Annotated in this window: 98 protein-coding genes (2 of these 98 running past the window's edge); 38 read left to right on the plus strand and 60 right to left on the minus strand. The window is 61.8% G+C overall.

Annotated elements, in window-relative coordinates:
• From AC1Q5O_RS18410 to AC1Q5O_RS18450, 9 genes are all read right to left on the minus strand, one after another.
• Positions 1-64, minus strand: the beginning of a protein-coding gene (locus AC1Q5O_RS18410; protein ID WP_492564949.1) for a glycosyltransferase family 4 protein. 1,265 nt of this gene lie to the left of the window's left edge; 64 of the gene's 1,329 nt are visible here — the first part of the coding sequence; it begins with the start codon at positions 62-64; its stop codon lies off the left edge, out of view.
• Positions 61-2,304, minus strand: a complete 2,244-nt coding sequence (locus AC1Q5O_RS18415) for a hypothetical protein (protein ID WP_492564951.1) — start codon at positions 2,302-2,304, stop codon at positions 61-63. The genes AC1Q5O_RS18410 and AC1Q5O_RS18415 overlap by 4 nt, the downstream gene beginning before the upstream one ends.
• Before the next feature lie 11 nt (positions 2,305-2,315).
• Positions 2,316-3,104, minus strand: coding sequence for a hypothetical protein (locus tag AC1Q5O_RS18420; RefSeq protein ID WP_464664317.1), 789 nt, complete (start codon positions 3,102-3,104; stop codon positions 2,316-2,318).
• A gap of 21 nt (positions 3,105-3,125) precedes the next feature.
• On the minus strand, positions 3,126-4,388 hold the full coding sequence (locus AC1Q5O_RS18425) for a glycosyltransferase family 4 protein (RefSeq protein WP_492565288.1): 1,263 nt from the start codon (positions 4,386-4,388) through the stop codon (positions 3,126-3,128).
• Positions 4,385-5,227 (minus strand): class I SAM-dependent methyltransferase, encoded by an 843-nt coding sequence (locus tag AC1Q5O_RS18430; protein WP_492564953.1) that lies wholly within the window; start codon positions 5,225-5,227, stop codon positions 4,385-4,387. Before AC1Q5O_RS18430 ends, AC1Q5O_RS18425 begins: the two co-directional genes overlap by 4 nt.
• The gene (locus AC1Q5O_RS18435; protein ID WP_492565290.1) at positions 5,224-7,485 is read right to left on the minus strand and encodes a glycosyltransferase family 2 protein; all 2,262 of its coding nucleotides are present in this window, start codon (positions 7,483-7,485) and stop codon (positions 5,224-5,226) included. Before AC1Q5O_RS18435 ends, AC1Q5O_RS18430 begins: the two co-directional genes overlap by 4 nt.
• Positions 7,486-7,561: 76 nt before the next feature.
• Positions 7,562-8,275, minus strand: coding sequence for a calcium-binding protein (locus AC1Q5O_RS18440; protein WP_492564954.1), 714 nt, complete (start codon positions 8,273-8,275; stop codon positions 7,562-7,564).
• 291 nt (positions 8,276-8,566) lie between these two features.
• Positions 8,567-9,985 (minus strand): HlyD family type I secretion periplasmic adaptor subunit, encoded by a 1,419-nt coding sequence (locus tag AC1Q5O_RS18445; protein WP_492564956.1) that lies wholly within the window; start codon positions 9,983-9,985, stop codon positions 8,567-8,569.
• Positions 9,982-11,751 (minus strand): type I secretion system permease/ATPase, encoded by a 1,770-nt coding sequence (locus tag AC1Q5O_RS18450; RefSeq protein ID WP_223615917.1) that lies wholly within the window; start codon positions 11,749-11,751, stop codon positions 9,982-9,984. The genes AC1Q5O_RS18445 and AC1Q5O_RS18450 overlap by 4 nt, the downstream gene beginning before the upstream one ends.
• A 200-nt stretch (positions 11,752-11,951) precedes the next feature.
• On the opposite strand from AC1Q5O_RS18450, the gene AC1Q5O_RS18455 reads away from it, so the two are divergent.
• The 9 genes from AC1Q5O_RS18455 (at position 11,952) to AC1Q5O_RS18495 (ending at position 24,288) form a co-directional block, all read left to right on the plus strand.
• Positions 11,952-12,521, plus strand: coding sequence for a MarR family transcriptional regulator (locus AC1Q5O_RS18455; RefSeq protein WP_223615929.1), 570 nt, complete (start codon positions 11,952-11,954; stop codon positions 12,519-12,521).
• A gap of 41 nt (positions 12,522-12,562) precedes the next feature.
• Positions 12,563-13,783 (plus strand): glycosyltransferase family 4 protein, encoded by a 1,221-nt coding sequence (locus AC1Q5O_RS18460; protein WP_492564959.1) that lies wholly within the window; start codon positions 12,563-12,565, stop codon positions 13,781-13,783.
• 264 nt (positions 13,784-14,047) lie between these two features.
• Positions 14,048-15,553, plus strand: a complete 1,506-nt coding sequence (locus tag AC1Q5O_RS18465) for a DUF6212 domain-containing protein (RefSeq protein WP_492564960.1) — start codon at positions 14,048-14,050, stop codon at positions 15,551-15,553.
• Positions 15,543-18,230 carry a glycosyltransferase gene (locus AC1Q5O_RS18470; RefSeq protein WP_492564962.1) on the plus strand — a complete coding sequence of 896 codons (2,688 nt, stop codon included), beginning with the start codon at positions 15,543-15,545 and terminating at the stop codon, positions 18,228-18,230. Before AC1Q5O_RS18465 ends, AC1Q5O_RS18470 begins: the two co-directional genes overlap by 11 nt.
• A 28-nt stretch (positions 18,231-18,258) precedes the next feature.
• A complete protein-coding gene (locus AC1Q5O_RS18475) occupies positions 18,259-19,434 on the plus strand; it encodes a polysaccharide pyruvyl transferase family protein (RefSeq protein ID WP_223615921.1) in 1,176 nt (391 codons plus the stop codon).
• A 46-nt stretch (positions 19,435-19,480) separates the two neighbouring features.
• On the plus strand, positions 19,481-20,656 hold the full coding sequence (locus tag AC1Q5O_RS18480; RefSeq protein WP_223615922.1) for a polysaccharide pyruvyl transferase family protein: 1,176 nt from the start codon (positions 19,481-19,483) through the stop codon (positions 20,654-20,656).
• Positions 20,657-20,718: 62 nt separating this feature from the next.
• Positions 20,719-21,816, plus strand: a complete 1,098-nt coding sequence (locus AC1Q5O_RS18485; RefSeq protein WP_492564965.1) for a glycoside hydrolase — start codon at positions 20,719-20,721, stop codon at positions 21,814-21,816.
• Positions 21,813-22,997, plus strand: coding sequence for an SGNH/GDSL hydrolase family protein (locus tag AC1Q5O_RS18490; protein ID WP_492564966.1), 1,185 nt, complete (start codon positions 21,813-21,815; stop codon positions 22,995-22,997). The genes AC1Q5O_RS18485 and AC1Q5O_RS18490 overlap by 4 nt, the downstream gene beginning before the upstream one ends.
• Before the next feature lie 73 nt (positions 22,998-23,070).
• Positions 23,071-24,288 (plus strand): adenylate/guanylate cyclase domain-containing protein, encoded by a 1,218-nt coding sequence (locus AC1Q5O_RS18495; protein ID WP_492564968.1) that lies wholly within the window; start codon positions 23,071-23,073, stop codon positions 24,286-24,288.
• Positions 24,289-24,350: 62 nt separating this feature from the next.
• On the opposite strand, the gene AC1Q5O_RS18500 is transcribed toward AC1Q5O_RS18495, so the two are convergent.
• The 6 genes from AC1Q5O_RS18500 to AC1Q5O_RS18525 all read right to left on the minus strand — a co-directional run bounded on the left by AC1Q5O_RS18500 (position 24,351) and on the right by AC1Q5O_RS18525 (position 29,873).
• Positions 24,351-24,494: a hypothetical protein gene (locus AC1Q5O_RS18500; protein ID WP_158531308.1), complete on the minus strand. Its 144-nt coding sequence runs from the start codon at positions 24,492-24,494 to the stop codon at positions 24,351-24,353.
• Between the two features lie 155 nt (positions 24,495-24,649).
• Positions 24,650-25,486: an oxidoreductase gene (locus tag AC1Q5O_RS18505; protein ID WP_492564970.1), complete on the minus strand. Its 837-nt coding sequence runs from the start codon at positions 25,484-25,486 to the stop codon at positions 24,650-24,652.
• Positions 25,487-25,790: 304 nt separating this feature from the next.
• The gene (locus AC1Q5O_RS18510; protein ID WP_191192425.1) at positions 25,791-27,212 is read right to left on the minus strand and encodes an ISNCY family transposase; all 1,422 of its coding nucleotides are present in this window, start codon (positions 27,210-27,212) and stop codon (positions 25,791-25,793) included.
• Between the two features lie 185 nt (positions 27,213-27,397).
• On the minus strand, positions 27,398-28,180 hold the full coding sequence (locus AC1Q5O_RS18515; protein WP_346308354.1) for an SDR family oxidoreductase: 783 nt from the start codon (positions 28,178-28,180) through the stop codon (positions 27,398-27,400).
• 26 nt (positions 28,181-28,206) lie between these two features.
• Positions 28,207-29,400, minus strand: a complete 1,194-nt coding sequence (locus AC1Q5O_RS18520) for an aminotransferase class V-fold PLP-dependent enzyme (RefSeq protein WP_492564973.1) — start codon at positions 29,398-29,400, stop codon at positions 28,207-28,209.
• 2 nt (positions 29,401-29,402) lie between these two features.
• Positions 29,403-29,873 carry a RidA family protein gene (locus AC1Q5O_RS18525; RefSeq protein WP_492564974.1) on the minus strand — a complete coding sequence of 157 codons (471 nt, stop codon included), beginning with the start codon at positions 29,871-29,873 and terminating at the stop codon, positions 29,403-29,405.
• 142 nt (positions 29,874-30,015) lie between these two features.
• Between AC1Q5O_RS18525 and gcvA the strand changes: the two genes are divergently transcribed.
• Positions 30,016-30,945 (plus strand): transcriptional regulator GcvA, encoded by a 930-nt coding sequence (gene gcvA, locus AC1Q5O_RS18530; protein WP_492564976.1) that lies wholly within the window; start codon positions 30,016-30,018, stop codon positions 30,943-30,945.
• Positions 30,935-31,669 (plus strand): glutathione S-transferase, encoded by a 735-nt coding sequence (locus AC1Q5O_RS18535; RefSeq protein WP_492564978.1) that lies wholly within the window; start codon positions 30,935-30,937, stop codon positions 31,667-31,669. The genes gcvA and AC1Q5O_RS18535 overlap by 11 nt, the downstream gene beginning before the upstream one ends.
• Here the strand turns inward: AC1Q5O_RS18535 and AC1Q5O_RS18540 are convergent.
• The 12 genes from AC1Q5O_RS18540 to AC1Q5O_RS18595 form a co-directional block, all read right to left on the minus strand.
• Positions 31,666-32,601 carry a precorrin-2 dehydrogenase/sirohydrochlorin ferrochelatase family protein gene (locus AC1Q5O_RS18540; protein ID WP_492564980.1) on the minus strand — a complete coding sequence of 312 codons (936 nt, stop codon included), beginning with the start codon at positions 32,599-32,601 and terminating at the stop codon, positions 31,666-31,668. The genes AC1Q5O_RS18535 and AC1Q5O_RS18540 overlap by 4 nt on opposite strands.
• Positions 32,573-35,227 (minus strand): nitrate reductase, encoded by a 2,655-nt coding sequence (locus AC1Q5O_RS18545; RefSeq protein ID WP_492564981.1) that lies wholly within the window; start codon positions 35,225-35,227, stop codon positions 32,573-32,575. Before AC1Q5O_RS18545 ends, AC1Q5O_RS18540 begins: the two co-directional genes overlap by 29 nt.
• A 6-nt stretch (positions 35,228-35,233) precedes the next feature.
• On the minus strand, positions 35,234-35,563 hold the full coding sequence (gene nirD, locus AC1Q5O_RS18550; RefSeq protein ID WP_492564983.1) for a nitrite reductase small subunit NirD: 330 nt from the start codon (positions 35,561-35,563) through the stop codon (positions 35,234-35,236).
• 4 nt (positions 35,564-35,567) lie between these two features.
• Positions 35,568-38,033, minus strand: a complete 2,466-nt coding sequence (gene nirB / locus AC1Q5O_RS18555) for a nitrite reductase large subunit NirB (RefSeq protein WP_492564985.1) — start codon at positions 38,031-38,033, stop codon at positions 35,568-35,570.
• Position 38,034: 1 nt separating this feature from the next.
• Positions 38,035-38,832 (minus strand): ABC transporter ATP-binding protein, encoded by a 798-nt coding sequence (locus tag AC1Q5O_RS18560; RefSeq protein WP_464664455.1) that lies wholly within the window; start codon positions 38,830-38,832, stop codon positions 38,035-38,037.
• A gap of 13 nt (positions 38,833-38,845) precedes the next feature.
• Positions 38,846-39,736, minus strand: coding sequence for a nitrate ABC transporter permease (gene ntrB, locus AC1Q5O_RS18565; protein WP_492564987.1), 891 nt, complete (start codon positions 39,734-39,736; stop codon positions 38,846-38,848).
• A gap of 10 nt (positions 39,737-39,746) precedes the next feature.
• On the minus strand, positions 39,747-41,045 hold the full coding sequence (locus AC1Q5O_RS18570; RefSeq protein ID WP_492564988.1) for a CmpA/NrtA family ABC transporter substrate-binding protein: 1,299 nt from the start codon (positions 41,043-41,045) through the stop codon (positions 39,747-39,749).
• Positions 41,046-41,393: 348 nt separating this feature from the next.
• On the minus strand, positions 41,394-42,668 hold the full coding sequence (locus tag AC1Q5O_RS18575) for a CmpA/NrtA family ABC transporter substrate-binding protein (protein WP_492565294.1): 1,275 nt from the start codon (positions 42,666-42,668) through the stop codon (positions 41,394-41,396).
• Positions 42,669-42,698: 30 nt separating this feature from the next.
• Positions 42,699-43,286 (minus strand): ANTAR domain-containing response regulator, encoded by a 588-nt coding sequence (locus tag AC1Q5O_RS18580; protein ID WP_403184719.1) that lies wholly within the window; start codon positions 43,284-43,286, stop codon positions 42,699-42,701.
• 112 nt (positions 43,287-43,398) lie between these two features.
• Positions 43,399-44,487 (minus strand): M24 family metallopeptidase, encoded by a 1,089-nt coding sequence (locus AC1Q5O_RS18585; protein ID WP_492564991.1) that lies wholly within the window; start codon positions 44,485-44,487, stop codon positions 43,399-43,401.
• Positions 44,488-44,559: 72 nt separating this feature from the next.
• Positions 44,560-46,149, minus strand: coding sequence for an ABC transporter substrate-binding protein (locus tag AC1Q5O_RS18590; protein ID WP_492564993.1), 1,590 nt, complete (start codon positions 46,147-46,149; stop codon positions 44,560-44,562).
• 51 nt (positions 46,150-46,200) lie between these two features.
• Positions 46,201-46,782 (minus strand): helix-turn-helix domain-containing protein, encoded by a 582-nt coding sequence (locus tag AC1Q5O_RS18595; RefSeq protein WP_492564995.1) that lies wholly within the window; start codon positions 46,780-46,782, stop codon positions 46,201-46,203.
• 180 nt (positions 46,783-46,962) lie between these two features.
• Here AC1Q5O_RS18595 and AC1Q5O_RS18600 point away from each other — a divergent pair, with 180 nt between their 5' ends.
• The 5 genes from AC1Q5O_RS18600 to AC1Q5O_RS18620 are packed head-to-tail and all read left to right on the plus strand — an operon-like array spanning position 46,963 to position 51,060.
• Positions 46,963-48,051, plus strand: a complete 1,089-nt coding sequence (locus AC1Q5O_RS18600) for an ABC transporter permease (protein ID WP_492564997.1) — start codon at positions 46,963-46,965, stop codon at positions 48,049-48,051.
• A gap of 9 nt (positions 48,052-48,060) precedes the next feature.
• Positions 48,061-48,966 carry an ABC transporter permease gene (locus AC1Q5O_RS18605; RefSeq protein ID WP_492564999.1) on the plus strand — a complete coding sequence of 302 codons (906 nt, stop codon included), beginning with the start codon at positions 48,061-48,063 and terminating at the stop codon, positions 48,964-48,966.
• Positions 48,963-49,799, plus strand: a complete 837-nt coding sequence (locus AC1Q5O_RS18610; RefSeq protein ID WP_492565002.1) for an ABC transporter ATP-binding protein — start codon at positions 48,963-48,965, stop codon at positions 49,797-49,799. Before AC1Q5O_RS18605 ends, AC1Q5O_RS18610 begins: the two co-directional genes overlap by 4 nt.
• Complete coding sequence (locus AC1Q5O_RS18615) at positions 49,796-50,536, plus strand: ABC transporter ATP-binding protein (protein ID WP_492565003.1); 741 nt, start codon at positions 49,796-49,798, stop codon at positions 50,534-50,536. Before AC1Q5O_RS18610 ends, AC1Q5O_RS18615 begins: the two co-directional genes overlap by 4 nt.
• Positions 50,537-50,559: 23 nt before the next feature.
• Entirely contained in the window at positions 50,560-51,060 is a 501-nt protein-coding gene (locus AC1Q5O_RS18620) for a GAF domain-containing protein (protein WP_472459785.1), read from the plus strand.
• 23 nt (positions 51,061-51,083) lie between these two features.
• Here AC1Q5O_RS18620 and AC1Q5O_RS18625 read toward each other — a convergent pair whose 3' ends face one another.
• From AC1Q5O_RS18625 to AC1Q5O_RS18655, 7 genes are read right to left on the minus strand one after another with little or no spacing between them, the layout of a single operon-like run.
• Complete coding sequence (locus tag AC1Q5O_RS18625; RefSeq protein WP_105735124.1) at positions 51,084-51,482, minus strand: RidA family protein; 399 nt, start codon at positions 51,480-51,482, stop codon at positions 51,084-51,086.
• Between the two features lie 29 nt (positions 51,483-51,511).
• On the minus strand, positions 51,512-53,137 hold the full coding sequence (locus AC1Q5O_RS18630) for an AMP-binding protein (protein WP_492565006.1): 1,626 nt from the start codon (positions 53,135-53,137) through the stop codon (positions 51,512-51,514).
• Between the two features lie 5 nt (positions 53,138-53,142).
• Positions 53,143-54,297, minus strand: a complete 1,155-nt coding sequence (locus tag AC1Q5O_RS18635; protein ID WP_492565007.1) for an acyl-CoA dehydrogenase family protein — start codon at positions 54,295-54,297, stop codon at positions 53,143-53,145.
• 1 nt (position 54,298) lies between these two features.
• Positions 54,299-55,111: an enoyl-CoA hydratase family protein gene (locus AC1Q5O_RS18640; RefSeq protein ID WP_492565009.1), complete on the minus strand. Its 813-nt coding sequence runs from the start codon at positions 55,109-55,111 to the stop codon at positions 54,299-54,301.
• Positions 55,104-55,607, minus strand: a complete 504-nt coding sequence (locus tag AC1Q5O_RS18645; RefSeq protein ID WP_492565012.1) for a MarR family winged helix-turn-helix transcriptional regulator — start codon at positions 55,605-55,607, stop codon at positions 55,104-55,106. The genes AC1Q5O_RS18640 and AC1Q5O_RS18645 overlap by 8 nt, the downstream gene beginning before the upstream one ends.
• Positions 55,604-56,368 (minus strand): SDR family NAD(P)-dependent oxidoreductase, encoded by a 765-nt coding sequence (locus AC1Q5O_RS18650; protein WP_492565014.1) that lies wholly within the window; start codon positions 56,366-56,368, stop codon positions 55,604-55,606. The genes AC1Q5O_RS18645 and AC1Q5O_RS18650 overlap by 4 nt, the downstream gene beginning before the upstream one ends.
• Positions 56,369-58,666, minus strand: coding sequence for a bifunctional salicylyl-CoA 5-hydroxylase/oxidoreductase (locus tag AC1Q5O_RS18655; RefSeq protein WP_492565016.1), 2,298 nt, complete (start codon positions 58,664-58,666; stop codon positions 56,369-56,371). It abuts the gene before it with no gap.
• A 137-nt stretch (positions 58,667-58,803) separates the two neighbouring features.
• Here AC1Q5O_RS18655 and AC1Q5O_RS18660 point away from each other — a divergent pair, with 137 nt between their 5' ends.
• From AC1Q5O_RS18660 to AC1Q5O_RS18690, 7 genes are all read left to right on the plus strand, one after another.
• Positions 58,804-59,568 carry an enoyl-CoA hydratase-related protein gene (locus tag AC1Q5O_RS18660; protein ID WP_492565018.1) on the plus strand — a complete coding sequence of 255 codons (765 nt, stop codon included), beginning with the start codon at positions 58,804-58,806 and terminating at the stop codon, positions 59,566-59,568.
• A 1-nt stretch (position 59,569) separates the two neighbouring features.
• Positions 59,570-60,988 (plus strand): 3-hydroxyacyl-CoA dehydrogenase NAD-binding domain-containing protein, encoded by a 1,419-nt coding sequence (locus AC1Q5O_RS18665; RefSeq protein WP_492565020.1) that lies wholly within the window; start codon positions 59,570-59,572, stop codon positions 60,986-60,988.
• A gap of 70 nt (positions 60,989-61,058) precedes the next feature.
• Positions 61,059-62,195 (plus strand): ABC transporter substrate-binding protein, encoded by a 1,137-nt coding sequence (locus AC1Q5O_RS18670; protein WP_130272211.1) that lies wholly within the window; start codon positions 61,059-61,061, stop codon positions 62,193-62,195.
• A 77-nt stretch (positions 62,196-62,272) separates the two neighbouring features.
• Complete coding sequence (locus AC1Q5O_RS18675) at positions 62,273-63,193, plus strand: branched-chain amino acid ABC transporter permease (RefSeq protein ID WP_492565023.1); 921 nt, start codon at positions 62,273-62,275, stop codon at positions 63,191-63,193.
• 8 nt (positions 63,194-63,201) lie between these two features.
• Positions 63,202-64,185: a branched-chain amino acid ABC transporter permease gene (locus AC1Q5O_RS18680; RefSeq protein WP_492565025.1), complete on the plus strand. Its 984-nt coding sequence runs from the start codon at positions 63,202-63,204 to the stop codon at positions 64,183-64,185.
• Complete coding sequence (locus tag AC1Q5O_RS18685) at positions 64,178-64,927, plus strand: ABC transporter ATP-binding protein (RefSeq protein WP_492565027.1); 750 nt, start codon at positions 64,178-64,180, stop codon at positions 64,925-64,927. Before AC1Q5O_RS18680 ends, AC1Q5O_RS18685 begins: the two co-directional genes overlap by 8 nt.
• Positions 64,924-65,610 carry an ABC transporter ATP-binding protein gene (locus AC1Q5O_RS18690; protein ID WP_492565295.1) on the plus strand — a complete coding sequence of 229 codons (687 nt, stop codon included), beginning with the start codon at positions 64,924-64,926 and terminating at the stop codon, positions 65,608-65,610. The genes AC1Q5O_RS18685 and AC1Q5O_RS18690 overlap by 4 nt, the downstream gene beginning before the upstream one ends.
• Positions 65,611-65,645: 35 nt before the next feature.
• On the opposite strand, the gene AC1Q5O_RS18695 is transcribed toward AC1Q5O_RS18690, so the two are convergent.
• The gene (locus AC1Q5O_RS18695) at positions 65,646-67,916 is read right to left on the minus strand and encodes a heavy metal translocating P-type ATPase (RefSeq protein WP_492565029.1); all 2,271 of its coding nucleotides are present in this window, start codon (positions 67,914-67,916) and stop codon (positions 65,646-65,648) included.
• 70 nt (positions 67,917-67,986) lie between these two features.
• On the opposite strand from AC1Q5O_RS18695, the gene AC1Q5O_RS18700 reads away from it, so the two are divergent.
• Positions 67,987-68,409, plus strand: a complete 423-nt coding sequence (locus tag AC1Q5O_RS18700) for a MerR family transcriptional regulator (RefSeq protein ID WP_492565297.1) — start codon at positions 67,987-67,989, stop codon at positions 68,407-68,409.
• A gap of 41 nt (positions 68,410-68,450) precedes the next feature.
• Here AC1Q5O_RS18700 and AC1Q5O_RS18705 read toward each other — a convergent pair whose 3' ends face one another.
• The 7 genes from AC1Q5O_RS18705 to AC1Q5O_RS18735 form a co-directional block, all read right to left on the minus strand.
• On the minus strand, positions 68,451-69,167 hold the full coding sequence (locus AC1Q5O_RS18705) for a L,D-transpeptidase (protein WP_464664381.1): 717 nt from the start codon (positions 69,165-69,167) through the stop codon (positions 68,451-68,453).
• Positions 69,168-69,359: 192 nt separating this feature from the next.
• Positions 69,360-70,079, minus strand: a complete 720-nt coding sequence (locus tag AC1Q5O_RS18710) for an MgtC/SapB family protein (RefSeq protein ID WP_223615410.1) — start codon at positions 70,077-70,079, stop codon at positions 69,360-69,362.
• Between the two features lie 21 nt (positions 70,080-70,100).
• Complete coding sequence (locus AC1Q5O_RS18715) at positions 70,101-70,592, minus strand: DUF2493 domain-containing protein (RefSeq protein ID WP_492565033.1); 492 nt, start codon at positions 70,590-70,592, stop codon at positions 70,101-70,103.
• Positions 70,593-70,631: 39 nt separating this feature from the next.
• On the minus strand, positions 70,632-70,934 hold the full coding sequence (locus AC1Q5O_RS18720; protein ID WP_492565035.1) for a hypothetical protein: 303 nt from the start codon (positions 70,932-70,934) through the stop codon (positions 70,632-70,634).
• 72 nt (positions 70,935-71,006) lie between these two features.
• Positions 71,007-73,721, minus strand: coding sequence for a magnesium-translocating P-type ATPase (gene mgtA, locus AC1Q5O_RS18725; protein WP_492565037.1), 2,715 nt, complete (start codon positions 73,719-73,721; stop codon positions 71,007-71,009).
• A gap of 250 nt (positions 73,722-73,971) precedes the next feature.
• The gene (locus tag AC1Q5O_RS18730; protein ID WP_492565039.1) at positions 73,972-74,241 is read right to left on the minus strand and encodes a hypothetical protein; all 270 of its coding nucleotides are present in this window, start codon (positions 74,239-74,241) and stop codon (positions 73,972-73,974) included.
• A gap of 71 nt (positions 74,242-74,312) precedes the next feature.
• Positions 74,313-74,690 carry a hypothetical protein gene (locus AC1Q5O_RS18735; protein WP_492565041.1) on the minus strand — a complete coding sequence of 126 codons (378 nt, stop codon included), beginning with the start codon at positions 74,688-74,690 and terminating at the stop codon, positions 74,313-74,315.
• Between AC1Q5O_RS18735 and AC1Q5O_RS18740 the strand changes: the two genes are divergently transcribed.
• The gene (locus AC1Q5O_RS18740) at positions 74,689-76,446 is read left to right on the plus strand and encodes an ABC transporter ATP-binding protein (protein WP_492565043.1); all 1,758 of its coding nucleotides are present in this window, start codon (positions 74,689-74,691) and stop codon (positions 76,444-76,446) included. The genes AC1Q5O_RS18735 and AC1Q5O_RS18740 overlap by 2 nt on opposite strands.
• A gap of 62 nt (positions 76,447-76,508) precedes the next feature.
• Positions 76,509-78,197, plus strand: coding sequence for an AMP-binding protein (locus tag AC1Q5O_RS18745; protein ID WP_492565045.1), 1,689 nt, complete (start codon positions 76,509-76,511; stop codon positions 78,195-78,197).
• A gap of 13 nt (positions 78,198-78,210) precedes the next feature.
• Here AC1Q5O_RS18745 and AC1Q5O_RS18750 read toward each other — a convergent pair whose 3' ends face one another.
• The gene (locus tag AC1Q5O_RS18750) at positions 78,211-81,336 is read right to left on the minus strand and encodes an efflux RND transporter permease subunit (protein ID WP_492565047.1); all 3,126 of its coding nucleotides are present in this window, start codon (positions 81,334-81,336) and stop codon (positions 78,211-78,213) included.
• A complete protein-coding gene (locus AC1Q5O_RS18755; RefSeq protein WP_492565049.1) occupies positions 81,333-82,577 on the minus strand; it encodes an efflux RND transporter periplasmic adaptor subunit in 1,245 nt (414 codons plus the stop codon). Before AC1Q5O_RS18755 ends, AC1Q5O_RS18750 begins: the two co-directional genes overlap by 4 nt.
• A 207-nt stretch (positions 82,578-82,784) precedes the next feature.
• On the opposite strand from AC1Q5O_RS18755, the gene AC1Q5O_RS18760 reads away from it, so the two are divergent.
• Positions 82,785-85,049: a mechanosensitive ion channel family protein gene (locus AC1Q5O_RS18760; RefSeq protein ID WP_492565051.1), complete on the plus strand. Its 2,265-nt coding sequence runs from the start codon at positions 82,785-82,787 to the stop codon at positions 85,047-85,049.
• Here the strand turns inward: AC1Q5O_RS18760 and AC1Q5O_RS18765 are convergent.
• Genes AC1Q5O_RS18765 through AC1Q5O_RS18775 form a run of 3 tightly spaced genes read right to left on the minus strand, consistent with a single transcriptional unit; the run spans position 85,046 to position 87,683 of the window.
• Positions 85,046-85,834, minus strand: coding sequence for an ABC transporter ATP-binding protein (locus AC1Q5O_RS18765; protein WP_492565054.1), 789 nt, complete (start codon positions 85,832-85,834; stop codon positions 85,046-85,048). The genes AC1Q5O_RS18760 and AC1Q5O_RS18765 overlap by 4 nt on opposite strands.
• Positions 85,831-86,826 carry a FecCD family ABC transporter permease gene (locus AC1Q5O_RS18770; RefSeq protein WP_492565056.1) on the minus strand — a complete coding sequence of 332 codons (996 nt, stop codon included), beginning with the start codon at positions 86,824-86,826 and terminating at the stop codon, positions 85,831-85,833. Before AC1Q5O_RS18770 ends, AC1Q5O_RS18765 begins: the two co-directional genes overlap by 4 nt.
• Positions 86,823-87,683, minus strand: a complete 861-nt coding sequence (locus tag AC1Q5O_RS18775) for an ABC transporter substrate-binding protein (protein WP_492565058.1) — start codon at positions 87,681-87,683, stop codon at positions 86,823-86,825. Before AC1Q5O_RS18775 ends, AC1Q5O_RS18770 begins: the two co-directional genes overlap by 4 nt.
• A 177-nt stretch (positions 87,684-87,860) precedes the next feature.
• Between AC1Q5O_RS18775 and AC1Q5O_RS18780 the strand changes: the two genes are divergently transcribed.
• From AC1Q5O_RS18780 to AC1Q5O_RS18800, 5 genes are all read left to right on the plus strand, one after another.
• Positions 87,861-88,847 (plus strand): aldo/keto reductase, encoded by a 987-nt coding sequence (locus AC1Q5O_RS18780; protein WP_492565060.1) that lies wholly within the window; start codon positions 87,861-87,863, stop codon positions 88,845-88,847.
• Between the two features lie 250 nt (positions 88,848-89,097).
• Positions 89,098-89,952, plus strand: a complete 855-nt coding sequence (locus tag AC1Q5O_RS18785; RefSeq protein ID WP_223615424.1) for a ferredoxin--NADP reductase — start codon at positions 89,098-89,100, stop codon at positions 89,950-89,952.
• 172 nt (positions 89,953-90,124) lie between these two features.
• Positions 90,125-90,589: a MarR family winged helix-turn-helix transcriptional regulator gene (locus AC1Q5O_RS18790; protein ID WP_105735155.1), complete on the plus strand. Its 465-nt coding sequence runs from the start codon at positions 90,125-90,127 to the stop codon at positions 90,587-90,589.
• Positions 90,582-91,802, plus strand: a complete 1,221-nt coding sequence (locus AC1Q5O_RS18795) for an HlyD family secretion protein (RefSeq protein ID WP_492565063.1) — start codon at positions 90,582-90,584, stop codon at positions 91,800-91,802. The genes AC1Q5O_RS18790 and AC1Q5O_RS18795 overlap by 8 nt, the downstream gene beginning before the upstream one ends.
• The gene (locus tag AC1Q5O_RS18800; RefSeq protein ID WP_223615426.1) at positions 91,795-93,342 is read left to right on the plus strand and encodes a DHA2 family efflux MFS transporter permease subunit; all 1,548 of its coding nucleotides are present in this window, start codon (positions 91,795-91,797) and stop codon (positions 93,340-93,342) included. The genes AC1Q5O_RS18795 and AC1Q5O_RS18800 overlap by 8 nt, the downstream gene beginning before the upstream one ends.
• A gap of 55 nt (positions 93,343-93,397) precedes the next feature.
• Here AC1Q5O_RS18800 and AC1Q5O_RS18805 read toward each other — a convergent pair whose 3' ends face one another.
• Both AC1Q5O_RS18805 and AC1Q5O_RS18810 read right to left on the minus strand, forming a co-directional pair.
• Entirely contained in the window at positions 93,398-94,414 is a 1,017-nt protein-coding gene (locus AC1Q5O_RS18805) for an amino acid ABC transporter substrate-binding protein (protein WP_464664398.1), read from the minus strand.
• A gap of 85 nt (positions 94,415-94,499) precedes the next feature.
• Positions 94,500-97,553 carry an aminotransferase class III-fold pyridoxal phosphate-dependent enzyme gene (locus AC1Q5O_RS18810; RefSeq protein ID WP_492565065.1) on the minus strand — a complete coding sequence of 1,018 codons (3,054 nt, stop codon included), beginning with the start codon at positions 97,551-97,553 and terminating at the stop codon, positions 94,500-94,502.
• A 123-nt stretch (positions 97,554-97,676) separates the two neighbouring features.
• Here AC1Q5O_RS18810 and AC1Q5O_RS18815 point away from each other — a divergent pair, with 123 nt between their 5' ends.
• Together AC1Q5O_RS18815 and AC1Q5O_RS18820 are read left to right on the plus strand one after the other, a co-directional pair.
• Positions 97,677-98,129, plus strand: coding sequence for an Lrp/AsnC family transcriptional regulator (locus AC1Q5O_RS18815; RefSeq protein WP_223615429.1), 453 nt, complete (start codon positions 97,677-97,679; stop codon positions 98,127-98,129).
• Between the two features lie 130 nt (positions 98,130-98,259).
• Positions 98,260-98,427, plus strand: coding sequence for a DUF1127 domain-containing protein (locus AC1Q5O_RS18820; protein WP_464664400.1), 168 nt, complete (start codon positions 98,260-98,262; stop codon positions 98,425-98,427).
• 10 nt (positions 98,428-98,437) lie between these two features.
• Here the strand turns inward: AC1Q5O_RS18820 and AC1Q5O_RS18825 are convergent, their stop codons facing one another.
• The 4 genes from AC1Q5O_RS18825 to gcl are packed head-to-tail and all read right to left on the minus strand — an operon-like array spanning position 98,438 to position 103,263.
• On the minus strand, positions 98,438-99,715 hold the full coding sequence (locus AC1Q5O_RS18825; RefSeq protein ID WP_492565067.1) for a glycerate kinase type-2 family protein: 1,278 nt from the start codon (positions 99,713-99,715) through the stop codon (positions 98,438-98,440).
• 33 nt (positions 99,716-99,748) lie between these two features.
• Positions 99,749-100,633, minus strand: coding sequence for a 2-hydroxy-3-oxopropionate reductase (locus AC1Q5O_RS18830; protein ID WP_492565069.1), 885 nt, complete (start codon positions 100,631-100,633; stop codon positions 99,749-99,751).
• A 4-nt stretch (positions 100,634-100,637) separates the two neighbouring features.
• A complete protein-coding gene (gene otnI, locus AC1Q5O_RS18835) occupies positions 100,638-101,453 on the minus strand; it encodes a 2-oxo-tetronate isomerase (RefSeq protein WP_492565071.1) in 816 nt (271 codons plus the stop codon).
• Positions 101,454-101,478: 25 nt separating this feature from the next.
• On the minus strand, positions 101,479-103,263 hold the full coding sequence (gene gcl, locus AC1Q5O_RS18840) for a glyoxylate carboligase (RefSeq protein ID WP_492565073.1): 1,785 nt from the start codon (positions 103,261-103,263) through the stop codon (positions 101,479-101,481).
• A gap of 167 nt (positions 103,264-103,430) precedes the next feature.
• Between gcl and AC1Q5O_RS18845 the strand changes: the two genes are divergently transcribed.
• The gene (locus AC1Q5O_RS18845; RefSeq protein ID WP_464664403.1) at positions 103,431-104,261 is read left to right on the plus strand and encodes an IclR family transcriptional regulator; all 831 of its coding nucleotides are present in this window, start codon (positions 103,431-103,433) and stop codon (positions 104,259-104,261) included.
• A gap of 42 nt (positions 104,262-104,303) precedes the next feature.
• Here AC1Q5O_RS18845 and guaD read toward each other — a convergent pair whose 3' ends face one another.
• Positions 104,304-105,659, minus strand: coding sequence for a guanine deaminase (guaD, locus tag AC1Q5O_RS18850; RefSeq protein ID WP_492565076.1), 1,356 nt, complete (start codon positions 105,657-105,659; stop codon positions 104,304-104,306).
• Positions 105,656-106,897: a urate hydroxylase PuuD gene (locus tag AC1Q5O_RS18855; RefSeq protein WP_223615437.1), complete on the minus strand. Its 1,242-nt coding sequence runs from the start codon at positions 106,895-106,897 to the stop codon at positions 105,656-105,658. The genes guaD and AC1Q5O_RS18855 overlap by 4 nt, the downstream gene beginning before the upstream one ends.
• A gap of 134 nt (positions 106,898-107,031) precedes the next feature.
• Here AC1Q5O_RS18855 and AC1Q5O_RS18860 point away from each other — a divergent pair, with 134 nt between their 5' ends.
• Positions 107,032-107,946, plus strand: coding sequence for a LysR family transcriptional regulator (locus AC1Q5O_RS18860; protein WP_105735167.1), 915 nt, complete (start codon positions 107,032-107,034; stop codon positions 107,944-107,946).
• 3 nt (positions 107,947-107,949) lie between these two features.
• Here the strand turns inward: AC1Q5O_RS18860 and xdhC are convergent, their stop codons facing one another.
• From xdhC to uraH, 4 genes are read right to left on the minus strand one after another with little or no spacing between them, the layout of a single operon-like run.
• Positions 107,950-108,810, minus strand: a complete 861-nt coding sequence (gene xdhC / locus AC1Q5O_RS18865; protein WP_492565077.1) for a xanthine dehydrogenase accessory protein XdhC — start codon at positions 108,808-108,810, stop codon at positions 107,950-107,952.
• Positions 108,811-108,817: 7 nt separating this feature from the next.
• Positions 108,818-111,154 (minus strand): xanthine dehydrogenase molybdopterin binding subunit, encoded by a 2,337-nt coding sequence (gene xdhB, locus AC1Q5O_RS18870; protein WP_492565079.1) that lies wholly within the window; start codon positions 111,152-111,154, stop codon positions 108,818-108,820.
• A 9-nt stretch (positions 111,155-111,163) separates the two neighbouring features.
• Positions 111,164-112,642 carry a xanthine dehydrogenase small subunit gene (xdhA, locus tag AC1Q5O_RS18875; RefSeq protein WP_492565081.1) on the minus strand — a complete coding sequence of 493 codons (1,479 nt, stop codon included), beginning with the start codon at positions 112,640-112,642 and terminating at the stop codon, positions 111,164-111,166.
• Positions 112,643-112,648: 6 nt separating this feature from the next.
• A complete protein-coding gene (uraH, locus tag AC1Q5O_RS18880; RefSeq protein ID WP_105735171.1) occupies positions 112,649-113,017 on the minus strand; it encodes a hydroxyisourate hydrolase in 369 nt (122 codons plus the stop codon).
• A gap of 181 nt (positions 113,018-113,198) precedes the next feature.
• Here uraH and puuE point away from each other — a divergent pair, with 181 nt between their 5' ends.
• Both puuE and AC1Q5O_RS18890 read left to right on the plus strand, forming a co-directional pair.
• On the plus strand, positions 113,199-114,617 hold the full coding sequence (gene puuE, locus AC1Q5O_RS18885) for an allantoinase PuuE (RefSeq protein WP_492565084.1): 1,419 nt from the start codon (positions 113,199-113,201) through the stop codon (positions 114,615-114,617).
• A 27-nt stretch (positions 114,618-114,644) separates the two neighbouring features.
• Entirely contained in the window at positions 114,645-115,130 is a 486-nt protein-coding gene (locus tag AC1Q5O_RS18890) for an ureidoglycolate lyase (RefSeq protein ID WP_464664458.1), read from the plus strand.
• On the opposite strand, the gene AC1Q5O_RS18895 is transcribed toward AC1Q5O_RS18890, so the two are convergent.
• Positions 115,117-115,343 carry the end of a LysR family transcriptional regulator gene (locus tag AC1Q5O_RS18895; protein WP_492565085.1) on the minus strand. Its footprint extends 697 nt past the window's final position, so 227 of the gene's 924 nt are visible here — the last part of the coding sequence; the start codon falls outside the window, past its right edge; its stop codon occupies positions 115,117-115,119. The genes AC1Q5O_RS18890 and AC1Q5O_RS18895 overlap by 14 nt on opposite strands.

Here is a 115,343-nt window from a genome sequence, read left to right on the forward strand (position 1 = left end):
CGCCTCCCAGGGAAATGCTGGGATGGGCATGGGAAATCACCAGAACCCGAAGCCGTTCGGTCATGCTGTTTCCTCCGCAGACACACTGCGCTTGTTGGAAAGATTGTTGGCCCAGCGCGCGTCGAAAACCTGCCGGTCGATGCGTTCGATCAGGGCAATGGTCGAGGCCTTGTCAGACACGGATATGTCGTCGGACCCGAGCATCTGCGCCGACGGCAGCCAATAGGATTTCAGACCGGCCTGCTTGAGCTTGAGGCCAAGGTCGAGGCCCTTTTCGTGCGTGCCAAGATAACCGCGGGTAAAACCATTGACGGAGAACAAGGCCTTTCGCGGCAGGACACAGCACTCGAATGTCGCTGTTGCCACTTCCGTTGTTCCCATCCCCGCCACGGCGTCGATGGGATAGCCGGCATAGCGGCTGATCAGGGCGCGATCGGATTGCGCACCCGCCACCCATGTTCCGGCCCAGCGAATGGAATCATCCTCATAGGCGAGGGTCGGAGACAGCACGCATTCCTTGCGGGCATCGTAGGCTGCAAGCAGTTTCCGGAACCATCCCGTGCTGCGCGGCAGGAGAGACGCGGCAAGAAAGACCACGCTTTCGGTGGACACCGCCCGCGCGCCGACTTCCAGCGCGTCATACAGATCTTCGGATCCGCTGGCGGAGACAAGGCGGACACGCAGCCCGTAGAAATCCGCCAGCCTGCGCAGTTGCACGCCGATGCGGTCGATAATATCCGTGGCAGCCGCAACGACAATCGGCGCCTCGCGCGTCTCCGGATCAAGCGCCAGCAGGGCGAGAAGCGGACCGATCTCCTCGACGCGCTCATCGACGCCGATGATCAGTGCGGGTCCGGCAGCTTTTTCAAACGCGCCCAGATCGACAACCCCGAAAACCTCGGGCGCGGGCCGGCTGACGCCGCGCAGCAGCGGAACAAGCTGCTGGTCAACGATATGGCGCAGCGCCCAGGCATTCGGATCGATGGCGCGAATCTGGCGAACGACCGCGTCGCGCGATGTGATCCGGGTTGGCGTCAAGGGCATGAAAGCCCGCCGGGAATCACTGAGTTCCAGCTCGATATAGAAGGGAGCCGTGCTGTCGCCCGTAAGCTCCGGGGCAAAGGCGACGAAACCGTGCGCATGGCGGTTGGGGTCCAGTCCGGCATTGAACGGCGGCTGGTTGTCGAACTCCCGCGTCACATCCGCCCGGTCCACCCGGGTCCAGTTGCCGTCCAGCTGGATTTCGCCGCGGTGGCGGCGCAACTTCACGCCCTGGACGTGATTGTCGGGGTCGAGCAGCCAGCCGGAGACAAGCAGGCCGCTGCCTTCGACACGAAACACATTGTCGATGCCCATGCGCACCGGAAAGGGCAGGCTGGATATCGTTTCCGTGCCGTCGAAGCGGTTGGCGGCAGAACGAAGGCGGAGCAGAATCTCCGTCGAACTGCGCATGTTCGGCAGAATGGCGCGCACGTGGTTGGGGGTTTCGCGCGACCCGGCGAGCAGGCGGCGATCATACACCTCGATAAACCGCCAGCCGCGGCGGCCGCGAAACAACAGGCGCTCGATATCATTGGGCGAGATGGGTTCGTTCGCCAGCAGCAGCCCGGCAAAACCGGAGGCCTGCTCGCTCACATCGGGGCGCGCGAAAACGCCGATGGCGCATTCGGCGAGAGATGGCGTACGGCCGCTGATCAACAGCCGCGTGACGGAGGGCGTCAGGTCCTGTGCCCAGCCCTGCACGAAAATCTCACCCTCGTCGCTGCCGCCGATCAGCTCGATAACGCCATCGGAGCGGGCGCCGGCCTGCAGCAGAATGGTGATAGCCGACAGTTTCTTGCGGCTGATGGGGCCGGAAATCAGCCCTTCGACAAGTCCGTCGATCGCACCCGGCAAATTCGGTCCGGCAAGATCGGCGATCATGGCCGCAAGATCGCCGATAGCGGCGGCACGGGCGGCAAACGAATAGCGGGATACCTTCGCCTTGTGCTGAAACATGATGGTTTTGAGCTGCGCGCGGCGCAACACGTTTGTCGGCACGATTGCGACAAATCCGTGCGTGCCGGCCGGCGACGGTGTCTTTAGCGGCCAGTTGATGAAGGTCGCTTTGACACTCATGGCGGGATCGCCGTTGAGAAAGACCGTCAGCTGTTCGGGCGTATTGCCGCCGATGCCCATGATGAGCACCAGCGTATCCTCGACCGGGCAGCCGACGACCATTTCGCCTTCCATGACAATGGAATTGCGCTCCGGCGCCTTGGCGCCCGCCGGGACAGGCAGAAGTTTTTTGTCGTCGCGAGTCATCTATGCCACCCTCAACGGAGAACCCCGACGGTCATGAGCGCGCCCGCGGCAAACCCCACCAGAACAAACAACAGCAGAAACAGCGGTCTGGCATCGCCGCCGGCGCGCTTGTGCAAAAGCTCCAGGCGCTTCTCCAGCCCTGCCACGACACCGTCCATCCGCATCAGATGCACGTCGAGTTCCGTCATGCGCTGATTGAGGTCGCCGCGCAGCCCTTCGATCGCGCCGCTGACCTCGCCAAGATCGCCCGGCGTTGCCCCGCCTGTGCCGTCGATGGTGGCGGCGGGCCGCTGCAGCGAACGCTGGCTGACCTGCAGCTGCCGCTGGGCCGCCATGAGCATGTCGAGCTTGTCGAGAATGCGGGTCATCGGTGCGGCGATCAGCGCTTCGGCCGCCTGCTCATCCGGCTTCGGCACGCGCAGGGCCTGCTCGACGCCAGCGCCGCTGATGGCGATAACGACCAGTTCACCGGCGCGCGCCGATGCAAACTGCGGCAGCATCACATCAAAGGCGTGAATACCATCGCCGACGCCGTTGCGCTTCAGGTCAGGACGTTCCTTGTCGGCCACCGCCTCGGCAATCGGCTTGCCATCCAGCAGGACGCGAATGATCAACCGTGCGCCCGGCGCCTGTGGATCGAAAGCCCAGCCATACAGCCGGCCGGCATCGACGGCATCCACGCGGCCCTTCAGGGGTTCGCCGCGCACCGGCTCGGGCTTGGCTGGTCTTGCGTTATCCTGTTCGGGGATGGCGGTCGGCTTCACAGAGGCCTGCGTCGGTACTTTGGTCACTATGGACATGGGAGAGTCCTTTCTGATTGATCAGGCAGCCTCGACACGTTCGGGCCGCAGCGTCTCGATCAGATCAAGATACCGTCCGGCTGTTGTGTCGATGGTATCGGGGTGGCGTGCCCCAAGGGAAAGATGCGCACGCAGATCGGCATCTTCGGCGATACGCCGCATGGCAGCTGCCAGTGCCAGCGGATCGTTCGGGGGGACGGTCAGGCCATTGACGCCGTTCTCGATCATTTCGGCCATACCGCCAATATTGCTGGTGATGACAGGGCAATCCTGGCCCTGCGCCTCCTGAATCACCAGCGGCGCATTCTCCCACCAAATTGACGGCATGATCGCGCAATCGACCGCCGCAATGAGATTGCCGATATCCTCGCGCCGATAGGCACCGCGCCTCTGCACAAAGGGCGCGGTTTCGGCAAAGAGCCTGTCGATATCGGCGACAAAGGTTTCACTCTGGAATGGCGCCGCACCATGGACACGCAGCTCGAAATCAAAGCCTTCCGCGATGAGCTGCCTGGCCGCCTCCAGAAGGACGGTCGTGCCCTTCCACGGGTTGAGATTGCCGAAATAGCCGAAGACAGGCTTGCTGCGGGCTGGCGCAGCCGGCTTTGCCACAAGCGCCCGCGCGGGTTGCCCGTTGGGGATCACATGGATCAGTTCCGCGGCAATCCCCCAGTCCACATAGCGCTGCTTGAGAAATTCACTGGGGGAGACGAAGGCATCGACCACGCTCAGAAGCGATTTGAGATGACGCTCGCGCAGGACGAACTTGTCGAGTGCGATGTCCTTGAAACAGCTGTGGCAGCGGTCCGGGCTGGCGCCGTAGCAGAGTTCCTTGCCGCTTGTCCGCACCATCAGGCCATCGTGATGGCAGATGGGGTAATAATCGTGCAGGGTCAGGACAATCCGGCATTCCGGCAATGTCTGGCGCACGATATGCGGGAATTCCGCGCCCAGCAGCAGCAGGTGATGCAGGTGGACGACATCCGGCCTGAAATCCCGCAGCAGTTCGACAATGTCGGGAACAATGCCATAGAGGTCGACCTGACTCATGAAGAACCGGTCGAAATGGCCGGACCACAGCAGGATTTCATCGCCCTTGTCGCCGATGCTCTGAAAGCTCGTGCCGGGTCTCGCTTCCCGGTGAATGTGATTGGTCGCACCGAGAAACAGCGTTTCACATCCCGCCCGCTGATAGGCGCGGAAAAGATCGTGCGCGAAGATTTCCGTGCCGCCGGGATGCAGGGACGGATGATTGTGGGCCGCAACGAGAACACGGGCCATTATCTGTCGCCCCCGGGACCGGCAATGAAGAGGTCCTGATAATGGTCGGCGGGAACACCGCGCCAGTGCCCGAGCGACTTGCTGAAAACCTGCAACCCGGCCCGCGTCAGGGCGCGATCCAGAAACCCGTCGTCGAAGCCGACGGCGGCAAGGGGCGGCAGTTCCGGCACGAACCAGCACGGCCCCTCGTCATAGCGCTGGAAACCCAGGCGCCTGTCGCGCTTGCCCAGCGGATTGTCGGCAGCCGTCTTGTCGACGACGAACGCCGTCATGAACAGGCGCCCGCCGGGCGCAAGCACCCGCGCCACTTCCTGCAGGTAGACGCTGACTTCCTCATCGGGAAGATGGGTGACGACCGAGGTCATGATGACGAAATCGAACTGCTTGTCCTCGAAGGGCAAACGGAGCGTGAGGCCGTCGATCGCTCCCTTCGGATTGTACAGGGAGTGGGCGATATCCATGTAGCGGAATTCGAAATTCGGATAGACCGGGGTGATCTTCTGCTGGCACCAGTTGATGCCGCCGGACACCGGATCGATGCCGCAATAGCTGCCCTTGGCCGCATCGATATATTGCGTGAGCGGCACCGCCATGCGGCCGATGCCGCTGCCGATATCAAGCACGCGGCTGTCCGGCCGCAATCCGCCCTTGCGGATGAAATGGCCGAGAAACTCCGAGCCAACCGCCTGGAAATCGCCGTCGCCGACAAACACACTGTCCGGATCGGGACAGGGCAGGAACCGGTTGCGCATGACGGCTTCCATCAGCCAGTCGACATACTCGTCGTTCACGGGGCTTATCGGCTCGGCCTCGGTTTTCTTGAGTGCAACAACGTCGGTCAAGCAGCGCTCCTTTCAGACTTTGCCGCGATGAAGGGCGCAACCGTGTCTTCCGCCGCTTCATCCCGGTACGTCGTCATCAATTCTGTAATGTCATCGTTCCAGCGCTGGGTGTGCAGCCATGAATTGTACTGGCTTGCCAACCCCCGCATGTAATCGGCACTGCGGCGGATGGACCGCCGCTCGAAGTGATAGAGCGACACATCAGGCGCATAGGCGATGTGGAAGCCGATCTGGCGAATTTTCAGGCACAGGTCGCTGTCCTCGTAGTCCCCTATGATATAGTCCTCGGTGAAACCGCCGACGAGATCGTAAATGTCCTTGCGTGTCACCAGGCAGGCTCCGGTCACTCCCGGCACGGTGCGGGAAACCCGCGCCGGCGCATAGGCGCCCGGCATGCCCTTGTAGAAATGATGGTTGAGCCAGATGCCTTTCTGGTCGCGGGCGAAGTAAAGCCCGGCGTGCTGCAGCGAACCATCCTCGAACAACAGGCGCGGTCCGATGGCGCCCAGTTTCTTCTGGTCGAGCAGCGGCTGCGTCAGGGCCTGGAGCCAGCCATTGGCACAGGGCACCACATCGGAATTGAGCATGACCAGCATGGTCCCGTTGGCGAAACCCGCTCCGGCGTTGCAGGCACGGGCATAGCCGCTGTTGCGGTTCATCGTCACCAGCCGGAAGGGCAGGCCGTGCAGGATATGCAGCCCGCCCAGCATGTGCTCGGCATCATCCTGGATTTCGGGGGAATCCAGAACGAAGATCAGCTCCGCATTGGCAACGAGCCACGGATCGGTGGCCATCGCCGAAAACTGGAAGCGCAGGAAATCCAGGTTGCGATAGAGCGGAATGACGATCGACACGGCAGGCGCATCCGGCAGAACGCCGTATTCCTTGGTGTCAGCCACCTTCACCGTCTTGCCAAGCTTGTGTTCGACCTCCTGCAGGGCAGGGGCGAGAATATTCTCGAAAACCTGATCGCGCGCGTGCTGCGGCGGTACCGCCCGCAGAATGCGGTTGCGCTGTGCCGACGCTTCGAATGGCTGCAGCGGCGGCACCAGCGCGGCCGTCGCGCCGGAAGCCAGCCGCATCTGGAAACGCGGCTGCAGCAGCGGACCAAGGTTCTTGCTCTGGGGAAGCCAGGCGACAAAACCGGTCACATCCGCGCCGAACCCGTCTTCCCGTTCCCCCGTCTTGCCGGGAAACTTGTAGAAATTGGGCTGCAGCGGCAAAGCCCCGCTGTTACCGGAAAGATATTCGATGCCCGCCAGCATGGCCGCGGGATCGTGGCTCCAGCCGCCCACCAGCAGCCCGCCCTGAAGCGCGAGGGCAAGATCGATTTCGGCGGCGGGATGGGTTGCGGACTTTGCGATCTGGCGCACCGTCAATGGCGCGCGCGTCTGCATGTCGATGGCCGTGGCGAGCCCGGGCCCGGTCGCCTGCGCCATTTCCCGGATGAGAAACTCGCGCAGATCCATGTCCCCGTGACGCTTCGCCCACCACTTTTCAAAATCGGCGGGCTGGCCGTCTCCCTCGGAGAGCTTGCGCACGGCAACGCCGTTACGGCCGGAAAACACCAGATGCAAGGACTGCGGCAGCGGACGGACGGATTCAACCAGAAGATGACACGGCTGCCCGCCGCGTTTCGACTGGGTTCCCATGACAAGCCGCGTCGGCAGGATCGTCACCGCGCTTGGACTGATTGCATAGATCGTGGTGATTTCGCCCAGGACCGGATCAATCGCCGTTTCCAGCAGATATTGACCGTCGACGGGTTGGCCGCACAGGCGCGCCGGGCGCGGCTCGGGTGCCAGCGCCAGCATGATTTCACGCGCCACGCTGGCAAAGATCTGGTTTTGCGAGAGCCGGAACGTGCTGCGCCATGTGCTCAAAATATTGTTGAGCAACTTGATATGGCCGGCAGCGGACAGATTGGCGACAGCGCTGTTGACGTCAAAGGATACCAGTTCATCGGCGGGATACAGAATGGTCTGTTCCGTTGGCCCGAGCGATCCGGCAGACAGGGTCAGACTGACGGGTTCGTCCTTGGTGCGCATGACCCAAAGGATGCGCTGGCCGCCAGTTTCGAGCGGAATGTTGAGGCTGACGAGGGGAACCAGCTGTTCCGGCGCTTCAACCGTGCATTTTGTCGAGGCCCGCACCGCGCCGGGAATATCCCAGATCACGACAGCGACATCGCCACACAGGCGCGAGATGGAAATATTCTCCGTATCGCCTGCAATATCCGTCGAATGGTCGAGGTTCAACACGTTGCCCTTTCATCCACAGCGGAAAGAAAAACGTGCCCGGCCGGAAAGCTGGGCACGCCAATTTTTGCAAAAATCAATGTACGACGAAATACTGGTCGGGATGTGCCTGCACATCGTCATAGCTGGTGTTTACGAGGGTGACGCTGTCGCCATGGCCGAGATCGACCACGACATTATTGCCAACCTGCGTAACACGATCGGCCAGATCCTCGGGAGAATGGATATGGAGACCGTTGATATCCTTGGAAATCTGAAGGATGTCTTCACCTGGGGTAAAGTCCAGGATGACGTCGTTGCCGCCGCCACCGCCGAAGTGGAAGATATCGTTGCCGGCACCACCCGAGAGGATGTCGTTGCCAGCACCGCCGTCGAGATAATCGTTACCGGCACCGCCCTGAAGAACGTCGTTGCCAGCACCACCGAACAGAATGTCATTGCCATTTCCGCCCTGCAGGATGTCATTGCCAGCGTCGCCGAACAGAATATCGTTTCCGTCGCCGCCGCTCAGGATGTCATCGCCTGTGCCGCCGTGAAGGATGTCATCGCCTTCACCGCCATACAGGATGTCATTGCCTTGATCGCCGAAAAGAATGTCATTGCCCGTACCGCCGAACAGGGTGTCGTTACCGTGTCCACCGAAAAGGATGTCATTGCCCTCATCGCCGAAGATTATATCGTTTCCGTTTCCGCCAAAGACGAGATCATCACCACCATGGGCGTGAATGAAATCGTCAAAACGCGAGCCAAACAAAACGTCGTCGTAGGCGCCGCCTTCTAAAGTGGCCATCTGCTTCTCCTTCTGTCTGCTTTGAGTTTCGACCAGCTGGAAATGTTCCAGCCATCGATGCTTTGACGATTGTGCGCTGCACCAAATCGAAATGCAACCTAGACTAAGAGTATAAATGCGGCATTCGCGAGTAACAAATTATTACGAATGCGTATTACTCAACATTTTGAAAAAGAACTATAATTTATATTTACCTATACAATACTTCATCAATTGACGTTGTTTGATTGTATTTTATTTCAAAATTTGAAATATTACCAAAACCCCTTTGTTTAAGGGTTTTTATTCCAATTAATCCTCTCTGAATGCTCGATTCAAGCTGTCGGAAATTGGCGAAATGATATAGTCGATCGCCTTGCGCGCCTTATGTACGATGATGACCTCGGCGGGCATTCCGGGATAAAGTTTGACTGACGGATTGGCCGCCAGCGACTTTGGCATGATTTCAGCGCGGGCAACGAAATAGGCGGTGTCGGTCTTTTCATCCAGTATCTGGTCAGCCGCGATATAGCTGATCTTGCCATCCAGCGGCGTCAGCGAGCGCTGATTGTAGGCGGTCAGGCGAATCTGCGCCTGCGATCCCATCGAAACGCTGTCCACGTCACGCGGACTGATTTTCATTTCAACCACCAGGGGTTCGTTTTCAGGCACGATGTCCATCAGCGCTTCGCCGGCTGCCACGACGCCGCCTGGCGTGCGCAGGCGAATATTAGCAACGACGCCCGCCTGCGGCGATCTGATTTCCACCCGGCGCATGACGTCCTTGGCTGCGACGATCCGCTCTTCCGTATCCGCAAGATCGGTCTGGTTGGTGGTGATCTCGCCGGCAATTTCGGATTGCAGGTCGCTTTCAATGCCGATCAAGCCAAACTCTGCACCGGCCTTCGCCTGCTCCGCCCTTGCCTTGTCGCCGGCATACTGGCCGCGATTGCCCGCCAGTTCGCTCAGCTTGGTATCGATCTCGGTCAGCTTGGACTTCTGGGCAAAGCCCTTGGCGACCAGCCCGGCAATGGCATTGCGCTGTTCGGTGATCAGCTCGATCTGCCTGTCCGTCGCGGCGACCTGCGCCGCGGATGATTTTGCCTGTTCGGTATATTGCTCGATGGTTTTCTTCTGCACGTCCGTGCGGCTCATTTTCTGGGCCGAGCGTTTCTGGAAGAAAATGCGTTCCGCCTTGACGGCGTTCTCGGCAGCCGCGTTGTCAGGCCCGCCGAAATGCTCGGGGAAGGTGATCTCCGCTGCACCCGCCTGTTCCGCACGCAACCGTGCAAGTTTGGCGATCAACCCCGTGCGGCGGGACTGCAGCGACTGCAGTTCCGCCCGGGATTTCGTATCGTCCAGCCGGATCAGCGGCTGCCCCACCTTGACCTCGTCACCTTCCTGCACAAGCAGGCGGTCGAGGATGCCCCCCTCCAGATGGCTGATCGTCTTGCGTTTCGAGTCGACGATGACCGTTCCCAGGGCAACGGCGGCGCTGCCAAGCTCGGCCGAATAGGCCCAGCCGAAGAACCCGCCGAACGCGATGACGATCGTCATGATTCCGGCAATGATGAGCCGGCGCAGCGGCGACTTCGCATCCTCATTCTCAAGATCGATGACCCATTCCGGGCGCACGATTCCAAATTTGGTCAAGGCCTGCTTCCCGCCCGACTCGGCGCGCGGCGCCAGCAATTGGGTGAAACGTTTGGGAACAATCGATTTGCCGGTCATGATCCTGTCGCTCCCATTTTGGGACCCGTGGGTGTGATGGAGGCCACGACGTCGGTGCGCGGGCCAAACTGGGTGATTCGGCCGTTTTCCAGCACGAGCAGCTTATCTGCCACCTGCATGATGGTCGGGCGATGCGCGATCATGACGACGATGGCGCCGTCATCGCGCGCCTGCTCGATGGCGCGCATCAGGGCCCTTTCGCCGACGGCGTCGAGATTGGCATTCGGCTCGTCCAGCACGATCAGGCGCGGGCGGTTGTAGAGGCAGCGCGCGAGACCGATCCGCTGGCGCTGGCCGCCGGACAGCGTCAGGCGCCCGTCGCCGACCGGCGTGTCGTAGCCCAGCGGCAGGCGGCCGACCATCTCATGCACATCGGCAAGCCGCGCGGCCTCCAGAACGCGGTGCGGGTCGCTTTCACCCATTCGGGCGATGTTGTCCTTGATGGTACCGTCGAGCAGCGCCACCGACTGGGGCAGGTAGCCGGCGATTTCACCGAACGAGCTGCGCTCCCACAGATACACATTGTTGCCGTCGAGAAAGACACCGCCCGAGGTTGGTTTGACGATACCGATCATCAACCGGGCCAGCGTCGATTTACCCGCCGCGGACGGACCGACAATGCCAAGCACTTCGCCCGGCGAAAGGGAAAACGAAATGCCCTTGATGATCGGCATTTCGACACCGGGCGCCGCATAGACAAGCTTGTCGATGATCAGATCGCCATGGGGCCGCGGCGTCGGCATCGTCTGGCGGACGGCGAGGTTTTGCGCAAGCAGGGCCTGGATCCGCTGCCAGTTTCCGATGGCGTTCACCCATTGGCGCCACGTCTCCACCACATGGTCGAACGGCGCGAGAAGACGGCCGACGATGATCGTCGTGGCAATCATCGCACCGGCCGTGATTTCCTGCTGCATGGCGAGCAGCGTACCGGCGCCCAGGGCGCCAATCTGGATCATGAACCGCAAGGTGCGGGCGATGGTCCCCATGGCCCGGCTGCGCGCGCCGCCTGCATCCATCAAATCCAGAGCGCTCATCTGCGCCGTACGCCAGCGCCGCGCCAATGCGGGCAGCATGCCCATGGCCTCGATGACTTCCGCATGGCGCAACGTGCTGCCGATTTTCGACACCGCTTCGATGTTCGCCTGATTCGCATCCTTCACCAGGCTTCGCGTCAAAATGTCCGTGATGACACCGCAGGCGACGAGCACGATGACCGAGACAACGCCGATAATGCCGAAAACCGGGTGGAGAAGAAAAAGCACGGTCAGGAAGATGGGGGACCAGGCAGCATCAAGCGGCGCACTGACCGCAGACGAGGTGAGGAATGTCCGCAGCTCCGTCAGATCACGCAGTGCCTGCGTGGCTTTGGGCAGCCCCTGATCGACCGACGCCTGAACGGCAGCGGTCAGAATCGGCAGATTGAGCCGGCGCACAAGCGCGCTGCCCATGGCCTGGAACGACATGGCCCGGATGAATTCGAGAATACCGAAAACGATCAGGGCGCCCGCCGCCAGGATGCTCAGCATGACCAGCGTGTCCGTGCTCCGGCTGTTCAAAACCCTGTCATGCACCTGCAGCATATACAGCGGTACGGTGAGCTGCAGAAGGTTGATGCAGGCACTCAGCAGAACGGCATAAAGGAGGCCCGACAAGAACACCCGACGTGCGCGCAGAATGAGGGTCCGAGGTGCCGGAACCGTATGCGTCGTCGCATTTTTTCCAACATTGCTCTTGCCATTTGCATTGTTTTGACGAGTATCACTCATGTGTAATCTGCCTTGGAAATGACACAGCTGCCCGGTAGCCCGATTGAACTTGGTCTATAGCATTAGACTAGTAAAGTAATACCGTGCAGAATGTGACAGAAAAAAGTTCATATGGTGGGGAAAAAAGCAAAGGAGACCTTGGAATATACTTGTAACTTACTTCAAATTTTGAAGTAAAATTGATGATGGAGACAAAGATGATACAAAAACTTCTACACGAAGGAGTGGAAGTCGAAACATCTATTGACGGTTACGATGCCGCCGATTTTCCTGAAATTACAGCGGAAAAACAGGGACATAGACATCCAGTTCACACCGTTGTGGTGACACACTTCGAGCTGGCCAGAATGATTGAGAGAGTAAATCGTCGGTTCGCCAGTCTGCTGAGGACTGAACTGACGAAGTTGGGGATCGAAGACGTTGGCCCAGCCCAGGCGATGGTTCTCCTGGCGATTGGCGACGTCGAACTTTCTGTTGGGGAGCTCTTGGACCGGGGTCACTATATCGGCTCCAATATCTCCTACTATCTGAAGCAGCTCGCCGATGGGGGATACATCGACAGGGTTGCCTCCCAGCGCGACAAGCGGTCCGCAAGGATCCGCTTGACCGACAAGGGCGAACAGCTTTGCGCCAATCTGCGCAATGCAGGCGGAGCTTACAACCGCGTACTCGCCCGGGATGATGACGATCTTCGCAATCTGGAAATCGCATTCCAGACATTGCACAGGCTCGAACTGGTTTGGGGCAATGCCGCACGTTACGGCATCTGAGCCCCTGTCAATTCGTGTTCTGATGTCTGGAAAGGACTGACATGCATGTGGCTTTCGTTCACAGGCGCGGCCTGGGTCAATTTGCTGCCCTGGCCGAACATCTTGCGGCAAGCGGGCATGATGTCAGCCTTATCTGTGAAACAGTGGACCGGCGCCTCCCATCGGTCCGCGTGATCAGACACAGAATGGAACCTGGCCCTCGGGCGGACAGCCAGATGGCCAGGTATCTCGGCATTCCCGATCACCACGTGCGGATCGGGCACCGCGTTGCCGAAACACTCGATTCCATGACGCGCCAGGGCGAACGCCCCGACATTGTCATCGGTCATATCGGCTGGGGCAGCATGATGTTCGTCAAGGATGTCCTGCCGCAAGTTCCGGCCCTCGGCTATTGCGAATTCTTCTATCGGGCCGAAGGCGCCGATGTCGGATTTGCGCCGGATGACAATCCGGATGCCGAAACCCGCAAAAGATTAAGGCTGCGCAACATTGCGCAGCTGATTTCCCTTGAGGCAATGAACGGCGGTATCAGCCCGACGTTCTGGCAGAAGAGCCTGTATCCGGCCGCCGCGCAGAAACGCATTGCCGTCTGCCACGAAGGCGTCGACACCCGGATTTTCCGCCCCGATGCGCACGCAGCGCTGAAATTGCCCGATGGCCGCATTCTCAGGGCGGGCGATCCGCCTGTAATCACCTTTGTTGCCCGCGACCTCGAGCCCTATCGCGGCTTCCCGCAGGCACTCGAAGCGGCGGCAAAGGTCATCCGGAAAAATGCCGACGCCCTGTTCGTCTTTGTCGGCGGCGACGGGGTGAGCTATGGCACGCCGCCGCCCGGAGGCGGCTCGTGGAAAGACGCACTGCTTTCCAAGTATGATTTGCCGCCTGACAGAATCCTGTTTCCGGGTGCGATTTCGCACGATCTCCTGCGCCAGCTCTATCAGATCTCGACGGCGCATATCTACCTGACCTATCCCTTCGTTCTGTCCTGGTCCGTTATCGAGGCCATGGCATGCGGCGCGCTGGTGATCGGTTCGGACACCAGGCCCGTTCAGGAAATCATCCGGTCGGGCCAGAATGGCCTGCTCGTTCCCTTCTATGATACGGACGCGCTCGCCAACACCATTTTGCGCGTGCTTGCCGGGCCGAACGATTTCATGCCGCTGCGTGCGGCAGCACGCCGCACGATCGAGCACCGTTTCCGGCTGACCGATTGTCTTGCGCGGCAAAAATCTCTGATCGACGCGGTCTTGCGAGCTGCCTGAACGGCGCCGTCTTCACCCTCCAATACCACCCACGCCGTGAGCGCGCACCCGCAGAACCTGCAGGAAACGCTGGGGTTTTGCCGCGCGATTGAAAGTATAAATAAAATATTTCGATTTTTGAAACAATTACAACTTATATCTGTATTACATTTTACTATAGAGCGCGAAGATATTCTGTTGACATTACTCGGTTGATATTTTCTCTTAACGGGAGACGCAGTTCGCATCTGCACAATCGACCAACTACACTGCCAAAGATACGGGATGTCTATTTTGAACACATCACTGCCCGCAGCCGTTCATCGACAACCTCGCCGAAGCCGCTACGCCATCGCTTCCAGCCATGATCAGGCGCTGCTCGAAGCTTCGCCCCTGGCCGATTTCATCGTCTTCGTGGAACCGGACGCGGATCAGCTCCGGCTGCTGAATGCCTTTCCGCTGATCGGCGTGGCCGTTTCGGATACCGGCGCGGCGGAGCTGCAGAACGCATTGAAGCGCATCTACCGGTTCAGGACCGTTCCCGAAGTGCCGATTGTCCGGCTGGATGCATCGACGGTTGCCACACAGGCCGCGCTTGTTGCGCAGGTGCTTGAATGCGGGCTGGACCGCCTCACCAGCCACGTGACCAAGGTACACGGCGAGCTTGTCATGCTGCGGCGCGAGCGGGAAACGCTCTTCGAGAACTACCGCGCCATCGAAAATGCCTTCCACGCCAGGAACTGGGATTCGGTCACCGAGATTTTCGGCCACACGCCATGCATCGACCCGAAGGATGAAGGCTTTGCCAATCTTCTGCGGGAATCGGAAATCGAACAGCTCTTCCCGGTATCGAGCTATGCGGTATCCGGCTTTGCCCTGCATTTCCGTGGCCTGCCCACGGGCCGGTCCGGACAACTGATTGTCACGCTTGACTACGTTGAGAATGGCGAAGGCATCGCGGAATGGCTGGTTCCCTATGCCAGCGTGGCTGCGGACTGGAATTTCTTCTCCCTGCCCAAGGCCTGCGACGGCGGCCATCGCACGCTGCGGCTGCGGGTCTCCGCAACCGGCGGCGTGCCGCCGGAGCTTTCCCTCGGCAACGCCATCACCAATGAACGCTATGCGGCAAGGGCACGCATACCGCATGCCGATCTCGACATGCGCCCATTGGCTTTCCGCGTCTTCACCGGCCTGCCGGGGGTGCGCCCGACCTCCCTCAGCAACGTCTTCGTGCCGACATCGCTGATCGCCGGGCGGCGCGTCGAAGATTACCGGCTGCCGGTGGAAATGCTGCGCAGCGTCGCCAATGTTTCCGTCAATACCGTCACGCCCGATTTCCCAACGGTGCGCTTTCTGGAACACGAAGACGCCATTGTCTGCCATCCCCTGAACGAGGGCATAACGGCCGGTGCGATCCGCCGCGTCATATCGCCGGGGACGGTTCGCATCTCGGCGCGCGCGATTATCGATCATCCCGAGGGCCAGCCCGGCGCGGTTGGCTTCCTGCTGACTAACCTGTCGGCGGATATCAAGGGCGAGATCGGTGCATTGGGCCGCGCCACGGAAAAGCGGCCGACAGCGCTGTTCAGCGGCTGGACCGACATCACCGCGGCACAGCCCGTGGACATCAATTTCATGCTGGACGCGGCGACCACCCGCGCCATGGATCTTGTCATTCTCAGCAAGGCGACCACCGGTTCGGTCGATTTCTCCTGGCTCAAGGTGTTCAACTTCAGGCTGGTCAAGCATATCGAGGCGCGCCCGGCCCAGGAGATGGCCAATGCCCGATAAATCGCAGGACCTGATCGCCATCGCGATGCCGCTTTACGGCCATGCGGCCCTCGTTCCCGAAGCGCTTGAATCGGCACTGGCATCGATAACGAAATTTCGCGTCGCCATCGTTGTCTCCGTCGACGGCGACCCGCGCCATGAAGTGTTCGATCAGTTGGCGCTTTATGCCGCAGCCCATCCGTCCATACACGTGATCTTCGGCGCGAATGCCGGGCCGGGCGGCGCGCGCAATCGGGCGATTGAATACATTCTGGAAGAATTACCCGAAGCAAAGGCAGTATATTTTCTGGATGCTGACAATCGCGTTCAACCCTATACTGTGGATACACTTTACCGCCGTCTTTCCTCCGGCAAGGCAGGGTGGATTTACACGAATATCGATACATTCTCGGTGAACTGGCGCGCCCATTACGGCGACAGCTATTCGCGGCTGATCCACTGCATCACGGACAATATCTGCGACACGGGATCGATGATTTCGATCGACGTCTTCAACAGCGGCGTGCGCTTCGATGACGACCGCCAGAATGGCTTCGAGGACTGGGAATTCTGGTTGTCGGCGATCGAGGCCGGCTTTACCGGGCAGCCGTGCCATGACACCGGCTTCGAATACCGTCTGCGTGCGGAAAGCCGCTTCAAGGAAGCCAACCGCGACCGGTCGTCGTCGATCAACTTCCTGCGCAAACGGCACAAGGCCCTGTTCCGCCGGCCGACCCTGGTCGGTTTCGAACACGAGGAATGTCCCCGCTACGCGCTGATCCGGACAGGCGAGGGGACGCTCAGCACCTTCACCGACCCCACCCGCACACCGGGTGAGATCGGCTTTGACGACGCGATCCGCGCCTATTGGGGCAGCGTCGGCGAACCCGACAATTTCCATTTCCCGCCCTTTGTCGCCGCATGCAGCAACGAGACCTTGAAGCTGTTGAACCGGTCGCGGCTGTTTCCGAACATCCTCTGCCATCTCGAGCGTCTGGCGGAAAAATCCAATATCGTCTTCGTCGAGTTCGGCAATGTGGATTCGGAGCGGCGCATCGAATCCGAGATCATGCCCTCCGGCACGCATCAGGGCCCGGCCGACCTGATCTTCGTTTCGACCAAGCTTATCCAGAACGTCATCGACAATGACGCGCTCGACTGGTTTTCGTCCATCGGCAGCCAGCAGCTGTGGCCGACATCATCGCGCCTGAAAATCCGCTTTCCGTTCCCCAAGGCACGGCAGCGCCGCTCGCTGGCACGGCCGGAGCAGGCTCTTCTCAATCTCGTTACCGCTATTGCAACCAGCCCGCTCAAGCAGACGGCATCCACACGCTGGACATGGCGCCCGCGCCGCCTGCCGGCCCTGTCGGACATGTATCAGGTCCTGAGGAAGGAACTCGGCGGATCGCCGGTGCTGCCGCTCGCCCATAATACCGCCGGAAAAAAGACGGCGGCAGTGCTGGTTCCCAATGCCTCGTTCGGCGGCGCCGAGAAGGTCGCCTATGCCGCCGGCCGCGAATTGAAACAGGAGGGTTTTGAAACCCATCTGTTCGTCCTCGGTTCAAGCCGCATGGACGTGCTCGACGAGTTCGACCAGGCCTTCGACTACATCCATTTCTGGAAGGACGGCATACCGGCCTGGGGTGACACCAACCGTTTCCTCGGGCAGGATTTCATCACCGAAGATCATCCGCTCGACTGGGAAGCGCTGCGCGGCCAGCTCTCCGGCTTCGACCTGGTCGTCAACAACCATGTGATGGCCGCCCATCCGCTGATGGGCAAACTCCGCTCGGAAGGCACGCGCACCGCCTGCTATCTCCATGTGGTGGATGAAACCGTCTTCCGCCGCCGCGCCGGGCAGCCCTATGCCGCCATTGCATTCGAGCACGCCTATGACGCGTTTCTCACCTGTTCCGAGCAGCTGAAAACCTACCTGCACAGCTTTGGCGTGCCGTTCGAGAAAATCTTCGCCGTCCCGAACGCCGCCAGCTTTTCCATCGATGCCAAGCTGCGTGCGCAGGTCACCGGTGCCCGCAAGACGCCGCAGCCGGCCGAACCGCTGCGCATCCTCTACATGGGTCGGCTGGACCGCCAGAAGGGCATTGACCGCCTGCACGATGCGATCATCAAACTGCGCGAGCGCGGCATCGCCTTCGAAGCCCAGGCCATTGGCGGCGAGATTCTTTCCGACGATCCGAGTTCTTCATGGATGGCGCGCCTCAAGGACGCCGGTGTCCGCGTTTCGCCGCCGGTTTTCAGCGGCAAGGATATCGCCGCCCAACTCGCCTGGGCCGACGTGCTGCTGATGCCGTCGCGCTGGGAAGGCGCGCCCCTGATGATTGCAGAAGCGCAGCAGCTTGGTTGCGTCCCGGTGGCGACTGCCGTCGGTGCGGTCGATGAGCTGATCATCCACGGCCAGGACGGCATCCTGATCAAGAATGGCAATGATGCGCAGATCGTATCGGATATCGCCCGGCTGCTGACCATTCTCGCCCAGGACCGCACGGCGCTGGCCCGCACGGCGGAAGGCGCGCTTGCCACGGCTGCCGAGCGTTCCTGGACCTCATCCTTTGCCAGCTTCATTCACTGGAGCAACACCATCGAACCGGCTCTTCCTCTCGAACGGAATGCGGATGCGCCGGAAATCATCCCAGAATTCGATGCCACCGCCGTGCTTTCCGGCCGTGCTGTCGCGTGACGATCACCAGAAAGGTTTTGTGACCCCCATGAGCCCCAGAATTCTCCTTACAGGCATCCCAGGCCACCTGACACGCCTTATCCAGCGCGCTGAAGACGCCCGGGTCTTTTACTCGGAGAAACAGCCGCAGCCGGAAAGCAAGGATGCCTACCTGCGCGAACTCAAGAACATCAGCAACACAGGCAATTACCTGATCGGGGAGGGCGCCTTGCGCGCATTGTCCCCGGATGCCACCCATATTCCGTTCTGGCATCTCTACAATGCCGTCAACAATGGCACCGGTCTCGATTCCATCAACAAGCAGTTCGATATCTGCGTGTTCACCTGCGCCAACCTCCTGCGCAAAAGCCTGTCGGCCGATGCGGAAGCGCAGGTCTTGTCCAAGCTCGACATGCCCGTGGTCATGCTGGGCATCGGCATCCAGAACCGCCCTGATCTTGAGGAGTCCTTGCCCGAAGGCACCCAGCGCCTGCTGCAGGTGCTGAAGGAAAAGGAACACTATTTCCTCACTCGCGGCGACGAGACCGCCTCCTATCTCAAGGATCAGGGTTTCTCGTTCGTGCGGCCCGTCGGCTGCCCGTCGATGTATTTCATGCCGGCCAATGTGCGCAAGGCCATTCGCCGTCTGCCTGATGTCAAGGTGGGCGAGGGGCGGACCGTGTTCACCGGCTATATGGGTGCCGCGCTGGATACGATCGGCGACATGAACGCGCTGTCGTCCGATGACGGACGGTCGGCCTATGTCATCCAGGACGAACCCCTCCATTTCGACATGCAGGTCGAGCCCAACGAGGATGGCCGCGTCTACGATTCAACCTCGGGCGAGATGATCGGCGACCTGACGTTCAAGGGCTCCGGCGAACTGAAGAAGAAGATCAAGGTTCACACATTTTTCGACACCAACCAGTGGCGCGCCTGGACGTCCTCGATGGACTTCTCCTTCGGCCGGCGCTTTCACGGCAACATCATTGCGCTCCAGTCCGGCGTGCCAAGCCTGATCGTGGCCGTCGATGACCGCATGCGCGAAATGCTGAACTTTTCCGGATTGCCGAAAGTCGAGGCCAACGACCTCAATTCTGCAAATGACCGCTCGGCTTTCATCTCCGACCATCTGGCGCAGATGAACATCCCGCAGGTCATCGAAAAATACTCTGACCGTGAACGCAGCTTCCGCTCGGTCCTGACCGAGATCGGCATCGGATAACTCCCATATCCGGTGCGCCGGAAGCTCCAACCCAAGATGGACGAACATGCGAATAATGATCACAGGCATCCCATCATATCTGATGCGGACAGTCGACAGCGTTTCCGGGGCAACGGTCAAGCACCGTCCCTATTTCGAAAACATCCGGACGAAGAAGGATGTCATCGACCAGGTCAAGCGGATTGCCAATACCGGCAATTATCTCATCGGTGAAGGCGCGGCCAACAGCGTGCGCGGCCACGACGTCACCTATATTCCGTTCTGGCATCTGGCCAACAGCATCCATTCGCCCGAGACCTATGCGCGGCTGAACGAGAGCTTCGATCTGTGCCTGTTTGCATCGGCCAACCTGCTTCGGCCCGGCTATGCAGCGGCGACGGAATCCCATGTGTTCGAGCGTCTCAACATGCCGATTGTCGTCATGGGCATCGGCATCCAGAAGAAGGAAAACCTGAAAGCCGAACTGCCGGAAGGCACACAGCGCTTTCTCAACGTCTTGAAGAAGAAGGAAACGTTCTTCCTCACCCGCGGGCACTTCACGGCGGAATTCCTGAAGGCCGAGGGCATGAAATATGTGCGCCCGACCGGTTGCCCCTCCCTCTATTACGATCCGGCCCAGATGAAGCGCTCGCTCAGCCGCCTGGCCGATCCGGGCCTGGCGGAATCGCAGAAGATCGCCTTTGGCGGTTATCTCGGCAGCGTTCCCGACACCATCGTCGATGCCCATGCGCTGCTGCACAAGGACAGCACGGCAAGCTATGTCATCCAGGACGAGGTCATCGTCTACAACATGAACATGGTGGGCGATGAGGGCACCGAAGCCTATGATCCGGCGGCCAGCCGCATCACTGCGCCGACCGAGTACAAGCATGCGGAGAAATGGCAGCGCAAGCGCGACTATCTCGTATTCTTCGACACGCACAAGTGGCGCAGCTGGGTTTCCGGCCAGGATTTCTGCTTTGGCCGCCGGTTCCATGGTTCGATCATCGGCATGCAGTCGGGCATTCCGGCGCTGATGATCGCCGTCGACGACCGGATGCGCGAAATGCTCGACTTTGTCGGCTTCCCCCATATCGAGGCATCGGTCTGGAATCGCGAGCCGCAAAAGAAGGCCTTCCTGCAGGACTTCCTGTCGAAGATCGACGTTCCGGCCGCCATCCACCGCTATTCCGCCTGCGAAGCCAATTTCAACGCCGCGTTGAAAGATATTGGAATCCGGTGATCGGTGCTTGTCCCGGCGTCCACCTTATGAGGAGGCATGAAACCATGGGCTGGAAAGTGCACATGCGTAAGTTGGTCGCCGGTGCCGCCGGTATCGTGGCAGCAATTGTTATCGGCGTTCAGCCGGTAACACCGGCACATGCGGCGGGCGATACCCGCTTTGGCGTCAACCGGGTCAATCTGGCCTGGCTTTCGCCCGCCGAACGGGAGAAGCTTCTTGATCTCATGGTCAAGAACGGCGTCGTGGCGGTGCGCCTGTCCCTAACAAAACCGATCGACCAGAGCATTGACGCGGTCCGCGTTGCCCACGCCAAGGGCCTCGCCATCCTCCTGGAAATATCGCTCAACAATCCGGCCTTCTATCCCGAGGGCACGCAACCCCGTTCCGGCCTTGGCCGGATATGGGACATGTACCGGCTTTCCGATATTTCGCCGGATCAGTTCCGTTCCGTCGTCGGCGATGCCCTGCGCAAGATCGATGCGCTCAAGATTCCGCTTGTTGCCGTGGAGGCCGGAAACGAGATCAACTGGGGCGCCTATAATGGCGATCTGGAAGTGAAGGCAAAGGCCAAAAGCCGCACCGCCCGCTCGCTGGCGGATCTCGACAATTTGCCGGCCGTCGAACAGGGCGCAGCCCGGTATGTCCAGCTTGCCGCCGTGGTCCGCAGGGAATTGCAATCAACGCAATACAGCCGCAACGCCAAGGTCATTTCGGCGGGGCTGTCCGATATCCCGGTCGCCGACGCCGACCGGCGCGGCATCGACAGCATCGATCCCGCCAGTTTTACCAATCTCATGCGCAAGCATGGGCTGGACAAGGTCGTGGACGGCTACGGCATCCACATCTACCCCGGCAGCAACGGCACGGCAGCAGCCCGCGCGGCGCATGTCAGCCAGGCGCTGTCCATCTGCCGCTCGGAACCGGACGGCAAACCGTGCTGGATCACCGAATGGGGCTTTTCCAACACGGCGACCACATGCCCGGCCAATGACGGCTCACGGGAGCAGCTGGTCGAGGCGGCACGCAGCCGCTTCGCCGAACTGATGGGAACAGGCCGGGTGGCGGCCGCCTACTACTTCGATTGGGATGCAAAGGGATATGGGGTCTGGCGCTGCGGGGGACTCTCTCCCGCGGGCCGGGCAGCAGTGGTGACACCATGAAACTGAAAACCGTCATCATCGGTGGCTCCAATACCGTCATGCTGCCCGGCTACCTGCCGTCGCTTCTGGCGACCATGGCCCGGCGCGGCATCGACCTCGACATTGCCGCCGACCTGGCCGTGGGCGGGACGACCAGCGCCTTCGGCCTCTACCAGCTCAAGACCTATGACAAGCTTGCCGATTGCGATCTGCTGCTGATCGAGTACGCACTCAATGATGCCTTTGTCTATGGCGACGAGCGGCGGCCTTTCCGCCACTGGGCGCGGTTTTACGAGGGGATCATCCGCTATGCCCTCGAGCAGAACCCCAACCTGCGCATCGCCACCCTTGTCTTCGGCGCCCGCAACGGCTCCTTCCTCAGCGCCGTGCCATCCATCGATGCGGGGATCAACTACATTTCGCAGTGGTACGGCACCATCTGCGTCGATGTTTCGCGCCACCTAATGCAACGGCTGGGCCGCGATGTCGTCGGCCATCCCAGTTTCTATTCCGACCAGGGGCATTATGCGCGGCCGGTCGCGACGACCGTTGTCGCCAACCTCATTGCCGATGAGCTGGAGCCGGCATTGCAGCGCCCGCACAAGGCGGCTGCCCTGCAGTCGCCCATCGACCCCGACCATTTTGCCGGCGCGCGCGCGCTCGATGGCGTGCAGCTCGGCAAGCGGTTGGGCCGGTTGCCTGTCGAATACAGCAACCGGCGATTTTCCGTCTCGGCCCTTGATCTTGGCCGCGACCGTCTGAAGTTCGAAGTGGACAAGGGGCAGCTCCTGGCCATGGCCTATGTCTGCGAGCCGCGCATTCCCCCGCTCGATGTGCGCATGGGCGAGGAGACGCACCGCGCCGCCCTGCTCAAGGGCGGTGTGCGCGACGGCACCTACAAGTTCCTGGTGTCGATGCTGAGCTTCGAGTTCCTGTATGGCGTCACACTCCTGCAAACCCAGCCATCCCTCGCGCTTACCCTCGGCGGTGGCGGCGAAGGCGGCGAACACAAGCTGCATGTGCCGAAGGACAGCATCAGGCATGAAACATTCCCGGCCGAACCGGCACTGCCGATCAGCGGCATTCTTTTCACCGGCAACCTGAAGGTCTGCGCCATCGAGAAGGCCGGAAGCGCGGCCAATGGCTCTGCCGCCGCCGCACAAGCGGCGGCCAAAGTGGAAGCACCAGCGCCAATCGCCTGAGTTCCCGCCACTGCCATCTTTGTCAAACGGCGCGGACGTGATACCCGTTCAGACGGACAAGTGAGCGGGAATCATGACGGAAGCCGACATAGTTGCGATTGAAGAATGGCTCGACGCGCAAGGATTGGCCGGCGCCAGCGAAACCGAACTGCTTAACGGTTTCTGCGTGCGGTGCTGCGGCCTTGGCATCACGCTCGAACGCGCCTTGACCTTTGTCGATACGCTGCATCCCATCTACGAGGGCAGGGCGTTCCACTGGCGCCAGCGCGAGGAGGTGGAAAAGCCGGTGATCGAGTATGGCTCGAGCACCCAGGGCCCCGGCGCCGAAAGCTGGCAGCGGACCACATTCTACCACCTGCTGCAGTCCGGCGAGGATTCGCTCCGCCGCCGCATCGGCGAAATGGACGAACCGGGCTTTCTGCATCTGGAAAACCTCAAGGCCGAAGGGCTCACCGATTATCTCGCGCTGGTCCACCGCTTTTCGACGCAGGGCAGCATCGGCGAAATGGACTGTTTCTATTCGCAATGGTCCACGGCGCATGCCGACGGCTTCGAGGACCGCGACATTGCAACCCTGAAACGTCTGGCGCGGGGGCTGGCGCTTGCGATCAAATGCTCCTCGCTGGCGCGGATCGTGCGCACGGTGGCCGAGGTCTATCTCGGCCACGATGCGGGCGAACGCGTGCTGGCCGGGCGCATCAATCGCGGCGCGGCCGACCGCATCGAAGCGGTTCTCTGGTATTCGGACCTGCGCGACTATACGCGTATTTCCGACGCGGCAGGACCGGATGCCATAATCCCGATGCTGAACGACTATGCCGATGCGGTCATCTCGTCGATCCAGGAAGCGGGCGGCGATGTGCTGAAGCTCATCGGCGACGGCACTCTGGCCATCTTCACCGAAGGCGGGTCGCAGACGGCCTGCACCGCGGCGCTGAAGGCCCAAGCTCTCCTGCGCAAGCGGCTCATCGTGCTCAATGAGCGGCGCGCCGCCGAGAAACAGCCGATCACCAATGTCTATCTCGGCATGCATGTGGGCGAGGTGTTCTTTGGCAATATCGGCAGCGACACGCGGCTGGATTTTACCGTCGTCGGACCGGCCGTCAATGAAGTCAGCCGCATCGCATCCATGTGCCGGTCCGTCGATCAGGATGTCCTGATCTCGGACCGCTTCGCCGCATTCCTGCCGGAAGAACTTCGCTCCAAACTGGTTTGCGTCGGGCGTTTCGCCTTGCGCGGTGTCGGGCGGGCGCAGGAACTGTTCACCCTCGACCCCGCCGAAAAACGTTGAAACCCGCAATGCCGGGCATTGCGGGTTTCCTCTGCTTTCACAAGCGCGTCAAAAGGCGCTGATTATCCGTTTAAATATCGCTTTGCCAGTTCTGCCATATCACGATCCTTTTTGGTCTTGATCGGATGCAGCACACGCGAAAGAAGTTTCAGCGTTGAAAAACTCGGCTTGAGATACGGTGAAAGGGTGGGGAGTTGGATGTTCATTGCAAATATCCCTTTCCTTTTAAGTTATTTGAATAGCGGGGTTTATTCCCAGTCTGAATATCGCATGGCGGAAGGGCGAGGCGGTATACCGATCCACCGAGGTGATTGCCTATTTCTCCGGGAAGATCGTGTTGATCTCTGGGCAGAAAAGCGGCTCAAAAATTACCATCCGTGGAAATCGACAGAGATCGCCATTTGTTGATTTCCGCGTGAACCGAATCCAGCTTCGTCGCGATGCCTTTGACCGCATCGGAACCGGCGGCATAACGCAGGGGTGGCTCCTGCGAGGCGGCCAGTTCGATCAATGCCGATCCAAGCTTTGCCGGATCGCCCGCCTGCTTGTAGCTGTACCCGTCATAGGTCGTGCGTGTTTCGCGCGAAGCTTCGGCATAATCCTCAATGCTTTTGTCGCCATAGCGAACCGAACTTTCATCGAGAAAATCCGTGCGGAAGAACCCCGGTTCGACGATGGTCACATGGATACCGAAGCGGGCCACTTCCATGGCCAGCGATTCGGAGAAGCCTTCAACCGCAAACTTCGTCGAACAATAGACGGAAGCACCGGCAAACCCGACCATGCCGCCTATGGAGGACAGATTGAAGATGCGGCCCGATCTCTGCCAGCGCATCACAGGCAGGACCGCACGGGTCACGTGCAACAGGCCGAATACATTGGTGGCGAACTGCCGTTCGATGTCGTCGGCACCATTTTCTTCGAACTGACCCAGTTGGCCATAGCCGGCATTGTTGACGAGAACGTCGATGCCGCCGAAATGGGTGACGGCAGCGTCCACCGCCTGATCCGCCTGATCCGGCTTGGTCACGTCCAGCTCAACAATCAGCAATTGCCCCTCAACGCCCGCGAACGCCTGTTGCACCTGCTTGCGATTGCGGCCGGTCGCGACCACATTGTCACCGGCTGCCAGCGCAGCCTTGGCAACTTCCGCGCCGATACCCCGTCCGGCACCGGTGATAAACCATGTCTTGCTCATCCTGCATTTCCTTGTCGTCCTGAAACAGAGCCCCTTGGGGCCACGACGTGAAAATAGGACGGGAGCGGAAGAACACGTAGACCGGAACTCCGGATGAATTGCCCGATCCTCCGGATTTCACGATGCCGTTGTTTTGGCAAGTTAGGGATGCGCTATCTCCAGCAAGATAGAGATGCGACAGGTGCTGACGTTCAGCCCCCATTCCGAGAGGCTGGTCAGAGTTGCAAGCGAGGAATGGGGGCGGGTCGATAGGTGCCCTTCGGCTTTAGCTTTGAGAGTGCCAAATGTCGTCGATCTCGCCATTTCACTCGGTCGCAGCCAACCGAGCCAACGCTTTTTCCCGGCGCGCAATAACGTCAGGATCGTTCATGTAAGCGGTACGCGATTTGCGTTCACGCTTCTGATACCCGTTCCCGACACTGCCATCAGGCACGCCAAACAGATGGTTCGTCTGACCTGTGCGACGGGGACCGCTCTTGCTGCGTTGCAATTCCCGGCCCGCCTGCATCTCGGACACAATCGAAAGCATGTCATCCAGTCGCTTGTTCTCGACAACAGGCGACCGGTGAACAGAACGAAGCTTGTCGAACGTTCTATAGGGCAGGGCGTCTGTGCCGTGCATGATCTCCAGACGACCATCGGGATAGTCGCAGACAATCACCTTTTGTCGAGCCAGCCGCTTTGCAAGCTCCGTCGGCTCCAGGATGAACAGCACCTTGTCGTAACGCAGCGTCAGTGTTTGCGACAGTGTCCGTACTTCCTTCCGGCACATCGCACCATCGATGTTCTCATGTGCGGCCAGCGGTCGGTGCATATCCTTCGGATTGCGCGGATCCTTGCCAAAACGGGCATTGAAGTCTGCAATATATTCCGGCGCATAAGCATTGGCTGCTTCGATCGTATCAATGCCGCGCAGTCGCAATTCCTTGACCAAACGATCCTGCAAAGTTCTGTTTGCCCGCTCGACACGGCCTTTGGCCTGCGGGGTATTGGCGCAGATAATGTCGATGTTGAGTTCATAAAGCGCCCGGCCAAACTGGGTCAGACCGCTCGTGCGATCTTTCTGCGAACCATGGGTCGTGCGAAACACACCATGCTTGTCACTGTAAAAGGCCAGCGGCTTGCCCCATTGCTGCAGGTAGGCCTTCGTCGCATGAAAATAATCAAACGTGTTCTCTGATCCAGCAAAGCGCAAATGCAGGAGCTTGCCCGTGGCATCGTCAATATAAACGAGGAGGGCGCATTTGGGACCCCGCTCCTCAAACCACCAATGATGCGAACCATCGATCTGTACCAGTTCACCAAAGCAATCACGCCGACCGCGCGGCTGATGCAGTTGTCGCTTGCGTTCGCGCCGTGACGTCCACAAACCCGCCACCGTCATCCATTGCCGCAGCGTCTCCTTGCTGACCGAAAGCTGGTGGCGTTCGACAAGCTTCTCACAGGCCAGTGTCGGCCCAAAATCCCGATAATAAGCCCGTATCAAATCAAGCACCGCATTCCGGAAATCCTCGCTGTAACGACGATTGCTCGGGCGTCCGCGTCGTCCCGAAATCAGACCCGAATGCCCAAGCTTGTCGTAAGCCTGTAAAAGACGATGGATCTGGCTGCGGCTGAGATCCAGCAATGCAGTCGCCTGGATAACCGTCAAACGACGATCTCGAATCTTCTGAATGACTTCCAATCTATTGAGTTCTTTCTGCGACATCGTAATCAAACAAGACATGGCAACTCTCTAAACGGATACGTGTGAAGAGCCGCCAGTCTTCCTTTCCTCGTTCGATCTGAACAGGGCACGCGACCTAAAAATGTCGCATCTCTAATTTGCCCATCTGTCGCATCTGTATATTGCTGTTATAGCCGTGAGTTGCATAAGTTTAATTATGGAACTCACGGCATCGATGCAGGCTTTCACCCCAGTGTCGAGTTGAAGGCCCCGCCATCGAGCAGAAGGTTCTGCCCGACGATGAAGCCGGCATACTGGCTGCACAGGAAGGCGGCCGCTGCGCCGAATTCCTCCTTGGTGCCGAAGCGGCCGGTCGGATTGGCGGCGTGGGCTTCAGCGCGCGCCTGTTCGATGGAGATGCCCTTGGTTTCCGAAGTCTTTTCCAGAAATCCCTTGATCCGGTCGGTCTCGTGCGAGCCCGGCAAGAGATTGTTGATGATTACCCCATGACGCGCTACCTGCCGGGCGGTGCCGGCGACAAAACCGGTAAGGCCGCTGCGCGCGGCATTCGACAGGCCGAGCTGGGCAATGGGAGATTTCACCGAGCCCGACGTGATGTTGACCACACGGCCCCATTTGCGCTCGATCATGCCGGGCAGGATAGCGTTCATCAGATAGATCGGTGTCAGCATATTGGCATTGACCGCCTTCAGCCATTCCTCCTCGTGCCAGTCGGACCACAGACCGGCCGGCGGCCCGCCGGCATTGTTGACGAGAATATCCGGTTGCGGTTCGGCGGCCAGCAATTCCTTGCGGCCTTGCTCCGTCGTCACATCTGCCGCAACGATCTGCACCTTGACGCCGTAGGTATCGGCGATTTCCTTTGCCGTCTCGCGGAGCACCGCTTCCGTGCGGGCATTCAACGTCAGGTCGACACCTGCTTCCGCCAGCTTCTCCGCAACGCCGCGACCGAGCCCTTTTGAACTCGCGCAGACGATTGCCCGCTTACCCCTGATTCCCAGATCCATTCTGTCCTCACCTGTCCTTCGTTCCGTCAAGCGGCCTGCCGAGCAAGAGCGGCAACATTATCGCAAAGACGGTCAATTTCATCCGTTGTGTTCAGATAGCTGACTGACGCCCGCGCAATCTCGTTGAGGCCGCGCGCCGTCATGTCGAGCGGTGTGTAAGGTATCCCATTTGCCGCGATTGTAATCCGCTTTTCCGCAAGTTTGCCGCGCAAAGCCTGCGGCGCAATGCCCGCCACCGTAAAAGAGACCAATCCGGATTTCTCGGTGCCGAGGTCATGAATCGCAACACCGGGAATGGCAGCCAGTTGATCGCGCAATTGCCCCGAAAGGTCCCTGATCCGCCGGCGGATCGCATCCATGCCGAGGCTGCGCGCCTGTTTCAGCGCCGCTCCCAGTCCCAGCAGCAGGGCGATGGGCTTCTCACTTGTCTCGAAACGCTGCGCATCCGCCCGCATATGTGGGCCGTCCTCGCCCCATGTCGAGGAAAGGACATCGAGATAGGCTGGTTCGAGTGTTTCGAGAAAGGCCTTGCGCAGATAGAGGATGGCCGCGCCGCGCGGTCCACGCAGAAATTTCCTGCCTGACCCCTTCAGCATATCACAGCCGATGGCGCTGACATCCACGGGAAGCTGGCCGAGCGCCTGCGCCGCATCAATGAAATAGGGAATGCCGGCAGCGCGCGTCACCCTGCCGATGGCCGCGGCATCGTTGATAAGCCCGCCATTGGCGGGAAGCCAGGTCAAGGCAACAAGGCGAACGCGGTCATCGATCATGGCAGCAAGCGCATTGGCATCCACACTGCCGTCCTCATTCACAGGGATGGTCTCGATGCATGCACCCGCCCTTTTGGCCGCTGCCTGCATCGTCGACAGATTGCCGCCCCATTCCTGACGGCCGACCAGAATGCGGTCACCCGCAATGAGCGGCGGCAAAGCAGCGAAGGCCAGTCCCCAGGCGGCGGAACCGCTGCTGGAGAAGGCAATCTCGGCAGGCGCCGCACCGATGAGACCGGCGGCATCCGCCCGCGCTTCGTCGATCAGGCCCGCCGCATTGGCCGCAGCTTCCATGGGGCCATAGAGCGATTCACGCTGCAGATGCTCCGTCACCGCCGCCAATACCGTGTTTGACGGCAGCGAAGAGCCGGAATGGTTGAAATGGGTGCTGATGGCACAGCCCGGCGTCTGCGCGCGCAACTGTTCAATATCGAGCGTTTGGGTCACCGTCAGCCCTCCAGCTCGACCAGCGCGTCCACCTCGACAGCAACGCCGCGCGGCAATGAGCTGACGCCGACGGCGGCACGGCTGTGACGCCCCGCATCGCCGAACACCGCAACCATCAGGTCCGATGCACCATTGGCCACCTGCGGATGCTGGGTGAAGTCAGGTGTCGCAGCCACAAAGACGCCGAGACGAACGATGCGGCGCACGCTGGCAATCGTCCCGTCGGTGGCCGCGGCAATTTGCGACAGCACATTGATTGCTGCGATCTCGGCCGCCCTGCGGCCTTCATCGGTGGAAACGGATGCGCCGACAACACCGAGGACGGCGTTCCCGTCATCGATCCGGCTGATCTGCCCCGATATGCTCAACAGGGTGCCCGCGCGCACGACCGATACATAATTGGCAACAGGCACGGACGCGACCGGCAGGTCGTGACCGAGGGTTGCAAGCTTCTCTGCTATGGTGGCTGACATCATCATCTCCGGCTGATTATGTCCCATCATCAACGGCCCTGCTCCGCAGGTCCAATTCAAAACACTGGCGTCACTGATCGATCTGGCTAATGTCTGGAAACCCGGATAAGCTGATGACACGCAGTCGAAAGCATGAGGCGAAATGCGCTCCTCCACCACCTTGCCGCCGTTGCAGGCACTTCGAGCCTTCGAGGCCGTCGCGCGGCTGATGAGTTTCCGCCGGGCGGGCGAGGAACTGCTCATCACGCAAAGTGCCGTCAGCCATCATATCCGCCAGCTGGAAGAGTTTCTCGGCCTGCCGCTGTTTGTCCGCAAGGCGCGCAGCATCGCCCTGACACCGGAGGGCGAGGACTATCGCGCCCGCACCACCGATGCATTCCGCCTCATCGCCGCCGCCACCGCAGACCTGCGCGGCAGGAGCAGGCGCAGCACCGTCCGCATCAGCCTGCTGCCCTCCTTTGCCGCCAACTGGCTTGTCTCGCGCCTGCACGGTTTTCAATCGCTGCACCCCGATATCGGCCTCGAACTCGATCCCACCCTGCGCAGCGCGGACATTGCCGCCGGGGAGGCCGACATCGCCATCCGCTATGGCGACGGAAACTGGCCCGGGGTCGATGTGCGCCTGCTCATGGCCGAACAGCTCAGCCCGGTTATCAGCCCGGCACTTCTGCAATCGGACAATGCCATTGAGACGCCGGAGGACTTGCTGCGCCACACATTGCTGTTCGCCAGGAAGCCCGTCGACTGGCAGGTCTGGGCCGATGCGGTGGGCCTTGATCTGGCCGGTGCCCGCACCATCCAGCTGACGGACTACAACATCACCCTGCAGGCCGCGCTGGACGGTCAGGGCATTGCCATCGGCCGCATGCTGCTCATCCGCGATCACCTGCGGACCGGGCGTCTGGTGCAACCTTGCGCGCAGACGATCACCTCCACCCGAACCGCCCATTGGCTGGTGACACCCAAAGGGGCCAGAAGCACCCCGGCGGCCCAAATATTTATCGATTGGCTGATCGCGGAAACCGCAAAGGCATCCAATCAGAACAATGGAGAAACCGGCAATGCCCTATGAACTCTATTACTGGGACGGCATACAGGGACGCGGCGAGTTCATCCGGCTGGCGCTGGAAGAAGCCGGGGCGGCCTATGTCGACATTACCCGCGAAACCGGCAGCGGGCGCGGCACATCCGCAATGATGCGGATATTGAAAGGCGCAGATACCTCGGACACGCCGTTCGCCCCGCCCTTTCTGAAAGACGGCGAACTGCTTGTTTCACACGTCGCCAATATTCTCTTCTATCTCGGACCCAAACTCGGTCTGGTGCCGGAGAATGAAGGATTACGCTATGCCGCCAATGGCCTGCAACTGACCGTCACCGACTTTGTCTGCGAGGTGCACGACACGCATCATCCGATTGCCACCGAGCTTTACTACGAGGATCAGAAGGAAGCAGCGAAGGCACGTTCGACCAGCTTCATCGAGCACCGCATCCCGAAATATCTCGGCTATTTCGAGCGTAACCTTGCCAATAATCCGGACGGTGACAGGCACAGCGTCGGCAACGGGCTCAGCTATGTCGACCTCTCGCTGTTTCAGGTGATCGAAGGGCTGAGATATGCCTTTCCCCGCGCCACGCAGTTGTTCGCCCGGCAATACCCTCTACTGGTAGCCTTGCATGATCGGATCCGGGATAGGCCCAACATTGCCCGTTATCTCGCCTCGCCCCGGCGTATTCCCTTCAACGAGTCAGGCATTTTCCGTCATTACCCGGAACTCGATCAGGACGCCGCCTAGGCGCGCTTGAGAACAACAACGTTCTTGCCGTCGGCGCAAAGACGCTGCGCAGCAGCGTCGTGAAACGGTTCATCGACCAGCGGAATGCGCCTGGCCTCCCGCCGCGCCAGCTGCAGAATGGCAGGCGCAATATCCCTGCCATAAAAGATCGCATCAGCCATTTGCAGCAGCCGCATCGTCTTGAGTGTCAGAAGCTCGGGGTCATTACTCTCGACCGGGATGAGAGTCACGGTGCCGGTTCGGGAATTCCAGGCATTGGCGATCTGCATCGCCTGTGCCTGCAGTTTGGCCTCTTCGTCGGGCAACGGGTCCACACCAAAGGCGCGATTGACGAAATCCTCCCAGAACAGCCTTCGCTGGCGGCCAGGCTGGAGCGTTTGCGCAATATAGCAGCGCAACTGTTGTGCCAGTCGCGCCCATACTGCCAATGATGCGGGCAGGACTGTCTCGATCCGCCGGCGGATCGCCTGCCCCAGAATAGGTGCTGCGCCATCGGTCGACATGCCGACCACCACGGGCGAACGATTGACGATGGTGCCAAACTGAAACGCGCAGAATGCCGGTTTGTCGATGACATTGCACGGCGCACCGGCTTGCGTCGCCGCATGCAGGAATGCTTCAGCCTCCTGTTCCGTCGCGGCGTCGGCAATGGCGATGGCAGCACCGTGCAAATCCGTTGCCGACCACCTGCGCGCATGATGGACGAACGGTCCTGCCGCAATCAGGGCTGACATTTCCTCGCTCATGGCTTCGGCGCAGACATGAACCTCGGCGCCCGCCGCTGCCAGCAGTTCGGCTTTCCATGCGGCGGCGGCGGTTCCGCCCGCAACCACGCCGCGCTTGCCCGCAAGGCTGAAAAACACCGGCAGCACCGCCAGTTGCCCGATACTGCCGGGGCGCGGACTATTCTGCGGCCTGGACAAGATTTGCATCGACAATCCCCCTGATTTCAGCACGGCAGGAGCCGCAATTCGTTCCGGCCTTCAAAGCCTCACCGATGGCGGCAACGGTCCGGCAGCCGCCGCGCACCGCGCCGGCGATCTCGTTGCGGCCGACGGAAAAGCACGAACAGACAATCGCGCCCTTGTCGGGCATATCCCTGCCGGGCCGTCCCGCCAGAAGCTGGAAACGGTTCTGCGCTGCAGGGAAATGCTGCGACAGCTGCTCGCTGGCCCAACTGCGCGACACGGCGACGGGCTGGCGCGCGATGTAGAGCGCGCCGATCAGGGCATCACCGGCAAAGGCAGCCATGCGGTGCTGGCCATTCCTTGCATCGTGATAACGCAGCAGCGGTGCCCCCTCGCCGCAACCAAACAATTCTCCGGCAAACATCGCCCAGTCATCCGGCTCGTGAAGACCGGCAAGTTCGATCCGGTATCCTCCATTGGCCCTGGCAAGCGCCCAGTAATCCGCCGCAATCGTCCGGGGCTTGTCACGCAGGACCGCGAACCCGTACCAGAGAGCTTCGAAAGGCTGGATATCCACCCTTGCCATCTTCAGTGCAGGCTGGCCGGAGACCGGATCGGTCCGCGATGTCACAAGTACGTCTACACGGGCACTCCCGGCAAACTGGTCGGTCCAGTGCATGGGCACGAATACACTGCCGCGCGCCTGTCTGTCCGTCAGCAAGGCTCGTACGATGATATCGCCATGCGCGTTGTGCAACCGGACAAGGCTCGCATCGGCAATCCCCTGCTCGGCGGCATCGAGCGGATGTATCTCTGCAAAGGGTTCGGCGAAATGCGCGGACAGGCGCGCGCTTTTTCCAGTGCGCGTCATCGTGTGCCAGTGATCGCGCACGCGCCCGGTGTTCAGCGTGAACCGTTGATCGATCGCGCCGGTGTCGGCTGGCGATACCGCAATGAACCGCGCCCGACGATCCCCGGTAAAAAAGCCGCCTTGTGCAAAAAAGCGTCCGCCCGGTGTCGCAGCGTCCCGGCTTTGCGGCCATTGAAATGGGGCGAGGTTGTCATATGCGCGTGCAGATATGCCGGCATGGGCAGCGATATCGAAATCGCGGCTGCCCTTGTTCTCCACTCCCGACAAAGCGGCATGCTCGGCAAAAATCTGCGCGGGGTTCTGATAGGCAAAGGCGGCGGCAAACCCCATGCGTTTCGCCACTTCGGTGATGATCCACCAGTCCGGTTTGGCCTTATCAGGCAGCGGCAGGAATGGCCGCTGCCTGCTGATGCGCCGTTCGGAATTGGTGACCGTGCCGTCCTTCTCACCCCATCCGGCCGCAGGCAGAAGTACATGGGCATAGGCCGTCGTATCTGTTCTTGCGTTGATGTCGGAGACCACGACAAACGGGCAGGCTTTCAGCGCCTTCGCCACGCGATCGGCTTCCGGCATGGAATCGGCCGGGTTGGTCGCCATGATCCATAAAGCCTTGATCCGCCCATCGCCCACCGCCGTGAACAGATCGACGGCCTTCAGCCCCGGCCTCGTTGCCATGGTCGGGGCGGCCCAGAAATCCTGAACCAGCAGCCTGTGCCCGGCATTTTCGATCTGCATATGACCCGCCAGCATATTGGCAAGACCGCCCACCTCGCGCCCGCCCATGGCATTGGGCTGCCCGGTGACCGAGAACGGTCCCATGCCGGGGCGGCCGATGCGGCCCGTTGCCAGATGGCAATTGATGATGGCATTGACCTTGTCCGTACCGGATGCCGACTGGTTGACGCCCTGGCTGTATACCGTCACGCATCGTTCGGTGCGGGCGAACAGCGTGAAAAAGGCGAGCAGTTGATCCGGCGCAATTCCGGTGTGCTGCGAAATTGTTTCCAGATCGCAGGGACTGGCAAGGGCCAGCGCCGCCTCAAAGCCTGACGTATGCCGCTCGATATAGGCGCGATCCAAGGCCCCCTGCTCGGCCAGAAAACCGAGCAGCCCGACAAACAGCGCCGTATCCCCGTCGGAACGGATCGGCAGGTGCATATCGGCGATATCGGCGGTCATGGTGCGGCGCGGATCGATGAGGACGATACGCATCTGCGGGCGCTTCACCTTGGCTGCAGCAATGCGCTGATAGAGCACGGGATGGCACCAGGCGAGGTTGGACCCGGTCAGTACGATGAGATCGGCGAGCTCGAGGTCTTCATAGGTTCCCGGCACGGTGTCCGACCCGAAGGCACGCATATGCCCCGCCACCGACGACGACATGCACAGCCGCGAGTTCGTATCGATGTTCGCCGAGCCGATGAAACCTTTCATCAGCTTGTTGGCGACATAATAGTCTTCCGTCAGAAGCTGGCCCGAAACGTAGAAAGCAACACTATCCGGCCCATGTGCCTTGATGGCGTCGCTGAAACGGCTGGCGACGCGATCAAGCGCCTTGTCCCAGCTCGCCGCCTTGCCCTCGACCCGTGGCTCCAGCAACCGGCCATCCAGATGAACCGTTTCACCGAGCGCCGATCCCTTGGAGCAGAGCCGCCCGAAATTGGCGGGATGCTCCGGGTCTCCGGCAATGGCAACCGTTCCGTCATTGCCGGGTGTCGCGAGCACACCGCACCCGACGCCGCAATAGGGGCAGGTGGTGCGAACTGCCGGGGTGTCCATGCCGCTCTACTCCGCCGCCATGGCGGCGAGCTCAAGCCCAGCCAGAATCCGGTCGCCATCCAGCCGGATCGCGATGGTTTTCACGCTGCCTTCATCCGCGCCAAGCGCCTTGCCCGTCTCCAATGAGATAACCCAGTTGTGCAGGGGGCAGGTCACTGCGGCACCATGGACAATCCCCTGGCTAAGCGGGCCACCCCGGTGCGGACAGTGATCGTCAATGGCAAAAATCTGGTCTTCCATGGTGCGGAAAACCGCGATCCTGCCCTCGGGCGTGTTCACGCAGCGGGCGCCCCGGCGCGGAATGTCGTTGATTGTTCCAATCTCAACCCAGTTCATCACTCTACTCCGCTGCCTGCTGGTAGCCGATTTTGGCCATCGGCTGGAATTCATGCTTGTCGACGCCGGAAACCCGTTCAGACCACGGATCGACCTGCGCAAAGGTCTGGCTGAAGACGAACCGGTCAAAATAGCCGCGGCGCTTCGCCTCGTCCTGCATGATCTGGCGGCGGATTTCGTCGAGGCCGACGCGTTTGGCCCATTTGTAGATGCGCTCGAGATAGCGGCCCTGTTCGCGGTACATCTGCGTCAGCGCCACCACATGTTCCAGCGCCTCGTCCTCGGTCTTGACCAGCCCCAGAACTTCCGTCCCCTTGATGTCCAGCCCCGCCGCCCCGGCGAAATGGATCTCGTAGCCGGAATCGACGCAGATGATGCCGACATCCTTGCAGGTGGCTTCGGCGCAATTGCGCGGACAGCCCGATACCGCCATCTTGACCTTGGCGGGCGTCCACGATCCCCACATGAACTTTTCGATGCGAATGCCGAGCCCGGTCGAATCCTGCGTGCCGAAGCGGCACCAGTCGGTCCCGACACAGGTTTTTACCGTGCGCAACCCCTTGGCATAGGCCTGTCCCGAGACGAACCCGGCCTTGCCGAGATCGGCCCAGACGGCCGGCAGGTCTTCCTTCTTGATGCCCAGCATGTCGATGCGCTGGCCGCCGGTGACCTTGACAGCCGGAATGGCGAATTTGTCGACCACATCGGCGATCGCCCGCAGTTCCCTTGAATTGGTGACGCCGCCCCACATGCGCGGCACCACGGAATAGGTCCCGTCCTTCTGGATATTGGCATGCACCCGTTCGTTGATGAAGCGCGACTGGTAGTCGTCGGCATATTCATCCGGCCAGTCCGCAACGAGATAATAATTCAAGGCCGGGCGGCACTTGGCGCAGCCGCACGATGTCTTCCATTCCAGCTCCTGCATCACGGCCGGAATCGACTTCAGCTTCTTCGCCTTGATCAGCCGGCGGACATCGTCATGGCCAAGATCGGTGCAACTGCACATGGGCGTCACGGCCGACGGATTGTAGGAATCGCCCAGCGTCAGCGCCAGCAGCTGTTCCACCAGACCGGTGCAGCTGCCGCAGGAGGCGGACGCCTTGGTATGGGCCCGCACATCATCCAGCGAGGTCAGCCCCTTGCCGGATATGGCACCAGTGATCTTGCCCTTGCATATGCCGTTGCAGCCGCAGATTTCCGCATCATCTGGCAAGGCTGCAACGGCCGCCATAGGGTCCAGCGGGGACCCTCCCTGATAGGACTGGCCGAAAATCAATGTGTCGCGCATCTCCGAAATGTCGGTGCGTTTTTTGGTCAGGTCATGGAACCAGGCCCCGTCGGATGTCTCGCCGTACAGCACCGTGCCGATGATGCGGTCATCCTTCAGCACCAGCCGCTTGTAGACACCGGCAGCCGCGTCGCGCAGGACGATCTCCTGCCGGTCGTCGCCTTCGCCGAGATCACCAACGGAAAACAGGTTGATGCCTGTGACCTTCAGCTTCGTTGGTGTCTCGCTGTGCACGAATTTTGCATCCGCATCATCCGCTAGTTGTGCTGATACCACCCGCGCCATTTCATAAAGCGGCGCGACCAGCCCGTAGCATTGTCCGCCCACCTCGGCGCACTCGCCGATGGCGAAAATATCGGGATCGGAAGTCCGCATGCCGGCGTCGACAACGATGCCGCGATTGGTTGCAAGGCCCGCCTCCTTCGCAAGCAGGGCGTTGGGGCGGATACCCGCCGCCATGACCACCAGATCGGCAGGCAATGTTGTGCCATCGGCAAGCAGAACACCTTCCACCCTGTTCTGACCGATGATCTCCTTGGTGCTGGCTTTGGTCATCACGCGGATGCCGCGTTGTTCCACCGCCTGTTCGAGCAGATAGCCCGCAGCGGGATCGAGCTGGCGCTCCATCAGCGTCGGCATGATATGGAGAACCGTGACATCCATGCCGCGTGATTTCAGGCCGGCAGCCGCTTCAAGACCGAGCAGCCCGCCGCCGATCACCACGGCCCTCGCCCGGGACTGAGCCGCAAGCAGCATGGCATTCACATCGTCAAGATCGCGGTAGGTCAGGACCCCCGGCAGGTTGTTGCCGGGAACAGGCAGAACGAAAGGAACCGAACCCGTCGCGATCAAAAGCTTGTCGTAGCTTTCGGTCGTCCCGGCATCGGAGGTGACCGTCTTGGCCTCCCGGTCGATCCCGATGATCCTGTGGCCCTTGTAGAGCGTGATGCCGTGCTTGATGTACCAGCCATCGCCGTGGATGATGATTTCCTCGAATTCCTTTTCGCCTGACAGCACCGGCGACAGCATGATCCGGTCATAGTTGACGCGCGGCTCGGCATTGAAAATGGTGACATCATAGGTATCGGGCGCCATCTCGAAGAGGTGTTCAAGCGCCCTGCCCGGCGCCATGCCGTTGCCGATGACGACGAGTTTCTGTTTTTTCGCGATTGTTTCCATCTTACGCGGCCTCCACAAGACGGTGCCGTTCGTAGAGGAATTTCAGCACGGACGAACGGCAGCGGATATAGGTGGCATCGGCGGCAAGCTCGATGCGGCGGCGCGGGCGAACCAGCGGCACATCGAGGATTTCGCCGATCCTGGCGGAAGGACCATTGGTCATCATGACGATGCGGTCGGAAAGCAGCACGGCTTCATCGACATCGTGGGTGATCATCAACACCGTATTGGCAAGCTCCGTATGGATCTGCATCACCTGATCCTGCAGGTGCGCGCGGGTGAGCGCATCCAGCGCACCGAACGGCTCGTCCAGCAGCAGCACCTTGGGCTCCATGGCCAGCGCCCGGGCAATGCCGACGCGCTGCTTCATGCCGCCGGAGACTTCAGACGGGCGCTTGTCCCTGGCATGCACCATCTGCACCAGTTCGAGATTGCGCATGGTCCATTCATGCCGTTCCGCCCTGCTTTTGCTGGATGAGAAGACCTTGTCGACCGCCAGCTTGACGTTTTCATAGACCGTCAGCCAGGGCAGCAGCGAATGGTTCTGGAACACCACCGCGCGGTCGGGTCCCGGCGTGTCGACAACAGTGCCTTCGAGAAACACCACGCCGCGCGTCGCCTGCGTCAGTCCGGCGACGATGTTGAGCAGCGTGGATTTTCCACAACCGGAATGGCCGATGATCGAGATGAACTCGCCTTTGTCGACGCTCAGCGAGACCTGATTGAGAACCTGCGTGCTGGCGCCGCCACGGCTGAACACCATGTCGATCTGTTCGAGGGAGAGATAGGGTTTCGACATCATGATGGCTTCCTCAAGCGCTTGCGGTGTTGCGGGTGACGGTCCGGGCGACGAAGGCGATGGCGCGGTCGAGCAGATAGCCGACAATGCCGACATAGATCAGGGCCAGGATGATGTCGCTGATGCGCGACGAGTTCCACGCATCCCAGATGAAGAACCCGATGCCGACGCCGCCGATCAGCATCTCGGCGGCCACGATGGCCAGCCACGACAGGCCGATGCCGATGCGCAGGCCCGTGAAGATATAGGGCGCGGCGGCGGGGATCATGATCTTGGTGAAATATTCGAACTGGTTGAGACGCAGCACCCGCGCGACATTCTGGTAGTCCTGCGGAATGTTCCTGATGCCGACGGCCGTGTTGATGATGATCGGCCAGATGGCCGTGATGAAAATCACGAAGATCGCCGAAGGATTGCCGTCTTTGAAAGCGGCCAGCGACAGGGGCAGCCAGGCGAGCGGCGGCACCGTGCGCAGCACCTGAAAGATCGGATCGAGCCCGCGCATCGCCCATTCGCTCTGCCCGACAAGAGTGCCGAGCGCAATGCCCGCCACAGCGGCGAGACAATAGCCCATGGCGACCCGCCGGAGGCTGGCGAGGATATGCCAGAACAGCCCCTGATCGACACCCTGTCCGGCATAGAACGGATGGATGATCAGCTCCCAGGTCTCCGAGACCACCCGTGAGGGCGGCGGCACGCTTGCCGTCGGCGAGGAACAGAGGATTTCCCACAGCACCAGCAGGAAGACCAGCGTGATGATGGGCGGTACCACATGTGCCGCCAGGGAGGTGAGCCATGGCGGCAGGCGGCGGGGTGAACCGGTCTTCGGCGGAAGGGCAAGTGTCATGATTTTGGCCACCGGAGGCTTTTCGGTCGGACGGATGGGAACGGGGCTGGCTGTCATGCCGGTTTCCTCACGCAAAACGTTTGATTTCAAGGCTGGCGAGATAGGTTTGCGGGGCGTCCGGATCGAACACCTTGCCATCGAAAAAGGTTTCCGGACCGCGTGATGTCGAAGCCGGAATATCGGCGGCGGCAACGCCGAGTTCCCTGGCGGCTTCACGCCAGATGTCCTCGCGGTTCACCTTGCCGACCAGCGCTGAAATATCGGTGTCCGGTGCAAATTTGCCCCAGCGGATATTCTCGGTCAGGAACCATTTTTCATGGCTCTGGAAGGGATAGGATGTGTGATCGCGCCAGAACTTCATCAGATGCGGGCTGGCTGCCTCGACGCGTCCCGAACCATAGTCATAGTCGCCCTTCAAGCGCCCGGCGATATCGGTTGCGGGCACATTGAACCACGCGCGCTTGCCGACCATGGCCGCCAGCTCATCCTTGTTGGCGAGATCATCAGCCCATTGCTGCGCCTCCATCACCGCCATCAGCAGGGCCTTGGTGGCATTGGGATTTTTCTCCACCCAGTCCGCCCGCATGGCGAAGGACTTTTCCGGATGCTTGGCCCAGATTTCTGCCGTGTTGACCGCGGTATAGCCGATGCCCTGATTGACGAGCTGCGCATTCCACGGTTCGCCGACACAGAAGCAGTCCATGGTGCCGACCTTCATGTTGGCGACCATCTGCGGCGGTGGAACCACGATGGTTTCCACGTCCTTGTCCGGGTCGATCCCGCCGGCGGCCAGCCAATAGCGGATCCACAGATCGTGCGTGCCGCCGGGGAAGGTCATCGCGGCCTTTGCCGCAGTGCCTTCCGCCTTCTTCCTGGCAAAGGCTTCCCTGAGGACACCTGAGTTGACCCCGGCTTTCAGACCGGCATAGGCCGAACCAACCGAAATACCCTGCGCATCCAGATTGAGGCGCGCGAGGATGACCATCGGCAGGGGCTGATTGTTCTGGGTGACCTTGCCGGCGCTGATGAGATACGGCATCGGCGTCAGGATATGCGCGCCGTCAATGCCGTTGCCCGCCGAGCCGAGCACCAGATTATCCCGCGTCGTGCCCCACGATGCCTGCTTGACCACCTCGACATCGGGCATGCCGTGTTTGGCAAACAGCCCCCTTTCCTTGGCAACGATCAGCGGCGACGCATCCGTCAGCGCAATGAAACCGAGCGTCGCCTTGGTGGTCTCGGGTCCGGCAGCAGCCGCATGGGCGCCGCCGGGAAGCGCAGCCTTTGCCGCCGCCAGCAGCGCCAGCGTGCCGCCTGCCTGCAAAAGCGTTCGTCTTGTCAAGCCTGTCGGCAAAATCACCTTCATCGCAATTCCCCTTCGCAGCGCTGCTTCTGGTGCAGCTTGAGCCATAAAAAAACGCCGCCGGATGAAGTGCATTCACCCGATCCGGTGAATGAACTCGCCCAAGCGACGTCTGTGTCTTTGAAAGCATCCGATGGCGATGCTCGCGGTTCCTGTCTTCGTTGACGGAACGGTTTTATAAAAGCAATAAGCGTGCCAACCGGAAGTTATATTTATAAGCTATTGTAATTAATATATATTTTTATAGTTCAGCTATTTTTCACCGACGGCAGTCGAAGAGCGGCGCAGGCGAAATGGGCAGAACGGCCACCAAACCCGCTCATTTATTGTGCAGAGCACAAATTCTACCCATCAGGTTTCGTCCCGGGTTGCAACGGGGTTTTCAAGATTGTGGACATTGAAGCCCTTGAGATAGGCGGGAATGTTCTGGGGATCGAAGACAGCCCCATCGATGAACCCGTCCTGGCGCTGTCCGCCCTCCACGCGCACATCTGCCGACGGTATGTCGGCGCGGGGTCCCAGCGCATGGCGGTAGAGATCGGGACGGAAGGCGGTCGCGACCTTTTCCTGCTTTTCCTTGGAGTGATCAACCTGCCCCCACCGCATCATCTGGCTGAATATCCATTGCGCCTGGCTGATCCACGGAAAATTCGCGCCATCGCGATGGAAGGTGAAGTAGTCGGAGACCGTCCGCTCGTGCCCGTCGGGATCGGTGGTGAACCTGCCCATGAGAACCCTGTGCAGGATGTCCTCCGGCGCATCGATATAACGCGGCTCGGCCAGAAGCTCGGCAAGTACGCGCCGATTGTCCGGCACATCGCACCATGCGGCGGCGCGATCCAGCGCGACGATCAGCCTCGCCAATGTTTCAGGATTGGTCTCCGCCCATTCCGGCCGCACGCCGATGACCTTCTCGGGACTGGACGGCCAGATATCCTCCTTGACCGCAACGATCCGTCCGACTTCGCGGGCGACGGCCACCATGTTCCACGGCGCACCCACGCAGAAGCCGTCAATGGCCCCCGCCGACAGGGCATCGGATGTCATGGGCGGCGGTACGACCACCAGTTTGACGTCGCGGTCCGGATGGATGCCGCCGGCCGCCAGCCAATAGCGCAGTTCATAATTGTGCGATGAAAACGGATAGGTCGTGCCAAGCACCGGCAATGGTTCGCCGCGAACCTTTATGTCGTCAATCACGCTCTTGAGGGCTTCGGCATTGGCAAGTGCGCCCTCGTCTCCGGCCAGATCCGCCAGCGCCTGCATGCGGCGATACAGCTTCACCGACAGGGTAATGGCATTGCCGCCCCGCCCGAGCGTGAACGGCGTGATGACCGCTGACGGATTGGAACCGAGCCCCAGGGCGGAGGCAACCGGCATCGGCGCCAGCATGTGCGCGATATCAAACTGCCGGAAAGCCAGCCGATCCCGGATATTAGCCCAGGACACGTCTTTCACAAGTTCAAGTTGAATGCCTTCGCGTGCGGCAAATCCGAATTCGGCCGCCGCGATGAGAACCGAAGCATCGACAAGCGGAATGAAGCCGGCGCGAACGACGGAGACGCCGTCACGGCGGACTGCTGCCGGCGCCGCGAGGCCGCCGCCCATACCCTGGCCATTGTCCATCCGGATAAAACTCACGGCCAACCTCTCTTTCTAGCTTCCGAGCATGGCTGCCGCCATGACGACGCTCTGCGCAATATCGGCGAGCTTCTTCTTCTCGTTCATGGCGGCCTGCCGCAGCAGCGCATAAGCCTCGTCTTCCGATATTGTGCGCGATTTCATCAAAATACCCTTGGCGCGCTCGACGACCTTGCGCTCTTCCAGGGCGCTTTTTGCCTCGGCCAGTTCCTGCTGCAGCCGGCTGAAAGCTTTGAAGCGGCTGACGGCCATGTCGAGAATGGGCTTGACGCGCTCCTTCTTCAGGCCGTCGACAACATAGGCGGACACACCGGCATCCACCGCCGCCTCGATCGACGCGGTATCGGAGCTGTCGACAAACATGGCGATCGGCTTGCGCACGGAACGGCTGAGTTGGAACAGATGCTCCAGCATGTCGCGATTGGGGGTTTCGATATCGATGACGATGACATCGGGCGCGATCCGCTCGATCTGCCGGGCAAGCCCGACGATGTCGTGCAAAACAACGACGCGATCATGGCCGGCCTCCCGCAATCCCTCTTCGATAATGGAAGCGCGGATACGGTTTTCGTCGAAGACCATGATCGATAGCGGTGTAGACATGCCTTAATTTTGCGCACGCCCTCAAATTGTGCAATGCTACATTAGCGCACATCAACAAAAGTAGTGCTGGCGGCCGCTTCGCACCCGAAACGGCCGCCTTCAGTGCAATGGATCAGGCCTTGAAGGCAGCCCGCGGCAGTTCGGACAGCACTTCCGCCCTGTTGCCGCGCATGATGACGATCTCCTCAAGGCGGACGCCGAATTTGCCGCTGAGGTAAATGCCCGGCTCGATCGAGAACACATGCCCGTCCTCGAGAATAGCCTCGGAAGTCGCGGTGATATAGGGCGGCTCGTGGATGTCGATGCCCATGCCATGGCCGGTGCGGTGCAGGAAATATTCACCGTAACCCGCCTGGGTGATGACATCGCGTGCCGCCTTGTCAACTTCCTTGGCGGCAACCCCCGGTTTGGCCGCAGCCAGCGCCGCCTTGACGGCGGCATCGAGAACCGCGTGCACCTTGTCGAAATCCGCGGGCGTTTCACCGCAGACGGCAACGCGGGTCATGTCGCTGGGATAGCCGTCACTGCGCCCGCCAATGTCGATCAGCACCGCTTCATTGGCCTTCAGCACGCGCTCGCCGGTGTGATGGTGCGGATATGCGCCATTTTCACCGAAACAGACGCTGGTGAATTCCGGCTTCGCATTGTTTGCCTTGTAGTAGTCCCGGACAACACCGGCAATCTCGAGCTCGGTCACGCCGGGCTTCAACGCGGCAAAAGCCGCACGCATCGCGCCGTCATTGATGAGCGCATTGGCCTTGAGCGCGGCATATTCCGCGTCGTCCTTGCGGGCGCGCAGATAGCCGACGGTGTCGTTGAGGAAGGTGCGCCTGGCACCCGGCAATGCATCGATTACCAGCAGGGCGAAATCCGCCCGCATCGTTTCATCGAGCGCGATCCTGATATCCTGTTTTGTCCCGACGACGTCTTTCAAAACAGCGGCCAGCGCCGCATCGGGACCCTCGCCATCCGTCCATGGGTAGAACGGCAGGTCGGTATGCTGGCGCGAGCTGTCGGCATTGAGCGCCGGCATCAGTATCCCGGCGTGATCCCTGCCGACAAACAGCATGACCGGCCGCTCGTCGCCATGGGGCGAGAGCCCGGCAAGCCAGACCATGTGCGAGGACGGACCGACGACGACAAGATCGGTTCCGGTTTCAGCCATGCGCTCCCGCAGGCGCGCCATCCGAAGTTCAGACATTTTACTATTCCCGTTGTTATGGATGCCGTGGCAAGGCCGCCCGACGATCCGGACGGCCTTTAAAGTTTCTGGTCAGTTCTTCTTCACGAGGCGGTAGAAGACGAAGTCCGATGTTGCACCGTTCACATAGCCCGAAACAGTCTTGGCGAGCGCAACCTGTGTGGCCGCCTGGAACATGACGATGATGGGTGATTTCGCCTGCACCTGCTTCTGCAGGTCGACATACATCTGATTGCGCTTGGACTGGTCCGCCTCAGCACGCGCCGCCTTCGTTTTAGCATTGAGTTCGGCAGGCACCGCCCAGCCATTGCGCCACGTGGTGGTCGACTGGTAATTGCCGTCCGAATTGTCCTCGTTGAAGGCAAATGCCTTGGCGTTCGAATCCGGGTCCATGAAATCCGGGCCCCAATAGAGCAGCATGGCTTCGTGGGTGCGGGCACGGTATTTGGTGATGACCTGGCTGCCCGTCCCCGGAATGATGTTGAAGTTGATCCCGGCTTCGGCAAAGCCCGCCTGCAGTGACTGCGCCATGTCGGTGAACGGCGTCGAGTTGATCACGTCGAGCGTGACCTTGATCGGGGTTTTCACGCCGGCGTCGGCAAGGATCTTCTTTGCCTTGGCCGGATCATAGGTGTAGGGCGTTTCATCCAGCGATCCGGGGAAACCCGCCGGCCAGAATGCCTGATGCACCTGCATCTGGCCCTTGAGGAACGAGTCCGTCATGCCCTTGTAGTTGACGAGGTAGCGCGCGGCCTCCCAGATGGCCGGATTGGTCAGCGCCTCGTCCTTCTGGTTCAGGCTGAGGAAATGCACGGCGGCCTGCGGATAGGTTTCCACATTGACCGTACCCTTGGTCGAAAGGCTGGCGACCTGATCCGGCGTCAGGTTCTTGGCAATGTCCACATCGCCGGATTCAAGCAGCAATTGCTGGGTCGCCGCTTCCGCCACGTGGCGGATGATGACCGACTTCATTGCCGGTGCGCCGCCGAAATAGTTGAGATTACCGGCAAGATTGATGATCTCGGCCGGGCGGAAAGCCTTCAGGACGAAGGGGCCTGTCCCGGCGGAATTCGCCTTGAGCCAGGCATTGCCCATGTCGCCATTGGCTTCGTGGCCCTGTACCGTCACGGCATCGATGATCGAGGCCGGGCGGGCGGCAAGAACGTTGAGCACAAAGGCGGACGAGAAATCGCCATCATATTTGACGACGATCTTATTGCCCGAAGCCGTGACCATCTTGTCATAGTTTGCCGGCGTCCAGCCCAGCTGCGCCAGGATGAATGCGGGTGCCTTGTTCAGCGCGATGACGCGCTTCCAGGAATAGACCACGTCTTCCGCACGCAGCGGGTTGCCGGATGTGAATTTCACCCCGTCCCGCAGGGTGAAGGTGATGGTCCTGGCGGCATCATCCGCCGTCCATGCTGTCGCCAGACCTGGCGCCAGCGTCTTCACATCGGGCGCATCATATTGCACCAGACGGTCATAGGTCTGCGTCACGTATTCACCCGATGTGAACTCATAGGCTTCGGCCGGATCGATGCTGACGATGTCATCGATATTCTGGGCCACGACAAGCGCATTGCCCGGCGTTGCCGCATGGGCAAGCGGTGCTGCCGGTACGATCATGGAAGCGGCCAGCAATGCCGCCTTGAACAGTTTCATTCTTCATTCTCCTCTGGATTGTTCTTGTTGTTGGTTTTTTTGTTGTAGGTTTCAGAGCCGGGGCCGGAACACGGGCAGTGTCCCAGTCCACAGAACCCGCGCCGTCTCGCCGGTGTCATTCCACCAGGCATGGGGCCGGTTGCCGCGAAAATGCAGGCTGTCGCCCGCCGAGATCACCACTTCCTCGTCATCGAGCCTGTGGGTGATGGCACCCTCCAGCACATAGAGGATTTCTTCGCCTTCGTGGCTGACCGTTTCGGAACGATAACCCGCTGGTATGTGCATGATGACGGACGAGAGGACGTTCCCGGCAAAATCCGCGGCGATCTGTTCGTAGACAATGGACGAACCGTCGACCGAAAACTTCTGCCGCTCGCCCTGGCGCGTCAGCGCATCTTCCGCCGTGGGCGTGGCAATGAAATAATCCACCCCGACGTCGAGGCTGCGTGCAATCTGTGCAAGCGTTCCCAGCGACGGTGTGGCATGATCGCGCTCGACCTGGCTGAGATAGCCGACCGAAATACCTGCAGCGTCGCAGATTTCCTGCAATGTCAGCTGCAGTTGCCGCCGGCGTGCCCGGATCATGGCCCCGACCTTGGGCTGTGGCGCAGCGTTGCGAAGTTCGGACGTCATGGGCGATTCCAATCCCAGTAAAATTTCTTTGATCTAAGCAAAAATTTTTGTATGGTCCAAGCAGAATCTTCGGCGAGGTCAGGGAAAGTGTCATCGCACCTGACTTTCAGACCGGGATCAACGGGAACAATCGACACACATGGGCCAACTCAATGGCCCGAAATGGGGAAGGCTCTGGGTTTGGCATTCGAATCCGAAACAGTGGCAGATATTGTCGCCAAGCCGGTCAGACGGCCGGGCTTGCACAGGAGCCGTGGCGCCCGCCTGCTGCTTGGGCTCGCCGGGTTCACCGTCTCCGTGCTCATCACCTTTCTCGGGCTTCTGGCAATCACCTTCTTTATCGGCCGCGTGGTTCCCATCGATCCGGTTCTGGCCGTCGTGGGCGACCGGGCGCCGCGTGCTGTCTATGAAGCAGCGCGGATACAGATGGGCCTCGACCAGCCGGCGCCCATCCAGTTCATCCGCTATGTCGGCTCGGTCCTGTCGGGCGACCTCGGCACATCCGTGTCCACAGGCAAACTCGTTCTCGACGACCTGAAGCGCGTGTTTCCCGCAACACTCGAAATGGCAACGCTCGGCATCATCATCGGTGTCCTGCTCGGCGTTCCCATGGGCGTCTATGCGGCGAGCCGCCGGGGCAGCCTCGTTGATCAGGTCATCCGGGTGATCGGGCTTTTGGGCTATGCCGTGCCTGCCTTCTGGCTCGGCCTTGTCGGCCTTGCCGTTTTCTATGCCCGCCTGAAATGGGTCGCGGGACCCGGTCGCCTCGACATCTTCTATGATGGCCTCGTCGACCCCGTCACCGGCATCGTGCTGATCGACAGCCTGCTTGCCGGTGAAACCGATATCTTCTTCAATGCTCTCTGGCATCTGGCCTTGCCCGCCTCCGTGCTCGGCTTCTTCAGCCTTGCCTATATCGCGCGCATGACGCGCTCCTTCATGCTCGACCAGCTGTCGCAGGAATATGTGACGACAGCGCGCGTCAAGGGCGTGTCGGAGCGGCTGGTCATCTGGCGCCATGCCTTCCGTCCCATTCTGGTTCCGCTGATCACCGTGATCGGCCTTTCCTATGCGGGCCTGCTGGAGGGCTCGGTGATGATCGAGACGATCTTCTCCTGGCCGGGCATCGGCAATTACCTGACGGTGGCGCTGCTCAATGCCGACATGTCCGCCGTTCTCGGTGCCACGCTGGTGATCGGCGCGGTGTTCATCGGCATCAACAAGATTTCCGACGTGCTCTACCGCGTCCTCGATCCCCGTGCGCGTTAGGAGTTCCTGATGGCAAACGTCCACAGCTGGCTGATCGATGACAGCCCCGCCTCCCGCCTGCAGGCCCGGCTCGGCCGCCTCTACCGCATATGCGGCGCCCTGTCGCGCAATCCGCTGGCAGCCGTCGGCGCGATCATCATTCTGGTGCTGATCCTCACGGCGATCTTCGCACCGCTGATCGCCACCCATGATCCGCTGAAGCAGGATCTGGCGCAGCGCCTGCTGCCGCCCGGCAGCGGCAACTGGATGGGCACCGACGAGCTGGGGCGGGATATCTGGTCCCGCGTCGTCTACGGCGCGCGCATCACGCTGGTCATTGTCGTGCTGGTCGCGGTGCTGGCCGCGCCCGCCGGGCTGATCATCGGCGCCATCGCCGGATATTTCGGCGGATGGATTGACCGCGTCCTCATGGGTGTCACCGATATTTTCCTGTCCATGCCGAAACTCATCCTGGCGCTCGCCCTCGTCGCGGCATTGGGGCCCGGCATCGAGAACGCCATCATCGCCATCGCCATCACCTCATGGCCCGGCTACGCCCGCATCGCCCGGGCGGAAACACTCACCTTCAAGAATGCGGAGTTCATTGCCGCCATCCGCCTGCAGGGCGCATCGTCGCTGCGGGTCATTCTCGGCCACGTGCTGCCGCTGTGCACCTCCTCGATGATCGTGCGCGTCACGCTCGACATGGCCGGCATCATCCTGACCGCCGCCGGTCTCGGCTTCATCGGCCTCGGGGCGCAGCCGCCGCTGCCCGAATGGGGCGCCATGATTGCGCGCGGCCGCTCGTTCATCCTCGACCAGTGGTGGGTCGCCACCATGCCGGGCTTTGCCATCATCATCGTCAGCCTCGGCTTCTGCTTTCTCGGCGACGGCCTGCGTGATGTCCTTGATCCCAAGAGTGGAGAACAGCGGTGAGTACGCCCCTGCTTGAGATTGAAAACCTGCGTGTCTCCTTCCCCACGCATAAGGGCATGATCGACGTGGTGCGCGGTGTCTCCTTCACGCTTGGCCGCGAACGGCTGGGCATTGTCGGCGAAAGCGGCTCGGGCAAATCGATGACCGGGCGCGCCATCCTCAAACTCATCCGCGCACCGGGAACGATCCATGCGGACACGTTCCGTTTCGACGGTATCGACCTGCTCAAACAGACAGAGAAGGCGATGCGCCGCATCCGTGGCGCCCGCATTTCCATGGTCATGCAGGATCCGAAATTCTCGCTCAACCCCGTCATGACCGTGGGCGAACAGATTGCCGAAGCGCTGCAAACCCACCAGCGTTTGCCCCGCCGGGAAACCCGGCAGCGCGTGCTCACCATGCTCGAAGCGGTGCGCATCGATGATCCTGAACGTGTCGCCAGCCTCTACCCGCACGAGATATCCGGCGGCATGGGCCAGCGGGTGATGATCGCCATGATGCTCATCCCCGAGCCCGATCTGCTGATTGCCGACGAGCCGACCTCAGCGCTCGACGTTTCGGTGCAGGCACAGGTTCTCGATATCATCGACGAGCAGGTCAGGCGCAAAGGCATGGGCCTGATCTTCATCAGCCATGACCTCAACCTCGTCTCCAGCTATTGCGACCGCATACTGGTGATGAACACCGGCGAGATCGTCGAGGAATGCCAGGCGGGCGAATTGCGCAACGCCGTGCATCCCTACACGCGCGGGCTGATTGCCGCCATTCCGCGGCTCGATGAAACGCGTGACGAGCTGCCTGTTCTCGACCGCAGCGCATGGGTGGCCAAATGACCGCGCTTTCCCTGAAACATCTCGACATCTCCTATGGCGAGACGCAGATCACCCACGGCATCACCCTCGATATCGCGGAGGGCGAGAGCTTCGCGCTGGTTGGTGAAAGCGGCTCCGGCAAATCGACGGTGCTGAAGGCCGTTGCCGGTCTCGCACCGCAATGGACCGGCTCGATCACCGCTTTCGGCCGGCCGCGCACGCACGGTATCGACCAGCATTTCGCCCGGCATTGCCAGATGGTGTTCCAGGACCCTTACGGCTCGCTGCATCCGCGCAAGACCATCGATGCCATCCTGAGCGAACCGCTGGCCATCCACGGCATCGGCAATCAGAACGGCCGGGTCGAGGATATGCTGGTTGCGGTCGGTCTCGACCGCAAATTCCGCTTCCGCTATCCCCATCAATTGTCCGGCGGCCAGCGTCAGCGCGTCGCCATCGCCCGCGCCCTGATGCTTGAACCCAAGCTCCTGCTTTTGGACGAGCCGACCTCGGCGCTTGATGTCTCGGTGCAGGCTGAGATTCTCAACCTTCTGAAGCGCCTGCGCCGCGAACAGAACCTCACCTTCCTCATGGTGACCCACAACCTGCCCGTCGTGTCGTTTCTCTGCGACCGTCTGGCGGTGATGCGCCACGGGCGGATCGTCGAGATCGCCGCTGTGGCCGACCTCAAGCGCGGTGCGCTCCAGGAAACCTATTCGCGTGAACTGATGGATATCAGCGTCGCGCATGCCGGTTGAACAATGACCCCAAGGAAATGAAAATGACACAGGATGAAGTAGCAACGGCTTTGGCCGAATTTGACGCGGCCATTGCCGCGGGCACCCATGCCGAAGCGCCGTGGCAGGCATTGCAGACGCTGTCGCAAAAGATCATCGGCGCCAAGCTGTTCACCATCATGACCGTCGACATGAAGAACGAGCTGGCCCGCCGTGAATACACCTCCGACGCCGAGAGCTATCCGGTGTCCGGCACCAAGCCGATCCATTACGACCGCTGGTTCGACACCGTGCACAAGGACAGGCAGTCCTTCGTTGCCAACACCATCGCCGATATCGCGACGGTGTTTTCCGACCATGAAACGATCTGGGCGCTCGGCTGCGGCTCGGTCATCAACATTCCCGTGGTGATTGCGGGCGAGTTGCTCGGCACGGTCAATTGCCTCGATGTCGAGCACCACTACACGCCGGAGCGGGTCGAGCGCTCCAAACTGCTGGCCATTCCGGCCAAGCTGGCGTTTCTGGCGGCCAGCAAAGCCGCCTAGCCAGTGCGCACCTGCCCGTGCAATCAGCGGGCAGGAATGACGGCTGTCGCCTCGATTTCAACCAAGGCGCGATCTTCCAGGAGGGCCACGACCTGTACCAGGGTCATCGCCGGATAGTGCCGGCCGAAAACGCGGCGATAGGCTTCGCCCAGCCGTTTCTGTTCGGCGACGTAGACCTTCTTGTCGGTGATGAACCAGGTCAGCCGCACGAGATCGGTTGTCTCGGCACCCGCGCTTTCCAGCACGTCGACAATGTTGCGCATGGCCTGCTCGGCCTGCCCGACGAAATCATCGGTCTCGAATGTCTGGTCCTTGGTCCAGCCGATCTGGCCGCCGACAAAGATGACCTTCCCCTCGGCTGCCATGCCGTTGGAGTATCCCTTTGCCGCCGGCCAGCCCTGCGGGTGTATGATCTCTGCCATTCGAGTTTCCTGCCTGATTATTACGTGGGTTATTGCTGATATGCCTTGCGCAATTGAAAGCGCTGTATTTTCCCGGTCGCCGTCTTGGGCAGCGCATCGAGGAATTTGATCGAGCGCGGATACTTGTACGGCGCTATGACCTGTTTGACATGGTCCTGCAAGCGCTTGACCGTTTCCTCACTGGCCGCCACACCCGCCTGCAGCACCACATGCGCCTGCACGATCTGGCCGCGCTCCGCATCGGGGGCGCCGATGACGGCGCATTCGCTGACGTCGGGATGGGCGAGCAGTGCCGCTTCCACTTCCGGCCCGGCAATGTTGTAACCGGCGGAGATGATCATGTCGTCGGAGCGCGCGGCAAAATGGAAATAGCCATCCGCGTCCTGAAAGAAGGAATCGCCGGTCAGGTTCCAGCCGTCGCGCACATAATTCTTCTGGCGCTTGTCGGCGAGATAGCGGCAGCCGATTGGCCCGCGCACCGCCAGCCTGCCGATCTCGCCGCGCGGCACTTCGCACATCGCCTCGTCGACTATAATGGCTTGGTAGCCGCTGACGGGCTTGCCCGTCTTGCCCGGCCCCGAATCCTCCAGCCGGTTGCTGATGAAGATGTGCAGCATTTCCGTGGCGCCGATACCGTCGAGCAGCGGCTTGCCGGTCTTCTGCATCCAGGCTTCGTAGATCGGCGCCGGCAGTGTCTCGCCCGCCGAAACCGCGATGCGCAGCGAGGAAAGATCCGCACCCTCGTTCATCGCCTGCAGCATGACCCGGTAGGCGGTCGGCGCGGTAAAGCTGATCGTTGCCTTGTAGGTCTCGATGATGTCGATCATTTTCGGCGGCGTCGCCTGTTCCAGCAGGGTTGCCGCCGCGCCGAACCGCAGGGGGAAGATCGCCAGTCCGCCAAGACCGAAGGTGAAGGCAAGCGGCGGCGAACCCACGAATACATCGCCTGGCCGCACATCAAGCACTTCCTTCGCATAGCCGTCGGCGATGATGAGAAGATCGCGATGAAAATGCATCGTCGCCTTCGGCTCGCCCGTAGTGCCCGATGTGAAGCCGAGCAGCGCGACATCGTCGCGGCCGGTCTTCACCGCCTCGAAGCGCACGGATTTGTCGAGCGCGATCCGGTCCAGTTCCGCCTCGTGATTGGCCGTGCCGTCAAAGCCGACAACGCGTTTGAGGAACCTGCTTGTTCTGGCGCAGGCTTCCATGTCTTCCAGCAGCCGTGTATCGCACAGCGCCAGGGATATCTGCGCCTTGTCGACGATCTGGGTGAGTTCGCCGGCCCGCAGCATCGGCATGGTATTGACGACGACGGCGCCCACCTTGGTTGCCGCCAGCCAACAGGCAACCATGGCCGGATTGTTGGCGGAGCGGATCAGAATACGGTTGCCCGGCTCGACACCGTAATTTTCGACCAGCGCATGGGCGATGCGGTTGGTCCAGTCGGTGAGTTCCTTGTAGGTCCGGCGGCGGCCATTGCCGATCAGCGCCGTATTGTCGCCGAAGCCCTTGGCGACCATCGCATCGGTCAGTTCCACGGCGGCGTTCAGCCACTCCGGATACTGGAAATTCTCCATCAGCAGTTCCGGCCATTCCTCGAGCGGAGGAAGATTATCCCGGGTAAAGTGATCCGTATGCGCCGATGGTCCCAACATTCTCTTTATCCCCTTGCAAGTTCATGCCTTGCGATGATTATTTTTTGTACGTCCGACGCACCTTCATAGATGCGCAATGCCCTGATTTCCCGGTAGAGGCGCTCGACGACACTGCCTTTGCGCACGCCATCGCCGCCGTGAATCTGAACCGCCTTGTCGATCACGCTCTGCGCGCGGTCCGTGGCGTAGAGTTTGGCCATCGCGGCTTCCCGGCTGACCCGCTCGGCACCGCTGTCCTTCAGCCACGCCGCCCGGTAGACGAGCAGCGCCGCTGCATCGATATCCAGCGCCATGTCGGCGATGTGCCCCTGCACCATCTGCAGCTCGGACATGGGGGCGCCGAAGAGGTGACGGCCATTGGCGCGCTTGACCGCTTCATCCAGCGCCCGGCGGGCAAAGCCCAGCGCGGCCGCCGCCACGGTCGAGCGGAACACGTCAAGCACCGACATGGCAATGCGGAAGCCCTGCCCCGGTGAACCGATGAGAGCGGATGCTGGTATGCGGCAATTGTCAAAGACCAGCCGCGCCAGCGGATGCGGGGCGATCACTTCAAGACGTTCGGCAATGATCAGGCCCGGCGTATCTGCGGGCACGATGAAGGCAGAAATGCCCTTGGCACCCTCCCCTTCGCCGGTGCGGGCAAACACCGTATAGACATCGGCGATGCCGCCGTTGGAAATCCAGGTCTTTTCGCCGTTGAGGACAAATCCGTCCCCATCGCGCACGGCTGACAGTTCAAGATTGGCAACGTCCGATCCCGACTGCGGTTCGCTGAGGGCGAAGGCCGAGAGCGCCTTGCCCGCCCGCGTCCGCGTCAGCCATTCCCGCTTCTGCGCATCGGTCCCGAACAGGGAGAGCGCGCCGGTGCCGAGCCCCTGCATGGCAAAGGCGAAATCCGCCAGGCCGTCATGCCGCGCCAGCGTTTCGCGGATGATGCAAAGGCTGCGCACGTCAAGCTTGCCGCCGGCTGCCGGATCAACCGCCGTATGCTGGAGAAGACCGGCTTCTCCAAGCCTGGCAACCAGCACTCGGCAGGCGTCATCGACATTTTCGTGGTCGATGTGGCCGGTGTTGTCCGTCGCCCACTGCTCCACCGCATCGGCAAGCCGGCGATGCACATCGTCGAAGAAAGGCCATGACAGGAAGCTGCGATCGATCATCTCAGTCACCCTTGAACACGGGGGTCTGATGCGCGACGAAGGCATCATAGGCACGCTGGAAATCCTGCGTCTGCATGCAAAGCGCCTGCGCCTGTGCTTCCGCCTCGATGGCCTGATCGATCGACATGGACCATTCCTGGTTCAGCATCGTCTTGGTCATCATATGGCCGAATGTCGGGCCTTCGGCGAGGCGCCTTGCCAGTTTCAGTGCCTCAGCGTCCAGCGTTTCCGCATCGACAATGCGGTTGTAGAAACCCCAGCGCTCGCCCTCTTCGGCCGACATGCTGCGCCCGGTATAGAGCAGCTCGGCCGCGCGGCCCTGGCCGATGATCCTTGGCAGGATGGCGCAGGCGCCCATGTCGCAGCCGGCAAGCCCCACACGCGTGAACAGGAAGGCGGTTTTGGCGGCCGGTGTCGCCAGACGCAGGTCGGATGCCATGGCGATGATCGCGCCTGCCCCCACGCACACGCCGTCCACGGCAGCGATAACCGGCTTGCCGCAATGCATGATGGCCTTGACCAGATCGCCTGTCATGCGGGTGAATTCCAGCAGGCTCTTCATGTCCATCTGCAGAAGCGGTCCGATGATGTCGTGCACATCGCCGCCCGAGCAGAAATTGCCGCCATTGGAACCGAAAACCACGGCCTTGATGTCATCGGCATAGACGAGAGCGCGAAAACAGTCGCGCAGTTCGGCATAGCTGTCGAAGGTCAGCGGGTTCTTGCGCTCCGGCCGGTCAAGCGAGATGACCGCGATGCCGTCGGTGACATGCCATTTGAAATGGGTCGCCGTGTAATGTGCCATCTCACGCATCGTGTTCCCCCTCGCTGTGCAGTCCCTGCGCATGTTCAATCGTATCCAGCGTGGCGAGCAGCCCGGCTGTCACATCCACCGGCAGGCTGCCGAAAATCTCGTTGATCCACAGTTCATGCGCGGTCGCCATCCGGGCGAATTCATCCCGTCCCCGCTGGGTCAGCCGGACCAGCATGGCGCGTTTGTCACCCGCAACCGGCACCCGCAGCACCGCGCCATCCGACACGAGCCGCTCGATAATGCCGGTGACATTGCCGTTGGAAACCCGCAGCGCCGAGGAGAGCTCGCTCATCTTCAGCCCTTCCTCGAACCGGTAGAGCGCCGCCATCACATCAAAACGCGGCAGGGTCGTATCGAACTCGACCCGCAGGTTTTCGCGCACCACCGCCTCGACATGCTTGGTCGCCTTGAGCATTTTCAGCCAGACACGCAGGCTCTGCTTCACCTGCTCGGGCCCGGCTTTGCGGGCGGCGGACGGGCTGGTCTTGCTGCTCATACTTCGCCTCCTGAAATGGATATGGCCTGCCCGGTGACGGAGCCGGAATGCGCGCCGCACAGCCAGAGCACCGTCTGCGCGATCTCCGCAGGCTGGATCAGCCGTTTCTGCGGATTGGATGCAACAAGGGCTGCAACGGCGTCCGCATGGCTCTTGCCGGTTTTCTGCATGATCGTTTCGATGGCGCGCTCAAGCATCGGCGTTTCGGTGAAGCCGGGACAGACGGCATTGACTGTCACCCCGGACTTCGCCAGTTCCAGCGCCAGCGATTGCACCAGCCCGATCACGCCGTGCTTGGCCGCGGCATAGGCTGAGACATAGGGATAGCCTTTCAGGCCCGCCGTCGAGGCAATGGCAATCAGCCGCCCGTCATTTTTCGCCAGCATATCAGGCAGTCCCTGCTGGAAGGTCAGGAACACGCCGGTCAGGTTCAGATCGATCTGGCCTTGCCATGTCGCAAGGTCAAGTTTCTGGAATGGCGTGCTGGCAGCTGACCCGGCATTGGCAATGGCGATGTCGAGGGGACCGACGTCGCTGCGGATGCGGTCGAACAGATGGCGGGACGAGCCCTCATGCGTGACATCGGCAGCGACGGGAACAATGCGTTCCGACCGTGCCGCGATCTCATTCAAGGCATCCACCCGGCGGCCCGCGATCACCACCTTTGCCCCTTCGCCTGCCAGGGCAAGCGCGATGGCGGCGCCGACGCCGGAACCACCGCCGGTGACCAATGCGACCTTGCCTTGGAGGGATTGTGTCATCTACGCGCCCTCGATGGGAGCAATGACTTCGGCACGCTCCGCCAGCCGGTACATCTGGTCCCGGCCGGGATAATAGGGTTTCGGCCAGTCCACGCCCTTGTCACCCAGCGCCACGGCCGCATGCAGGGTCCAGTAGGGATCGGCGAGATGCGGGCGTGCAAGACAAACCAGATCGGCACGACCGGCAAGCAGGATGGAATTGGCGTGGTCCGGCTCGTAGATATTGCCGACGGCCATGGTTGCCATGCCCGTCTCGTTGCGGATGCGGTCGGAGAACGGCGTCTGGAACATGCGGCCATACACCGGCTTGGCGTCTATCGAGGTCTGCCCGGCCGACACGTCGCAGATATCGACCCCCGCCTCCTGCAGCATCCGCGCGATCTCGACAGCATCCTGCGGGGTTATGCCCTTGTCGCCCACCCAGTCATTGGCGGAAATGCGCATGGAAATCGGTTTTCCCGAGGGCCAGACGAGACGCACCGCACGGAATATTTCAAGCGGATAGCGCATGCGGTTTTCCAGGGAGCCGCCATAGGCGTCGGTGCGGTTGTTCATGACCGGCGTTATGAACGACGACAGGAGATAGCCATGCGCCGCGTGGATTTCCAGCATGTCGAACCCGGCCCGGTCAGCCATTTCGGCCGAGGCAACGAACTGGTCCCGCACCCGGTCCATATCGGCGCGGGTCATGGCGATGGGGATCTGGTTGTCCGCTGACCACGGCAGGTCGGAGGCGGACAGAACCGGCCAGTTGCCGTCAGGCAGCGGCACATCCGTTCCCTCCCAGCCGAGGCGCGTCGAGCCCTTCGCACCGGAATGGCCAAGCTGGCAGCTGACCTTGGCACCGGTCTCCGCATGGATGAAATCGACAATCCGCTTCCACGCCGCTTCGTGCTCCGGCGCATACATGCCGGTGCAGCCGGGTGTGATCCGCCCTTCCGGACTGACGCAGGTCATCTCGATGGTGACCAGACCCGCCCCGCCCTTGGCGCGCTCGCCGTAGTGGACGAGATGCCAGTCGGTGGGTGTCCCGTCGACGGCCTTGTACTGCGCCATCGGCGAGACCACGATGCGGTTCTTCAGGGTCAGATCACGCAGTCTGAATGGCGCAAACATCGGCGCGCGCTGCGTTCCCCGCTTCGCCCCGGCCTTTTCCTGAAACCAGGCTTCGGCGCTTCCCAGCCATGTCCTGTCGCGCAGCCGCAGGTTTTCATGGCTGATGCGCTGCGAGCGGGTCAGAAGCGAATAGTTGAACTGGACCGGATCGAGATCGAAATAACGCTCGACCTCCTCGAACCATTCGAGTGAATTGCGCGCCGCCGATTGCAGGCGCAATACCTGCAGCCGCCGTTCGTCCTCGTATTTGGCAAAGGCGTCCGCAACGGACTTTTCCGAATGCAGATAACCAGCCAACGCAATCGCGCTTTCCAGCGCCAGCTTGGTGCCGGAACCGATGGAGAAATGCGCGGTCGCCGCCGCATCCCCCAGCAGGACCACATTGTCGTGGGACCATTTTTCGCACAGCACGCGCGGGAAACTGATCCAGGCGGAACCGCGGATATGGTTGGCATTGGTCATCAGCGCATGGCCGCCAAGATATTTGGCAAAAATCCGCTCGCAGACTGCAATCGACTCCTGCTGGCTCATGCCGCCAAAGCCGAACTTGTCCCAGGTCTGCTGGCTGCATTCGACGATGAAGGTCGCGGTATCCGCATCGAACTGGTAGGCATGCGCCCAGACCCAGCCGTGCTCCGTCTCCTCGAAAATGAAGGTGAAGGCGTTGTCGAATTTCTGGTGCGTGCCAAGCCAGACGAACTTGCATTTGCGCGTGTCGATTTCCGGCTTGAAATGCGCGGCAAAGGTCGAGCGGGCGCGGGAATTCAACCCGTCGGCGGCAACGACCAGATCGTAATCCTTGGCAAGGGCGGCGATGTCGTCGACAGGTGTTTCAAACTGCAGCTTGACGCCGAGTTCGCGCGCCCGCTCCTGCAGCAGCATCAGCAGCGTCTTGCGCCCGATGCCGCAAAAGCCGTGGCCGGTCGACACCGTCTCGGTCTGCTTGAAATGAACGGCGATATCGTCCCAATAGGCGAAATGGTCGCGGATCGCATCGGCACTGACGGGATCGTTGGCGGCGAGATTGGACAGGGTTTCGCTTGACAGCACCACGCCCCAGCCGAAGGTGTCATCGGCCCTGTTGCGCTCGATCACCGTGATGTCGTGGCCGGGATCGCGCAGCTTCATGCTGATCGCGAAATAGAGACCGGCGGGCCCTCCTCCAAGACAGGCGATCTTCATCAGGCACACTCCCGTTTGACCTTGCTCATCGTGTCACCGCATCAAAATAATTTCAAGCATGAAATTTCAAGCTTGAATAATTTCCGATTTATAGGGATAGTCAGGTCAAGCAGAGCAAACTGCAGGGGGGATGCGATATGGAAAACTATATCCAAACCGACGTGAAGGATGGTTACGCCATCCTGACATTGACACGCCCCGAGGCGCGCAATGCGCTGAACACCAGCATGCTCAAGCAGCTGGCCGAGAGCCTCGCGCGTTTCGACCGCGACCCCGAAATCCGCACCATCATCCTCACCGGCGCCGAGGGCAATTTCGCCTCGGGCGCCGACATCGGCGAGATCGCCGACAAGACATCCGTCGATGGCGTGCATGATCTGCGCCTGCATGCATGGGACGCCATCGCCAGGGTGCGCAAGCCGCTGATCGCGGCGGTCGAGGGCTATTGTCTCGGCGGCGGATTTGAACTGGCGCAGCGCTGCGACCTGATCGTGGCGGCCGGCAACGCCACCTTCGGGCAGCCGGAAATCCGGCTCGGCCTTATTCCCGGTGCCGGCGGCATCCAACGGCTGACAGCGCTTCTCGGCAAATCCCGGGCGATGCGCCTGCTGTTGACAGGTGAAACCATCAGCGGCACCGATGCGTTCGACTGGGGTATCGCGTCGCACGGCACCCCGGCCGGGGAAAGCCTTGCGGCGGCTGAAAGTATTGCCGCCAAACTCGCCAAGGGCGCGCCGCTGGCCCAGCAGTTCGTCAAGCAGGCGGTGCTGACAGCACTGGACGATCAGAATGCCCTGGCGCTGGAGCGCCGGTCCTTCGAATTGCTCTTGTCCACCGACGACAAGGCCGAGGGCATTGCCGCCTTCCGCGCCAAACGCCAACCCGAATTCCGGGGGCGCTAGCATGGGCAAGCCGGTCAACATAGTTGGCGTTGCCGGTGCAGGCACCATGGGCCGGGGCATCGCGCATCTGCTGGCACGATCCGGAATCAAGACAATCCTCTATGACACGCAGGACGGCATGGCCGCCAAGGCGAAGGCTGCGATCCTTGCCGACATCGGCCAGCGCATCGCCCGCGGCAAATCGACGGAAGGCGAGCGCGACGCCTGTGCCGGGAATATCGTCATCGCCGACACCTTGCAGGACATGGCGCCGGCGCATCTCGTCATCGAAGCCATCATTGAGACGCTGGACGCCAAGGCAGACCTGTTTCAGGCACTGGAGAAGGTCTGCGCCACGGATTGCCTCTTTGCCACCAACACCTCTTCCCTTTCGGTCGAAGCGATTGCACGCACGATCCAACGCCCGCAGCGCTTCGCAGGGCTGCATTTCTTCAACCCCGCCCCGGTGATGAAGCTGGTCGAGGTCGTCGCCGGCCCGCAGACGGAAGCGGGTATCGCCGAACGGCTGTCCGGTCTCGTCAATATCTTGGGCAAGCAGCCCGTCGAGGTGCGCGACAGCCCCGGCTTTCTCGTCAATCGCTGTGCCAGGCCTTTTTACGGCGAAGCGCTGCAACTTCTGGAAGATCGCGTTACCGATGCAGCAACCATCGACATGTGCCTCACATCGTCGGGCGGTTTTCCGCTCGGGCCGTTCGAGCTGATCGATCTTGTCGGCGTGGATATCAACCTCGCCGCAACAGCCTCCGTATGGCAGGGATTCGACCGGTCGCCACGCTTCAAGCCGTCACCACTCCTCGAGGATATGAAGGCCGAGGGCAGGCTCGGCCGCAAAACCGGAAGCGGATTTTTCACCTATCCGCGTCAGGACAATGTGCTGCCCGGTGACAGTTCCATATCGACTGTCGACGAGTTGAAGCGGCAGCTTGAAACACGCACCGGTGTTGCCGTGCATCTGAGCGACGGGCGGACGGCCCGCGAACTGTCCACGGACAGCCGCCAGCCGGTCATCGTGCTTGACCGGCAGATCGGCCAGTGGCGCGGTCCTGTTTCCCTCGCCTTCGCCCAGCATGATCTGCGCGACGCCGATATCCGGTCCATGGCGCTGCAGGCCAAATCGCTGGGGGTTGAACTGCACGAGGTGACGGACACGCCAGGGCTCATATTTCTGCGCGTGGCGGCCATGCTGGTCAATGAAGCCGCCTTCGCCTTCGGACAGGGACTGGCCACGACGGCGGGAATCGACACCGCGCTGAAACTCGGCCTGAACTTCCGCCATGGCCCGCACGAAATGCTGGAGGCGCTCGGGATCGCGGCGATCACGAACACGCTGGAGCGCTGCGGCCGGATCCACCCTTCCGGGCGGTATGATGCCTGTCCCGCTCTGGCGGACTTTGCGGAGGATGCAACAACCAGGCGTTAGTTGGCACGGGCACTTGCATCGCGAATCAATTTAGAATTGAGATGAACCATAAAATAAGGGGAACGACGCAATGAAACGAATAGCAGCAGCGGCATTGATGGCGGGTTTGACTTTTGCCGGTCAGGCCATGGCCGAACCTGTGAAGATCGGCATGATCACGACATTGTCCGGCGGCGGCGCAGGCCTTGGCATCGATATACGCGACGGCTTCCTTCTCGCCATCAAGGAGTCCGGCAACAAGGACATCAAGGTCATCGTCGAGGACGATGCGCAGAAGCCGGAACTTGCCGTGCAGATCGCCGACAAGATGGTCCAGAGCGAAAAAGTCGACATCCTGACCGGTATCGTCTGGTCCAACCTTGCCATGGCGGTCGTGCCGGGCGTTGTCGGCCAGGGCACGTTCTACCTCTCTACCAATGCCGGCCCGTCGGCACTGGCCGGTGCCAACTGCAACCCCAACTATTTCAACGTCGCCTACCAGAACGACAATCTGCATGAGGCCATGGGCAATTATGCCAATACGGCCAACTACAAGAAGACCTTCATTCTTGCGCCGAACTATCCCGCTGGCACCGATGCGCTCACCGGCTTCAAGCGCTTCTACAAGGGTGCGCTGGCAGGCGAGCTCTACACCAAGGTCGGCCAGACCGATTATGCCACCGAGATCGCGCAGATCCGCGCTTCGGGTGCCGATTCCGTCTACTTCTTCCTGCCCGGCGGCATGGGCATCGCCTTCATGAAGCAGTATTCGCAGTCCGGCATTTCCACGCCGGTCATGGGCCCCGGCTTCTCCTTCGATCAGGACGTGCTTGGCGCCATCGGCGATGCGGCCATCGGCGTGAAGAACTCGTCGCACTGGTCGAAGGACCTCGATAACGCCGCCAACAAGAAATACGTCGCGGCCTTCAAGGCCGAGTACAAGCGCCTGCCATCGCTCTATGCGACGCAGGGCTACGACACGGCGAACCTGATCCTTTCGGCCGTCGCCAAGGCCAGCGTCAAGGACAAGGATGCGTTCCGGGCCGCGCTGAAGGAAGCCAAGTTCGATTCCGTGCGCGGCAAATTCAAGTTCGGCAACAACAACCACCCGATCCAGGACATCTATGTGCGCGAAGTGATCAAGGAGGACGGCGTTCTCACCAACAAGATCGTCGCCACCAGCTTCACCGATCACCAGGATGCCTATGCGGCCAGCTGCAAGATGTGAGCGATAAACGGGGGCGCGCGGACGAAAAAACGCGCGCCCTTTCTGCCAGTGATCGTCTCATCGGATTGGATTGAACCTTGTCTTCGGCCCTCCTCATCGAACAAGCCCTGAACGGCCTGCAGTTCGGCGTCATGCTGTTTCTGATGGCCGCCGGATTGACGCTGATCTTCGGCGTCATGGGCGTGATCAACCTTGCCCATGGCTCGCTCTACATGGTCGGGGCCTTCGCCTGCGCGGCGGTTGCTGCCTATACCGGCTCGTTCTGGCTCGGTCTGGTGGCCAGCCTCGTTGCCGCTGCCGCCGCAGGCGCCATTGTCGAAGTCACGGTGATCCGCCGTCTCTACAACCGCGATCATCTCGATCAGGTTCTTGCCACCTTCGCGCTCATCCTGATCTTTTCCGAGGGCACGCGCTGGGTGTTCGGCTCCTTTCCGCTCTATCTCGACATCCCGAAGGTGCTGCAGGGGGCGATCAGCCTGCCGGGCGGCGGGCAGTACCAGCTTTACCGGCTTGCCATCATCGGCGCCGGTCTCATCGTCGCCATCGGGCTCTATCTGCTGATCGCAAAGACAAGGCTCGGCATGCGCATCCGCGCCGGTGAATCCGACCGGGAAATGATTGGCGCGCTCGGCGTCGACATCGCTTCGCTCAACACCATCGTTTTTGCCCTTGGCGCGGCGCTGGCGGGCCTCGCCGGTGCGCTGGTCGGCGCGCTGCAGTCGGTGCAGGTCGGCATGGGCGAACCGGTGCTCATCCTCGCCTTCGTCGTCATCGTCATCGGCGGCATCGGCTCCATCAAGGGCGCGCTGGCCGGCGCCATTCTTGTCGGCGTGGTCGACACCATGGGGCGCTTTCTGCTGCCGCAGCTTTTCGCCCTGTTCATGCAGCCGTCACAGGCGGCCACGGCAGGCGCAGCCATCGCCTCGATGCTCATCTACATCGTCATGGCCTTCATTCTGGCAGTGAGGCCGAAGGGCCTCTTTGCGGTCAATGCGTGAGGGACCGAATGGCTGACCGCGAACGCCTTGTGAATATTGCCCTTGCCTTGATCGTGCCGGCCTGCGCTGTTGCCGCCCATGGCATGGGCGAGCCGTTCTACGTGACCCTTGCCACCCGCATTGCCATTCTTGCGCTTGCCGCGGTGGGGCTGAACCTCGCGCTTGGCCTTGGCGGCCTTGTCTCGTTCGGCCATGCCGCCTTTTTCGGCATCGGCGGCTATGCCGCCGGCATCTTTGCCACCCATGCCTTCAACCAGACCCCGCTGCTCACCGCGCCCGTCTTGCTCATGGCGACAAACCAGATGCCGGTGATCTGGCTGGTGAGCGCTGCCGTCGCCGGTCTCGCCGCCCTGATGATCGGCCTGATCAGCCTGCGCACCTCCGGCGTGTATTTCATCATGATCACCCTCGCCTTTGCCCAGATGATCTACTATTTCGCCATCTCCTGGCCCGCCTATGGCGGCGAGGATGGCCTGTCGATCACCATGCGCAACGGCTTTCCCGGAGTGAACACGCTCAATCCCCTCAGCTTCTTCCTGATCGCCTATGGCCTGCTCCTGCTGGCGCTGTTCGCCTTCTCCCGGCTCAGGGACTCACGCTTCGGTGCGGCGCTGCAGGCCACGCGGCAGAACGAGGTACGGGTGGCGTCCATCGGCATCCGGCCGCTGCGCATCCGCCTCGTCGCATTCATCCTGTCCGGCATGATCACCGCCATTGCCGGTGCGCTGTTTGCCGATCTCAACCGTTTTGTCGGCCCCTCCATGCTGTCGTGGAGCATGTCCGGCGAACTCATCGTGCTGATCATACTGGGCGGTACCGGCCGTCTCTTCGGGCCCGTCGCCGGCGCCATCCTGTTCGTGCTGTTCGAGTTTGCCCTCGGCGGGCTGACGGAGCATTGGCAGCTGTTCCTCGGCCTCATTCTGCTCGCCGTCGTCCTGTTCGGGCGCGGCGGTCTCATCGGGCTTCTGGCCGGGAAGGTGCGTCATGGTTGAACCCGTCCTCAGCATCCGGAACCTGTGCAAATCCTTCGGCGCCCTGAAGGCCACCGACGATGTCAGCCTTGATCTTCACCCCGGCGAAATCCATGCGCTGATCGGCCCGAACGGTGCGGGGAAATCCACACTGATCCACCAGATCGCCGGAACGCTGAAGCACAATAGCGGCTCCATCCATTTCATGGGCCGGGATGTCTCGGCGCTTGGCGTCTCGCACCGCGCGCAACTGGGGCTCGGCCGCACCTTCCAGATCTCGTCGCTGACGCCCGAGTTTTCGGCGCTGCGCAATGTCATGCTGGCCGTGCAGGCCAATCAGGGTTCGAGTTTCCGTTTCTGGAAGCCTGTCATGACCGACGCATCGCTCAAGGACACCGCGCGCGACATGCTCGGCCGGGTGGGATTGCTTGAGCGGGCCGATATACCCAGCGCCGAACTTTCCCATGGCGAGCGGCGGCAGCTGGAAATTGCCATTGCGCTGGCGCTCGGTCCGAAAGCCTTCCTGCTCGATGAGCCGATGGCGGGCATGGGGCCGGAAGGCTCGAAACGCCTCACCGCCTTTCTCGACACGCTGCGGCACGAAGCACCGATCCTTTTGATCGAACACGATATGGATGCCGTCTTTGCCCTCGCCGACCGCATTTCGGTGCTGGTCTACGGCCGCATCATCGCCACCGGCACGGTCGACGACATCCGCCGCAATCCGCTGGTGCGTGAAGCCTATCTCGGGGAGAGCGTCTGATGCTGCTGGAACTTACCGGGGTCGAGACCTTCTATGGCGCGTCGCAGGCGCTTTTCGGCGTCAATCTTGCGATGGCGGAAGGCGAAGCCGTTGCGCTGATGGGCCGGAACGGCATGGGCAAGACCACCACCATCCGCTCGATCTTCGGGCTTTCGCCGCTGCGCCACGGCACGGTCCTTTTCGCCGGCGCCGATATTTCGGCGGCAAAACCCTATCGCATCGCCCGGCTTGGGCTGGGACTGGTGCCGGAAGGACGGCGCTGCTTTCCCAACCTGACGGTGGCGGAAAATCTGCTGGCTTCGGCGCGAAAGGGATTCTGGACCATCAAGGAGGTCAATGCCCTCTTCCCGCGCCTGGCGGAGCGGTCCGGGCAATATGCCAACTCGCTGTCCGGCGGCGAGCAGCAGATGCTTGCCGTGGCGCGCGCCCTGATGACCAACCCGAAGCTGATCGTCCTCGATGAGGCAACGGAGGGCCTTGCGCCGGTAATCCGGCAGGAAATCTGGAAGGCCATCGCCGCGTTGAAGCGGCAGGGCCAGTCCATTCTGGTCGTCGACAAGACCCTGTCCGAACTTCTGCCGGTGGCCGACCGCTGTTTTGTGCTTGAGCGGGGCCGCACCGTCTGGAGCGGTGTGCCGGCCGAATTGACCGGCGCGATTCAGGACCGCTATCTCGGCGTCTGACGGCCTCCCCGACGGGAGGCCACACATATCATATCTTACGCACGGCCCTTCCAGCCGAGAAGCCGCATGGCATTGGCGGTCACCAGCACCGTCGCGCCGGTATCGGCAAGGATCGCCGGCCACAGACCCGTCAGCCCGATGATCGTCGTCACCAGGAAGACGGCCTTCAGGCCGAGCGCAACGCCGATGTTCTGGCGGATATTGCTCATCACCGTTTTCGACAGGTCGATCATGTTGGCGACATCGATTACCCGGCCGTGCAGGATTGCCGCATCGGCGGTCTCAAGCGCCACATCCGTGCCGCCACCCATGGCAATGCCGATGTCGGCCGCAGCAAGCGCCGGAGCGTCGTTGATGCCGTCGCCGACCTTGGCAACGGTCAGGCCCGAGCGCTGCATCTCGCCGACGATCCGCTGCTTGTCCTGCGGCAGCAGTTCCGCCCTCGGCTCGATACCGAGCTTGGAAGCGATTGCCTCTGCGGTGCGGCTGTTGTCGCCGGTCAGCATGACGGCCTTGATGCCCTGCTCTTTCAAAACGGCAAGACCACGCTCCGCATCGGCCCTCGGCTCGTCGCGCATGGCCAGCAAGCCCGCAAGCTTGCCATCGACAACCACGAGGGAAACCGTCTTGCCCTGGTCGTTCAACGCGGCGATGGACGCCGTCTGTTCCGTACTGAGCGGCGCCGTTGCGGCAACGGCCTGTGGTGAGCCGAGGAACACGTCCTTGCCACCAACGGTTCCCTCAACGCCCTTGCCGGAAACGGCCTTTGCCGCGGTCGACGGGAGAACCGTGACGGCATCGGCCTTGGCCCGGTCGAGAATGGCCACCGCCAGAGGGTGGCTCGAACCGGTTTCGAGTGCGGCGGCCAGCGACAGCACTTCCTGCTCCGGCAGGCCGAATGAAACGATATCCGTGACCACAGGCTTGCCTTCGGTCAGGGTACCGGTCTTGTCGAAGGCGACGGCCGTCACCTTGCGGAAGGTTTCAAGCACGGCGCCGCCCTTCATCAGCAGGCCGCGCCGCGCACCGGCGGAGAGGCCGGCGGCAATGGCGGCCGGTGTCGAGATGACCAGCGCGCAGGGGCAGCCGATCAAGAGAATGGCAAGGCCCTTATAGACCCATTCGCTCCAGATGCCGCCCATGAACAAGGGGGGGATGACGGCGACAAGCGCCGCGACAACCATGATGCCCGGTGTGTAGTAGCGGGAGAAACCGTCGATGAACCGTTCCGTCGGCGCCTTGCTTTCCTGTGCTTCCTCGACGAGACGGATCACCCGGGCGATAGTGTTGTCGCTTGCCGTCGCGGTGACGGCGATGCGCAGGACACCGTCGGTGTTAATCGTCCCGGCAAAGACCGCGTCACCGGCATTCTTGCGCTTGGGCGTGCTTTCGCCCGTGACCGGCGCTTCGTCGATCTCGCTTGTTCCCTCGGTGATGTCACCATCGGCGGGAATACGGTCACCCGGCCGCACCAGAATGATATCGCCAATGGCAAGCGCATCGGCAGGGACCGAGACGGTGTTGCCGCCACGCTCCACCAATGCGGTTTTGGGGACGAGATCGGCGAGACCCTGAATGCTGGCGCGGGCACGGCCGGCGGCAACGCCTTCAAGCATTTCCCCGATCAGGAACAGGAAGACCACGGCGGCGGCTTCTTCACCCGCGCCAATGATCACCGCGCCGATGGCTGCGACCGTCATCAGCATTTCGATGGAGAAGGGCGTGCCGGAACGCGCCGCCATCAGCGCACGGCGGGCAATGGGTACCAGCCCGACCAGCATCGCCACGACAAAGGCTCCGTTGGCGATATCCGGATAAAGCTTGCCGACGGCATAGGCCGCGACAAGGGCGAGGCCGCTGATGATGGTCAGAAAGCCCTTGCGGCTCTGCCACCAGCGGGCGGGCCCGGCGCGTTGCACCGGCGCAGCGGCGACAGCCGCGCTTGTGTCCGCATGGTTATGCCCGGAATGATCGTGGCCCGCATGGTCATGGTCATGGTCGTGATGATCATGATCCGCGTGGTTGTGGTTGGCATGGTCATGCCCGCTGCATGACGGTGCCGCCACGGGTGCCGGGCTCTTGGCTGTCAGCGGCGAAACCTTGTAGCCAAGACCGTTGACCTTTTTCTCCAGAACACCAAGATCGGCGGTGTCGTCGTGTTTGACCGTCATCGTGCCCGCCGTCACCGACACGGAAATGTCGGCCACGCCAGGCAACCGGCGCACCGCCGTATCGATCTTGGCCGCACAGCTTGCACAGTCCATGCCCTCGACCCGGAAGCGGGTTTGCGTTGGCGCTGCTGTCATGATTCAACCTCTCTTGACTCTGTTGCCGGCAAGGCTACATGCTCTAGCGACTAGAGGAGCAAGCGAAATGTTGAAAGAAATTTCGATCGGCGAAGCAGCAAGGCGCAGCGGCGTCAAAGTGCCGACCATCCGCTATTACGAACAGATCGGACTGCTGGCGGCGCCGGCGCGCACCGATGGTAACCGGCGGCACTATGAAGACACGGATATCCGCCGGTTGGCATTCATCCGCCACGCGCGCGAGCTCGGCTTCGAGATCGACTCCATCCGCACCCTGCTGCACCTGCAGGATGATCCGAACCAGCCCTGCGAAACCGCTGACGGCATTGCCAATGCACGGCTCATCGAGGTCGAGCAGCGCATCCGCAGCCTGAATGCGCTGAAAGCCGAGCTGGAACTGATGGTGGAGGGATGCCGGCACGGCCGCGTTGCCGAATGCCGCGTCATCGAAATTCTGGCCGATCACGGCAAATGCGCGCATGCGCAACACTAGGCCGCAGTCGCAACCGGCTGCGGCCTTGATGGCTCAGCCGGTCAGATGACCAGCAGCGGGGCCTTGCCGGGGACGCGCTCATAGAGATCCATCACGTCCTGATTGAACATGCGCACGCAACCCGAAGAGGCGGATTTGCCGATGGAGTTCCAGTCCGGCGAACCGTGAATGCGGTACAGCGTGTCGACACCACCCTGGAAAATGTAGAGGGCTCGCGAACCCAGCGGATTGTGGACACCCGGCGGCATACCCTGGCGCCATTTTTCCAGCTTCGGATCGCGTGAAATCATCGTCGATGGCGGTGTCCAGGTCGGCCACTTGCGCTTCCACTGGACAATGGCGCGGCCCTTCCAGGAATAACCCTGCCGGCCGAGCCCGACACCGTAGCGCATGGCCTTGCCGTTCTTCAGAACCAGATAGAGAAACTTGTCGACGGTGTTGACGACGATCGTGCCGGGCTTCTCCCCTGTCGGATCGTCGACGACCTGCCGCAGGAATTTTTCGTTGACCTTGGCAAAGGGTATCGCCGGCAGCCTGTAGCCCTCCTCTTCGACCGCCTGATACATGCTGATGTAATCGGGCTTTACCGGTGCCGGTGCGGCAACCTCGACGGGTGCCGGCTTGTCCGCCGGCACGGCATCCTGCGAACCGGCAAGATCGAGCGACTGTTTGGGCAACTGGGCACAGGCAGCGACGGCTGAAACGCCAAGGAGCGACAGGCCGGTCAGGAATGACCGGCGCGAAACGAGGGATGACATTCTGTATGCTTTCAAACGATGGAACAGGCGGGGCGGACAGGCGGTCGTGGTCACCGCTTGCCCCTATCCTTTTAAAACGGATCGCGGCAACCGTGTGTCAAAAACAAGGCAGAACGTAATGTCTGTGGCACTGTTGCATTATGATCACAGTATATATCAGGCTGTAAACTTGCGTGATAATGCAACATTACCCTAGTCCTTTGTGCTGCCCTCCCACGTTCCGTGGGAAATGCCGTGCTGCTTTTCCATATGGGCAATCACTGCGTCGATCTCATCGGGATCGATCGCCGTACTGACCAGCGTGGCCACGATTTCCACGGTCTCGTCATCGCCCTGATCGGTGATTTCGACGTCGCTGACGGGATAATCCGCCTCTTCAAGCCGTTCGACCAGGAGGTCCCGCATGGTCGGCATGGCCGCACGGGTCGATATCAGCTTGACCTCATAGGTGGCCTCCGCCGCCTGTTCGCTGATCGGGATGCGGTTGATGACATTGACCAGCGGGCGCAGCAGCGTATTGCCGGCAAGGACAAACACCGTCAGCAGCGCCGCTTCCGCGAGCATGTCCGTGCCGGCACAGGCACCCACCGCCGCCGAACACCAGAGTGTTGCCGCAGTGTTCAGCCCCCGCACGTTCATCCCCTCCTTCATGATCACGCCCGCACCGAGAAAGCCGATGCCGGAAACCACGTAGGAAATCACCCGGACGGCTTCCGTCGTGCCGGCAATCCGCTGCGCCAGATCGACGAAGGCCGCCGAACCAATGGCGACAAGCACATTGGTGCGCAGCCCGGCCGTCCGCTGCCGGTACTGGCGCTCGGCGCCAATCAGCGTGCCGAAGATGAAGGCGGCGACGAAGCTGATGGTCGTATCGAGAAAGGGATAGAGATCGAATGTCTGTATGAACTTCATGGGGTCACCGCAGCTGGCTCGTCATGCGAGGCTAGCATTTCTCCGGTTAACAATGATGACAGTTCCTGTCATCGCGAGACAGGCGGCTTGGCACGGCATGTCGCCCTCCGGACTGTCGGCGCAATGATCCGCAGGCGCCCCCGCCTCACCGTCGGAAGACCGCTCCAGGCTTCGGGCCGTGATCACCGGAGTATGCCTGGCATGGGCCTGCTGCACCAGTTCCTGCAGATGCCTGCCGCCGGGAAAGGCCAGCAGCGCATCGGGACGGCTGTCTTCCAGCATGAAGCGGTTGCGCTTCGTGTCGGCCTGTTTGCCCAGCAGCGACCAGTTGGCGGGATAGCGGACGATATGGACGTCGTTCTGCCGCGCCCAGTCCTCGGCCACCGATCCCAAGGCGGGAAGACCGCCATGGATCAGGACCGTTACCGGGCAGGCCGCATGGATGCGGTTCAGTTCGTCGAGAATGGCTTCGGCGACATCGAAATGCCGGCCGCCGGAAATCAAAAGGCGCATGATGTGCTCCTTGCAGTCTGTGTTGAAATGGGAGGCGCGCTACCAGCGTGCCCGCCGCATGATGCGGATGGCGCTCTGGTTCAGGGAGGACGACCACTGGATGAGGCGCCAGCTGCGCCGGCGATTGAGAACGCCCCGGCGGTGCAGCCGCGTGGCAAGCCAGAACAATCCCTGCCCCGTCACGGCCAGAAGCCAGCAGAGCCATCGCAGGAACTGATCCCTTATCCGGGAACGGCGCGGTTCCGGGCGTTTCGAAAGCGAGCCGCGTTTGGGCACACCACCCCATGAACCATGGGGTGGTGTGCTTGCCTGAAAGTGCAGGATGAAATCGGTCATGACCATATCAGATCTCCTCTGGCGGTCTTGCAGAACGGGAGGATGACGGGCGGCCAATGCCGCCCGCTGTTTGACGGTTCAGAACCACTGGCCGAAGCGGCGGATGTAGATCGCCTTCATGGTCTGGGCCACGACGCAGTAGCTGAACAGGGTAGCCACCAGCCAGGGGAAGTAGCTCCAGGGCAGAGGCTGCAACCCGACCAGCGTGCCGAGCGGCGAGAACGGCACGTAGATTCCGAGACCCATCACCAGGATCGACATCAGCATGACCGGCAGGGCCGCCGTGCTCTGGATGAAAGGAATCTTCTGCGTGCGCAGCATGTGCACGACCAGCGTCTGCGACAGAAGCCCCTCGATGAACCAGCCGGACTGGAACAGTGACTGATGCTCGGGCGCATTGGCGGCAAAGACGAACCACATCAGGGCGAAGGTGGTCATGTCAAAGATCGACGAGGTCGGTCCGATCCACAGCATGAAGCGGCCGATGTTCCTCGCATCCCACTTGCGCGGCTTGCTGAGGAATTCCTTGTCCATCCGGTCCCACGGCAATGCCAGCTGCGAGATATCGTACATCAGGTTCTGGATGAGCAGATGGATCGCCAGCATCGGCAGGAACGGGATGAAGGCGCTGGCCACGAGCACCGAGAACACGTTGCCGAAGTTGGAGCTGGCCGTCATGTTCAGGTACTTCATGATGTTGCCGAAGGTCTCACGACCTTTGATCACGCCCTCTTCGAGCACCATCAGGCTCTTTTCCAGGAGGATGATATCGGCCGATTCCTTGGCGATATCCGCACCGCTGTCGACGGAAATGCCCACATCCGCATCGCGCAGTGCCGGGGCATCGTTGATCCCGTCGCCGAGGAAGCCGACCGTGTGGCCATTGGCCTGCAGGGCCTTGAGCACCCGCGACTTCTGCAGCGGCGTCAGCTTGGCGAAGACGACGCGCTCTTCCACGAGCAGGCGCAGCGCGCTGTCGTCCAGCTTCTCGATGTCACGGCCAAGCAGCGGCACCCCGGCTTCAAGTCCGACCTCGCGGCAGATCTTGAGGCTGACCACCTCGTTGTCGCCGGTGAGCAGCTTGACCGCGACGCCATGTTCGGCAAGTGCAGCAATTGCCGGTCCGGCGGTTTCCTTGGGCGGGTCGAGGAAGGTCAGGAAACCTTCGACGATCAGCTCGCTTTCATCCGCAATGCCGTATTGCGCCTTGGTGTCCCCCGCCGGGATTTCCCGGGTGGCGACCACCAGAACACGGAACCCGTCCTCATTGTAGGCGCGGGCAATGGCAACCAGTGCCTTGCGGCTGGTGTCGTCGAGCACGCGGACATCGTTCCCGTCGCGCATGCGGGTCGCAATACCAAGCATTTCCTCCACGGCGCCCTTGCAGACCAGCAGGTGCTCGCCGGCCACGCCTTCGACCACCACCGACAGCCGCCGGCGGATGAAATCGAACGGCATCTCGTCGACCTTGCGATAGAAGGCGGCAGTCCGCATATTGTCGGCCGATGCATCGGTAAAGCGCAGCACGGCCTGATCCATCAGGTTCTTCACACCGCTCTGGTGATGGCTGTTGAGCCAGGCGAGGCGCAGCACCGTCTCGTCACGCTTGCCGTAGACATCGACATGATGCTCCAGAATGATCTTGTCCTGGGTCAGCGTGCCCGTCTTGTCCGTGCACAGGATGTCCATGGCACCAAAGTTCTGGATGGCGTTGAGGCGCTTGACCACAACCTTGCGCCGGGCCATGGCAACAGCACCCTTGGCCAGGTTGGACGAGACGATCATCGGCAGCATTTCGGGCGTCAGGCCGACGGCGACCGCAAGCGCGAACAGCAGGGCTTCCAGCCAGTCACCCTTGACGAAACCGTTGATCAGGAAGACGACCGGCACCATCACAAGCATGAAGCGGATGAGCAGCCAGCTGACGCTGTTGATGCCGCGGTCGAAGGCGGTCTGGGCGCGCGAACCGACGATGGATTTGGCAAGCGAACCGAAATAGGTGCGCGATCCCGTCGCCACGACGACAGCCGTCGCGGTGCCGCTGACCACATTGGTGCCCATGAAGCAGATATTGGGAACATCCAGCATGTCGGTCTGATCCGAGGCGATGCCCAGCGCCGACTTCTCGGCAACCGCGCCGAGCGTGTCGTATTTTTCGACGGGAATGGCTTCGCCGGTCAGGACCGCCTGGCTGACATAGAGATCGCGCGATTCGATCAGGCGCACGTCGGCCGGGATCATGTCACCGGCGGACAGGCGCACCACGTCGCCCGCCACGAGTTCCCGCATCGGAATTTCGAGTATTTCCGGCGGGGTCGTCGCGCGGTTCCGGCGCAGCACCGTGGCCGTCGTGCGCACCATCGCCTTCAAGGCTTCGGCCGCCTTGCCGGAGCGGTATTCCTGGACGAAGCGCATGATGCCGCTGGCCAGGATCATGACGGTGAGGATGATCACCTTGGTCGGATCCGGCGCGTCACCGTTCTGCATGGGCAGCCAGCAATCGGTGAACGCGCTGATCAGGCCGAGAACGATCAGCACCATGATGAAGGGGTTCTTGAAAGCCGACATGAACTGGAGCAGCGCATGCGGGCGCCGGTCATGGGCGACCTCGTTTGCCCCGTCCTTGGCCAGGCGTTCCGATGCATCGCGGATCGTCAGGCCGTTGCGGTGGCTTTTGACGTTGGCAAGGGTGATGTCGATATCGTTCTGGGCTTCGCGTACAGCCCGCATGGACAGCTTGCGGCTGTCCTTCTTCTCCGCATTCAATGCGGAATTCTTGAGAATGACGTTCATTTTCTGGTCTCCTGCCGCTTTGCGCGACAGCGACACCAGCTCCGGATCACCTGAAATTCAGGCGCAACAAGCCGTGCCGAGCCGTCACGTCCACGGTCGGTTTTGGGGAATTTGCTCTTTGGGATCGCCCGCCATGCTTGCCGGTCACCGGCAGCACGGCGGGCCTACTAGGATAGTCGTCCATGGGATACTCCTTCATGCCGCGCCCGATGGCCCGAAGGCGCATGCGCGGCGTTTGGCAAAACAGCGGTCAGATCATGCGGCCCGACTGATAGACCGCCAGCACCAGCCCGAGTTTTTCAACCGGGTCCAAAGCGGGTGCGGGCGGCTCATTGTCGGCATGCCAGCGCATTTCAAGCCGGCCATTGACCGGATTGACGCGCCAATCCGCCTGCAGATTGGAAAAAAGATGCTGTTTCTGGGGTGCTGCGGAAACAGTGTTCCGTTGCACGGCAAGCCGCCCGCGGGCGCGGTTGGCGAAGGCGCGAACGCCTGGAAGAGTTGCGAACGTGATGTTCATGGCTCACCTCATTGACCGGAAGCGATCCGGCCGGGGGTGAGCGACGGTGGAGCCCTAGGCCCTAACGTTGCTCATCCGGTGTACCGGATCGAGTCCTGCTCGTTAGTTGTTTCAAGCGCCCGGCCTCCCGCATCAACGGCAGTCAGGGCGCAGCTAGATTTGCTGTCCATCGTCTTCTTTGTGATTTGAAAAATGACCTGGGTAACCCAAGCAAAACCGCGATACGCCTGCTTGATGCGGGTTGTCAACCAGAAAGCTTGGCCATCGCGATTTTTGTCGCGTGAAATTGATCGTACCGGCCGCAACGGCTTGAATTCCGGCCCCAAATCGGCCTGTCCGGCATCCAGCGCCCGCAAAACATGTTCGCTTATGAGGGAGCGGCATGCTAACGCTTCCCCAACAGTTCCATTCAAGCCAGAGAGCTTCCGGTTCTCGCCATACGTGCCCATGATCAAACGCTTTTTCGCCTATTACGCGCCCTACAAAGGGCTGTTCGCGCTGGACTTCTCCTGCGCCGTCCTGTCCGGCCTGCTGGAACTCGGCTTTCCCATGGCCGTGCGCGCCTTCATCGATGTGCTGTTGCCCAGCGAAAACTGGAGCTACATTCTTCTGGCGGCGGCCGGACTGCTTGCTGTCTATCTCCTCAATTCCGGCCTCACGGCGGTCGTTGTCTATTGGGGGCACAAGCTCGGCATCAACATTGAAACCGAGATGCGCCGCAAGAGCTTCGATCACCTGCAAAAGCTCTCCTTCCGCTTCTACGACAACCACAAAACAGGCCATCTCGTCGCCCGCGTGACCAAGGACCTCGAGGAGATCGGCGAAGTGGCCCATCACGGCCCGGAAGATCTGTTCATCGCCATCATGACCTTCATCGGCGCATTCCTGCTGATGTTCCTCATCAACCCGCATCTCGCCCTGCTGACACTGGCCATCGTTCCCTTCGTTGCATGGGTCGCCAGCCGCTACGGCGGGCGCATGACCCGCAACTGGCAGAGCCTCTACCGGCGTGTCGGCGACTTCAATGTCCGCATCGAGGAGAATGTCGGCGGCATGCGCGTCGTGCAGGCCTTTGCCAACGAGGACCATGAACGCGATCTCTTTGCCCATGACAATGCCCGCTACCGGGAAACCAAGCTGAGCGCCTACCGCATCATGGCGGCAAGCACCTCGTTGAACTATATGAGCATGCGGCTGATCCAGCTGATCGTGATGATCGCCGGCAGCTACTTCGTCATCACCGGCAGCCTTTCCAACGGCGGCTTCGTCAGCTTCCTGCTTCTGGTGACGGTGTTCGTGCGGCCGATCGAAAAGATCAACTCAGTCATCGAGACCTATCCGAAGGGCATTGCCGGGTTCAAGCGCTACACCGAGCTTCTCGACACCGAGCCCGATATCGCCGACCGGCCCGGTGCCGCCGATGTCAGCGGGCTCAAGGGCAATATCCGCTACGACAAGGTGAATTTCGGCTACACCGCCGGCAGGGCAGCGCTGCACGCTATCGACCTGGAGATCAGAGCCGGCGAGACCGTTGCCTTTGTCGGTTCCTCCGGTGCGGGGAAAACCACCCTCTGTTCGCTGCTTCCGCGCTTCTATGAGGTCGACTCCGGCGCGATCACCGTTGACGGCATCGACATCCGCGACATGACGCTCGCCTCGCTGCGCAGCCAGATCGGCGTCGTGCAGCAGGATGTCTTCCTGTTCGGCGGCTCAATCCGCCAGAACATCGTCTATGGCCGCCTCGATGCGTCGGATGAAGACATTGCGCTTGCGGCCCGCCGCGCCCGCCTCGACGAAATGATAGCCGGTCTGCCTGCCGGGCTTGAGACCATTGTCGGCGAGCGCGGCGTCAAGCTGTCGGGCGGCCAGAAGCAGCGGCTTGCCATCGCCCGCATGTTCCTGAAAAACCCGCCCATCCTCATTCTCGATGAAGCGACATCGGCGCTCGACACGCAGACCGAGCGCGAAATCCAGGCATCCCTCGCCGAACTGGCGCAGGGCCGCACGACCCTGGTCATCGCGCACCGGCTGGCAACGATCCGCAACGCCGACCGTATCGTCGTGGTCGATGATGCCCGGATACTGGAACAGGGCAGCCACAGCGAACTGCTTGCTGCAGGCGGCGCCTACAAGCGGCTCTATCAGGTGCAGTTCGGCGATGCGGGCGCGGAAATCCTGCTCGACCGGGTGAACGGGAAAGCCTGAACTTTACAGCGCCGGTCAGAAACGTATGCTCCATCTGCTGAACGCTTTGGGAGGAGCAATCGATGATCAGGGAAAGCTACGTTCACGGTGCAAGCAGCCAGCCGCTGATCGGCGAAACGATCGGGCGGCATTTTGACCATATCGCCGGGCGGTTTCCCGACCGTCCCGCCCTTGTGGTCCGCCACCAGAATGTGCGCCTGAGCTATGCCGAACTGAAACAGCGCGTTGACGCCGTCGCAGCGGGCCTCATCGCCCTCGGCCTGACACCCGGTGACCGCATCGGCATCTGGTCACCCAACAATCTGGAATGGGTGCTGACCCAGTTCGCCACCGCCAAGGCCGGGCTCATCCTCGTCAACATCAATCCGGCCTACCGCTCGCACGAGCTTGAATATGCCGTCAACAAGGTCGGCTGTGCCGCGCTGATCCTGTCGCCCGCCCTGAAGACCAGCAATTACCTCGACATATTGCGCGAGATCGCCCCGGAACTCGACAGCTGCGCGCCCGGCGAACTCCGGTCAGCGAAGCTGCCGACGCTGCGGACCGTCATTCGCCTCGGGACAGACAAGACGCCGGGGATGCTCAACTTCGCCGATCTCGAACAGGCCGCGACCCCGGAAGCCAGGCAACAGCTGCAGGCGCTGGCGGCCGTGCTGCAGTTCGACGATCCGATCAACATCCAGTTCACCAGCGGCACCACCGGCAGCCCCAAGGGCGCAACGCTCAGTCACCACAATATTCTCAACAACGGCTTCTTCATCGGCGAGGCGATGCGCCTCACAGAAATCGACCGCCTGTGCATCCCGGTGCCGTTCTACCATTGCTTCGGCATGGTTCTGGGCAACCTTGCCTGCCTGACCCACGGCGCCTGCATGGTCATACCGGGCGAGGCGTTCGATCCGCTGGCGGTGCTGCAGACGGTGGAGGCCGAGAAGTGCACCGGACTGCACGGCGTGCCGACCATGTTCATCGCCATACTCGGTCATGCCGATTTCAAGACCTTCGACCTCAGCAGCCTGCGCACCGGCATCATGGCCGGCTCGCCCTGCCCCATCGAAGTGATGCGCAAAGTCATCCACGACATGCACCAGGGCGAAATCACCATCGCCTACGGGATGACCGAGACCAGTCCGGTCAGCTTCCAGAGCTCCGCCACCGACCCGCTGGAACGGCGCGTTTCGACGGTCGGGCGCATTCATCCGCATGTCGAGGTCAAGATCATCGACGCGAATGGCGCCATTGTCGCGCCGGGTGTTACCGGTGAGCTTTTGACGCGCGGCTACAGCGTCATGCGCGGCTATTGGGGCGACGATGCCAATACCGCAGCCACCATCGACGCCGCCCGCTGGATGCACACCGGCGATCTCGCGACCATCGATGCGGAGGGCTATTGCAACATTGTCGGGCGTATCAAGGACCTGGTGATCCGGGGCGGCGAGAACATCTATCCGCGCGAGATCGAGGAGTTTCTCTACACCCATCCCGGCATCGCCGACGTGCAGGTGTTCGGCATCCCGGACAGCAAGTATGGCGAGTGCCTCTGCGCCTGGATCAAGGTGCGGCCCGGCGCCAGCCTCAGCGAGCATGACGTGCTGCAGTTCTGCAAGGGCAGGATCGCCCACTACAAGGTGCCGGCCCATATCCGCTTCGTCGAGGACTATCCGATGACCGTGACGGGCAAGATCCAGAAATTCATCATGCGGCAGGCCATGATCGACGAGCTGGGCCTCATGGAGGCAAAAACCGCCTGAGTGGCGGTGGCGCCTATTCCGACGCGTGCGGCGCCGCCGCAACTGTGCCGCGTTTGCCGAAGACCCTGCGCCACAGCTGCGTCGATCCGCGCGACATGTCTTCCATGTAGAGGAAGATCACCGGCGTGATGAACAGCGTGAGGATTTGCGAGGCGAACAGGCCGCCGACCACGGCCACGCCAAGCGGCTGGCGCAATTCCGAACTGGCACCCGCACCGATGGCAATCGGCAGGGTTCCCATCAGCGCGGCGAGCGTCGTCATCATGATCGGCCGGAACCGCACCAGACAGGCTTCGCGGATCGCATCATGCGGCGTGTCACCCGCCCGCTGCCGGACAAGGGCAAAGTCGACCATCATGATGGCGTTCTTCTTGACGATGCCGATCAGCATCAGCATGCCGATGATGGCGATCACGCTGAGGTCAAAGCCGAACAGTTGCAGCGTCGCCAGCGCCCCGGCCGCCGCCGCCGGCAGGCCGGTCAGGATGGTCAGCGGATGGATGAAGCTCTCATAGAGAATGCCGAGCACGATATAGATCGTCAGGATCGCCGCGCCGATCAGCAGGCCCTGATTGGACAGCGCCTGCTGGAACACTTTGGCGGTGCCGGTGAATGTCGAGGAAATCGAGTCGGGAACATTCAGTTCCGCCTTGATCTTGTTGATTTCTTCCACCGCCCTGCCCAAGGCAATGCCCTGCGGCAGGTTGAAGGAGATGGTCACCGCCGGCAGCTGGCTCAACTGGCTGACGGCCAGCAGCCCGGCACGCCGCTCGACATGGGCGAAGGAAGACAGCGGGATGAGCTTGTTGGTGGTCGTCGAGCGGATCTGCATCTGGTCGAGCTTGTCGGTCGTCCAGGGGATGGACGGATCGAGCTCGAGGATCACCTCGTAGCTGTCGCCGGTGGAAAAGATGGTCGAGGCCTGATTGGTGCCGAAGGCGTAGTAGAGCGAATTGCGCAGCTGCGTCGATGAGATGCCGAGGAGCCGCGCCTTGTCCGCATCGATCACCAGATTGGCCTGCAGCGCATTGTTCTGCAGGTCGCTGGTCACATCGGCAAAATATTGCCGGTCCTGCTGCAGCGCCAGCAGGAATTTCTGCGACCATGGATAGAGATCGTCGGCATTGATGCCCTGCAGCACGAACTGGTACTGCGCGCGCGACGACGTGCTGCCGATGCGCAGGTTCTGGATGGCGATGGGATAGCTGTTGATGCCGGGCACCTTGGCCAGCGACTGGCGCAGGTCCGTCAGCAGCGGGTCGAGCGCCAGGCGCTGGGATTTGGGTTTGAGCTCAACGAAGAAACTGCCCTGGTTGAGGCTCGATGAATTGAAGCCGCCGCCGATGGTCGACGCCACATGCGCCACATAGGGCTTGCTCCTCAGGACATCGGCCACCTGCTTCTGCAGCGCCACCATGGCATCGAATGAAATGTCCTGCCGCGCTTCGGTCGAGATGGAAAGCTGGCCGATATCCTCGGTCGGCAGAAAGCCCTTGTCGATGGACGAGAAGAGATAGAGCGTTGCAACAACCGTCAGAAGAAAGATCCCGAAGACAACGATACGGAAGCGCAGGCAGACATCGAGCATCCAGCGGTAGCCGCCAAGGACCGCATCGAAAACCCGCTCCGTCAGCGGCTTGCGGCCCTTTCCATCGTCATGCGGAATGGCCGGCATGTGGCTGCACAGCATCGGGGTCAAGGTCAGCGATATCAGCGCCGACGCCACGATCGCCACGGTCACCACGACGGCAAATTCGTTGAAGATGCGCCCGACCACGCCGCCCATCAGCAGGACGGGGATGAAGACCGCCACGAGCGACGCGGTGATGGACACGATGGTGAAACCGATTTCCTCGCTGCCCTTGAGCGCCGCCTCGCGCGGCGGCATGCCCTCCTCGATATGCCGGGATATGTTCTCCAGCATGACGATGGCATCGTCCACCACCAGCCCGACGGAAAGCGTCAGGCCCAGCAGCGAAATATTGTCGATGGAAAAGCCGAACACATACATCACGCCCAGCGTGGCGATCAGCGACAGCGGCACGGCGATGGTCGGGATAAGCGTGGCCGCGATCCGTCGCAGGAACACGAAGATCACCATCACGACCAGCGCGATGATCAGGATGAGCGTAAATTGCACATCCGATACGGCCTGCCGGATCGATGTCGAGCGGTCGTTGAGCACGTTGAGGCTGGTGGACGCACCGAGCTCTTCGGCGAATTTCGGCAGCATGGTCCGCACGCGGTCCACCACATCGACCGTATTGGCGCCGGGCTGGCGGAAGACGGCCAGCACCAGCGCCTTCTTGCCGTCATAGCGGCTTTCGGTCTGGGTATTGGCAACGGAATCCACCACCCGCGCCACGTCGCCCAGGCGCACCGGCTTGCCATTGGGCGACGCGATCAGAATCTGGCGGAATGTGTCGGCATTCTTCGACTGCGTGTCGGCCTCGATCGCCATCTGCTGGGTGGGGCTGGTGAGCGTTCCCACCGGCGCGATCGAATTGTTGTCGGCCACGGCACTCGTCAGTTCATCGATGCCGATGCCGCGTGCCTTCATCGCATTGGGATCGACCTCGATGCGCACGGCGAACTGCTTGGCGCCAAACACCTGGACCTCGCCGACGCCATCCACGGTCGACAGGGAGGGCGAGATGACCTGCTCGGCATAATCGTCGAGCTTCGACAATTGCGCCATATCGCTTTGCAGCGCGATCAGCAGGATGGGAGCATCGGCGGGATTGGTCTTGCGGTAGCTCGGCGGCGTCGTCATGTTCGCCGGCAGCTGCCGCAGCGTCCGCGCGATGGCTGCTTGGACATCGGCGGCGGCCTGATCGATGTTCCTGTCGAGCTCGAATTCGATGGTGACGCGGGTCTGTCCCTGCGTGCTCGTGGCGCTGATCGTCGAAACGGAAGGTATCGTGGCGAACTGCTTGATCAGCGGCGTTGCCACGGCATTGGCCATGGTGTCGGGCGCGGCACCCGGCAGCTGGGCGGAAACCGATATGACGGGGAAATCGACCTGCGGCAGGGCGGCCACAGGGAGGAACTGATAGGCAAACAGGCCTGATGCGGCCAGCGCGACGGAGAGGAGGATTGTTGCGATGGGCCGGCGGATGAATATGGCGGAGATGTTCATTGCACCGTGTCCGTCTTGATCGGATCCGGCGCAACCGCATCGGCCGCCGACAGCGCGGGCGCCGCAGTGTCCACATCGGCCACCGTCTCAATGACACTCGAGCCGTCCTGCAGATGCAGCTGCCCGTCGATGACCACATGGTCGCCGGATTTCAGGCCCGCGGTGGTGACGGCGGTATCGCCGACCGTTTCAACCACGGTCACCGCCTGCTTGATCACCTTCTTGTCGGGGCCGACGACAAAGGCGAATGTCCCGTCATTGCCCTGCTGAATGGCGATTAGCGGTACGGTCACGGCGTCCTTGTGCGTGCCGATTTCGACCGTTGCGTTGATGTACTGGCCGGGCCACAGCGCGCCGTCATCATTGGCCACATCCGCCTTCAGGACAATCGTCCCGGAGGCCGTGTCGACGCTGGAATCGACAAAGTTGAGCGGACCTGACGCAATCACTTCCTTGCTGCCGGGAACCTTGACCAGAACGTCGAGCTGACGTTCCTTCATCGCATCGCGCAATGTCGGCAGATCGCTTTCCGCCACGGTAAACGACACCCGCAGCGGTGCCATGCGCGTGATGGTCAAAAGACCGCCGCCGGTGTCCGCGGTGCGCACGAAATTGCCGACGGATGTGTTGACCACACCGACACGGCCATCGATGGGTGCCTTGATGGTCATGTAGGAGAGAAGGACCTCGTCGGCCTGGATCTGCGCCGTATCCATGGCGATCGACGCCTTCAACGCATTGACAACGGCAAGCGCCTGATAGGTCTGCTGCTGCGTATTGATTCTCTGGCTTGACAGGGCCTGCGCCGCGATCAGGTCCTGGTTGGCGGAATCGAGATTGGCCTGGTCCTTGGCCAGCGCCGCCTTGTCCTTCTCGATCGTCGCTCGGATCGTCCGGTCATCCAGTTGAAAAAGCACGTCCCCGGCCTTGACCATCTGCCCGTCCTTGACATTGGTCGCCATCACCATGCCATCGGCTTGCGGCCGGATGATAACCGTGTTGATCGGCTCGATATTGCCGACAACCGTCTTGGTGATGGGCACGTCTTCGGTCTTGGCCGTGGCGGCAACAATTGATGGAACGGCGGCAGACCGCCCCTTGCCGGACCCTGCAGCCGGCGCTGTCGCGGCAACCGTCGTCGGCCCCTTGCCGGCAGGCGGCGCGTTCAGATGGGGAGAGAGAAAGATGTAGCCGAGTCCGGCCAATACAACGAACGCGATCAAACGACCCAGACGTTTCACTGCACGCTACCTCCAGGGCACCGCCCGTTAGCCAACAATGTGCTGGCTATGGACTCTCTCACCTTCCCGGCATCTTGTCGAATGACCATTTTGTCATGTTTGCTGCACTGCACAGGGCGGCAATCGCCCGGATCGGACAATGCAATCAGCACTTGAAGCCGACCAAGCAATGCGCGTACTCCTATCAGGAGAACGAAGGGGACCGCGATGCTGAAACACCTGAACATTCCATCGGCAATGCGAGTGGTCCTTCTGTGTCTGTGCACGGCACTTCCCGGCGTTTTCACAGCGGCCACAACCGCTTGCGCCCAGACCGCGGCGCCGGAAACCGTCACCATCGTGCTGCAGCGAGGCCAGAGCGAAGCCGACATCAACAACACGCTGCGGGCCGCCTATGCCAGCGGCCGCAACGTTGTCGTGCGTTGGGAGGATCCGGCACCGGCGCCCGCACCGGCAAAAGCCAAGGCCTTGCCCGCCGTGCAGCCGGGCGATAGCCCGCTCGACCAGGCCGAAGCCCTGGCCGAGAATGCGCTGGATTCATTCGGCACCGGTCTCTCCGTCGGGCTCACGGGCATCGGCCACATCGTCGAACTGCCCTTCATGATGGACAAGGGGCTGCAAAGCCAGGGCGGCGACTGGAGTCAGGTTACCCTCGTCACGCTGGGTGCACTGCTTGCCGCCGCCGCCGCGGGCTGGATCGTCTTCCGGCTTGGCACGGCCCTGATCGTCCGCCCGCTCGGCGAGGATGCCGATCTCGTCCATCGCGCCCGCGGCTCACTTGCCCGCACGGTGCGCGACATCGCCGGCATTTGCGCCTTCATTGCCGTCGGGCACATTGTCATCAACGTCCTGACGGCTGACGCGCCGATGGCCTCCACCCTGACATTGAGGCTGCTGCACGCCGCGGCGCTGACCCTGGTCTATGCGGCGGTTGGACGGCTGTTCCTCTCGCCTGGCGATCCCCAGGCAAGGCTCCTGCCCATCAACAATCCGCAATGGCACTTCCGCATGCTGGTCGCCTATGGCCTCACCGGCGCCCTGGTCGGCCAGCTCGTCCGCCTGTCCCTGGAAAGCGGTGTCAGCCGCGGCGTCACTGAAGGCTGGTTCCTGATTGCAGCGACCGTGGTTACCGTTCTGAAGCTCTGGTGGTTCATTGGCGGGCGCAAGGACATCACTGCGGTGTTTGCCGGACCGGCACCGAGCATGACCCGGCAGGTCATCGCAAGCGCGCTTCCGGCATTCCTGTCTTTTGTTGCCATCCTGATCTGGATTGTCGGCTGCATGGCAGCCAGTGCTCCGCAGCGCGCCCATTGGGGGGAAGCGGCGGGCGCAACCCAGGTCATCATCCTGCTGATACCCATCATCGCCCTTGGCATGCACGCGCTGATTGCGGCCATGCAGGAGCGGCACAAGAACGACACGCCCCTGCCGCCGCTGGCGCAGGCTTTCATCGCGGCCATCCAGACACTGGCGACCGGGGGCATCTGGCTTCTCGGTCTCTTCCTCATTATCCGTCTGTGGACCAGCTATATGGACAGCGCCTACGCCATGGCACTGTCGCTCATCACCGGCCTGCTGCGGATCAGCGTTGCCGTGGTCGTCGGCTGGGCCATCTGGAGTTTCCTGCGGCACTATTTCACCGCCCTCTCTCCGTCCTCGCGGCCGCTGCTGCCGGGACAGGAGGACACGGACGGTCCAACGCGCACCGCCGCCGGACGCCTCTCGACGATCCTGCCGCTGGTGCGCGATCTCGCCTTTGGCGCCATCGTTGCGATCACCGCGCTCGTGGTGCTTTCATCCCTCGGCATGGATATCGGACCGCTGCTTGCCGGCTTCGGCGTTCTCGGGCTGGCCATTTCCTTCGGCTCGCAAACGCTGGTGAAGGATGTGGTCTCGGGCATATTCTTCATTGCCGACGATGCATTCCGCACGGGTGAATACATCGACACCGGCAAGCTCAAGGGCACCGTCGAGCGCATCACGCTGCGCTCCCTGCAGCTGCGCCATCAGAACGGCCCGGTGCATACCATCCCCTTCGGACAGATCCAGTCGGTGACGAATTACAGCCGGGACTGGAGCACGATCAAGTTCGAGCTGCGTTTCGACCGCGACACCGATCCGGAAAAGATCCGCAAGACGGTCAAGAAGGTCGGCCAGGACATGCTCGAGGATCCGGAATTCGGCCCGGAATTTCTGGTTCCGCTGAAATTCCAGGGCATTCAGGACATCACCGAGAATTCGATGATTGTCCGGCTCAAATTCACCGCCAAACCGGGCAATCCGTCGCTTATCCAGCGTGAGGCGATGAAGCGGCTGCTCGTGGCCTTCCGCGAAGCCGGTCTCCTGCTGGCATCCAATGCGGTGACCGTGCGCTCGGGGACCAACGATACGGCCGGTGCCGGTGCAGCAACCCAGATCGCCCTGGAGAAGGCCGCCGAACTCGCGTCGACGCAGGCGGCCAAGCCGGGCTAGAGCCTTTCCGGCGTGCCGGCAAGCGCGACAGGCTGGACGATCAGCCCCTGCTCCGTCGCCTGGAGATAGGCCTCGACACCATAGATCCGGCGCATGTGATCGGCCGTCAGGACCTCCGCGGGCCTGCCGTCGGCGACGATCCTGCCTGCGTGGATCAGAACCAGCCGGCTGCACCAGTGCGCGGCAAGGCCGAGGTCGTGCAGGGATGCAACCACAGCCGAGCCCTTGCCGGCCAGATCGGCGAGCGACTGCATCAGGCCGATCTGATGTGCCGGATCGAGCCCCGCCGCCGGTTCGTCCGCAAGCAGGAGCGCCGCATCCTGCGCCAGGGCACGGGCGATCAGCACCCGCGCCCGCTCGCCGCCGGAAAGGTCGAGAGCCGAACGATGGCGCAGCTGCTGAACATCCATCCGCTGCATCGCCTGTTCGACCAGCGCAGCGTCATGCGCGCTCGGCCGGGAAAATCCGCGGCGGTAGGGCGTGCGGCCGAGCGAGACGAGATGTTCCACCGACACGGCCCAGGCGATTTCGCGGTCCTGCGGCAGATAGGCGACGTGCCTTGCCCGTTCCCCGATGTTCATCCGCCTCGCCGGTTTTCCGGCAATGCCGATGTCGCCGCTCGACGGCACCAGGCCGAGGATGCTCCGCAGAAGGGTCGACTTGCCCGCACCGTTCGGGCCGATCAGGCCAACAAATTCACCGGCGCGAACGTCGAGCGATACATCGTGCAGGACGGCCCTGGAACCGAGCGACGCATGGACATGGGACAGGCTGAGGATCGTCATATCAGCGTCCTCCGCGTGCGGAACACCAGCCAGAGGAAGAAGGGCGCGCCGATCATGGCCGTCAGCACGCCGAGCTTCAAATCCCGGCCCGGCGCTATCAGGCGCACGAAGATATCGGCTGCCAGCAGCATCGATGCGCCGCCAAGCGCGCTGGCCGGCAGCAGGCGCGACGGCCGGGCACCCACCAGCGGCCGCAGCACATGCGGCACGATCAGGCCGACGAAGCCGATGGCACCGGCAACGGCGGTGGCCGCCCCGACGGATGCGGCCGTGCCCAGAATGGCGAAGAACTGCACCCGCCGGATGTTGATGCCCATGCTGGCGGCTGCATCGGGGCCGAGTGTCAGGGTGTCGAGCGCGCGGCCGAGGCTGAACAGCAGCGCCCAGCCCGCAAGGATGAACGGCGCGGCAAGCTGCACATGCAGCATGGAGCGGTCGGTGAGGGATCCCAGCATCCAGTAGACGATCTCCATCGCGGCAAACGGGTTGGGCGACAGGTTCAGCGCCAGCGTGGTCATCGCCCCGGCAAAGCTCGAGACCGCGACACCGGCGAGAATGATGGTCAGCGTGCCCGCGCCGCGGCCGGCCAACGCCTGCACCAGGACGACCGCGAGAACGGCGCCTGCCAGCGCCATCAGCGGCAGGGCAAGCGGGAAAGCCAGGGACAGGCCGGTATAGATGGCGATCACCGCGCCGAGCGATGCCGACGCACTCACGCCGAGAAGACCCGGTTCCGCCAGCGGATTGCGCAGATAGCCCTGCAGCACCGCGCCGGAGAGCCCGAGGGTCACCCCGATCATCAGGCCGAGCAGCGCGCGCGGCAGCCGTATTTCCCGCATGACGATGACGATGGCATCGCCCTGCCCCGTCAGCAGGGCGCGGATACTGTCCGAAATGCCCAGTGCGGCCGGACCGGCGAGCAGCGACAGCACGAACAGGACAAGGGTCAACAGCGCAAGCCCGGACAGGAGAAGGCGGTAATGATCCTTCATCTGGAGCCCTCCCGCCGTGCCGCATCCGACAGCAGCTTGACGGCCTCTGCCGTGAACGGTCCGCCGCATATCCAGTACTTGTCGGGGATATCGACGGGCTGCCGCCCCTGCAGCGCCGCCCGGAACGCCGGATGGAGCTGCGCGTCATAGGCAAGGGCGGGCGCCGGATAGGCGTTGTGGGTGGCAATCAGGTCCGGCGTGGCCATGACCAGTTGTTCGAGTGACAGTTTTTGCGTGCCGTCGAGGCCGAGCTTTTCGCCCATATTGATGAGCCCCGCCCGGTTGACGACCTCACCGGCCAGGGTGTTGCGGCCCGAGGTGATCTGGTTGGCATAATAGAGCGCGACGGTGGGCGCATCGGCGCGGCGTGCCGGAACGCTTGCCAGGGCCGTGTCCATGGCGCCCAGGAGTTCTTCCGCCCTGGCTTCGCGCCCGAGCAGGGCACCCATCCGCCGTACATTGGCGCGGATATCGTCGAAGGAGGCTTCCGGCGGGAATTCCTCGACGCGAAATCCCAGCCGCCTGAGAATATCGGTCGTGGCCCGTGTGGTGTAGGTGCTGGTCAGGACGAGATCCGGCTGCATCAGGAATATCTCTTCCGCCTGACCATGATTGAGCGCAAACGCCCCCGCCTCCCCGGCCAGAACCGATACGGTCGCGTCCCCGGCGAGATAGGACACGGAAACGAGCTGCCCGCCCGATGCCAGCAGCATCGCCAGCTGATCGGTGCAAAGGTTCATGGAGACGACGCGCCCCGGCGCTTCGGCCGAAGCGGAATCGACCGTGGCAAGCAGCGCAATGGCGGATGCCAACCACGCCGCGCCTGCGCCGGCAGCCCGTCTGTATCCCCTGCTCACGCCCGCAAACTCCCCTTGCCCCTCACACAGCCGAAACCTTGGCGGCATGCGGCGACCTGCCTATAGCTGCCATCAATATCGTCCGGCGTACAGTCATTCCTGCGGCATATCCATCGTCTGACCGGTTGACATCCCGTTTTGCCGCTTCCACCATGGGACAGATTCCGGGAGAGACAATTGGACATTCGCAAGATTGGTAAAACGCCGCTGGCCGTCACTGAAATCGGCTTCGGCGGGGCGGCGATTGGCGGGCTGTATCGTGAATGCACGCGCGACGCCGCTATGGAAACCCTGCAGACCGCGTGGGATGCCGGCATACGCTATTTCGACACGGCGCCGTTTTACGGTTTCGGCCTGTCGGAACGCCGGACCGGCGACTTCCTGCGCGACAAGCCGCGTGACAGCTACGTGCTTTCGACAAAGGTCGGCCGCCTCATGCGCCCGGTGCCGGAGGATCAGGTCCCCGATCATTCCTACGTCAATCCCCTGCCCTTCGCCGTCGACTATGACTACAGCTATGACGGCATCATGCGTTCCTTCGAATTCAGCCTGGCGCGCCTCGGCCTGAACCGGATCGACATCCTATACATCCACGACATTGGTGCCTACACCCATGGTGCCGGACAAAACGCCCTCTATATGGACCAGCTGCTCGGCAGCGGGCTGAAGGCGCTGGACGAACTCAAGTCGGCCGGGGCGATTGCCGCCTATGGGCTGGGGGTGAACGAAGTCGAGGTCTGCCTCGATGTGCTGGCCCGGCATCCGCTCGACTGCATTCTGCTCGCCGGACGCTATTCCCTGCTCGACCGCGCGGCCGAACGCGGCCTGCTGGATGTCTGCCGGGCGCAGAACACGTCCCTCGTCATTGGCGGCGTGTTCAATTCCGGCATTCTGGCGACGGGTCCCGTCCCCGGCGCGCATTTCGATTATGGTCCGGCATCCCCGGATATTCTCGAGCGCGTCCGCGCCATGCAGGCCATCGCGGAGGCCGAAAATGTGCCCCTGGCAGCCGCCGCCATCCAGTTTCCGTTCCGTGAACCGGTCGTGGCGAATGTTTTGATCGGCACCGCCAAGCCCTCGAGCCTGACCCGCAATCTGGAAATTTTATCCACGAAAGTCCCGGAATCTGTATACACCGACTGCGATCGTTTCGTCCTTCGCTAAATTCTTCTAAAAGATCGCTCCGGATTAGTATCGGCATGGGTTTCATCGGGTGGCAGCAACCGCTAATTTGCTGATCTGCCTTGCAATATCAGCCATTGCATATTCCGCTCATCTGATTACATAAGGGCTCGCTGACTGCGTTCAGCGCGCCCGGCTGGCGTATGCGGCGGCCGGAAATCAGGCAATGAATGGAGCAACGCCCGGCTCTCTTTCATGTGTTGACACGAAGTATTGAGCGAGAGACCCAGGGATGACTGCATCTTCGTCAGCGACCGTCACGGCGGCACCTATTCATGCAACGGATGACCTTTCGGCACCGGTTGCATTTGCGATTCCCGACAATGTGTTCGCGGAAACGGTCACCGAGGTGCGCCACTATACCGATCGCCTGTTCCGTTTCCGTATCACGCGGCCCACGAGCTTCCGCTTCCGTTCCGGCGAATTCGTCATGATCGGCCTGCCCAATGCGGAAAAGCCTGTCTATCGCGCCTATTCCATCGCCAGCCCGTCCTGGGACGAGGAAATCGAATTCTTCTCGATCAAGGTCGACAACGGCCCGCTGACCGAACATCTGCAAAAGATCAAGCGCGGCGATACGGTGCTCCTGCGCAAGAAGTCGACGGGAACGCTTGTTCTCGATGCGCTTCTTCCGGGCAAGCGGCTCTACATGCTGTCGACGGGAACCGGCGTTGCTCCCTTCGCCAGCCTGATCCGCGACCCCGAGACCTATGAAAAGTTCGAAGAGGTCATCCTGATCCAGACCTGCCGGGACATCGCCGAGCTGAAATACATCACCGAAATGGTCGAGGGCATCAAGGATGACCCGCTGATCGGTGAATTCGCCGCCGACAGCCTGCGGCTCTACACGACGACCACGCGCGAACCATTCACCCACATGGGCCGCATCACCGACCTGATGCAGAGCGGCAAGCTGTTCAGCGATCTCGGCCTGCCGCCGCTCGATCCCGAAACCGACCGCGGCATGATCTGCGGCTCGATGCACATGATCCACGACACCAAGGCCATTCTGGAGTCCTTCGGCCTGGTCGAGGGCGCCAACAACAAACCGGCGACCTATGTGGTCGAGCGGGCCTTCGTCGGCTAAAACCTGCCTGCAGAAACATCTGGAATATCGCGCCCGGCCTCCTTGAGGCCGGGCATTTTGTTATGCGTCTTGCCTCACTGACTTGTGACACCTTGTCTCTTCTAAAACATGAGTCCACATGCTATATGTGTGAATGTTATAAGCACCCTTATGAGTTTCAAAACCCCACATCATGGACGACACACCCACTCTTGGCTTTCTGCTGCACGATGTTGCGCGGTTGCTGCGCAAGCGGTTTGAGCAACGGGCGAAATGCCTCGGCCTGACCCGGTCGCAGTGGCAGACGCTGGCCTATCTGTCCAAGAACGAGGGGATTCATCAGGCCGGACTGGCCGAAATCCTCGAAATCGAGCCGATCACGCTGGTGCGCATCCTCGACAAGCTGCAGGAGCGCAACCTGATCGAGCGGCGCCGGCACCCGACCGACCGCCGCATCTGGCTGCTGTTCCTGCGCGATGAAGCACGGCCGCATCTGGCGGATATGCGCGTCATCGGCGAAGTCACCCGGTCCGAAGCACTCGAAAATGTGCCGGCGGAAGACCGCGAACATCTCATCCGCACTCTAACCCTTATGAAGTCCAATTTGATCGATGCCTGTCAGACACCGGTCGATGACAGGAAGACACACCATGGCTGACGGATCTCCCAACTCCCGCATTCCCGCCAATACCGATCACCCCGCCGCACCGGGGCACGCCGCGCCTGTTCTGGAAAAGACCGACGCACCCGGCGAAACACCCGTTGCCGCCCGCGTCAACGAACCGGTGCCGCTGCCCGATATCACGCCGCCGAAAACCCGCCGCAACCGTCTGCGTCCCGTGCTCTTCGCCGCGCTGCCGCTTGCCCTCGTGGTCGGCGGCTATTTCTACGTCACCGGCGGGCAGGTCATGTCCACCGACAACGCCTATGTGCAGGCGGACATGGTCGGCGTTTCCACCGATATATCGGGGCTGGTCAGCGCCATCGACGTGCATGACAACGAGGTCGTCAAGCAGGGACAGATCCTGTTCCGCATCAATCCCGACGTCTACCGCATCGCTCTTGAGGGTGCTCAGGCGCAGCTCGGCACCGTTCGCAACCAGATCCTCAACCTGCAGGCGAGCTACAAGCAGACGCTGGCGGAAATCGCCCAGGCCGAGTCCGATATTCCCTTCTACCAGAAGACGCTGCAGCGCCAGGCGGACCTGACCAACACCGCCGCCGTCTCCAAGGCCACCTATGATCAGGCCAAGCATGATCTGGATGCCGCCCAGCAGAAGGTCGATGTCGCCAGGGCGCAGGCTGCCACCACGCTCGCCCAGTTGGGCAACAATGCCGACCAGCCCGTCGAGCAGAACCCGTCCTATCTCGCCGCAAAGGCAACCGTCGACAAGGCCCAGCACGATTTTGACGCGACCACGGTGCGCGCGCCCTTCGACGGGATCGTGACCAATGTCAGTTCGCTGCAGGTCGGCGCCTATCTCCAGGCCTCGCAGGCCGGTTTCAGCCTGGTTTCGACAACCCATATGTGGGTCGCCGCCAGTCCCAAGGAAACCGAGCTGACCTATGTGAAGCCGGGCCAGCCGGTGACCGTGACCGTCGACACCTATCCGGGCGTCGAATGGAAGGGCACGGTTGCCAGCATCAGCCCGGCCTCCGGCTCGAGCTTCTCGCTGCTGCCCGCACAGAATACAACCGGCAATTGGGTTAAGGTTGTGCAGCGCATTCCCATGCTCGTCAGCATAAACGACATGGCGGGCAAGCCGCCCCTGCGCGTCGGCATGAGCGTGACGACCGAAGTCGATACCGGCCATGCACGCGGCCTGCCGCAGTTCGTGCAATCGCTCCTGGGCAGCAAGGATCATGTCTAGCACCGTCGCACTGCCGGGCACCGCACCGGTTGCCAATCGCGGCGCGATCACGGCCTGTGTCATTCTCGCCGTGATCATGCAGGCGCTCGATACGACCATCGCCAACGTGGCGCTGCCCTATATCCAGGGCAGCGTTGCGGCGAGCGCCGACCAGATCAACTGGGTCCTGACCTCCTACATCGTTGCCGCAGCGATCATGACGCCGCCGTCGGGCTTTCTCGCCGCCCGCTTCGGCCGCAAGCGCGTGCTGCTCACCGCCATCGCCGGGTTCGTCGTGGCGTCGGTGCTGTGCGGCATTGCCCAGTCGCTGCCGCAGATCGTGGCTTTCCGGTTGTTGCAGGGCCTGTTCGGCGCCTCGCTCGTCCCCCTGTCGCAAGGCATCCTTCTCGACATCTATTCCGTCGAGGAGCGCGGCTCGGCCATGGCGCTGTTCGGCGTTTCCGTCATGGTCGGTCCCGTGCTCGGCCCCGTCATCGGCGGCTGGCTGACCGATAATATCAGCTGGCGCTGGGTGTTCTACATCAACGTTCCCATCGGCCTTCTCGCCTTTGCCGGCATCGTTGCCTTCGTCACCGAAACCGGGCGGGAGCTGAAGGCCAAGCTGGACTGGTTCGGCTTCGGCACGCTCAGCCTCGCCATCGCCGCCCTTCAGCTTTTTCTCGACCGCGGCGAACAGCTCGACTGGTTTTCTTCCGGCGAAATCCAGCTGGAAGCGCTGGTCTGCGTCAGCGCCTTCTACCTGTTCCTCAGCCATACCTTCACGGCCGAACGGTCCTTCGTCAATCCAAGGCTGTTCCTTGACCGGAACTTTGCCGTCAGCATGTTCTTCATCTTCATCGTCGGCGTGACCTATCTCGCCTCGCTCGCCCTGATGACGCCCTACCTGCAGACCCTTATGGGCTATCCCGTCACCACGGCGGGCATCGTCATGGGCCCGCGCGGCGTCGGCACAATGGTGTGCATGTTCATCGTCGGCCGCCTCATCGGCAAGGTCGATACGCGCTTCCTCCTGGTGCTCGGCCTCGGGCTGACCGCCTGGGCCATGTACGACATGACCGGCTGGACGCCTGACGTATCGCAGTGGACCATCGTTTCAGTGGGCTTCATCCAGGGTGCGGGCCTCGGCTTCCTCTTCGTGCCGCTGACGACGATTGCCTTTGCCACCCTGCCTGCCAGCATGCGCGGCGAAGGCACGGGCCTGTACAATCTCTCGCGCAATATCGGTTCCAGCGTCGGCATTTCCATCGTCACGGCGCTGATCACCGAGAATGTGCAGACCAACCACGCCTCGATCGCTGCCTATGTCACGCCGTTCAACCATGCCTTCAATGCGCCTGCCGTGATGCAGCATCTCGACCCGCTGAAGGCGGCGGGCCGCGCTTCGCTTGACGGCATCATCACCCTGCAGGCCACGATCATCGCCTATATGGATGATTTCAAGCTGCTGATGCTGATGTCGCTGGCGGCCATCCCGCTGGTGTTCCTGCTGCGCAAGCCGGCACCCAGCGCCGCGCCGCCGGAACATGCGGTGATGGAATGAAACAAGGGCGGGCGGTCCAATACACCGCCCGCCCTTTTATCATGGTAACCGCGTCTTACCGCGCTGGCGGCGCATACATCAGGCCGCCCGCATTCCACAAGGCGTTGATGCCCCGGTCGATCTTCAAGGGACTGCCCTTGCCGAGATTGCGGTCGAACATTTCGCCGTAATTGCCGGTTGTCGACACGATGTTGTAGATCCAGCCCTTGTCGAGGCCCAGCGGCGCGCCCGTATCCCCCTCGGCGCCCAGAAAGCGCTTGATCGACGGATTGCCGGATTCCATCTGCTTGGCGATGTTCTCCCTGGTAATGCCCAGCTCTTCCGCCTCGATCATCGAGAACAGCGTCCAGCGGACGATGTTGAACCAGCGGTCATCGCCCTGGCGCACGGCCGGTCCCAAAGGCTCCTTGGAAATGATCTCGGGCAGCACCATGAATCCCTCGGGGTCGGACAGGGTCAGCCTTTGCGCGTAGAGTGCGGAGGCATCCGTCGTGTAGACATCGCAGCGGCCGTTGTTCAGCGCGACAATGGTTTCATCCGGGCGCTCGAACGAGACGATCTCGTAGGTGATGTTGTTCGCCTTGAAATAATCGGCAACGTTGAGTTCGGTTGTCGTGCCGGTCTCGGTGCACAGCGAGGCGCCGGAAAGCTCTTTCGCGCTCTTCACGCCCAGCGACTTCTTCACCATGAAGCCCTGCCCGTCATAATAGGCGGTGCCGACGAATTTGAGGCCCATGGTGGTATCGCGCGACAGGGTCCATGTGGTCTGGCGCGACAAGAGATCGGCTTCGCCGGACTGCAGCGCGGTGAAGCGGTCCTTGGTGGAAAGCGGAATGAAGTTGACCTTGTCCGGGTCGCCGAAGATTGCCGCGGAAACCGCATGGCAGAAATCGACGTCGAAGCCGGTCCATTTGCCCGTGCTGTCCGCATTGGAAAAGCCGAGGACGCCCTGGCTGACGCCGCAATTGACGCGGCCGCGTTCCTTGATCACCGACAGCGTGTCGGCCTTGGCGGGGGTGGCGGTAAAGGCTGCCGATGCCAGCAGCAGGGCGAGAAGTGCAGTCCGTTTCATGATGTTCTCCCTCATTGTGATTGAATAAATCTTTCCCGTCCGCCGGACACCCGCCCGGCGGTTCGTTCGTTCTTCGGTGTTTGGATCACTGGTTCGCCAGGACGGCCGTGAACGTGTCCTCCAACACGTCGATCAGATAATCCGCATTCGCCCGGCTGAAAATCATCGGCGGGCGCAGCTTCAGGATGTTGTCGTGCGGTCCCTCCGTTCCCATCAGGACACCGCGCTCTCTCGCACCATTGTTGATGGCGCGGGCAATCTGCGTGGCAGGCTCCTTGCTCTTGCGGTCCGTGACGAGCTCGACGCCGAGAAACAGCCCCTGTCCGCGCACATCGCCGATGATGGCATGACGGGCCTTCATCTCCTCGAAGCGCTGCAGCAGGTAATTGCCTGTGTCCAGCGCATTCTGCCGCAGATTGTCGCGCTCGATCACGTCGAGCACCGCAAGGCCAACGGCACAGGACACCGGGTTGCCGCCGAATGTGTTGAAATATTCCATGCCGTTGTTGAACGAGGCGGCGATCTCGCGCGTCGTTACCACCGCCGCCATGGGATGGCCGTTGCCGATGGGCTTGCCCATGGTGACGATGTCGGGCACGACGCCTTGCGTCTCGAACGCCCACCAATGGCTGCCGACGCGGCCGAAACCGACCTGCACTTCATCCGCCGCGCAGATACCGCCGGCGGCACGCACCATCGCGTAGACCTCTTTGAGGTAACCATCCGGCAGGAAAACCTGACCGGCAACGCTGGGAATGGACTCGGCAAGGAACAGGCCCGGCGCTTTGCCTGCCCGGCGCATCTGTTCGATCTGTTCGGCAACGCTTTCCGCATAGCGGCTGGCAATCTCCGCCTGCGGCCAGCCGGAGGGCGCGCGGTAGGGATCGGGAATGGCGGCCTCATAGACATGCGGCTTGCGGCCTTTTCCGCCTCGACGCTTGTATTTGTAGGGGCTGAGCTCGATCAGTTCCTGCGTCGTGCCGTGATAGGCCCAATCGAGAACAATCGCCTCCTCGCGGCCCGTGTGCGCCCGCATCATCCGCAGCATCAGGCTGTTGGCCTCGCTGCCAGAACAGGCGAAGGTCGCGACCGCGAGATCACCGGGCAGTGTCGCGGTCAGCCGCTCCGCATAGGTGACGATATTGTCGTGCAGATAGCGCGTGTTGGTGTTGAGCAGGCCCGCCTGCCATGACAGGGCCCTCACCACATCCGGATGGGCATGGCCGAGATGACAGACATTGTTGAAACAGTCGAGATAGGCCCGGCCGCGATCGTCGATCAGCCAGACACCCTCGCCGCGCACGAACTTGATCGGCTCCGCATAGGAGATCGACAGATTGGGCAGGAGCGATGTGCGGCGCGCGGCAACAATGGCCTCCCTGCTGCGCCCCGTCTGCTGGAATGTCTCGCGCGGCAGGCCGATGAAATTGGCCGGGTCCGGGAAGAGTTCACCCCAGACCGGGAGATAGCGCGCTTCGCCGACACCGAGGATGGCGGTTGCCGACAGGGATGAATCCACCGACAATTGCAGGTGCAGATGCGGTGCCCAGCCGCCATTTTCCGCGGGCGCGCCCATTTGGCCGACGAGATCGCCCGCTTGAAGCACGTCGCCCGGACGCAGCCGCGTCAGGGCCTCATGCGCAAGATGCCCCCACAGCGTTGCAAAGGGCGGGCAGCCGTCCGGCGCATGTTCGAGTTTGACCAGGCAGCCATAACCCAGCGGATCGGGCTCGATGACGACTTCCGCGACAGTTGCCGCGATGGGGGTGAACAGCTTCGTGCCTGCAGCCATGAAGAGGTCAAGGCCGAGATGCCGGGTGCGCCGCTCGCCGGCAATGAAACGCGATTCGAACATCACACCGGTATAGACGGAGCGTTCCTCGCCCCACGGCCCGATGCCAAGCGCAACACCGTTTTCCGCGCAATAGGCATCCCACCATGCGGTTGCCTTGTCCGGCTGCTGCGCCGCGGACCAGACGGTCATGGCATTTTCGGGATCGCCATAGGGAACCAGCGCCTTGGCCGCGGTGGCCGGATGCTGCGTGAGAACGGGAGCAAAGGTCCGGTTGTTGCGCTTGATCCAACCGGCAACCGCCTTGGCACCCGCAGACGCATCATATCCGCAGGCATGGCGGAAAATCGCCGTGGCAAAGCCCGGATTGATCGCATCGAGGCGCCGCAGCAATGCCCATGCGGGGGCCTCGCTGATGGCAAGATAGGGATTGTCATCCGTCTTGTCCTTGCGCTGCGCCGACAGCGTGACGCTGGTGACGAGCCGCATGGCGATCAGGTCGAACAGCAGGTCCAGCTCCTGTTCCTGCAGGGGATATTCCGCATGGAAACCCGCAACGATGGCGACTGCCGCGCCGATGGGATCGTCGAGATCGAGAATGGAATAGGCGCAGGCCACCGCCACTTCCGCGATCAGCACGCTGTGCAGCGCATCGCCGAAATCGATCAGGCCGGCAATTTTTCCCGGATTGTCCGGATCGACCAGCACATTCCAGTCATTGGCGTCATTGTGGATGACGGCGGCGCGTAAGCGAGGCAGGCGCGGCGCCACCCGCGCCTCGAACCGGTCGAGGAAGCGGCCGAGCAGCGCACGATCCTCGGCATTGTCGATATATTTCAGGCGCTGGCGCGACAGGCCCGCTGCCCGCATGTCCCAGTCGAATGTCCTGAGCGCGCCGGGATGCATGAAGCCCTGCATGGCCCTGTCCAGCCGTCCAAGCATCCCGCCGAGGCTTTGCAGGACCGCCGGCGTGCGTTCGCGTTCGGCCAGGGGATCGCCGTCCTGCCACGACACCATGCGGATGCAATGCTGTTCGCCGGCCTGGGATTGAACCTGCACCAGCACCTGCCCGCCGCGCGACCGGCGCAGTCTTGGCACCGGCAGATCGGAGGCGTTTGCTTCCAGATGATGCAGCAGCGCCGTCTGGAAATCGCTCTGGTCCTTCGGCTCGCTGGAATTGACGGCTTTGAGAATCCAGATGGAGCCATCCGATGCATCGATCCGGAAATTCTGGTCGCGTTCACTGGCGAGCGAACTGATCCGGCCCTCGACGCCAAAATGCTCCTTGGCGATGGCGAGGGCTTCCGCATTCGAAAATGCCGGTGCCGGATGGGACAGATTGATCATGCATCAACTCCTTTTCGCCAGAGCTTGGCACGGGCCTCAAAATGGGGCATCCGTTAATCCGCCGGTTTGACCGTCAGAAGGACGGCCTGAACCGGCATTTGGTCGGGGGAAGAGAAGAGGGCAATGAAGGAACTCGATGAAAAGGACCGGAACATTCTGAGCATCCTGTCGCGCGATGCCAAGATTCCGCTGAAGACGCTCGCCGGCAAGATCGGTCTGTCGCGCAGCGCAACCAGCGAGCGCATTCTTTTTCTCGAACGGTCGGGGGTGATCCGCGGTTACCGGGCCGATATCGGACAGCTGAACGAGGGGGTGATCTGTGCCTTCCTGCTGATCAGCCTGGTGCGCACCCCGGCGCTCGGCGTGCTGGACCAGCTTGCGGCCCGTCCGGAAGTCCGGCGCGTTTCCTCGGTCAGCGGGCAGCTCGACCTGATTGTCGAGGTCGAGGTGCCGTCGATGAACCATCTCAACACGATCCGCAACACGGTGGCGCTGCTGGAAGAAGTGGATGACGTCACCACATCGATCATCCTGCGCCGCGACATCGACCGGATGGGCGGCGACGCGGGAGAATAACCGCCGGCCGGCCGCACTCTCGGAGGATCAGGCAATCTCTTCGGCCAAACGGGATACCGGTTTTTGACCGGACCGCGCATACTCCGTCGTGTTCACAGATCTATTTGACGAACAAAGACGAGGTATGAAAATGAACATTTACCGCAACTATATTGCCTGGCGCAATGCGCGCCGCACCATTGCCGAACTCAACACCCTGCCGCTGGATCAATTGGCCGACCTCGGCATCGATCCGCTGATCCATGTCCTTGGCATTCCCGTCCGCTCCTATTCGGGCAGCCAACGCGAAAGGAACTAGGGTCAGGACCCTAGCTGCCGCCATCGATATAAATGGCCCGGAAATCATTGACATTGGTGCCCGTCGGGCCCGGCACAAACAGATCACCGAGAGCATCGAACGCCGACCACGCATCATTGGCATTCAACAGGCTGCGCGCGTCCCTCCCAAGACCCGCCAGCCGCGCGGCGGTGCTGCCGTCGGCAAAAGCCCCGGCATTGTCCTCCGAACCATCGATGCCGTCCGTATCGGCGGCCAGCGCCGAAATGCCCCCGGCCCCGGCAATGCCAAGCGCAAAAGACAGAAGAAACTCCGTGTTGCGCCCGCCCTTGCCCTTCCCGCGCACGGTGACCGTGGTTTCTCCCCCGGACAGGAGAACCACCGGCGCCGTGAACGGCCGGTTTCTGGTCAAAACTTCGCGGGCAAGCGCCGCATGCACATGCGCCACCTCCCGCGCCTCCCCCTCGATGGCATCGGACAGGATGACGGCGTCGACGCCCTGGCGCCGCGCCTCCGCTGCGGCCGCGTCGAGCGAGACCGCCGCCGAAGCGATGATGCGGACCGTGTTGCGGGCAAAACCGGGATCGCCGGGGCTGGGCGCGCGGGCCGCATCCAGCGACAGATGCCGCAAGGCCGCCGGCGGCAATGCAAGATTGTACTGGCGCACGATCGCCCGTGCATCGTCGAGCGATGCTTCATCCGGGACGGTCGGACCCGACGCAACCAGAGCCGGGTTGTCGCCCGGAATATCGGATATCACGAGCGTGACGACCCGCGCCGGAAAGGCGGCGGCGGCCAGCCGCCCGCCTTTGACGGTTGAAAGGTGCTTGCGCACCGTGTTCATCGCGGCGATGGGTGCGCCGGATGCCAGCAATGCCCTGTTGACCGCAATCTCGTCATCGAGTGTCATGCCTTCCGGCGGTGCCGGCAACAGCGCGGAACCGCCGCCGGATATCAGCGCCACCACAAGATCGTCCTCCGTCAGGCCAGCAACCGCGTCAAACAGTCGTGCCGTGGCCCTCAGACCCGCCGCATCGGGCACCGGATGTGCCGCCTCGATGATCTCGATCCGCTCGCATGGCACGCCGAAACCGTAGCGGGTGACGACAACCCCTTGCAGCGGGCCATCCCAGGCCTGTTCGAAAGCGCGCGCCATCTGCGCCGAGCCTTTGCCCGCACCGATGACGATGGTGCGCCCTTTCGGGCGGTCCGGCAGGTTGGCGGCAACGGTGCGTTCGGCCTGCGCCGCCGCCACGGCGGCGTCAAACAGGGATGCCAGCAATGCCCTGGGGGCGGTCTTCAATGTCATTATTGTCCGCCCCCATGGCCTTGTCTGTCGAACTCAGGCGACCGCGTGGTTGGCGATGCGCTCCAGCGCCTTGACCAGTCCGGAGTGGTCGAGACCGCTGTCGCCGTTCGCAGCACAGCTGTTGAACAGTTCCTGCGTCGATGCCGTGTTGGGCAGCGAGACGCCCAGCGTCTTGGCGCTCTGCAAGGCAAGGTTGAGATCCTTCTGGTGCAGCGAAATGCGGAAACCCGGTTCGAATGTCCGCTTGATCATCCGCTCGCCATGCAGTTCGAGAATGCGCGAGGAGGCAAAGCCGCCCATCAGGGCCTCGCGCACCCGCGCCGGATCGGCACCGGCCTTCGACGCCAGCACCAGCGCTTCCGAAATGGCTTCGATGGTCAGGGCAACGATGATCTGGTTGGCAACCTTGGTCACCTGGCCGTCGCCGCAATCGCCGACGAGCGTGATGTTCTTGCCCATCAGCTTGAACAGCGGCAGGGCCCGGTCGAAGGCGCTTTGCTCGCCGCCCGCCATGATGCTGAGCGTGGCGTTCCTGGCGCCCACCTCGCCGCCGGACACCGGCGCATCGATATATTCGCTGCCCGTCTCGCGAACCCTTTTGGCGAATTCCTTCGTTTCAATCGGCGAGATCGAGCTCATGTCGATAACGAGCTTGCCCGGCTTCAAGCCGAAGACCACGCCGTTTTCGCCAAAGAGCACGTCCTTGACCTCGGGCGTATCCGGCAGCATCAGGATGATGATATCCGTCTTTTCGGCGAGAGCCTTGGGGCTTTCAACGATCTTCAGGCCGTTCTCGACCAGTTCCGGGCGCGGCTCGATGAAGAATTTCGAGGTGTAGACGTTATGCCCCGCATCCTGCAGGTGACGTGCCATGGGCGTGCCCATGATGCCCAGTCCGATGAAACCTATGTCAGCCATGTCCTCAGCTCCTCATTCTCAAGATGTCGGCGGATTTCTGCGCGTCGGAAAAGTCCTTCAGCCAGCCCAGTCCGCGTTGCGTTTCAGTCTTTGGTTTGTATTCGCAGCCGATCCAGCCGGTGTAACCGGCCTCGTCCAGTGCCTCGAACACGAAGGGATAGTTGATCTCGCCCATGCCCGGCTCATTCCGGCCGGGATTGTCGGCCAGCTGGATATGGGCAATCCGGTCCTTGTGGCGCTGGTAGGTCGCCACCAGTTCGCCGCGCGTGCGCTGCTGGTGATAGAGATCGTACTGGATGAAGAGATTGTCGCTGCCGACCTCGTCGATGATCGATGCCGCCTGTTCGACGGTATTCAGGTAGAAACCGGGAATATCGTAGGCATTGATCGGCTCGATCAGCAGGCGGATCTGGTGCCTGGCGAGCTCCTGCGCCGCCAGGCGCAGATTGTGCACGAATGTCGTGCGCAGCACATCGGCCGCCAGCCCGACCGGCGCGATGCCGGCAAGGCAGTTGATCTGCCTGCACCCCAGCTCGGTGGCATAGTCGATGGCCGTGGCAACGCCGCGCCGGAACTCATCGATCCGGTCCGGCAGCACCGCTATGCCGCGCTCGCCGCCCGCCCAATTGCCGGCCGGAAGATTGTGCAGCACCTGCACCAGCCGGTGCTGCCCGAGTTTCTGTTTGAGAACGGCCGCATCGAATTCATAGGGGAAGAGATATTCCACCGCATCGAAACCCGCCTGGCTGGCCAGTGCAAAGCGGTCGAGAAACGGAACCTCGTTGAAGAGCATCGTCAGATTGGCTGCAAATTTGGGCATGAGACCTCCGGAAAGTCAGTGAATGTCAGTCAAGGAATGCCGCGACGGCGGTCGGCGCATCCTGTTTCTGTTCGGCCAGCTCCTCGAACTCGACCACCGCATTGATGTCGGCGCCCATGGAGATATTGGTCACCCGCTCGAGGATGAACTCGATGACCACCGGCACCTGGTGTTCGTCCATCAGCGCCTGCGCCTGCGCAAAGGCGTCGGCAAACTGGTTGGGGCTGCGCACGCGGATGGCCTTGCAGCCGAGACCCTCGGCCACCGCCACGTGGTCGACGCCGTAGCCTTTCTCCGCATCATCAGACGCATTGATGTTGTCGAAAGCAAGCGACACTTCGAAATCCATGTTGAAACCGCGCTGCGCCTGACGGATCAGCCCGAGATAGGAATTGTTCACGACCACGTGCAGATAGGGCAGCTTGTGCTGGGCGCCGACGGCCAGTTCCTCGATCATGAACTGGAAATCATAGTCGCCGGAGAGCGCCACGATCGGCCGGTGCGGATCGGCGGCACGCACGCCGAGGGCGGCGGGCAAGGTCCAGCCAAGAGGACCGGCCTGACCGCAATTGATCCAGTTGCGCGGGCGGTAGACATGCAGGAACTGCGCCCCGGCGATCTGGCTGAGGCCGATGGTCGTGACATAGCAGGTATCGCGGCCGAACGCCTTGTTCATCTCCTCATAGACGCGCTGCGGCTTCAGCGGCGTCTGGTCGAAATGCGTCTTGCGCAGCAGGGTGCGCTTGCGCTCCTGGCATTCCCGCGCCCATGCCGACCAGTCGCGCAGTTTGCCCGCGGCCTTCCATTCGGTGGCCACGTCGAGGAACAGCTTCAGCGCCTTGCCCGCATCGGAGACAATGCCGAAATCCGGTGCGAAGACGCGGCCGATCTGGGTCGGCTCGATGTCGACATGCACGAATGTGCGCCCTTCCGTATAGGTCGCGACATTGCCCGTATGCCGGTTGGCCCAGCGGTTGCCGATCCCCAGCACGAAGTCCGATGCCAGCAGCGTGGCATTGCCGTAGCGGTGCGAGGTCTGCAGGCCGCACATGCCCGCCATCAGCCGGTGATCGTCCGGGATCGTTCCCCAGCCCATCAATGTCGGGATGACGGGAACGCCGGTGATTTCGGCAAATTCAACCAGGAGATCGGAAGCATCGGCATTGATGATGCCGCCGCCCGCCACGATCAGCGGGCGTTCCGCCGCATTGAGCATAACAAGCGCCTTTTCCACCTGCGCGCGCGTTGCGGTGGGCTTGTACGGCTCGAGCGGTTCATAGGTGTCGGCGTCGAATTCGATTTCCGCCAGCTGCACATCCAGCGGCAGGTCGATCAGCACCGGCCCCGGACGGCCCGAGCGCATGATGTGAAAGGCCTTCTGGAAGACGTAGGGCACCAGGCCGGGTTCCATCACGGTCACCGCCCATTTGGTCACCGGCTTGGCGATGGAAGCGATATCGACGGCCTGAAAATCCTCCTTGTCGAGACGGGCGCGCGGCGCCTGCCCGGTGATGCACAGAATGGGGATGGAATCGGCCGAGGCCGAGTAAAGACCGGTGATCATATCGGTGCCGGCCGGGCCCGATGTGCCGATGCACACGCCGATATTGCCGTGATTGGCGCGGGTATAGCCCTCCGCCATGTGCGAAGCGCCTTCCACGTGGCGCGCCAGGATATGGCGAACCGAACCGCGGGCGCGCAGCGCCGAATAGAACGGGTTGATGGCCGCGCCCGGCACACCGAAAGCGCAATCGATCCCCTCCTTTTCCAGGATAAGAACCGCAGCATCGACAGCACGCATTTTGGTCATGATCATTCCTCCAGATTTAGTGGGATCATAATCCGTTTCATAAATCGCACAATGAATTTCTGGAAATCATTCTCATTATATGGAAATAAAGATTTTCAATAAAACTGGTAAAATCAACCGCGCCGGATTATGCCAATGCATCGTAATGCAAGGGGAAAGACGGCAGCATGGCCTTACAGTCAACAGCAGCAAAAGGCAGGCGGGGACGCAAGGCGGGGGAGAATGCCGTGCCTTCCTCGGTTCAGGTGCTTGACCGCAGCCTCCATCTGCTCAGCATCGTCGCCGACAATGACGGATCGACGCTGACGGACCTCGCCGACCACACGGGCATGGCGCCATCGACCGTTCACCGGCTGCTGACGTCGCTTGCCAATCACGGCATGCTCGCGCATGACCCGGAATCCGGCGAATGGACGGTCGGCGTGCGCGCCTTTGAAATCGGCAACGCCTTCCTGCGCTACCGCAAGCTCGGCAGCATCAGCCGGCCATTCCTGAAAAAGCTGATGGACGCGTGCGGCGAGACCGCCAATGTCGCCATCGAGGATGAGGGCGATGTGGTGTTCATCTCCCAGATCGAGAGCCATGCGCCGATGCGCGCCTTCTTCCGGCCGGGACGGCGCGGCCCCATCCATGCATCGGGCATCGGCAAGGCGATCCTGTCGACCTGGTCGGACACCGATATCGGCCAGATGCTCAGCGGCAAGACGCTGGCGCATTTCACCGACCGCACGCTCGATACGCTGCCCGCCCTCTTGAAGGACATTCAGCAGATCCGCGCACGCGGCTGGTCGATCGACGATGAGGAGCACACGCTCGGCATGCGCTGCATTGCAGCACCCGTTTTCAATGAACACGGCGAGGCCATCGCCGGGATTTCGATTTCAGGCCCGGCCGTGCGCCTGCCCAAGAACAAGCTGGATGTGTTTGGACCGGTCATCCGCCGGACCGCCGATGAACTGACGCAGGCCATGGGTGGCCGCAAACCGCACGAACTCTAGCGGGAAAAGCAAAAGGGGCCGACGGCCCCTTTTTCGTCATCCTCAGGCGATCTGCAGATCGGCCGCCGACCGGGCCGGCCCCGCCGCCGGATGTTTGTCGAGCCTGCTCTTCATCGGCTTGCCCGCCACATAGACTTCGGCCACCGAACGGTCATCCCCCATGGTCTGCAGGATGAACAGCTCTTCGGCGAGCGTGGTTGCCGTGCGCATGCGCAATTCCATCGCCGGCTTGGCGCGGCTGTCGAGTACCGTGATATCGGCATCGGCGCCCGCATGCAGCGATCCGATCCGGTCTTCAAGGCCGAGCGCCCGCGCATTGCCGAGCGTCATCATGTAGTAGGACGCGAAGGGCGAGAGGCGCTGGCCCTGCACATGCAGCACCTTATAAGCTTCGGCCATCGTCTCCAGCATGGAGAAGCTGGTGCCGCCGCCGACATCCGTCGCCACCGAAAACCGCGCGCCCAGCGTCTGGAACCGGTCGCGGTCGAACAGGCCGCTGCCGAGGAACAGATTGGAGGTCGGGCAGAAGACCGCCACGGACCCGGTTTCGGCCAGCGCCGCAATTTCCCGGTCGGAGAGATAGATGCAGTGCCCGAGCAGCATCTTTTTGCCCAGGAGGTCATAGCCGGCATAGATGTCGGTATAATCCTTGGCGGCGGGGTAAAGCGACGTGGCATAGGCAACCTCGTCGCGGTTTTCCGACAGGTGCGTCTGCACGTAGCATTCGGGATGTTCACGCACGAGAACCCGGCTCATCTCCATCTGCTCGGGCGTCGAGGTGATGGCAAAGCGCGGGCTGATGGCATAGTGCGCCCGGCCGCGGCCGTGCCATTTCGCGATCAGCGCCTTGGTCTCGTCGTAACCGGACTGCGCCGTGTCGCGCAGCCCTTCCGGCGCATTGCGGTCCATCATGACCTTGCCGCCGATCATCAGCATGTTGCGCTTTTCCGCTGCCGCGAAATAGGCGTCGACGCTTTCCGGATGCACCGAGCAATAGGCAACCGCCGAGGTGGTGCCGTTGCGCAGAAGTTCGTCCATGAAGCGCCCGGCGATGAAATCGGCATGGGCGGAGGACGCGAACTTCTGCTCCTCGACGAAGATGTAGGTATTGAGCCATTCCAGCAGCTGCGCCCCGTAGGAGGCGATGGCCTGCGTCTGCGGGAAGTGCAGATGCGTGTCGATGAAGCCCGGCAGGATCAGATGCGGGCGGTGATCGACGATCTCCGCCTGCGGCCCGGCCAGAGGCGCAAGCGTTGCATGGTCACCCACGCGGGCAACCCTGCCGTTTTCGATGAGAACGGCACCGTCTTCGAAATAGGAATAGGACGCGGTGTCATCGATGGCCTTCGGCGCATCGGTAAAGGTCAGCACCCGGCCGCGCAGCAGCAGTTGGCTCATTGGATTGTTCCTCCCTTGACTGTGTTCTCATACCACTTGGCCAGCAATTGCCGCTCCTCGTTGGAGATGGCGGTCACGTTGGCCGGTGGCATGGCGTGCGAGCGCCCGGCCTGGAGATAAATCTCGCGGGCATGCGCGGCGATCTGGCCATCGGTTTCCAGCATGACGCCCTTGGGCGGGGCGATAAGCCCTTCCCAGCCCGGCTCCTTCGCATGGCACATGGAGCAGCGGCCGAGGACCGTATCGCGCACCTTGGGAAATTCCGCCGAGGCGATGAAGGGCTGCTGCACGGCCGATACCTTGTCGGCGGCCGGGCCTCCCGACAGGATTTTCGGCACCGTCGACAGCCACATGATGACGATGAACAGGATGGCGGTGACAAGCCAGGTCCAGGTCGGATCGCCCTTGCGGGCATGGCGCGTGTTGAACCAGTGGCGGATGGTGACGCCCATCAGGAAGACCAGCGATGCGATGATCCAGTTGTACTGGGTGCCGAATGCCAGCGGATAATGGTTCGACAGCATCAGGAACAGCACCGGCAGCGTCAGGTAGTTGTTGTGGGTGGAGCGCTGCTTGGCCTGCTTGCCCAGCTTCGGATCCGGCGTCTTGCCGGCAATGAGGTCCGCAACCACCTTCTTCTGGTTCGGAATGATGATCATGAACACGTTTGCCGACATGATCGTCGCCGTGAAGGCACCCAGATGCAGGAAGGCGGCACGGCCGGTGAACAGCTGGGTATAGCCCCAGGCCATGCCCACCAGAATGAAATAGAGCAGCACCATCAGCCGCGTATCGTTGCGGCCCAGCGGCGACTTGCAGATCGTGTCATAGACCACCCAGCCGCCGAAGATCGAAGCCAGCGAGATCGCGATGGCCACCGGGCGCGAGACATCAAGCACATGCGGATCGATCAGGTAGAGGTCGGCGCCGGCATAATAGACGATGCACAGCATGGCGAAGCCGGACAGCCACGTCGCATAGGATTCCCATTTGAACCAGGTGAGATGTTCGGGCATCTGCGCCGGAGCGACCAGATATTTCTGGATGTGATAGAAACCGCCGCCATGCACCTGCCATTCCTCGCCATGGGCGCCGACCGGAAGGTCCGGACGCTGCCGCAGGCCAAGATCCAGCGCCACGAAATAGAATGACGAGCCGATCCACGCAATGCCGGTGATCACGTGCAACCAGCGGACGGCAAAATTCAGCCATTCCCAGGCTATGGCATATTCATACATGCGGCTCTCCCTTTTATGCGAAAGAGTATGTGCCAAAGCCTGAGCCGCAGGAAAACGCCATAAATCGCCCATCTCTTTCAAAAAAAACTATAAAATGCTACATCATGGAACGGTGTAAGACAGGGGTGGGAACCATGTCATATTTCGATAATCTTCGTGTTTTCGTTCGCGTCGTCGAACTGGGAAACCTTTCTGCCGCCGGCCGGGACCAGCGGGCGTCCCCGGCTGTCGCCAGCAACCGCATCAAGGAGCTGGAGCGCTATCTCGGCGTGCGCCTTTTCAACCGCACCACGCGCAAGCTGACGCCGACCGAGCATGGCCGTGTCTTCTATGAAGGGGCGGTCAAGATCATCGAAGCGATCAACGAGGCGGAAGCGGCGATTGCCGACCTGTCGCAAAAGCCGAAGGGCGCCATCCGCATCACCGCGCCGCTCGGCATCGGCCGTCGGCTGATTGCCTCGGGCGTGCCGGAATTCCACGACAAATATCCGGATATCGAGGTGCGGCTGCGATTGTCGGACCACAATATCGACATCATGAGCGAGGGCGTCGACGTCGCCTTCAAGCTCGGCATTCTCGAAGACTCCAACCTGCGCATGCGCGGCATCATGAACTGCGAGCGGGTGATCTGCGCCTCGCCGGACTATCTTGCCAAGCGCGGCATCCCGGCCAGCCCGGACGAGCTCATAACCGGGCATCACGATTGCCTGCTTCTGCGCTATCCCGGCTCCAAGGAATATTACTGGACGCTGCAGACGCCGGAAGGCCCGCGCAAGCTGGAGGTCAGCGGCCCCTATGATTCCGATGACGGGGATGTTTTGACCCGCTGGGCGCTCGATGGCCGCGGCATCATCAACAAGCCGCTGTTCGAGGTCAAAAACCACATCAATGACGGGACATTGCAGCCGATCCTTGAGAATACGCCACCGGTCAGCATCCAGCTTGCAGCGATCTATCCGCACAAGCGGTTCCAGGACCCGAAGGTGCGGCTGATGATCGATTTCATGACCGAGCGCTGCCAGCGGCTGATCAGCGCCATGCTCGAATAGGCATCAGGCGTGCAGGCGCGCCTTCTGCCTGGGCAGGCGCTCCTCGCCGATCCGGTGGTTGAGGGCTGAGGTCATGATTTCGGCCGCCGCCAGCGCCGCAATGACGCACGGGCGCTTGTCCTTGACCGCGGTTCCCCCCACCGGGCAGACAAGCCCGTCAAAAATGTCCGGGCGGCCGACTTCCCGCTCCAGCCAGCTGCGGAACGTCGCCTTCTTGGTCTTCGAACCGATCATGCCGACATAGGCGGCGTCGCCCCGTGCCAGGGCTTCGGCTGTGATGAGAAAATCCAGCGCATGGTCATGGGTGAGGACAACGAAGGCGCTGCCCGCCGGCGCATCGCGCACCACCACTTCCGGCATCGCCGTCAGGCAGGTTTCGATGCCGGGGACCCGCGTGGCAGACAATTCGATCTCGCGCGTGTCGACGAGAACGATGCGCAGCGGCACCAGCGACAGGGCCATGGCCAGCGCGTCGCCGACATGCCCCGCCCCGAAGATGTAGACATGCGGGCGCTGGGCGATTTCCAAGTCGACCTTTTCCACCAGCGCCGAGCGCAGGGGCCTGTCCACCCGCTTGAAGCCAAGGGCAACCCGCCCGCCGCAGCATTGTCCGATCTCCGGTCCGAGCGGAACGGAAATATCGTCCGCATCCGCCCCGCCTTCGCTCAGCAGCCGCCGCGCGTGGTCGATGGCCATGAATTCGAGCTGGCCGCCGCCGATGGTTCCAAAAATGCAATCGACCGCAACCAGCATCCAGGCGCCCGCTTCGCGCGGTGTCGAGCCGCTGGCGGATTTCACCTCGACCAGCACCACATGTTTGCGCCGGTTGAGAAAATCCCTGATATCATCGCGGTTCGACGGCATGGGACGCTCACTTCCCGTTTCGCGCAGCGCGCAGCCGTTCGACCGCCATCAGCACGCGTTCCGGTGTCGCCGGGGCATCGAGGCGCGGTGCGACCCGGTAGTCGGCAACGCTGGCGACTGCCATGGAGATTGCCTCGAGCACGGAGATGGCCAGCATGAACGGTGGCTCGCCGACCGCCTTGGAACGGCGGATCGTCTCTTCGCGATTGACGGACCAAGTGGCCAGTTCCACATTGAACTGGCGCGGACGGTCCGAGGCGAGCGGGATCTTGTAGGTGGAGGGCGCATGGGTGCGCAAGCGTCCCTTGGCGTCCCACCAGAGCTCCTCGGTGGTCAGCCACCCCATGCCCTGCACGAAGGCGCCCTCAACCTGCCCGAGATCGAGCGCCGGATTGAGCGATTTTCCGACATCATGCAGCACATCCGTCCGGTCGACCTGATATTCGCCGGTCAACGTATCGATGCTGACCTCCGAGACCGAAGCGCCATAGGCGAAGTAATAGAACGGCCGGCCTCTGCCTTCCGCGCGGTTCCAGTGGATTTTCGGGGTCTTGTAGAAACCCGCAGCCGACAGCTGCACGCGCGCGCCATAGGCCGTGCGGATGAAATCGGGAAACGGGATAAGGCGATTGCCGACGCGGACCGCGTTGGGTTCGAAAAAGACTTCGCTCTTTGCGACCGCATAATGTTCGGCGGCAAAATCCACCAGCCGCGCCTTGATCTGCTGCGCCGCATTGGCCGCGGCCATGCCGTTGAGATCGGACCCGGACGATGCTGCCGTCGCCGATGTGTTGGGCACCTTCGCCGTGGTCGTCGCGGTCACCTTGACGCGGTCGAGATCGACCTGGAACTCGTCGGCCACCACCTGCGCCACCTTCGTGTAGAGCCCCTGCCCCATTTCCGTGCCGCCATGGTTCAGATGGATCGAACCGTCGCTGTAGACATGTACCAGCGCACCCGCCTGGTTGTATTCGGTCTTGGTGAAGGAGATGCCGAACTTGACCGGCGTCAGCGCGATGCCGCGCTTGATGATCCGGCTGTCGCGGTTGAACGCAAGAACCGCTTCACGCCTTGCCGCGTAGTCCGACGACACCTCCAGTTCGGCGACGATCTGCGGAATGATATTGTCTTCGACGGTCTGATGGTAGGGCGTGACGTTCCTGCCGGCGTCGCCGTAGAAGTTGGCCTTGCGGATCTCCAGCGGGTCCTTCCCCAGCGCATAGGCGATATCCTCGATCATCCGCTCGCCGCCAACCATGCCCTGCGGGCCGCCGAAGCCGCGAAACGCCGTGTTGGACACCGTATTGGTCTTGAGCGGCCGCGAACGCAGGCGGACATTCGGATAGAAATAGCAATTGTCGGCGTGAAACAGCGCCCGGTCGGTGACCGGTCCTGAGAGATCAGCGGAGAAGCCGCAGCGCGCCGAAAACGTCGCATCCACCGCTTCGATACGGCCGTCATCGTCAAAACCCAGTTCATAGGCCACGTGGAAATCGTGGCGTTTGCCTGTGGCAACCATGTCGTCATCGCGATCCGGCCTGATTTTAACCGCCCGCTTGTATTTCTTCGCCGCAACCGCTGCGACGGCGGCGAACAAATTGGCCTGCGTTTCCTTGCCGCCGAAGCCGCCGCCCATGCGCCGCACATTGACCGTGACCGCATTGGCGGGCACGCCGAGAACGTGGCCGACCATGTGCTGGGTCTCGCTCGGGTGCTGGGTCGAGGAATACACCGTCACCTCGTCGTCCTCGCCCGGCATGGCAAAGGCGATGTGGCCTTCGAGATAGAAATGATCCTGCCCGCCGATGCGCATTTCACCGCTCAGCCGGTTCGTTGCCTTGGCAAGCCCCTCGGCGATATCTCCGCGCTCGAGCTTGAGCGGATCGATGACCAGCGGATAACCGGCTTTTTCAGCGTCGAGCACGTCGATGGCGTGATCGAGATCGCGATATTCCACCTTGACCTTCGCGGCCGCATTCCGGGCAATCTGCCGCGTTTCGGCAATGACGGCAAACATGGGCTGGCCATGGAACTCCACCTTGCCCACCGCAAAGACCGGATCGTCATGCTTGCCGGCCGGGCTCACATCGTTGTGGCCGGGGATATCGTCCACCGTCAGCACGCCGATCACGCCTGCACACGCCCTGACCGCTTCGAAATCAATCGACACGATGTCCGCGTGCGCACGCTGCGACAGGCCGAGATAGGCATGCAGCGTGTCGGCCGGTTCCGGCATGTCATCGATATATTCGGCGGAACCGGAAACGTGCTTGTGGCCGGATTCATGCGGCTGCTGTTCGTGCACCCCGCCCTTGATGCGGGCCAGCGGCTGGATCGAATTCATGCTCTCCTCCTAGCCCGCAACCGCGGCATAACGGTTCAGCCGAATATTGTCTTCGCCCGTCGTCTCCAGATGGAAGCGGCGCAGCAGGTTCCTGGCGGTCAAAAGGCGGTAGTCCGCCGAGGCGCGCCAGTCGGTCAGCGGCGTGAAATCCGCTGCAAAGGCCGCCATCGCCCGCTCGATAGCCGCGTCATCCCATGAGGAGCCCGTCAGCACCTCTTCGACGGCGGCCGCGCGCTTTGGCGTCCCTGCCATGCCGCCGAAGGCGATCGTGGCAGCCTGTACCTTGCCAGCCGTGTCGAGCAGCACCTTGAACGCACCGCACACCGACGAAATGTCCTCGTCGAGCCGTTTCGATATCTTGTAGACGGCGAACAGTTCGCCCGGCTTGAGCGCGGGAATGTGGATCGCCTCGACGAATTCTCCCGGCACGCGGTCCTGTTTGCCATAGTCGATGAAGTATTTTTCCATCGGCACGGTCCGGCGGTTCGGCCCCTTGCGCAGGCGCACGCTTGCACCAAGCGCAATCAGCGCCGGGGGCGTATCGCCGATGGGCGAACCATTGGCGACGTTGCCGCCGATCGTGCCCATATTGCGCACCTGCTCGCCGCCGATGCGGTTCCACAGCTCCGACAATTGCGGGAAATGTTCCGAGATGGCCGGATAGGCATCGGTGTAGCTCACACCGGCGCCGAGCGTCAGCCCGTCCTCGTCGGCCGTGATCCGGCGGAGCCCGTCCAGATGCGAGGTGAAGATGACGGGGCCGATCTCCCGCATGAATTTCGTCACCCACAGCCCGACATCGGTCGAACCGGCAACGATGGTTGCGCCGGGATTGGCGTCGAGAACAGCGGCGAAATCATCCACATCGGCGGGCAGGATAAAGCGCCGCTTGCCTTCGCCGATATCGACGCGCCTGCCGTCCTTCAATGCCTGCAGCTGTTCGATGACCCGTGCGCGCTCGGCGACAAGCGGATCATTGCCGGCATTGCGCGCCGACACGCTTTGCGCTGCGCGGATGATGGCGGCATAGCCGGTGCAGCGGCACAGATTGCCCTGCAGCGCTTTTTCAATGTCCCGCACCGCCGGGCTCGGATTGTGCATCCACAGGCCGTAGAGCGACATGACGAAACCGGGTGTGCAGAAGCCGCACTGGGAAGCATGGGTGTCGACCATCGCCTGCTGCACCGGATGCAGCGTACCGTCGGCTGCGGCAAGCGCCTCCACCGTGACGATATGGCAGGCATCGAGCGAGCCGACAAAACGGATGCAGGCATTGACCGATTCATAGGTGAGCTGGCCATGGGTCAGGCGGCCGACCAGGACAGTGCAGGCGCCGCAATCGCCTTCGGCGCAGCCCTCCTTGGTGCCCCGCAACCGGCGATCGAGGCGCAGGAAATCGAGTAGCGTCTGGGTTGCCGCCACATCGGTCAGTTCGACATGCCGGTCATTGAGCAGGAAGCGGAGGCTGGTGCGCGTCTGGATATCCATGGCCGGTCAGCTCCCGCGATAGGTCGAATAGGCATAGGGCGCGACGAGCAGCGGCACGTGGTAGTGTGCGGCCTCGTCACCGATGCCGAAGCGGATCGGCACCACATCGAGGAACGGCACGGCGCCATCGGTCTGCCCGCCGAGATAGGCGCCGACATGAAAACGCAGCTCGTAGGTGCCGGCACGCATCTCCGCGCCGGCCAGAAGCGGTGCATCGCAGCGTCCGTCCGCATTGGTGCGCGTGCTGCGCAGTGCCGAGAACTGCTCGCCGTCAAGACGCAGGAGATCGACCCGCAGGTTGGCGGCAGGCTTGCCGCTGGCGGTATCCAGCACATGCGTCGTCAGACGGCCTGTCGTTTCGTTCTGAGAACTCATGAGCGTTCCTCCCTCCCGAGGCGGATTTTCCACTTTTGCATCGCCCAGTTTGCCCGGCGCGGCGGCGGTGCAGTAGGCGGCGCTTCCTTGCAGGACTTTCAAAATTTTCTGGGGGAATGCATCTCCGCTTATTTGATTATTCATGGGATCGGACCAGCAGAGTGGAGGACGGATCGCTGCCATGAGATACCCCAGAGACTTGCATGGATACGGAGAAACCCCGCCGCAGGCCCATTGGCCGGCCGGCGCAAAAATCGCCGTCCAGTTCGTTGTGAACTATGAGGAAGGCGGCGAGAACTGCGTCCTGCACGGGGATGCCGCGTCGGAAGCCTTTCTCTCGGAAATCATCGGCGCGCAGGCCTGGCCGGGCCAGCGGCACTGGAACATGGAATCGATCTACGAATATGGCGCGCGGGCCGGTTTCTGGCGCCTGCACCGCCTGTTCACCGACCGGAAGGTGCCTGTAACCGTCTATGGCGTGGCAACCGCCCTGCAGCGCTCGCCTGCACAGGTCCGCGCCATGCTGGATGCGGACTGGGAGATCGCCTCGCACGGGCTGAAGTGGATCGAATACAAGGATTATTCCAGGGAGGCGGAGCGCGAGCACATGCGCGAGGCCATCCGCATCCACGCGGATATCACCGGCGAGCGGCCGAAGGGCTGGTACACCGGCCGCTGCTCGGTCAACACGGTGGACCTCGCAACGGAGGAAGGCGGCTTCGACTATGTGTCGGATTCCTATGCCGACGACCTGCCCTACTGGCACGAGGCCGCCGGCCGGCAGCAGCTGATCATCCCCTATACGCTGGATGCCAATGACATGCGCTTCGCCACGCCGCAGGGCTTCAATTCCGGCGAGCAGTTCTTCTCCTACCTCAAGGACAGTTTCGACACGCTCTACGCCGAAGGCGAGGCCGGTTCTCCCAAGATGATGAGCATCGGCCTGCATTGCCGCCTTGCCGGCAGGCCGGGGCGCGCGGCCGCCGTCGCAAGGTTCATCGACTATGTGCAGAGCCACAGCCATGTCTGGCTGGCGCGGCGCATCGACATTGCCCGGCACTGGGCAGAAACCCATCCGCAGCCCTCCGGCGAACCGCGCCCGTCGGGACTGGCGGAAGCGGCATTCGTGGCGCGCTTTGGCGGCGTGTTCGAACATTCCGAATGGATCGCGCAGCGCGCCTTTGCCGGCGAGCTTTCCCATGGGCACGACACGGCAGCGGGGCTTCATGCCCTGCTGACCACCGTCTTCCGCGACGCGTCGGCGGAGGAACGGCTTGCCGTGCTTACCGCCCACCCGGATCTCGCGGGGAAACTGGCGCAGGCCAAGCGGCTGACGGAAAGTTCCACACAGGAACAGGCATCCGCCGGTCTCGATGCCCTGACCGACGCGGAGCGCGCGCAGTTCGAAGCGCTCAACGGCCTCTACGTCGAAACCTTCGGCTTCCCCTTCATCATCGCGGTCAAGGACCACAGCAAGGATGGCATCCTTGAAGCCTTCCGGGCGCGCGTCAAGAACGACCGGGAAACCGAATTCAACACCGCCTGCCGGCAGGTGGAGCGGATCGCGTTTCTCCGCCTGCAGGGCCTGCTGCCAAACTGAGGGATGACCATGTCAGGTTCAACAGCCATGCGCGAGATTCGGATACAGCCCCTTACCCGTGAAGCGTTCCAGCCCTTCGGCGACGTGATCGAGGTGGAGGGATCATCCAGCTTTCCCATCAATCACGGCATGTGCATGCGCTATCACGACCTGGCGAAGGTCGAGACAACCGGGGAAAACCCGCGCGTGCTGATCAGCCTCCTGCGCGGCAAGCCCTATGATTTGCCGCTGACGCTGACGATGGTGGAGCGGCATCCGCTCGGCAGCCAGGCCTTCATGCCGCTGTCCGCCCATCCCCTGCTGGTCGTGGTCGCCCATGACCTGCCCGGCGGGGCGGGCGATCCCATCGCCTTCCTGACGGGGCCGGGACAGGGTGTGAACATCCATCGCAATATCTGGCATGGCATCCTCACGCCCCTCGGCGGTATCTCGGATTTTATCGTCGTGGATCGCGGCGGCGACGGTAACAATCTCGAGGAACATTTTTACCCCGAACCGTTCATCGTCCGCTGAGCGTGGCCGGCGGCATGCCGGCTTTCCCGAAGCGCTCGACAAGCCACTGGATAAAGGCCTTCAGCCTGGCGCTCTGATGCCTGCCGGGTGGATACACCACATGGAACGGCAGCGGCGGATGGCTCCATTCGCCGAGGATTTCAACGAGTTGCCCGGACTCCAGGTAAGGCTGGACGAACGGCCTGAGATTCTGTCCGATACCGAGCCCTGCCA

This window comes from Phyllobacterium sp. MT110, from assembly GCF_058792715.1.

Coding starts and splice junctions, on each gene's coding strand:
- AC1Q5O_RS18715 (WP_492565033.1), bottom strand. CDS start 70,592: ATGCGCCTTTTGATTTCCGGCGGCCGGCATTTCGATGTCGCCGAAGCC.
- guaD (WP_492565076.1), bottom strand. CDS start 105,659: ATGAGCCAACTGCTGCTGCGCGGCCGGGTGCTGACCTTTACCGATGCG.
- AC1Q5O_RS18580 (WP_403184719.1), bottom strand. CDS start 43,286: ATGTCTACACCGCTATCGATCATGGTCTTCGACGAAAACCGTATCCGC.
- AC1Q5O_RS18525 (WP_492564974.1), bottom strand. CDS start 29,873: ATGTCAGCCACCATAGCAGAGAAGCTTGCAACCCTCGGTCACGACCTG.
- AC1Q5O_RS18660 (WP_492565018.1), top strand. CDS start 58,804: ATGGAAAACTATATCCAAACCGACGTGAAGGATGGTTACGCCATCCTG.
- AC1Q5O_RS18860 (WP_105735167.1), top strand. CDS start 107,032: ATGTCATATTTCGATAATCTTCGTGTTTTCGTTCGCGTCGTCGAACTG.
- AC1Q5O_RS18800 (WP_223615426.1), top strand. CDS start 91,795: ATGTCTAGCACCGTCGCACTGCCGGGCACCGCACCGGTTGCCAATCGC.
- AC1Q5O_RS18750 (WP_492565047.1), bottom strand. CDS start 81,336: ATGAACATCTCCGCCATATTCATCCGCCGGCCCATCGCAACAATCCTC.
- uraH (WP_105735171.1), bottom strand. CDS start 113,017: ATGAGTTCTCAGAACGAAACGACAGGCCGTCTGACGACGCATGTGCTG.
- xdhC (WP_492565077.1), bottom strand. CDS start 108,810: ATGCCGTCGAACCGCGATGATATCAGGGATTTTCTCAACCGGCGCAAA.
- puuE (WP_492565084.1), top strand. CDS start 113,199: ATGAGATACCCCAGAGACTTGCATGGATACGGAGAAACCCCGCCGCAG.
- AC1Q5O_RS18515 (WP_346308354.1), bottom strand. CDS start 28,180: ATGGATCTGGGAATCAGGGGTAAGCGGGCAATCGTCTGCGCGAGTTCA.
- AC1Q5O_RS18765 (WP_492565054.1), bottom strand. CDS start 85,834: ATGACGATCCTCAGCCTGTCCCATGTCCATGCGTCGCTCGGTTCCAGG.
- nirB (WP_492564985.1), bottom strand. CDS start 38,033: ATGGAAACAATCGCGAAAAAACAGAAACTCGTCGTCATCGGCAACGGC.
- AC1Q5O_RS18630 (WP_492565006.1), bottom strand. CDS start 53,137: ATGTTGGGACCATCGGCGCATACGGATCACTTTACCCGGGATAATCTT.
- AC1Q5O_RS18495 (WP_492564968.1), top strand. CDS start 23,071: ATGACGGAAGCCGACATAGTTGCGATTGAAGAATGGCTCGACGCGCAA.
- AC1Q5O_RS18710 (WP_223615410.1), bottom strand. CDS start 70,079: ATGAAGTTCATACAGACATTCGATCTCTATCCCTTTCTCGATACGACC.
- AC1Q5O_RS18590 (WP_492564993.1), bottom strand. CDS start 46,149: ATGAAACTGTTCAAGGCGGCATTGCTGGCCGCTTCCATGATCGTACCG.
- AC1Q5O_RS18540 (WP_492564980.1), bottom strand. CDS start 32,601: ATGCAAATCTTGTCCAGGCCGCAGAATAGTCCGCGCCCCGGCAGTATC.
- AC1Q5O_RS18485 (WP_492564965.1), top strand. CDS start 20,719: ATGCGTAAGTTGGTCGCCGGTGCCGCCGGTATCGTGGCAGCAATTGTT.
- AC1Q5O_RS18585 (WP_492564991.1), bottom strand. CDS start 44,487: ATGTCTGAACTTCGGATGGCGCGCCTGCGGGAGCGCATGGCTGAAACC.
- AC1Q5O_RS18500 (WP_158531308.1), bottom strand. CDS start 24,494: ATGAACATCCAACTCCCCACCCTTTCACCGTATCTCAAGCCGAGTTTT.
- AC1Q5O_RS18450 (WP_223615917.1), bottom strand. CDS start 11,751: ATGAGTGATACTCGTCAAAACAATGCAAATGGCAAGAGCAATGTTGGA.
- mgtA (WP_492565037.1), bottom strand. CDS start 73,721: ATGAACGTCATTCTCAAGAATTCCGCATTGAATGCGGAGAAGAAGGAC.
- AC1Q5O_RS18705 (WP_464664381.1), bottom strand. CDS start 69,167: ATGTCATCCCTCGTTTCGCGCCGGTCATTCCTGACCGGCCTGTCGCTC.
- AC1Q5O_RS18820 (WP_464664400.1), top strand. CDS start 98,260: ATGAACATTTACCGCAACTATATTGCCTGGCGCAATGCGCGCCGCACC.
- nirD (WP_492564983.1), bottom strand. CDS start 35,563: ATGAACTGGGTTGAGATTGGAACAATCAACGACATTCCGCGCCGGGGC.
- AC1Q5O_RS18665 (WP_492565020.1), top strand. CDS start 59,570: ATGGGCAAGCCGGTCAACATAGTTGGCGTTGCCGGTGCAGGCACCATG.
- AC1Q5O_RS18480 (WP_223615922.1), top strand. CDS start 19,481: ATGCGAATAATGATCACAGGCATCCCATCATATCTGATGCGGACAGTC.
- AC1Q5O_RS18730 (WP_492565039.1), bottom strand. CDS start 74,241: ATGAACATCACGTTCGCAACTCTTCCAGGCGTTCGCGCCTTCGCCAAC.
- AC1Q5O_RS18890 (WP_464664458.1), top strand. CDS start 114,645: ATGCGCGAGATTCGGATACAGCCCCTTACCCGTGAAGCGTTCCAGCCC.
- AC1Q5O_RS18475 (WP_223615921.1), top strand. CDS start 18,259: ATGAGCCCCAGAATTCTCCTTACAGGCATCCCAGGCCACCTGACACGC.
- AC1Q5O_RS18745 (WP_492565045.1), top strand. CDS start 76,509: ATGATCAGGGAAAGCTACGTTCACGGTGCAAGCAGCCAGCCGCTGATC.
- AC1Q5O_RS18625 (WP_105735124.1), bottom strand. CDS start 51,482: ATGGCAGAGATCATACACCCGCAGGGCTGGCCGGCGGCAAAGGGATAC.
- xdhA (WP_492565081.1), bottom strand. CDS start 112,642: ATGGATATCCAGACGCGCACCAGCCTCCGCTTCCTGCTCAATGACCGG.
- AC1Q5O_RS18570 (WP_492564988.1), bottom strand. CDS start 41,045: ATGAAGGTGATTTTGCCGACAGGCTTGACAAGACGAACGCTTTTGCAG.
- AC1Q5O_RS18445 (WP_492564956.1), bottom strand. CDS start 9,985: ATGACCGGCAAATCGATTGTTCCCAAACGTTTCACCCAATTGCTGGCG.
- AC1Q5O_RS18805 (WP_464664398.1), bottom strand. CDS start 94,414: ATGAAACGGACTGCACTTCTCGCCCTGCTGCTGGCATCGGCAGCCTTT.
- AC1Q5O_RS18465 (WP_492564960.1), top strand. CDS start 14,048: ATGTCTATTTTGAACACATCACTGCCCGCAGCCGTTCATCGACAACCT.
- AC1Q5O_RS18855 (WP_223615437.1), bottom strand. CDS start 106,897: ATGTATGAATATGCCATAGCCTGGGAATGGCTGAATTTTGCCGTCCGC.
- AC1Q5O_RS18785 (WP_223615424.1), top strand. CDS start 89,098: ATGACTGCATCTTCGTCAGCGACCGTCACGGCGGCACCTATTCATGCA.
- AC1Q5O_RS18560 (WP_464664455.1), bottom strand. CDS start 38,832: ATGTCGAAACCCTATCTCTCCCTCGAACAGATCGACATGGTGTTCAGC.
- AC1Q5O_RS18735 (WP_492565041.1), bottom strand. CDS start 74,690: ATGGGCACGTATGGCGAGAACCGGAAGCTCTCTGGCTTGAATGGAACT.
- AC1Q5O_RS18685 (WP_492565027.1), top strand. CDS start 64,178: ATGGTTGAACCCGTCCTCAGCATCCGGAACCTGTGCAAATCCTTCGGC.
- AC1Q5O_RS18720 (WP_492565035.1), bottom strand. CDS start 70,934: ATGGTCATGACCGATTTCATCCTGCACTTTCAGGCAAGCACACCACCC.
- AC1Q5O_RS18470 (WP_492564962.1), top strand. CDS start 15,543: ATGCCCGATAAATCGCAGGACCTGATCGCCATCGCGATGCCGCTTTAC.
- AC1Q5O_RS18655 (WP_492565016.1), bottom strand. CDS start 58,666: ATGAAGATCGCCTGTCTTGGAGGAGGGCCCGCCGGTCTCTATTTCGCG.
- ntrB (WP_492564987.1), bottom strand. CDS start 39,736: ATGACAGCCAGCCCCGTTCCCATCCGTCCGACCGAAAAGCCTCCGGTG.
- AC1Q5O_RS18810 (WP_492565065.1), bottom strand. CDS start 97,553: ATGATCAATCTGTCCCATCCGGCACCGGCATTTTCGAATGCGGAAGCC.
- AC1Q5O_RS18595 (WP_492564995.1), bottom strand. CDS start 46,782: ATGACGTCCGAACTTCGCAACGCTGCGCCACAGCCCAAGGTCGGGGCC.
- AC1Q5O_RS18790 (WP_105735155.1), top strand. CDS start 90,125: ATGGACGACACACCCACTCTTGGCTTTCTGCTGCACGATGTTGCGCGG.
- AC1Q5O_RS18575 (WP_492565294.1), bottom strand. CDS start 42,668: ATGGACAATGGCCAGGGTATGGGCGGCGGCCTCGCGGCGCCGGCAGCA.
- AC1Q5O_RS18825 (WP_492565067.1), bottom strand. CDS start 99,715: ATGACATTGAAGACCGCCCCCAGGGCATTGCTGGCATCCCTGTTTGAC.
- AC1Q5O_RS18605 (WP_492564999.1), top strand. CDS start 48,061: ATGGCAAACGTCCACAGCTGGCTGATCGATGACAGCCCCGCCTCCCGC.
- AC1Q5O_RS18510 (WP_191192425.1), bottom strand. CDS start 27,212: ATGTCTTGTTTGATTACGATGTCGCAGAAAGAACTCAATAGATTGGAA.
- AC1Q5O_RS18635 (WP_492565007.1), bottom strand. CDS start 54,297: ATGATCGATCGCAGCTTCCTGTCATGGCCTTTCTTCGACGATGTGCAT.
- AC1Q5O_RS18815 (WP_223615429.1), top strand. CDS start 97,677: ATGAAGGAACTCGATGAAAAGGACCGGAACATTCTGAGCATCCTGTCG.
- AC1Q5O_RS18830 (WP_492565069.1), bottom strand. CDS start 100,633: ATGGCTGACATAGGTTTCATCGGACTGGGCATCATGGGCACGCCCATG.
- AC1Q5O_RS18695 (WP_492565029.1), bottom strand. CDS start 67,916: ATGACAGCAGCGCCAACGCAAACCCGCTTCCGGGTCGAGGGCATGGAC.
- AC1Q5O_RS18645 (WP_492565012.1), bottom strand. CDS start 55,607: ATGAGCAGCAAGACCAGCCCGTCCGCCGCCCGCAAAGCCGGGCCCGAG.
- AC1Q5O_RS18740 (WP_492565043.1), top strand. CDS start 74,689: ATGATCAAACGCTTTTTCGCCTATTACGCGCCCTACAAAGGGCTGTTC.
- AC1Q5O_RS18440 (WP_492564954.1), bottom strand. CDS start 8,275: ATGGCCACTTTAGAAGGCGGCGCCTACGACGACGTTTTGTTTGGCTCG.
- AC1Q5O_RS18760 (WP_492565051.1), top strand. CDS start 82,785: ATGCTGAAACACCTGAACATTCCATCGGCAATGCGAGTGGTCCTTCTG.
- AC1Q5O_RS18460 (WP_492564959.1), top strand. CDS start 12,563: ATGCATGTGGCTTTCGTTCACAGGCGCGGCCTGGGTCAATTTGCTGCC.
- AC1Q5O_RS18620 (WP_472459785.1), top strand. CDS start 50,560: ATGACACAGGATGAAGTAGCAACGGCTTTGGCCGAATTTGACGCGGCC.
- AC1Q5O_RS18545 (WP_492564981.1), bottom strand. CDS start 35,227: ATGGACACCCCGGCAGTTCGCACCACCTGCCCCTATTGCGGCGTCGGG.
- AC1Q5O_RS18415 (WP_492564951.1), bottom strand. CDS start 2,304: ATGACTCGCGACGACAAAAAACTTCTGCCTGTCCCGGCGGGCGCCAAG.
- AC1Q5O_RS18420 (WP_464664317.1), bottom strand. CDS start 3,104: ATGTCCATAGTGACCAAAGTACCGACGCAGGCCTCTGTGAAGCCGACC.
- AC1Q5O_RS18845 (WP_464664403.1), top strand. CDS start 103,431: ATGGCCTTACAGTCAACAGCAGCAAAAGGCAGGCGGGGACGCAAGGCG.
- xdhB (WP_492565079.1), bottom strand. CDS start 111,154: ATGAATTCGATCCAGCCGCTGGCCCGCATCAAGGGCGGGGTGCACGAA.
- gcl (WP_492565073.1), bottom strand. CDS start 103,263: ATGACCAAAATGCGTGCTGTCGATGCTGCGGTTCTTATCCTGGAAAAG.
- AC1Q5O_RS18505 (WP_492564970.1), bottom strand. CDS start 25,486: ATGAGCAAGACATGGTTTATCACCGGTGCCGGACGGGGTATCGGCGCG.
- AC1Q5O_RS18490 (WP_492564966.1), top strand. CDS start 21,813: ATGAAACTGAAAACCGTCATCATCGGTGGCTCCAATACCGTCATGCTG.
- AC1Q5O_RS18535 (WP_492564978.1), top strand. CDS start 30,935: ATGCCCTATGAACTCTATTACTGGGACGGCATACAGGGACGCGGCGAG.
- AC1Q5O_RS18650 (WP_492565014.1), bottom strand. CDS start 56,368: ATGACACAATCCCTCCAAGGCAAGGTCGCATTGGTCACCGGCGGTGGT.
- AC1Q5O_RS18640 (WP_492565009.1), bottom strand. CDS start 55,111: ATGCGTGAGATGGCACATTACACGGCGACCCATTTCAAATGGCATGTC.
- gcvA (WP_492564976.1), top strand. CDS start 30,016: ATGCGCTCCTCCACCACCTTGCCGCCGTTGCAGGCACTTCGAGCCTTC.
- otnI (WP_492565071.1), bottom strand. CDS start 101,453: ATGCCCAAATTTGCAGCCAATCTGACGATGCTCTTCAACGAGGTTCCG.
- AC1Q5O_RS18795 (WP_492565063.1), top strand. CDS start 90,582: ATGGCTGACGGATCTCCCAACTCCCGCATTCCCGCCAATACCGATCAC.
- AC1Q5O_RS18670 (WP_130272211.1), top strand. CDS start 61,059: ATGAAACGAATAGCAGCAGCGGCATTGATGGCGGGTTTGACTTTTGCC.
- AC1Q5O_RS18770 (WP_492565056.1), bottom strand. CDS start 86,826: ATGAAGGATCATTACCGCCTTCTCCTGTCCGGGCTTGCGCTGTTGACC.
- AC1Q5O_RS18680 (WP_492565025.1), top strand. CDS start 63,202: ATGGCTGACCGCGAACGCCTTGTGAATATTGCCCTTGCCTTGATCGTG.
- AC1Q5O_RS18615 (WP_492565003.1), top strand. CDS start 49,796: ATGACCGCGCTTTCCCTGAAACATCTCGACATCTCCTATGGCGAGACG.